This window comes from Chromobacterium aquaticum (assembly GCF_021129195.1).
Lineage (GTDB): Bacteria > Pseudomonadota > Gammaproteobacteria > Burkholderiales > Chromobacteriaceae > Chromobacterium > Chromobacterium aquaticum.
The window spans coordinates 1-103,186 of record NZ_JAJOHW010000021.1 but is presented as its reverse complement, the minus strand read 5'-3'; the positions used below and the strand labels follow the sequence as shown (position 1 = coordinate 103,186).

Annotated in this window: 106 protein-coding genes; 68 read left to right on the top strand and 38 right to left on the bottom strand. The window is 64.1% G+C overall.

What is annotated here, in order from left to right:
- The first annotated feature begins 130 nt into the window (after window positions 1-130).
- From LQT98_RS03730 to LQT98_RS03720, 3 genes are all read left to right on the top strand, one after another.
- Window positions 131-469, top strand: a complete 339-nt coding sequence (locus LQT98_RS03730) for a nucleotide pyrophosphohydrolase (protein WP_048408515.1) — start codon at window positions 131-133, stop codon at window positions 467-469.
- Window positions 470-566: 97 nt separating this feature from the next.
- Window positions 567-1,295 (top strand): NAD-dependent protein deacylase, encoded by a 729-nt coding sequence (locus LQT98_RS03725; RefSeq protein ID WP_048408514.1) that lies wholly within the window; start codon window positions 567-569, stop codon window positions 1,293-1,295.
- A gap of 97 nt (window positions 1,296-1,392) precedes the next feature.
- Window positions 1,393-2,196, top strand: a complete 804-nt coding sequence (locus LQT98_RS03720; RefSeq protein ID WP_231461163.1) for a mechanosensitive ion channel family protein — start codon at window positions 1,393-1,395, stop codon at window positions 2,194-2,196.
- Between the two features lie 168 nt (window positions 2,197-2,364).
- On the opposite strand, the gene LQT98_RS03715 is transcribed toward LQT98_RS03720, so the two are convergent.
- On the bottom strand, window positions 2,365-2,898 hold the full coding sequence (locus LQT98_RS03715) for a DUF2059 domain-containing protein (protein WP_231461162.1): 534 nt from the start codon (window positions 2,896-2,898) through the stop codon (window positions 2,365-2,367).
- 69 nt (window positions 2,899-2,967) lie between these two features.
- Window positions 2,968-3,588: a short chain dehydrogenase gene (locus LQT98_RS03710; RefSeq protein WP_231461161.1), complete on the bottom strand. Its 621-nt coding sequence runs from the start codon at window positions 3,586-3,588 to the stop codon at window positions 2,968-2,970.
- Window positions 3,589-3,685: 97 nt separating this feature from the next.
- On the opposite strand from LQT98_RS03710, the gene LQT98_RS03705 reads away from it, so the two are divergent.
- Window positions 3,686-4,591, top strand: coding sequence for a LysR family transcriptional regulator (locus tag LQT98_RS03705; protein WP_231461160.1), 906 nt, complete (start codon window positions 3,686-3,688; stop codon window positions 4,589-4,591).
- Window positions 4,592-4,654: 63 nt separating this feature from the next.
- Here the strand turns inward: LQT98_RS03705 and LQT98_RS03700 are convergent, their stop codons facing one another.
- Together LQT98_RS03700 and LQT98_RS03695 are read right to left on the bottom strand one after the other, a co-directional pair.
- Window positions 4,655-5,206, bottom strand: coding sequence for a hypothetical protein (locus LQT98_RS03700; RefSeq protein WP_231461159.1), 552 nt, complete (start codon window positions 5,204-5,206; stop codon window positions 4,655-4,657).
- A gap of 332 nt (window positions 5,207-5,538) precedes the next feature.
- A complete protein-coding gene (locus LQT98_RS03695) occupies window positions 5,539-9,015 on the bottom strand; it encodes an indolepyruvate ferredoxin oxidoreductase family protein (RefSeq protein WP_231461158.1) in 3,477 nt (1,158 codons plus the stop codon).
- A 582-nt stretch (window positions 9,016-9,597) separates the two neighbouring features.
- Between LQT98_RS03695 and rarD the strand changes: the two genes are divergently transcribed.
- The 5 genes from rarD (at window position 9,598) to LQT98_RS03670 (ending at window position 14,009) form a co-directional block, all read left to right on the top strand.
- A complete protein-coding gene (rarD, locus tag LQT98_RS03690) occupies window positions 9,598-10,509 on the top strand; it encodes an EamA family transporter RarD (RefSeq protein WP_048408508.1) in 912 nt (303 codons plus the stop codon).
- A gap of 300 nt (window positions 10,510-10,809) precedes the next feature.
- Window positions 10,810-11,085 (top strand): hypothetical protein, encoded by a 276-nt coding sequence (locus LQT98_RS03685; RefSeq protein ID WP_231461157.1) that lies wholly within the window; start codon window positions 10,810-10,812, stop codon window positions 11,083-11,085.
- Between the two features lie 205 nt (window positions 11,086-11,290).
- On the top strand, window positions 11,291-11,476 hold the full coding sequence (locus LQT98_RS03680; protein ID WP_231461156.1) for a hypothetical protein: 186 nt from the start codon (window positions 11,291-11,293) through the stop codon (window positions 11,474-11,476).
- Window positions 11,470-12,027, top strand: a complete 558-nt coding sequence (locus tag LQT98_RS03675; RefSeq protein WP_231461155.1) for a GNAT family N-acetyltransferase — start codon at window positions 11,470-11,472, stop codon at window positions 12,025-12,027. The genes LQT98_RS03680 and LQT98_RS03675 overlap by 7 nt, the downstream gene beginning before the upstream one ends.
- Window positions 12,028-12,134: 107 nt before the next feature.
- Entirely contained in the window at window positions 12,135-14,009 is a 1,875-nt protein-coding gene (locus LQT98_RS03670) for a M3 family metallopeptidase (RefSeq protein ID WP_231461154.1), read from the top strand.
- A gap of 205 nt (window positions 14,010-14,214) precedes the next feature.
- Here LQT98_RS03670 and LQT98_RS03665 read toward each other — a convergent pair whose 3' ends face one another.
- From LQT98_RS03665 to LQT98_RS03655, 3 genes are all read right to left on the bottom strand, one after another.
- Complete coding sequence (locus LQT98_RS03665) at window positions 14,215-14,772, bottom strand: hypothetical protein (protein WP_048408504.1); 558 nt, start codon at window positions 14,770-14,772, stop codon at window positions 14,215-14,217.
- A 68-nt stretch (window positions 14,773-14,840) separates the two neighbouring features.
- A complete protein-coding gene (locus LQT98_RS03660) occupies window positions 14,841-15,710 on the bottom strand; it encodes a D-hexose-6-phosphate mutarotase (protein ID WP_231461153.1) in 870 nt (289 codons plus the stop codon).
- Between the two features lie 36 nt (window positions 15,711-15,746).
- Window positions 15,747-16,163, bottom strand: a complete 417-nt coding sequence (locus LQT98_RS03655) for an Mpo1 family 2-hydroxy fatty acid dioxygenase (protein WP_231461152.1) — start codon at window positions 16,161-16,163, stop codon at window positions 15,747-15,749.
- Window positions 16,164-16,323: 160 nt separating this feature from the next.
- Between LQT98_RS03655 and hutC the strand changes: the two genes are divergently transcribed.
- From hutC to LQT98_RS03620, 7 genes are all read left to right on the top strand, one after another.
- Window positions 16,324-17,040 carry a histidine utilization repressor gene (gene hutC, locus LQT98_RS03650; RefSeq protein WP_231461151.1) on the top strand — a complete coding sequence of 239 codons (717 nt, stop codon included), beginning with the start codon at window positions 16,324-16,326 and terminating at the stop codon, window positions 17,038-17,040.
- Between the two features lie 500 nt (window positions 17,041-17,540).
- Window positions 17,541-18,788 (top strand): imidazolonepropionase, encoded by a 1,248-nt coding sequence (gene hutI, locus LQT98_RS03645; protein WP_231461150.1) that lies wholly within the window; start codon window positions 17,541-17,543, stop codon window positions 18,786-18,788.
- 15 nt (window positions 18,789-18,803) lie between these two features.
- Window positions 18,804-19,727 (top strand): formimidoylglutamase, encoded by a 924-nt coding sequence (gene hutG / locus LQT98_RS03640; protein ID WP_231461149.1) that lies wholly within the window; start codon window positions 18,804-18,806, stop codon window positions 19,725-19,727.
- Window positions 19,728-19,802: 75 nt separating this feature from the next.
- Entirely contained in the window at window positions 19,803-21,476 is a 1,674-nt protein-coding gene (hutU, locus tag LQT98_RS03635) for a urocanate hydratase (protein ID WP_231461148.1), read from the top strand.
- A 516-nt stretch (window positions 21,477-21,992) separates the two neighbouring features.
- Window positions 21,993-23,378, top strand: coding sequence for an amino acid permease (locus LQT98_RS03630; RefSeq protein ID WP_048408497.1), 1,386 nt, complete (start codon window positions 21,993-21,995; stop codon window positions 23,376-23,378).
- Between the two features lie 141 nt (window positions 23,379-23,519).
- The gene (gene hutH / locus LQT98_RS03625; protein ID WP_231461147.1) at window positions 23,520-25,049 is read left to right on the top strand and encodes a histidine ammonia-lyase; all 1,530 of its coding nucleotides are present in this window, start codon (window positions 23,520-23,522) and stop codon (window positions 25,047-25,049) included.
- A gap of 191 nt (window positions 25,050-25,240) precedes the next feature.
- On the top strand, window positions 25,241-26,578 hold the full coding sequence (locus LQT98_RS03620) for a Na+/H+ antiporter family protein (RefSeq protein ID WP_231461146.1): 1,338 nt from the start codon (window positions 25,241-25,243) through the stop codon (window positions 26,576-26,578).
- 53 nt (window positions 26,579-26,631) lie between these two features.
- Here the strand turns inward: LQT98_RS03620 and LQT98_RS03615 are convergent, their stop codons facing one another.
- Together LQT98_RS03615 and LQT98_RS03610 are read right to left on the bottom strand one after the other, a co-directional pair.
- Window positions 26,632-27,387 carry a BPSS1780 family membrane protein gene (locus tag LQT98_RS03615; RefSeq protein WP_048408494.1) on the bottom strand — a complete coding sequence of 252 codons (756 nt, stop codon included), beginning with the start codon at window positions 27,385-27,387 and terminating at the stop codon, window positions 26,632-26,634.
- A gap of 130 nt (window positions 27,388-27,517) precedes the next feature.
- Window positions 27,518-27,823, bottom strand: a complete 306-nt coding sequence (locus LQT98_RS03610; protein WP_156183735.1) for a hypothetical protein — start codon at window positions 27,821-27,823, stop codon at window positions 27,518-27,520.
- Here LQT98_RS03610 and tkt point away from each other — a divergent pair.
- The 10 genes from tkt (at window position 27,792) to LQT98_RS03560 (ending at window position 38,563) form a co-directional block, all read left to right on the top strand.
- Window positions 27,792-29,783 carry a transketolase gene (gene tkt, locus LQT98_RS03605; protein ID WP_231461145.1) on the top strand — a complete coding sequence of 664 codons (1,992 nt, stop codon included), beginning with the start codon at window positions 27,792-27,794 and terminating at the stop codon, window positions 29,781-29,783. The two genes, LQT98_RS03610 and tkt, sit on opposite strands and share 32 nt — an antisense overlap.
- Before the next feature lie 131 nt (window positions 29,784-29,914).
- Entirely contained in the window at window positions 29,915-30,925 is a 1,011-nt protein-coding gene (gene gap, locus LQT98_RS03600) for a type I glyceraldehyde-3-phosphate dehydrogenase (RefSeq protein ID WP_048408492.1), read from the top strand.
- A 188-nt stretch (window positions 30,926-31,113) separates the two neighbouring features.
- On the top strand, window positions 31,114-32,229 hold the full coding sequence (locus LQT98_RS03595) for a zinc ribbon domain-containing protein (protein WP_231461144.1): 1,116 nt from the start codon (window positions 31,114-31,116) through the stop codon (window positions 32,227-32,229).
- On the top strand, window positions 32,216-33,391 hold the full coding sequence (locus LQT98_RS03590) for a phosphoglycerate kinase (RefSeq protein ID WP_231461143.1): 1,176 nt from the start codon (window positions 32,216-32,218) through the stop codon (window positions 33,389-33,391). Before LQT98_RS03595 ends, LQT98_RS03590 begins: the two co-directional genes overlap by 14 nt.
- A 94-nt stretch (window positions 33,392-33,485) precedes the next feature.
- Window positions 33,486-34,115 carry a LysE family translocator gene (locus LQT98_RS03585; RefSeq protein ID WP_231461142.1) on the top strand — a complete coding sequence of 210 codons (630 nt, stop codon included), beginning with the start codon at window positions 33,486-33,488 and terminating at the stop codon, window positions 34,113-34,115.
- A gap of 86 nt (window positions 34,116-34,201) precedes the next feature.
- Window positions 34,202-35,266 carry a class II fructose-bisphosphate aldolase gene (fba, locus tag LQT98_RS03580; protein ID WP_048408488.1) on the top strand — a complete coding sequence of 355 codons (1,065 nt, stop codon included), beginning with the start codon at window positions 34,202-34,204 and terminating at the stop codon, window positions 35,264-35,266.
- A 137-nt stretch (window positions 35,267-35,403) separates the two neighbouring features.
- Window positions 35,404-35,655, top strand: a complete 252-nt coding sequence (moaD, locus tag LQT98_RS03575) for a molybdopterin converting factor subunit 1 (RefSeq protein WP_048408487.1) — start codon at window positions 35,404-35,406, stop codon at window positions 35,653-35,655.
- Between the two features lie 2 nt (window positions 35,656-35,657).
- Window positions 35,658-36,116, top strand: a complete 459-nt coding sequence (gene moaE / locus LQT98_RS03570; RefSeq protein WP_231461141.1) for a molybdopterin synthase catalytic subunit MoaE — start codon at window positions 35,658-35,660, stop codon at window positions 36,114-36,116.
- The gene (gene mobA / locus LQT98_RS03565) at window positions 36,113-36,697 is read left to right on the top strand and encodes a molybdenum cofactor guanylyltransferase MobA (protein WP_231461140.1); all 585 of its coding nucleotides are present in this window, start codon (window positions 36,113-36,115) and stop codon (window positions 36,695-36,697) included. The genes moaE and mobA overlap by 4 nt, the downstream gene beginning before the upstream one ends.
- Before the next feature lie 174 nt (window positions 36,698-36,871).
- Window positions 36,872-38,563 carry a bifunctional metallophosphatase/5'-nucleotidase gene (locus tag LQT98_RS03560; protein WP_231461139.1) on the top strand — a complete coding sequence of 564 codons (1,692 nt, stop codon included), beginning with the start codon at window positions 36,872-36,874 and terminating at the stop codon, window positions 38,561-38,563.
- Between the two features lie 19 nt (window positions 38,564-38,582).
- Here LQT98_RS03560 and LQT98_RS03555 read toward each other — a convergent pair whose 3' ends face one another.
- Window positions 38,583-39,197 carry a 3'-5' exonuclease gene (locus tag LQT98_RS03555; RefSeq protein WP_231461138.1) on the bottom strand — a complete coding sequence of 205 codons (615 nt, stop codon included), beginning with the start codon at window positions 39,195-39,197 and terminating at the stop codon, window positions 38,583-38,585.
- 135 nt (window positions 39,198-39,332) lie between these two features.
- On the opposite strand from LQT98_RS03555, the gene LQT98_RS03550 reads away from it, so the two are divergent.
- The gene (locus LQT98_RS03550; protein WP_231461137.1) at window positions 39,333-39,944 is read left to right on the top strand and encodes an EAL and HDOD domain-containing protein; all 612 of its coding nucleotides are present in this window, start codon (window positions 39,333-39,335) and stop codon (window positions 39,942-39,944) included.
- 9 nt (window positions 39,945-39,953) lie between these two features.
- Here LQT98_RS03550 and LQT98_RS03545 read toward each other — a convergent pair whose 3' ends face one another.
- Together LQT98_RS03545 and LQT98_RS03540 are read right to left on the bottom strand one after the other, a co-directional pair.
- Window positions 39,954-40,754: a substrate-binding periplasmic protein gene (locus tag LQT98_RS03545; RefSeq protein WP_053074216.1), complete on the bottom strand. Its 801-nt coding sequence runs from the start codon at window positions 40,752-40,754 to the stop codon at window positions 39,954-39,956.
- 237 nt (window positions 40,755-40,991) lie between these two features.
- Window positions 40,992-42,419 (bottom strand): DEAD/DEAH box helicase, encoded by a 1,428-nt coding sequence (locus tag LQT98_RS03540; protein ID WP_048408483.1) that lies wholly within the window; start codon window positions 42,417-42,419, stop codon window positions 40,992-40,994.
- 384 nt (window positions 42,420-42,803) lie between these two features.
- On the opposite strand from LQT98_RS03540, the gene LQT98_RS03535 reads away from it, so the two are divergent.
- Window positions 42,804-43,499 carry an MliC family protein gene (locus tag LQT98_RS03535; protein ID WP_231461136.1) on the top strand — a complete coding sequence of 232 codons (696 nt, stop codon included), beginning with the start codon at window positions 42,804-42,806 and terminating at the stop codon, window positions 43,497-43,499.
- 233 nt (window positions 43,500-43,732) lie between these two features.
- The gene (locus LQT98_RS03530) at window positions 43,733-44,269 is read left to right on the top strand and encodes a YaeQ family protein (protein WP_231461135.1); all 537 of its coding nucleotides are present in this window, start codon (window positions 43,733-43,735) and stop codon (window positions 44,267-44,269) included.
- A 59-nt stretch (window positions 44,270-44,328) separates the two neighbouring features.
- Here LQT98_RS03530 and LQT98_RS03525 read toward each other — a convergent pair whose 3' ends face one another.
- Genes LQT98_RS03525 through LQT98_RS03510 form a run of 4 tightly spaced genes read right to left on the bottom strand, consistent with a single transcriptional unit; the run spans window position 44,329 to window position 45,680 of the window.
- Window positions 44,329-44,487 carry a hypothetical protein gene (locus LQT98_RS03525; protein ID WP_156183732.1) on the bottom strand — a complete coding sequence of 53 codons (159 nt, stop codon included), beginning with the start codon at window positions 44,485-44,487 and terminating at the stop codon, window positions 44,329-44,331.
- Window positions 44,484-44,717 carry a hypothetical protein gene (locus LQT98_RS03520; protein ID WP_231461134.1) on the bottom strand — a complete coding sequence of 78 codons (234 nt, stop codon included), beginning with the start codon at window positions 44,715-44,717 and terminating at the stop codon, window positions 44,484-44,486. The genes LQT98_RS03525 and LQT98_RS03520 overlap by 4 nt, the downstream gene beginning before the upstream one ends.
- Before the next feature lie 58 nt (window positions 44,718-44,775).
- The gene (locus tag LQT98_RS03515) at window positions 44,776-45,384 is read right to left on the bottom strand and encodes an FMN-binding negative transcriptional regulator (protein WP_231461133.1); all 609 of its coding nucleotides are present in this window, start codon (window positions 45,382-45,384) and stop codon (window positions 44,776-44,778) included.
- Window positions 45,381-45,680, bottom strand: coding sequence for an antibiotic biosynthesis monooxygenase family protein (locus LQT98_RS03510; RefSeq protein WP_231461132.1), 300 nt, complete (start codon window positions 45,678-45,680; stop codon window positions 45,381-45,383). Before LQT98_RS03510 ends, LQT98_RS03515 begins: the two co-directional genes overlap by 4 nt.
- Window positions 45,681-45,792: 112 nt before the next feature.
- Here LQT98_RS03510 and LQT98_RS03505 point away from each other — a divergent pair, with 112 nt between their 5' ends.
- Window positions 45,793-46,320, top strand: coding sequence for a GNAT family N-acetyltransferase (locus tag LQT98_RS03505; RefSeq protein WP_231461131.1), 528 nt, complete (start codon window positions 45,793-45,795; stop codon window positions 46,318-46,320).
- A 54-nt stretch (window positions 46,321-46,374) separates the two neighbouring features.
- Window positions 46,375-46,872, top strand: a complete 498-nt coding sequence (locus LQT98_RS03500; RefSeq protein WP_048408478.1) for a M48 metallopeptidase family protein — start codon at window positions 46,375-46,377, stop codon at window positions 46,870-46,872.
- A 61-nt stretch (window positions 46,873-46,933) separates the two neighbouring features.
- On the opposite strand, the gene LQT98_RS03495 is transcribed toward LQT98_RS03500, so the two are convergent.
- Complete coding sequence (locus tag LQT98_RS03495; protein WP_231461130.1) at window positions 46,934-47,932, bottom strand: sulfate ABC transporter substrate-binding protein; 999 nt, start codon at window positions 47,930-47,932, stop codon at window positions 46,934-46,936.
- A 209-nt stretch (window positions 47,933-48,141) separates the two neighbouring features.
- Between LQT98_RS03495 and LQT98_RS03490 the strand changes: the two genes are divergently transcribed.
- The 3 genes from LQT98_RS03490 to LQT98_RS03480 all read left to right on the top strand — a co-directional run bounded on the left by LQT98_RS03490 (window position 48,142) and on the right by LQT98_RS03480 (window position 50,596).
- A complete protein-coding gene (locus LQT98_RS03490) occupies window positions 48,142-48,714 on the top strand; it encodes an RBBP9/YdeN family alpha/beta hydrolase (protein WP_048408477.1) in 573 nt (190 codons plus the stop codon).
- A 267-nt stretch (window positions 48,715-48,981) separates the two neighbouring features.
- Window positions 48,982-49,938 (top strand): substrate-binding domain-containing protein, encoded by a 957-nt coding sequence (locus LQT98_RS03485; RefSeq protein ID WP_231461129.1) that lies wholly within the window; start codon window positions 48,982-48,984, stop codon window positions 49,936-49,938.
- Between the two features lie 115 nt (window positions 49,939-50,053).
- Window positions 50,054-50,596 carry a DUF2059 domain-containing protein gene (locus tag LQT98_RS03480; RefSeq protein ID WP_048408476.1) on the top strand — a complete coding sequence of 181 codons (543 nt, stop codon included), beginning with the start codon at window positions 50,054-50,056 and terminating at the stop codon, window positions 50,594-50,596.
- 90 nt (window positions 50,597-50,686) lie between these two features.
- Here LQT98_RS03480 and LQT98_RS03475 read toward each other — a convergent pair whose 3' ends face one another.
- Window positions 50,687-50,911 (bottom strand): hypothetical protein, encoded by a 225-nt coding sequence (locus LQT98_RS03475; protein WP_048408475.1) that lies wholly within the window; start codon window positions 50,909-50,911, stop codon window positions 50,687-50,689.
- A 110-nt stretch (window positions 50,912-51,021) separates the two neighbouring features.
- Here LQT98_RS03475 and LQT98_RS03470 point away from each other — a divergent pair, with 110 nt between their 5' ends.
- The 3 genes from LQT98_RS03470 to LQT98_RS03460 all read left to right on the top strand — a co-directional run bounded on the left by LQT98_RS03470 (window position 51,022) and on the right by LQT98_RS03460 (window position 53,370).
- Window positions 51,022-51,819: a substrate-binding periplasmic protein gene (locus LQT98_RS03470; protein WP_231461128.1), complete on the top strand. Its 798-nt coding sequence runs from the start codon at window positions 51,022-51,024 to the stop codon at window positions 51,817-51,819.
- A gap of 74 nt (window positions 51,820-51,893) precedes the next feature.
- Window positions 51,894-52,757, top strand: a complete 864-nt coding sequence (locus tag LQT98_RS03465; RefSeq protein ID WP_231461127.1) for an NYN domain-containing protein — start codon at window positions 51,894-51,896, stop codon at window positions 52,755-52,757.
- A gap of 94 nt (window positions 52,758-52,851) precedes the next feature.
- Window positions 52,852-53,370, top strand: a complete 519-nt coding sequence (locus tag LQT98_RS03460) for a GNAT family N-acetyltransferase (protein ID WP_231461126.1) — start codon at window positions 52,852-52,854, stop codon at window positions 53,368-53,370.
- A 57-nt stretch (window positions 53,371-53,427) separates the two neighbouring features.
- Here LQT98_RS03460 and LQT98_RS03455 read toward each other — a convergent pair whose 3' ends face one another.
- The 5 genes from LQT98_RS03455 to LQT98_RS03435 form a co-directional block, all read right to left on the bottom strand.
- Window positions 53,428-54,696, bottom strand: coding sequence for a chloride channel protein (locus LQT98_RS03455; RefSeq protein ID WP_231461125.1), 1,269 nt, complete (start codon window positions 54,694-54,696; stop codon window positions 53,428-53,430).
- Window positions 54,697-54,813: 117 nt separating this feature from the next.
- Window positions 54,814-55,272, bottom strand: a complete 459-nt coding sequence (gene pyrI, locus LQT98_RS03450; RefSeq protein WP_048408471.1) for an aspartate carbamoyltransferase regulatory subunit — start codon at window positions 55,270-55,272, stop codon at window positions 54,814-54,816.
- 21 nt (window positions 55,273-55,293) lie between these two features.
- On the bottom strand, window positions 55,294-56,214 hold the full coding sequence (gene pyrB, locus LQT98_RS03445; protein WP_048408470.1) for an aspartate carbamoyltransferase: 921 nt from the start codon (window positions 56,212-56,214) through the stop codon (window positions 55,294-55,296).
- A 307-nt stretch (window positions 56,215-56,521) separates the two neighbouring features.
- Window positions 56,522-57,133 (bottom strand): LysE family translocator, encoded by a 612-nt coding sequence (locus LQT98_RS03440; RefSeq protein ID WP_231461124.1) that lies wholly within the window; start codon window positions 57,131-57,133, stop codon window positions 56,522-56,524.
- A gap of 27 nt (window positions 57,134-57,160) precedes the next feature.
- Window positions 57,161-59,236 carry a methyl-accepting chemotaxis protein gene (locus tag LQT98_RS03435; protein WP_048408468.1) on the bottom strand — a complete coding sequence of 692 codons (2,076 nt, stop codon included), beginning with the start codon at window positions 59,234-59,236 and terminating at the stop codon, window positions 57,161-57,163.
- Window positions 59,237-59,668: 432 nt separating this feature from the next.
- On the opposite strand from LQT98_RS03435, the gene LQT98_RS03430 reads away from it, so the two are divergent.
- Window positions 59,669-60,883 (top strand): HD-GYP domain-containing protein, encoded by a 1,215-nt coding sequence (locus LQT98_RS03430; protein WP_048408467.1) that lies wholly within the window; start codon window positions 59,669-59,671, stop codon window positions 60,881-60,883.
- 162 nt (window positions 60,884-61,045) lie between these two features.
- On the opposite strand, the gene LQT98_RS03425 is transcribed toward LQT98_RS03430, so the two are convergent.
- Window positions 61,046-61,771, bottom strand: coding sequence for a 16S rRNA (uracil(1498)-N(3))-methyltransferase (locus LQT98_RS03425; protein WP_048408560.1), 726 nt, complete (start codon window positions 61,769-61,771; stop codon window positions 61,046-61,048).
- A 97-nt stretch (window positions 61,772-61,868) separates the two neighbouring features.
- Here LQT98_RS03425 and LQT98_RS03420 point away from each other — a divergent pair, with 97 nt between their 5' ends.
- Window positions 61,869-62,654, top strand: a complete 786-nt coding sequence (locus LQT98_RS03420) for an inositol monophosphatase family protein (RefSeq protein WP_197081382.1) — start codon at window positions 61,869-61,871, stop codon at window positions 62,652-62,654.
- A gap of 6 nt (window positions 62,655-62,660) precedes the next feature.
- Here the strand turns inward: LQT98_RS03420 and LQT98_RS03415 are convergent, their stop codons facing one another.
- The 5 genes from LQT98_RS03415 to LQT98_RS03395 form a co-directional block, all read right to left on the bottom strand.
- Window positions 62,661-63,008 carry a DMT family protein gene (locus LQT98_RS03415; RefSeq protein ID WP_197081375.1) on the bottom strand — a complete coding sequence of 116 codons (348 nt, stop codon included), beginning with the start codon at window positions 63,006-63,008 and terminating at the stop codon, window positions 62,661-62,663.
- A 7-nt stretch (window positions 63,009-63,015) separates the two neighbouring features.
- The gene (locus LQT98_RS03410) at window positions 63,016-63,207 is read right to left on the bottom strand and encodes a Lar family restriction alleviation protein (protein WP_048408465.1); all 192 of its coding nucleotides are present in this window, start codon (window positions 63,205-63,207) and stop codon (window positions 63,016-63,018) included.
- A gap of 85 nt (window positions 63,208-63,292) precedes the next feature.
- Window positions 63,293-64,627: an SGNH/GDSL hydrolase family protein gene (locus LQT98_RS03405; protein ID WP_231461123.1), complete on the bottom strand. Its 1,335-nt coding sequence runs from the start codon at window positions 64,625-64,627 to the stop codon at window positions 63,293-63,295.
- A gap of 260 nt (window positions 64,628-64,887) precedes the next feature.
- Window positions 64,888-65,901 (bottom strand): class I SAM-dependent rRNA methyltransferase, encoded by a 1,014-nt coding sequence (locus tag LQT98_RS03400; RefSeq protein ID WP_231461122.1) that lies wholly within the window; start codon window positions 65,899-65,901, stop codon window positions 64,888-64,890.
- 184 nt (window positions 65,902-66,085) lie between these two features.
- A complete protein-coding gene (locus tag LQT98_RS03395) occupies window positions 66,086-67,453 on the bottom strand; it encodes an SGNH/GDSL hydrolase family protein (RefSeq protein ID WP_231461121.1) in 1,368 nt (455 codons plus the stop codon).
- Between the two features lie 275 nt (window positions 67,454-67,728).
- Between LQT98_RS03395 and LQT98_RS03390 the strand changes: the two genes are divergently transcribed.
- Window positions 67,729-68,604 (top strand): HD-GYP domain-containing protein, encoded by an 876-nt coding sequence (locus tag LQT98_RS03390; RefSeq protein ID WP_231461120.1) that lies wholly within the window; start codon window positions 67,729-67,731, stop codon window positions 68,602-68,604.
- 178 nt (window positions 68,605-68,782) lie between these two features.
- On the top strand, window positions 68,783-69,718 hold the full coding sequence (locus tag LQT98_RS03385) for an alpha/beta hydrolase (RefSeq protein ID WP_231461119.1): 936 nt from the start codon (window positions 68,783-68,785) through the stop codon (window positions 69,716-69,718).
- 294 nt (window positions 69,719-70,012) lie between these two features.
- Here LQT98_RS03385 and LQT98_RS03380 read toward each other — a convergent pair whose 3' ends face one another.
- On the bottom strand, window positions 70,013-70,597 hold the full coding sequence (locus LQT98_RS03380; RefSeq protein ID WP_231461118.1) for an SIS domain-containing protein: 585 nt from the start codon (window positions 70,595-70,597) through the stop codon (window positions 70,013-70,015).
- Between the two features lie 193 nt (window positions 70,598-70,790).
- Window positions 70,791-71,510 carry a S24 family peptidase gene (locus LQT98_RS03375; RefSeq protein ID WP_197081374.1) on the bottom strand — a complete coding sequence of 240 codons (720 nt, stop codon included), beginning with the start codon at window positions 71,508-71,510 and terminating at the stop codon, window positions 70,791-70,793.
- A 329-nt stretch (window positions 71,511-71,839) separates the two neighbouring features.
- Between LQT98_RS03375 and LQT98_RS03370 the strand changes: the two genes are divergently transcribed.
- The 24 genes from LQT98_RS03370 to LQT98_RS03255 all read left to right on the top strand — a co-directional run bounded on the left by LQT98_RS03370 (window position 71,840) and on the right by LQT98_RS03255 (window position 93,005).
- Window positions 71,840-72,253, top strand: coding sequence for a Mor transcription activator family protein (locus tag LQT98_RS03370; protein ID WP_048408461.1), 414 nt, complete (start codon window positions 71,840-71,842; stop codon window positions 72,251-72,253).
- Window positions 72,254-72,444: 191 nt separating this feature from the next.
- Window positions 72,445-72,867 (top strand): M15 family metallopeptidase, encoded by a 423-nt coding sequence (locus tag LQT98_RS03365; protein WP_048408460.1) that lies wholly within the window; start codon window positions 72,445-72,447, stop codon window positions 72,865-72,867.
- Window positions 72,867-73,088, top strand: coding sequence for a hypothetical protein (locus LQT98_RS03360; RefSeq protein ID WP_048408459.1), 222 nt, complete (start codon window positions 72,867-72,869; stop codon window positions 73,086-73,088). Before LQT98_RS03365 ends, LQT98_RS03360 begins: the two co-directional genes overlap by 1 nt.
- Window positions 73,088-73,666, top strand: coding sequence for a hypothetical protein (locus tag LQT98_RS03355; protein WP_231461117.1), 579 nt, complete (start codon window positions 73,088-73,090; stop codon window positions 73,664-73,666). Before LQT98_RS03360 ends, LQT98_RS03355 begins: the two co-directional genes overlap by 1 nt.
- Entirely contained in the window at window positions 73,663-73,860 is a 198-nt protein-coding gene (locus tag LQT98_RS03350) for a TraR/DksA family transcriptional regulator (protein WP_048408458.1), read from the top strand. The genes LQT98_RS03355 and LQT98_RS03350 overlap by 4 nt, the downstream gene beginning before the upstream one ends.
- 14 nt (window positions 73,861-73,874) lie before the next feature.
- Complete coding sequence (locus LQT98_RS03345; RefSeq protein WP_048408457.1) at window positions 73,875-74,090, top strand: hypothetical protein; 216 nt, start codon at window positions 73,875-73,877, stop codon at window positions 74,088-74,090.
- A gap of 254 nt (window positions 74,091-74,344) precedes the next feature.
- Window positions 74,345-75,037: a DUF1834 family protein gene (locus LQT98_RS03340; RefSeq protein WP_048408456.1), complete on the top strand. Its 693-nt coding sequence runs from the start codon at window positions 74,345-74,347 to the stop codon at window positions 75,035-75,037.
- A 75-nt stretch (window positions 75,038-75,112) separates the two neighbouring features.
- Window positions 75,113-76,534 carry a phage tail sheath C-terminal domain-containing protein gene (locus tag LQT98_RS03335; RefSeq protein ID WP_231461116.1) on the top strand — a complete coding sequence of 474 codons (1,422 nt, stop codon included), beginning with the start codon at window positions 75,113-75,115 and terminating at the stop codon, window positions 76,532-76,534.
- Window positions 76,535-76,677: 143 nt separating this feature from the next.
- Window positions 76,678-77,052: a hypothetical protein gene (locus LQT98_RS03330; RefSeq protein WP_048408454.1), complete on the top strand. Its 375-nt coding sequence runs from the start codon at window positions 76,678-76,680 to the stop codon at window positions 77,050-77,052.
- A gap of 62 nt (window positions 77,053-77,114) precedes the next feature.
- Entirely contained in the window at window positions 77,115-78,995 is a 1,881-nt protein-coding gene (locus LQT98_RS03325; RefSeq protein WP_231461115.1) for a M23 family metallopeptidase, read from the top strand.
- The gene (locus LQT98_RS03320; RefSeq protein WP_231461114.1) at window positions 78,995-80,302 is read left to right on the top strand and encodes a DNA circularization protein; all 1,308 of its coding nucleotides are present in this window, start codon (window positions 78,995-78,997) and stop codon (window positions 80,300-80,302) included. Before LQT98_RS03325 ends, LQT98_RS03320 begins: the two co-directional genes overlap by 1 nt.
- Complete coding sequence (locus tag LQT98_RS03315; protein WP_048408451.1) at window positions 80,286-81,344, top strand: phage baseplate assembly protein; 1,059 nt, start codon at window positions 80,286-80,288, stop codon at window positions 81,342-81,344. The genes LQT98_RS03320 and LQT98_RS03315 overlap by 17 nt, the downstream gene beginning before the upstream one ends.
- Before the next feature lie 16 nt (window positions 81,345-81,360).
- A complete protein-coding gene (locus LQT98_RS03310; protein ID WP_231461113.1) occupies window positions 81,361-81,960 on the top strand; it encodes a phage baseplate assembly protein V in 600 nt (199 codons plus the stop codon).
- A gap of 106 nt (window positions 81,961-82,066) precedes the next feature.
- Window positions 82,067-82,417 (top strand): phage GP46 family protein, encoded by a 351-nt coding sequence (locus LQT98_RS03305; RefSeq protein WP_048408449.1) that lies wholly within the window; start codon window positions 82,067-82,069, stop codon window positions 82,415-82,417.
- Window positions 82,417-83,481 carry a baseplate J/gp47 family protein gene (locus LQT98_RS03300; protein ID WP_048408448.1) on the top strand — a complete coding sequence of 355 codons (1,065 nt, stop codon included), beginning with the start codon at window positions 82,417-82,419 and terminating at the stop codon, window positions 83,479-83,481. The genes LQT98_RS03305 and LQT98_RS03300 overlap by 1 nt, the downstream gene beginning before the upstream one ends.
- Window positions 83,478-84,056: a YmfQ family protein gene (locus LQT98_RS03295; protein WP_048408447.1), complete on the top strand. Its 579-nt coding sequence runs from the start codon at window positions 83,478-83,480 to the stop codon at window positions 84,054-84,056. The genes LQT98_RS03300 and LQT98_RS03295 overlap by 4 nt, the downstream gene beginning before the upstream one ends.
- Before the next feature lie 104 nt (window positions 84,057-84,160).
- Window positions 84,161-85,861 carry a tail fiber protein gene (locus LQT98_RS03290; protein WP_231461112.1) on the top strand — a complete coding sequence of 567 codons (1,701 nt, stop codon included), beginning with the start codon at window positions 84,161-84,163 and terminating at the stop codon, window positions 85,859-85,861.
- A 10-nt stretch (window positions 85,862-85,871) separates the two neighbouring features.
- Window positions 85,872-86,453, top strand: coding sequence for a tail fiber assembly protein (locus tag LQT98_RS03285; protein ID WP_231461111.1), 582 nt, complete (start codon window positions 85,872-85,874; stop codon window positions 86,451-86,453).
- A 589-nt stretch (window positions 86,454-87,042) separates the two neighbouring features.
- A complete protein-coding gene (locus tag LQT98_RS03280) occupies window positions 87,043-87,366 on the top strand; it encodes a hypothetical protein (protein ID WP_048411291.1) in 324 nt (107 codons plus the stop codon).
- Between the two features lie 162 nt (window positions 87,367-87,528).
- Window positions 87,529-88,965 carry a tail fiber protein gene (locus LQT98_RS03275; protein WP_231461110.1) on the top strand — a complete coding sequence of 479 codons (1,437 nt, stop codon included), beginning with the start codon at window positions 87,529-87,531 and terminating at the stop codon, window positions 88,963-88,965.
- Between the two features lie 10 nt (window positions 88,966-88,975).
- Window positions 88,976-89,560 carry a tail fiber assembly protein gene (locus tag LQT98_RS03270; protein ID WP_231461109.1) on the top strand — a complete coding sequence of 195 codons (585 nt, stop codon included), beginning with the start codon at window positions 88,976-88,978 and terminating at the stop codon, window positions 89,558-89,560.
- A 241-nt stretch (window positions 89,561-89,801) separates the two neighbouring features.
- Window positions 89,802-91,100: a hypothetical protein gene (locus tag LQT98_RS03265; protein WP_231461108.1), complete on the top strand. Its 1,299-nt coding sequence runs from the start codon at window positions 89,802-89,804 to the stop codon at window positions 91,098-91,100.
- Between the two features lie 269 nt (window positions 91,101-91,369).
- Window positions 91,370-92,410 carry a tail fiber protein gene (locus LQT98_RS03260; RefSeq protein WP_231461107.1) on the top strand — a complete coding sequence of 347 codons (1,041 nt, stop codon included), beginning with the start codon at window positions 91,370-91,372 and terminating at the stop codon, window positions 92,408-92,410.
- A 10-nt stretch (window positions 92,411-92,420) separates the two neighbouring features.
- Entirely contained in the window at window positions 92,421-93,005 is a 585-nt protein-coding gene (locus LQT98_RS03255; protein WP_231461106.1) for a tail fiber assembly protein, read from the top strand.
- Between the two features lie 433 nt (window positions 93,006-93,438).
- On the opposite strand, the gene LQT98_RS03250 is transcribed toward LQT98_RS03255, so the two are convergent.
- The 3 genes from LQT98_RS03250 to LQT98_RS03240 form a co-directional block, all read right to left on the bottom strand.
- Window positions 93,439-94,086 carry an alanyl-tRNA editing protein gene (locus LQT98_RS03250; RefSeq protein WP_231461105.1) on the bottom strand — a complete coding sequence of 216 codons (648 nt, stop codon included), beginning with the start codon at window positions 94,084-94,086 and terminating at the stop codon, window positions 93,439-93,441.
- Window positions 94,083-94,535 (bottom strand): GNAT family N-acetyltransferase, encoded by a 453-nt coding sequence (locus LQT98_RS03245; RefSeq protein WP_231461104.1) that lies wholly within the window; start codon window positions 94,533-94,535, stop codon window positions 94,083-94,085. Before LQT98_RS03245 ends, LQT98_RS03250 begins: the two co-directional genes overlap by 4 nt.
- 98 nt (window positions 94,536-94,633) lie before the next feature.
- On the bottom strand, window positions 94,634-96,118 hold the full coding sequence (locus LQT98_RS03240; RefSeq protein WP_048411295.1) for a C69 family dipeptidase: 1,485 nt from the start codon (window positions 96,116-96,118) through the stop codon (window positions 94,634-94,636).
- Between the two features lie 445 nt (window positions 96,119-96,563).
- Here LQT98_RS03240 and LQT98_RS03235 point away from each other — a divergent pair, with 445 nt between their 5' ends.
- Entirely contained in the window at window positions 96,564-96,863 is a 300-nt protein-coding gene (locus LQT98_RS03235) for a superinfection immunity protein (protein WP_048411296.1), read from the top strand.
- 247 nt (window positions 96,864-97,110) lie between these two features.
- Window positions 97,111-98,304 carry an amino acid aminotransferase gene (locus tag LQT98_RS03230; protein ID WP_231461103.1) on the top strand — a complete coding sequence of 398 codons (1,194 nt, stop codon included), beginning with the start codon at window positions 97,111-97,113 and terminating at the stop codon, window positions 98,302-98,304.
- A gap of 131 nt (window positions 98,305-98,435) precedes the next feature.
- On the opposite strand, the gene LQT98_RS03225 is transcribed toward LQT98_RS03230, so the two are convergent.
- The gene (locus LQT98_RS03225; RefSeq protein ID WP_231461102.1) at window positions 98,436-99,263 is read right to left on the bottom strand and encodes a LysR family transcriptional regulator; all 828 of its coding nucleotides are present in this window, start codon (window positions 99,261-99,263) and stop codon (window positions 98,436-98,438) included.
- A 115-nt stretch (window positions 99,264-99,378) separates the two neighbouring features.
- Between LQT98_RS03225 and LQT98_RS03220 the strand changes: the two genes are divergently transcribed.
- Window positions 99,379-100,101 carry an SDR family oxidoreductase gene (locus tag LQT98_RS03220; protein ID WP_048411299.1) on the top strand — a complete coding sequence of 241 codons (723 nt, stop codon included), beginning with the start codon at window positions 99,379-99,381 and terminating at the stop codon, window positions 100,099-100,101.
- A gap of 7 nt (window positions 100,102-100,108) precedes the next feature.
- Here LQT98_RS03220 and LQT98_RS03215 read toward each other — a convergent pair whose 3' ends face one another.
- From LQT98_RS03215 to LQT98_RS03205, 3 genes are all read right to left on the bottom strand, one after another.
- The gene (locus tag LQT98_RS03215; protein ID WP_048411300.1) at window positions 100,109-100,873 is read right to left on the bottom strand and encodes a DeoR/GlpR family DNA-binding transcription regulator; all 765 of its coding nucleotides are present in this window, start codon (window positions 100,871-100,873) and stop codon (window positions 100,109-100,111) included.
- A gap of 58 nt (window positions 100,874-100,931) precedes the next feature.
- On the bottom strand, window positions 100,932-102,029 hold the full coding sequence (locus tag LQT98_RS03210; RefSeq protein WP_231461101.1) for an NAD(P)/FAD-dependent oxidoreductase: 1,098 nt from the start codon (window positions 102,027-102,029) through the stop codon (window positions 100,932-100,934).
- A 103-nt stretch (window positions 102,030-102,132) separates the two neighbouring features.
- Window positions 102,133-103,186: M24B family metallopeptidase (locus tag LQT98_RS03205; protein WP_231461100.1), on the bottom strand; the 1,054-nt coding region annotated here is incomplete at its 5' end.

Genomic DNA, 103,186 nt, shown 5'->3' with positions numbered 1-103,186 from the left:
AAATGCTCATGTACCACGTGTACATTCCGCTTTCTCAGCCGCAACGCCTTGTCTCGCTCTTGCTCGCGAGCCTTGAACAGGCGCTGAGGCGGCAAGCGGCTGTTGTTCCACGTGAAACCCGGATAGAACGATGAGCGAAACCCTGATCTCTACTGAAAAACTCACCGCCGCATTGCAGCGTTTCGCCGATGAACGCGACTGGAACCGCTACCACACGCCGCGCGGCCTGATGCTGGCGCTGGTGGGCGAGGTGGGCGAACTGGCGGAAATCTTCCAATGGCTGAGCGACGAGGAAGCCGCCGCGCTGCGCGCCGATCCGGCGCGCTTCACCCATCTGCAGGAGGAAATCGCCGACGTGCTGCTCTACCTGACGCGGCTGGCGATGGTGACCGGGGTGGATCTGGACGCGGCGGTCCGCGACAAGATGGCCAAGAACGCTATCAAATACCCTGTGCCAACGGCCGGCTGAGCCTTTGTCATGAAAAAGTTAAGCTGGGGCTTGGCGCGGTTGCCGCGGGCCGAGCCTGGCTTAACATTTTGCTTAATTCACTAGCTGGAATGCATAGATGTCCGAGCAAATCCACCGCCTGCGCCAGATGCTGGAGCAGGCGGAAACCATTGTGGCCTTGACCGGCGCCGGCATGAGCACCGAATCCGGCATCCCCGACTTTCGCTCCGCCAACGGCCTGTGGTCGCGCAGCATGAGCCTGGCCGAGGTGGTGTCCATCGATTATTTCCGCCGCGATCCGGAGGCGTTCTGGCAGGCGTTCCGCGAGATCTTCCGCATCAAGCTGATCGGCGATTATCGGCCCAACGCCGGCCACCAGTTCCTGGCGGAACTGGAGCAACAGGGCAAGCGGGTGACGGTGCTGACTCAGAACATAGACGGCCTGCACGCGCGCGCCGGCAGCAGCCGGGTGTTGGAATTGCACGGCAGCCTGCTGACCGCCAGCTGCCCCGGCTGCGGCACCACGCATGCGCTGGACTACATTCTGCACCACCCGCTGCCCATCTGCCGACTGTGCCACGATGTGCTCAAGCCGGACGTGGTGCTGTACGGCGAGGCGGTGCCCTTGATCGACCTGGCCTTCGACGCCGCGCTGCAGGCGGATCTGCTGCTGGTGCTGGGCTCATCGCTGGAGGTGTCGCCGGTCAATCTGATCCCGCTGGAGGCGGCGCAGGCCGGCGTGGCCACCGCCTTGATCAATTACACGCCCACGCGCATGGATCATGCGTTCGATCTGCGCATTCAGGGCGGCATAGGCGAGACCTGCCGCGCGCTGGCGGAGGCCTGAAGCCACGGCCGGCAAGGCCGCAAGATTCGTTTGGTATTTTTGCAGTAAGCTCCTATCTTTAATCATGTTGCGAAACCGTTAAAAAGGGGATTTACAAATGGATGCCATCAACTGGAGCCACTGGGCGGATCTGGCGGTGAAGATTGGCCTCAATATCGTGTCGGCCATCCTGCTGTGGCTGGTCGGCCGTTGGCTGATCAAGTTCGCCACCCGGATGCTGGACGCCAAGCTGGCCAGCAAGTCGCTGGACCACACCATTCGCCAGTATGTGAAATCCTTCCTGGATGTGACGCTGACCATCGTGTTGGTGATCGGCATCCTCGGCTTCTTCGGGGTGCAGACCACCACCTTCGCCGCGGTGATCGCCGCCGCCGGCGTGGCCATAGGCATGGCCTGGAGCGGCTTGCTGGCCAATTTCGCCGCCGGCATCTTCCTGGTGGTGCTGCGGCCGTTCAAGGTGGGCGACGCGGTGGGCGTCGCCGGCATCGTCGGCACGGTCAAGCACATCGGCCTGTTCGCCACCGCGGTGGATACGCCGGACGGAGTGCTGACCCTGATAGGCAATAACAAGATCTTTTCCGACACTATCCAGAACTTCAGCGTCAACGAACAGCGGCGGGTGGACCTGAAGGCTCAGCTGGCGGCCAGCGCCGATCACGCGGCGGCGATGAGCCTGTTGCGGGAGGCGGTGGCCAAGGTGCCCAATGTGCTGGCCAGCCCGGCGCCGGACGTCGGCCTGCTGGAGTTCACGCCCTTGGGCCCGGTGCTGGCGGTGCGGCCGTACTGCAAGCCGCAGGATTACTGGCAGGTGTATTTCGACAGCAACCGCGCCATTCGCGAGACCCTGTCCGCCGGCGGCTTCCCGGCGCCTGAGCAGGCGATGGTGGTGCGCCAGGGCTGAGCGGCGCAAGTGCGACAACGGGGCCCTTGGCCCCGTTTTGTCATCCGCCGCTTCAGTGAGGCGGTGTTGAAAACGTCTCCGAAATACTCATGTACCACGTGTACATTCCGCTTTTTCGCTCGTTTTCGCCTTGTCTCGCTCTCGCTCGCGAGACTTTGGAACCGGCTCTCAGCGCGCGCTGTGCTGGCGCGCGAACTCATCCATTTGCTGCTTGAGCTTGGGTAGCAGGCGCTGGCCCATGTCCTTCATCAGCAGCGGGCCGGTTTCCGCCATGATCTTGGGCATCAGCCGCAACATCTTGCTGCCGGTGGGGGTTTGATAAAACGCGTTCATCTCGTGAATTTCGGCGACGCTGAAATTCTTGCTCAGCGCCTGGACCTGCATCTCGTTCATCAATTTGCGGGTTTCGGGCGAGCGGAAATAGTCTTGCTGGGTTTTCAGCACCTGCTGCAAAAGCGCGCTGGCCTTGCTTTTGCAGTCCGGCGTTTCTGCGCAGTCCGGCAGGGTTTGCCACAGCTGCTGCTCCATTTGCTGCTGCATGGTGCTTTCCATCTGCTGCATGGATTGCACGATCATCTCGTCGTAACGCATGGACTGTAGCAGCGCTTTGGCGGCGGCGACGCTGTCTTCGGCGGCAAGCGCCGGGCCGGCGTGGAATAGGGCGGCGCACAGGCCGGCGGCGAGCATGGATTTAAGGCGCATGGTCGTTTTCTCTTGTTGGAACAAACGACCATGCTGATGGCTTAGACGGGAGGCGTCAACCATGCCGCCTCAGCCGTGGCCGGCGCCGAAACGGTAAATCTGCCCGCTCTGTATGCCTTCTATGCTCAGGCTGTAAGCGCGCGCGACCTCGGCGGCGGACACTTGCGGCGCGCCGCGGAACAGGTGGCCATATTGCGGCGCGGACTCGCTCAAGAGCAGCGGCGCCACCAGATTGATGCGCTGGCGGCGCGGCAGCTCGGTGGCGGCAGCGACGACGAAGGCCTCCAGCGCGCCGTTGACCATATATAGATTGCTGAACAGCGGCACGATGCTCTGCGGGTCCCAGACGCCGCCGACCAGGGTGAAGGAGCCGCCGTCATTGAGCTTGTCCATGCCGTGCAGCACGGTGTTGACCTGGCCCAGCAGCTTGGATTCCAGGCCCACGCGGTAGTGTTCGGCGCGCATCTCGCTCAGCGGCGCCAGGTGGCCGTTGCGCCCGCCGGTGGCCACTGCCACCGCGTCCAGCCTGGGCAGGCGGCGGAATAGCTCGATGATGCTGTTCTCGTCTTCGATGTCCAGGCGGACGTCCCCGCTGTGGCGGCCGGCGGTGATCACCTCGTGACGGCCGTCCAGGGCGGCGATGACGGTCTGGCCGATGTGGCCGCTGGCGCCGATCAATAAAATCTTCATGTTTCGCTCCTTCATGCATTCCGGTGTGGGGAGCACTGAGCATAGGCGGCGCGCGGCTTGGGAAAAACCGGGGAAATGTGGAATTATTGGAATCAATATGGAAACAATTGAACCTTCTTCGGAACTGGCGCTGGCGTTCCTGGCGGTAGTGGAGGCCGGCAGCATCACCGCCGCCGCCGCGGCGATGCACAGCTCCAAATCCCAGATCAGCAAGCAGTTGAGCCGGCTGGAGCGGGAGCTGGGCGTGCAACTGCTATACCGCAGCACGCGCCGGCTGACGCTGACCGAAGCCGGCGCGCGGTATCTGGAGTACTGCCGCCAGCTGCGCGAACTGTTGCGGCAATCCACCGCGGCGATGCGTGAACTGCGCGAGGAGGCGAGCGGGCGGGTGCGGATGACGGTGCCGGCGATGTTCGGCGGCGCCTTCATGGCCGAGCTACTGTTGGCTTTTCATCAACAATACCCGGCGGTGCGGCTGGAGCTGGACATCAGCCCGGCCTTGCTGGACCTGGAGGCGGACGGCTATGACCTGGCGATCCGCAGCGCGCCGCAACTGGCGCCGTCGCTGGTGGCGCGTTGCCTGTTCCATACCCGCGACTGGATCGTGGCCGCCGACAGCCTGTTGCAGCGCCATGGCGCGCCGCAACGGCCGGCCGACTTGGCGGCGCTGCCTTGCGTGATCCACGCCGGCCAGCGCGCCGGCGCGCACTGGCTGTTCACCCAAGGCGGCAAGGTGGAGGAAGTGGCGGCGCGGCATTGGCTGCAAATCAGCGATTACAGCCTCAACGAGCGGCTGGCTGAGGCCGGCGCCGGTTTCGCGCGCTTGCCGGATTTCGTCGCCGCCGGCGCTGTGAGCGCGGGGCGGCTGCACCGGGTGCTGGCCGATTACGACACGCCCGGCGCTGCGGTCTACCTGGTGTATCCGAATAAAAAGCCGCAGCCGGCCAAGGTCAGGGTGTTGATCGATTTCATCGTGGATTGCTTCGCCGGCCGCGACGTTTAAAACATTGTTTTCAAACCCTGCTCCAATCTATCGCGCCGCAGCGCTGCAGATCCGGAGCCCGGCTCAAGAGGTCGGCGGGAAATCGCCCATGTCCTGGCATTGCTCCACCCACAAGGTGTCCGGCCCTGAGTTGGGGATGTAGACCTGGTTGACCGCCGATGGCGGGTAGTTGGCGTCTGGCGCGCAATCGGCGCTCTGGCCGGGTCCCACCGCCACTTGCGCGCCCACTTTCAGCTGGCAGCGCACCACCCGGTTGAGCTGGCTCCAGCTCGGGCAGATGGCGTTGGCGGCGCGGTAGGCGGCCACCGGGCCCCGCGGCTGACTGAACGACCACCAGCGGCCCAGGCGCGAATTGACCTTATTGTTGTCGTACACGCGGTAGACCGTGACGGTTTGATCCGCCGGCTCCTGGCGTCGCACCTGGCCGGCGCACAGGCCGCCTTTGCCGGGCTGGCCCAATGCGCTGTTCAGCAGATCGGGATTGTCCACCGCGGCCATGCCGGGCAAGGTCGGCTGGGTCTGGCCGGCACAGCGGTCGCTGCCGGGAGTGGACGCGCAGCCGAGCATGAGCGCGCAGGCGGAAGCGAGCAGCCAGTGGCGAGGGGTCAGGGGCATGGCAAGTCTCCTTATTGGATTGTTCGAGTTTTGAGTTGGCAGCAGTGCAGCATCTTCAATACTAGAAAATGCGATTGGCATTTTCAATTCGAGATGGGCGCAGCCGGCAGAAAGAACGGGTGGAAAAAAAGAGGGCGTCGACCATGGTCGACGCCCGCAAGCTGTAGGAACACTCGGGTACTACGTTTACAGCAACTTCAATCTGTTCAACTTAGAACCTGTCTACGATCTCGCGAGCTAGGGCGAGACAAGGCGAAAGTGATACATGAGCATTTCGAGCTGGTACTCACCGTGCAACGCTCCACGAAGCGCAGCAGATCGTAAACAGGTTCTTAGGCCACCTGGCGGCTTTTGCCTCCCGGCTTCAACTCGCTCAGCAGCTGCGCCTGTTTGCTCTTGGCCTGCTGGTAGTTGCGCTCCTTGATGTGGCCGAAGCCGCGCACGCCTTCCCAGGTTTTCACCAACTCCACCGCGCGCGGCAGCGCGTCCAGCGTCAGGCCGCCGAGCAGGGCTTCCACCTGTTGCTCGAACTCGCCGATCAGCCGCCGCTCCAGCTTGCGGTCCGACTGCCAGGAGAACGGGTCCAGCATGCCGCCGCGCAGGAAGCGCAGCTTGGCCAGCCACTTCATCCCGGTCAGCAGCCAGGGGCCGAAAGCCACTTTGCGCGGCTGGCCGCCGGTGATCCAGCTGGCGCCGATGTGGAAGCGCAGCTGGAAGTCGCCGTCGAACTGTTGCGCCAGTTCGCGCTGGAATTGACCGTCGGTGTAGAGCCGCGCCACCTCGTACTCGTCCTTGTAGGCCAGCACATGGAAGTAGTTCTTGGCCACCGCCAGCGTCAGCGCATTGCTGGCCGGGTTCAGCGCTTCCTCGGCCTGGCGCACGCGCGCCACCAGCGCCTTGTAGCGTTCGGCCAGCGCCGCGTTCTGGTAGGCGGTCAGCGCGCTGGAGCGGTGGTGCAGCACCGCGTCCGGGGTTTCACGTGGAACAAAGGCCACCACCGCCGACGGGCTGACCAGCGCCTCGATGCGCGCCGGATCATGGGCGGCGTGACGGCCCCAGCTGAAGGCGTCCTGGTTGAACTTGACCGCGGCGCCGTTCAGGCGCACCGCTTCCATGATGGCTTCCAGCGTCACCGGCACCAAACCCTTTTGCCAGGCGTAGCCGAGCATGAACATATTGCTGGCGATGGCGTCGCCCAGCAGCGAGGTGGCCAGGCGGGTGGCGTTGACCTCGCTGTAGCGGCCGGTGCCCACCGATTCGACGATGGCGTCCTTCATCGCCTTGCTGGGGAAGCGCACGTCCGGGTTCTTCAGGAAGGCGCTGGTCGGCGATTCGTAGTTGTTGACGATGGCGTGGCTGAAACCGTCGCGCATCTTGGCCAGCGCTTCCTCGGCGGCGGTGACCACCAGGTCGCAGCCCAGCACCAGATTGGCGTCGCCGGCGGCGATGCGCACCGCGTGCAGCTTGTCCTGGCTGTCGGCGATGCGCACATGCGACCACACCGAACCGCCTTTCTGCGCCAGGCCGGCCATGTCCAGCACGGTGACGCCCTTGCGATCCAGGTAGGCGGCCATGCCCAGCACCTGACCTATGGTGACCACGCCGGTGCCGCCGACGCCGGTGACCATGATGCTGAACGGCTCATGCACTTGTGGAATCGTAGGCTCCGGCAGTGCCGGCAGCGAACTCAGGCTGGCGCTGCTGCCGGCGGATTTCTTCAGCTGGCCGCCTTCCACGGTGACGAAGCTGGGGCAGAAGCCCTCGACGCAGGAGTAGTCCTTATTGCAGCTGGACTGGTCGATCTTGCGCTTGCGGCCCAGCGGGGTTTCCACCGGCAGCACCGACAGGCAGCCGGATTTCTGGCCGCAGTCGCCGCAGCCCTCGCACACCTGTTGGTTGATGAAGGCGCGCTTGGCCGGGTCGGGGAAGTCGCCGCGCTTGCGGCGGCGGCGTTTCTCGGCGGCGCAGGTCTGATCGTGGATCAGGATGGTGGTGCCCTCGGTTTCGCGCAGCTCTTTTTGCAGCCGGTCCAGTTCGCGGCGGTGGAACACTTCCACGCCGGCGGCCAGGCCCTGGACGTTCTGGTATTTGTCCGGGTCGTCGCTGGTGATCACGATGCGTTTGATGCCCTCGGCCGCCAGTTGGCGGGTGATCATGGGCACGTCCAGATAGCCGTCCACATGCTGGCCGCCGGTCATCGCCACCGCGTCGTTGTACAGTATCTTGTAGGTAATGTTGACCTTGGCCGCCACCGCGGCGCGGATGGCCAGCAGGCCGGAGTGGAAGTAGGTGCCGTCGCCCAGGTTGGTGAAGATGTGCTTGGTGTGGGTGAACGGCGCCTGGCCCACCCAGGTGATGCCTTCGCCGCCCATCTGGGTGAAGGTCTTGGTGCTGTCGCCCTGGATCCAGTGCGCCATGTAGTGACAGCCGATGCCGGCGACGGCGCGGCTGCCTTCCGGCACCTTGGTGCTGGTATTGTGCGGACAGCCGGAGCAGTAGTGCGGCACGCGGGCGATGGATTCGCGCGGCTGGACCAGTTGGGCTTCTTTTTCGTCGTAGAACTTCAGCCGGTCGTGGATGATGGGGCTGTCGAAGATCAAGGCCAGCCGGCCGGCGATGGCGCGCGCAATCATCGCCGGGGTCAGCTCGCCGGCGGCCGGCAGCAGCCAGTCGCCGTGCGGCAGCGCCCATTCGCCTTTTTCGGCGAACTTGCCCACCACGCGCGGACGCACGTCGTCGCGCCAGTTGTACAGCTGCTCTTTCAACTGGTATTCGATGATCTGGCGCTTTTCCTCCACCACCAGGATTTCTTCCAGGCCTTCGGCGAACTGGCGCACACCTTCCGGCTCCAGCGGCCAGACCATGCCCACCTTGAAGATGCGCAGGCCGATATCGGCGGCCAGCGCCTCGTCTATGCCCAGGTCGTCCAGCGCCTGCATCACGTCCAGATAGCTCTTGCCACAGGTGATGATGCCCAGCCGCGGCTTGGGCGAATCCAGCGTGATGTGGTTCAGCTTGTTTTCGCGGGCATAGGCCAGCGCCGCGTACAGGCGGTGGTGCAGCACGCGTTTTTCCTGCGCCAGCGGCGCATCCGGCCAGCGGATGTTGAGGCCGTCCTCGGGCAGCGGGAAATCCGCCGGAATCTTGAACTGCAGCCGTTCCGGCGAGATGTCGACGATGGCCGAACTCTCTATGGTGTCGGAGATCGCCTTGATCGACACCCAACAGCCGGAATAGCGGCTCATCGCCCAGCCGTGCAGGCCGTAGTCCAGGATTTCCTGCACCCCGGACGGGCTCAGCACCGGAATCATGCTGGCGGCCAGGATGTGGTCGGACTGGTGCGGAAAGGTGGACGATTTGGCCGCGTGGTCGTCGCCGGCCACCAGCAGCACGCCGCCGTGGCGGCTGGTGCCGGCGGCGTTGCCGTGCTTGAGCACGTCGCCGGAGCGGTCCACGCCGGGGCCCTTGCCGTACCACAGCGAGTAGACGCCGTCGTATTTGGCGCCGTCGAACATATTCACCTGCTGGGTGCCCCACACCGCGGTGGCGGCGAGGTCTTCGTTGAGGCCGGGATGGAACACCACATTGTGTTCCTTCAAGTATTTCTCGGCCTTCTGCATGGTCTGGTCGACATTGCCTAGCGGCGAGCCGCGGTAGCCGGTGACGTAGCCGGCGGTGTTGAGTCCGGCGGCGCGGTCCAGTTGTTGTTGCAGCATGGGCAGGCGCACCAGGGCCTGAATCCCGGTCATCAGCACCTGGCCGGTGGGGGCCGTGTATTTTTCTTCCAGGTCTGCGTGGCGGATCGACATGGTTTCTCCTCCTGTCATTCTCGGGCGCGTCCGGCGGGCGCAAGCGCCGCGCGGCGGACGACCCATCGCTTGTGGCGATGGGGCCGGCCTGCGCCTTGTGGACGCGTGTGGCCGGCCTTCTCCTTAAGTTTTAGACCCGCTGGCCCGGTGCCACCGCCTTTCAAGAACCTATTTACGATCGTAAACAGGCTCCATCCGGGGCGGCGGCCCGGCGTGTCAGCGCCCGCCGCATGTTTGCGGTCTATGTGGCGCCGACGGCTTCTCCTTTGCTGTCAGCGGTTGAGCTCCATCTCCAGCCGGTGTTTTTTTGATCGTCGGCATGCCGGCGCGGTCCCTGGTCCGGGGCTGGTTTCTAGAGTCTTTTCTCTATTTGATCGGACTATAAGTTACGTTTACGTCAACGTCAAAGAGATTGACTGATGTGGACGGCGACTGCGGCGATTGTGCCAACGCAGCATAGAGCGATCATGGAAAGTCATTGTTTTAATTACTGAACAATCTGTTGATTACTTGACGGTTTTTCCGCCGCGGCAATTTGGTTAAGCTGTCATCCTGAGCCCCTCCCTTGCTGTGTGATATCCCATGAGTTCTGTTTCTTCTTCCGAAAGCAGCCGCGGCGTCGCTTTCACCGTTGCCGCCTTTATCTGCTGGGGCTTGTTTCCCTTGTACTGGAAACCGCTGCACGACGTGCCGGCTTTGCAAATTCTGTGCCATCGCATTGCCTGGTCGGCGGTGTTCGTCGCCATCATCCTGACCGTGCGCAATCACTGGGGCTGGCTGCCGGCGGCGGTGCGCGAGCCGCGCAAGCTGGCCATTTTCGGCCTGTCCTCCTTGCTGCTGTCGCTGAACTGGTTGATCTATATCTGGGCGGTGAACGCCGGCCACGTGGTGGAGGGCAGCCTGGGTTATTTCATCAATCCGCTGTTCAATGTGCTGTTGGGCCGGATCTTTTTGTCCGAGCGTCTGAGCGGCCTGCAGAACACCGCCTTGCTGCTGGCGGCGGCCGGCGTGGCCTGGATCACCTATAGCGCCGGCGCGCTGCCGTGGATCGCATTGTCGCTGGCGGCTACCTTCGGCCTGTACGGCCTGCTGCGCAAGAAGGCGCCGCTGGCCTCGCTGGAAGGGCTGGCGCTGGAAACCTTCCTGATGACGCCGCTGGCGGTGCTGGCGCTGTTGTGGTTCGAGTGGCAGGGGCAGGGCGCCTTCGGCCATGGTTCGGCCGCGCAGACCGGCCTGCTGATGGGGGCCGGGGTGGTGACCGCGGTGCCGCTGCTGCTGTTCGCCGCCGGCGCGCGCCGGCTCAAGCTGGCGACGGTGGGCGTGATCCAGTACATCGGGCCCAGCATCCAGCTGGCGCTGGGCGTGTTGTTGTTCGGCGAAGCGTTCGACAGCGGCCGCGCGCTGGGTTTCGGCCTGATCTGGGCGGCGCTGCTGCTGTATTCCGCCGCGGGCTTGTTGCAGTTGTGGCAAGGGCGACGTGCCGCCGCGGCCTGAGTTTTCCCGCCGTCTGAGCAGCCCGCGTTTCGCAAGAAATGCGGGCTGTTTTCATTAGGAGAGTTTGCTATAAACCACTCAATGGGCTGAGCGCCGAGTGTTTCCGGCGCCAGCCCATTGCCGAGCCGAAGCCGGCCCGCGCCTGTCGTTCAAGCGTTTCGAGCGCGGCCGCACCGCGCCACCCATGCATCGTTGCGATGCCATTGCCGCCCTGTTTGCCCCAAAAACAAGCATCCGTCCCAGGCCGTCCCCGCGTTGTTTGCGGCGGAATGTGGCCGTTACTTTGCAAGGAGGCGCGTCATGGCGCTCTATCTGGTGAGTGTGGTTTTCTTTGGTTCCGACATCCTGATCCGGCTGGCGCTGCGCGCGCGTTCCCGCGCCTGGGTGGGCGCGGCCTTGGGCGGCGGCTTGCTGCTGGCCTGGCTGCTGTATCCGATGCTCAGCGACTGGGCGCTGCCCTATATGCCGGACGAGCACGGCATGCAGCTTTACGCCGCGCTGGTCGGCCTGCAACTGGGCCTGACCGATGCCGCGATTTCCACCAGCCTGGCTCGCTACCTGGGCTGGTGGCGCTGAGTGTCGACGCGGCCGGCGCTCCGGTTTTTCCTTTTCATGTCATGCGGATGTTTCGCTCAGATTATGCTTGACGCCATGCCATCCCGGTAGCAGACTGCGCTGCGTCGCCAGGCTCCACCAGCCCGGCGGCGCATGCCGGACCTCCGCCCGCTCCCCGCGGGCCGGACGTCCATGATCTTTATCGTTCTTTACAGGTACCGCCATCATGGCATTGTTCTTTTTTCCCCTGTCGCGGCATTTGCTGCGCGACATTCTTGGCGACGACCGCATGGCGTCGACCGAGCGCGCCTGGCTGCGCGAACACACTTCCATCCAAGCAGTTGAACATCGACGCGTCGAGCTGGAACGCGACATTCATCGTCTGCGGCTGGAGAAGGGCGGCTTATGCTGAGTCCCTTGCTCTATAGCCGTCGCCTGTTGCTGCGCGATTTCCGGCCGGAGGACCACGGCGCTTACGCGCTGGTGCGCAGCGGCCGGGAATTCGCCCGCCATTACCCACCGGAAGAAATCACGCCGGCGCGCAGCGGCCAGTTGTTGTTGAGCTTTCTGGCGCAGCAGCGCGATTCCCCCCGGCGCGGCTGGCAGCTGGCCATCGTGCGCGTCGAAGACAAGGCGCTGCTCGGTTCGGTCGGCCTGCGCGGCCTGGGACGCGGCGGCGAGGCCAGTTTCGGCATCGAGCTGGCGGAGCCGGCCTGGGGCCAGGGCTATGCGCTGGAAGCGGCGCGGGTGATGCTGGATTTCGGCTATCGCCAGCTGGGCTGGCACCGGATCTGGGCCGATTGCGCGCCAGGCAATATCGCCATGCTGCAGTTGGCGCGGCGGCTGGGCTTCGTGGTGCAGCCGCTGGGCGAGCGGCCGCGGCTGAGCCTGCTCTTGTCCGTGGTGCCGCCGCCGTTTTCCGGTCCGCGGCGCGAAGTCTTGCAGCTGGCGCGCGGCGGTTGAATCTTGACCGGTGCGATCCCGGCGCGCACACTCAATGCAAATTTCATAACAGACTGTCCTGGGCCGTCACAAGCGGCCCACGGCCAGCGCAAAGGAGAATCAGCAAGATGACTGCGATTGCCGAACTGCGCGCGGAGTTCGACCAACTCAACCGCGATTACCTGGCGGTGCACAAGACCAAGGAAGACCTGTTCTGGGATACCTATATGGCGGTGTCCGGTGATCATGACGGCTTCGCCCGCGCCGAAGCCGCGTACAAGGCCTTTATTTCCAGTCCGGAGCGGCTGGTCGCGGTGCGCGCCGCGCTGGAACGGCTGCGGGAGCAGCCGTCCGGCGCCGAGCGCGACGCTTTGCTGCACGGCTATCAAGGCTGGCTGGCGCTGTTTGAAAGCAATATCGTCGACAGCGCGGCGGCGCAGCAGCAGATGCGCAGGCTGATCGAGATGGAGGCCGAGCTGTTCGCCAAGCGCCGCGACCTGGCGCTCAGCCACATCAATGAACGCGGCGAGCGCGAAGAGGCGACGTTGACCATGTTGGCGATCAATATGGCCACCAACCCGGACCTCGCCGCGCGCAAGAGCTCGCATGACGCCTTGCTTGATCTCGAGCGCTGGGTGCTGGCCAATGGTTTCCTCGACATCGTCAAACAGCGCAACGCGCTGGCGCGCAGCCTGGGCAGCGCCGATTACTTCGAATACAAGGTGCGCAAGAACGAGCAGATGACGCCGCAGGCGCTGTTCGCCGTGCTCGACGATTTCGAGGCGCGCACCCGCGACGCCAATCGGCAAGCGCTGCGGCGGCTGGCGGAGGACAAGGGCGAGGACGCGCTGCAGCCCTACAATCTGCGTTTCCACATGAGCGGCGACGTGACCCGGCAGATGGATCCCTATCTGCCGTTCTCCAAGGCGGTGGAGCGCTGGGTGCTGAGCTTCCGCCGGCTGGGCGTGCAATACCGGCAAGCCACGATGCAGCTGGACCTGGTCGAACGCAAGGGCAAGTACCAGAACGGCTTTTGCCACGGTCCGATACCCAGTTATTACGACGGCGGCCGCTGGGTGTCGGGGCAGATCAATTTCACCGCCGACGCCACGCCGGATCAGGTGGGCAGCGGCGCGCGCGCGATCAACACCCTGTTCCACGAAGGCGGCCACGCCGCCCACTTCGCCAATGTCACCCAGAACGCGCCGTGCTTCTCGCAGGAGTTCGCGCCCACCTCGATGGCTTACGCCGAAACCCAGAGCATGTTCTGCGACAGCCTGCTCAACGACGCCGACTGGCTGAAGCGCTACGCGCGCAACGCCGCGGGCGAGCCGATGCCGGACGCCTTGATCCGCGCGCGCATCGAGGCGACCCAGCCTTTCTTCGCCTTCGCCGAACGCTCCATCGCCGTGGTCGCCTATTTCGAGCGCGAGCTGTATCGGCTGCCGGAGGCGGAGTTGAGCCCGGAGACGGTGCTGGCGCTGGCGCGTCGTTGCGAGCGCGAGATTCTCGGCGTCGAATGCGGCCCGCGGCCGCTGCTGGCGATTCCGCATCTGCTGAACCAGGAGTCGGCGGCGTCCTACCACGGCTATCTGCTGGCGCATATGGCGGTATACCAGACCCGCGCCCACTTCCTGCGCGAGCATGGTTATCTGACCGACAACCCGGCGATCGGGCCGCTGCTGGCCGAACATTATTGGGCGCCGGGCAATAGCTTGAGCCACGACGCCACCTTGCTGAGCCTGACCGGCGAGCACTTTAACGCCCGCTATCTGGCCGAGGCCTGCCAGCGCAGCGTGGACGAGGCCTGGGGGGAGGCGGAGCGGCAGATCGCGGCGGCGGCGGAGCGCGTATACGCGCAGGATTATCCGCAGCGACTGGACGCGACGATACGGCTGGTGCACGGCGCCGAGCTGATCGCCGACAACCAGGCGGGGGAGGCGGAGATGTGCCGCCGCTTCGAAGCCTGGGTGAGGGAGCGCTACCCGGCCGCGGCGCTCTGAGAACCTGTTCATAATCTGCTGCGCGTCGTGAAGCGTTACACGGTGAGTAGCAGCTCAGTGCTCATGTACCACGAGTACATTCCGCTTTTTCGCTCATTTTCGCCTGGTCTCGCCCTTGCGCGCGAGATTGTAAACATGTGCCGAGGCCGCGCATGACAACGGCAGCCCAAGGGCTGCCGTTTTCTTTGTCCTGACTCAGAAGCCTTCAGGCCTGACGGTAGATCAGTCGGCCTTCAAACAGCAGCTCGCTGGCGTCCAGCCGGGTGTCGCCGCTAGGCGGCGCGGCGCGCTCGAACACGAAGCGCTGGCCTTGGTATTCGATCCAGGCGTTGATGGGCTCGCCCTGGAAACGACCCAGCACTTCCTCGGAGCGGGTGACGAAGGCGTTGTCCGGCAGCACCGTGCCCTGGGGGGCTTGAGTCTGCGGCGTCTCCAGCGTCCAATTGTCCTCGCCGGGCGGCTGTGGGTCGTTGCGGGTGGCCATGTGCAGCCACATGCGGAAAGCCCAGTGCGGCAGCAGCACGCGGTGCACGCGCTTGTCGTCGGTGATCACGCAGCGCACCGGAAATCCGGCGCCGCAGGATGGGCAGCGCGCCTGGGCCGCCAGGAAAATCTTGTCTTGCTGCTTGCTGGCGATGCCTTCCATATGTTCCGAGCCCACCATCGCGCGGCAGCTTGGGCAATGCTTGCCGAAGCGGCGCACGCTGTTGCCGTTGGCAAAGGAGATCGGCAGGAAACGGGAAATCTTGTCTGGTCTGGCCATCGCTAGGGGTTCCGGAACTGAAAAACGCCACCGGCCGGACTAGGCGTCGTGGCGGCTATAGTCTGCCATTATACCCCGCACTCGGCGGCTAAGGGCTCCAGTGTCAGCCGGCAGGCCAGCCGGTGGCTGGAACCGGGCGCGAGCAATCGGGCATCGTCGCCGGCGTTGGCGGTCTCCACGCAGACGAAGTCGCGCCAGCCGGCGTCCGGCAAGTCGCTCAGCCGCGCGGCTTTTTCCGCCGCTGGGTTCCACACCACCACGCTGCCGGCGCCGTCGGCTGTGACGCGGATGCAACGGTTCCAGATCGGGTCGCGCAGGACGGCCGGCTGTTCGCTGTACACGATGCAGTCCACTTCGCCGTGGAAATGGAAATCGGTGTCCGGCCAGCGGCCCTCGCGGTCGGCCACCTTGTCGTGGCAGCGCGCGCCGGCCAGACCGGACAGCGAGGCTTGCGTCGCGTCGCCCACCGCCAGATAACTGTGCAGCGCGGCGCTGAGGCGTTGCGGGCGGTCGCCGTGGTTGCGGGTGGTCAACGCGACCTGCAGGGTTGCGCCCAGATGGTATTCGATCTCGGCGCTCAGACCATCGCGCTCAGGGCCGGACAGTTTCACGTGGAACGCGCCAGCGTCCTCGCGGACCTCGTCCAGACGCCAGACATGGGTGCGCGCCACGCCGTGAGCCGGCAGGCTCGCGTCGTCGGGGTGCGGGCCGAACCAGGGCCAGCATAGCGGCACGCCGCCGCGGATCGCCTTGCCCGGCTGGAACGCGGCCTGCGGCGACAGATAGAGCAGCGGCTGCTGGCCGGCGGCGCGGAAGCCGAGCAATTGTCCGCCCTGCAGCGAGATTTCGGCGTGGAAGTCCGGGGCGGCGATCACGAGGATATCGACGCCGGGCGCGCGGCTGGACAGCGCGGCGGCGGGAGGCAGGGCAACGGACATACGGAGCTTCCGGGCAAAAGAAACGATGATAGCGCGCTACAGCCAGCGGCGCAGCGTCCACAGCGGGCCGATCAGCAGGAATTGCAGATCGCGCAGGAAGGAGGGCTTCTTGCCTTCGATCGCGTGGCCGATGAACTGGCCCACCCAGGCGACGGCGAACAGCAGCAAGGCCGGCCAGAGCAGCGGCAGGCCGGCGCGCGCGATGATGTCCAGCGCCAGCAGCATGGGCAGGCACAGCGCCGCCATCGCCACAAGCGCGGCGCGGCCCAGCCGCCAATAAAACAGCAGGCCGGCGGCCACTGCCAGCCAGGCCGGGTTCAGTGGCGCCGGCACGCTGTAGAGCAGGCCCAGGAGCGCGAACACGATGGCGGGCACGCAGATTTTGTGGATGCGGATATTGACGGGATGGCGGTGGCTGAGGTCATATTCTTGCAACCATTGCTCTAGCGTCATGATCAGGGCCTCGCAAACGGGCGACGGACTTTCATCTTGGCGCAGCCGCGCGGCGGCGGCAATGCCCGCTGCCGGTTTTGTCTGCGCTGGATCAGGGGGCGCCGCGCCGCTTTGGGCTACAATCCTTGTGTAAACCGTTCAATAGTCTGGGTTCCGATAGGTGTCATCCACAGCACAACCGCGTTATCTGCGCATCAAGGAATACATCCTTGAAGGCATTCGTTCCCGCCAATTCCTGCCAGGCGGCAAGATTCCGCCGGAACTGGAGTTGGCGCGTCAGTTCCAGGTATCGCGCATGACCGTCAACAAGGCGGTGCGCGATCTGGCCGAGGCCGGCATCCTGCTGCGCTTCGCCGGCGACGGCACTTATGTGGCGGAGCGCAAGGCGGAGTCGCCGCTGCTGGACATCAACAATATCGCCGAGGAGATCGAGGCGCGCGGTCATCGTCACAGCGCCGACGTCTACGAGCTCAAGGCGGTGGCGTCCAATGAGGACGTGGCTTTGCGTCTGGGGGTGAAGGAGGGCAGCACGGTGTTCCGCTCGCTCATCGTTCACCGCGAGGACGAGGTCGCCATCCAGTTGGAAGACCGCTACGTCAATCCAGTCTTCGCGCCGGATTATCTGGAACAGGATTTCAGCAGCCGCACGCCCAACGACTTCCTGATGAAGAACTGCCCGCTGACCGATATCGAGCACAGCGTGGAGGCGGTGCTGCCCAGCGCGGCGGAGCAGGCGATGCTGGACATGAGCGCGCAAGAGCCCTGCCTATTGGTGTTGCGCCGCACCTGGTCGCACAAGAAGCTGGTCAGTTTCGCGCGGCTGACGCATCCGGGGTCGCGCTACAAGCTGCGTTCGCAGACTCGGGTCAAGCGCTGAGAACCTGTTCAAAGCCTGCTGCGCGTCGGCGATACGGCGTTGAAAACCAGCTCAAAATGCTCATGTACCACTTGTACATTCCGCTTTTTCGCTCGTTTTCGCCTTGTCTCGCCCTTGCTCGAGAGACTTTGAACAGGCTCTTAAGAAGCTGTTCAAAGTCTGCTGCGCGTGTGGCGTTTGCGCACTCCGGCGCTCCCGCCGCAGGGTCCGGTTTGTGCTGCCGGCCAGGCTTCGGGCCAGGTGCTGAGCGCCGGAGCCATGTTGCGGCGCAGCCGGGCTCGCGATGTCCTGCGCGTCAATGTATATACAAATGGACGCTGAATTTTTCCGATCCAAGCCGCCACCACAGGGCGGCTTTTTTGTTGCTTTGCAACATCAACTGCCTGGTCTATAAGCCTATTCAGGCCATTCTGCGTGTTTACAAAAATCGCGGCTGCAAACTTGACAGGCTGTCGGTATAGGATTAATTGTATATACAAATAACCTGATCGAGCCGAACCATGAACCAAGCCCAAGCGGATCGCCGCAGCCTGTGGATCAATGCCAGGCTGGCGACGATGGACCCGAGCCGCCCGGCGCCGTATGGCGCGCTGGAAGGCCATGCGCTATTGCTGGAAGCCGGCCGCATCGCCGCGCTGCTGCCGGCCGCCGACATCGATCCCGCCAGTTTCGACGGCGCGGTGATCGACGCCAAGGGCGCCTGGATCACGCCCGGCTTCATCGACTGCCACACCCACCTGGTTTACGGCGGCAATCGCGCCGCCGAATGGGAAAAGCGCCTCAATGGCGTGCCTTATCAGCGGATCGCCGCCGAGGGCGGCGGCATCGTCTCCACCGTGCGCGCCACCCGGGCGCTGGACGAAGCCGGCCTGGCCGCCGCCGCCAAGCCACGCTTGCGCGCCTTGATGGCCGAGGGCGTGACCACGGTGGAGATCAAGTCCGGCTACGGCCTGAGCCTGGAAGACGAACTCAAGCAGCTGCGCGCGGCGCGGCGCCTGCGGGACGAGCTGGCGGTGGAAGTGTCCGCCACCCTGCTGGCCGCCCACGCGCTGCCGCCGGAATACGCCGGCCGGCCCGACGCCTATATCGACTACATCGTCGACGTCATCCTGCCGGCCGCCGCGAGCGAGGGCCTGGCCGAGGCGGTGGACGCTTTCTGCGAAAGCGTGGGCTTCTCGCCGGCGCAGACTCGCCGCGTGTTCGAAGCGGCGCGCGCGCACGGCCTCAAGATCAAGGGCCATGTCGAGCAGCTGTCCAATCTGCACGGCGCCGAACTGGTGGCCGAGTTCGGCGGCTGGTCCGCCGATCATGTCGAATACCTGGACGCCGCCGGCGTGGCCGCGCTGAAGGCCGCCGGCACCGTGGCGGTGCTGCTGCCGGGCGCGTTCTATTTCCTGCGCGAAACCCAAAAGCCGCCGGTGGAGCTGTTGCGCGCCGCCGGCGTGCCGATGGCGGTGTCCACCGATCTCAATCCCGGCACCAGCCCGTTCGCGTCGATCCGGCTGGCGATGAACCAGGCCTGCGTGCTGTTCGGCCTGACCCCGGAAGAGGCGCTGGCCGGCGTCACCCGCCACGCGGCGCAGGCCTTGGGCCGCGGCGCCAGCCATGGCCGGCTGGCCGCCGGCCAGGTCGCCGACTTGCTGCTGTGGGACATCGATTCCCCGGCCGAGATCGTTTACGGTCTCGGCGACAATCCCTTGCGCCAGCGCGTGTTCCGCGGCGTGGCGCAGCATATGAAAGGCTGTTGAAGCATGAGCGTGGACATGAGTGTTTGGAGCGGCCGCGTCGACGCTGGCGAAGGTGATCTGGCGCGGCGCTGGCACCAACTGGCGCGGCCTTACGCCGCCGGGCTGGAGCCGGGCGTGGGCATCATCGGCTTTGTCAGCGATGAGGGCGTGCGCCGCAACCAGGGCCGCGTCGGCGCCGCCGCCGGTCCGGCGGCGATCCGCAAGGCGTTGGCCAATCTGGCTTGGCACCAGCCACTGCCGCTGTGCGATGCCGGCGACGTGGATTGCGCCGACGGCGACCTGGACGCCGCCCATATCCGCTTGGGCGAGCGGGTGCGCCAACTGCGCGTCGACGGCCACTTTCCGTTGGTGCTGGGCGGCGGCCACGAAACCGCCTACGGCACCTGGCGCGGACTGGCGGCCGCGCATCCGGACAAGGTGATAGGCATCGTCAATTTCGATGCTCATTTCGATATCCGCGAAGCGGTCGAAGCCACCTCTGGCACCCCGTTCGCCCAAATCGCCGCCGACTGCGCGCAGGCCGGCCGCCCCTTCCATTACCTGTGCTTGGGCGTGGCCGAGCCGTCCAATACCCAGGCGTTGTTCGCCCGCGCTCGCGCGCTCGGCGTCAAGTGGACGCTGGACAGCGATATGACGCTGGACACCCTGTCCACGGTGCGCAGCGCGATGATGGCCTTCGTCGACCAGGTGGACATCGTCTACCTGACCATAGACCTGGATGTATTACCCGCCAGCGTGATGCCGGCGGTTTCCGCCCCCGCCGCCATGGGGGTGGCGCTGCCCGTGGTCGAGGCCCTGGTCCGGCGCTTGGCCGAAAGCGGCAAATTGGCGGCCGCCGACCTGGTGGAACTGAACCCGGCCTTCGACATCGACAGCCACGGCGCCAAGACCGCCGCCCGGCTGGCATGGAGCATAGGCCGGCATCTGAAACAGGCTTGAACCCGTTCGTAGCGATAGCGTCATTCCCCGCCCGCCGGGCCACAACCGGCGGCGGGTTTACAAAGGAGAATACCGATGTCCGACCCGCGTTTTGATCCGACTCGCCACATCCGCGCGCCGCGCGGCAGCGAATTGACTTGCAAGAGCTGGCTGACCGAGGCCGCCTACCGCATGATCCAGAACAATCTGGACGCGGAAGTGGCCGAGCATCCGCAAAGCCTGGTGGTGTACGGCGGCATCGGCCGCGCCGCCCGCGACTGGCAGTGCTACGACACCATCCTGGACGTGCTCAAGCGTCTGGAGGACGACGAAACCCTGCTGGTGCAGTCCGGCAAGCCGGTGGGCGTGTTCAAGACCCACGCCGATGCGCCGCGGGTGTTGATCGCCAACTCCAACCTGGTGCCGCACTGGGCCAACTGGGAGCACTTCAACGAGCTGGATAAGAAGGGCCTGATGATGTACGGCCAGATGACGGCCGGCTCCTGGATCTACATCGGCTCGCAAGGCATTGTGCAGGGGACTTACGAAACCTTCTTCGCTGTCGCCAACCAGCATTTCGACGGCAAGCCGCAAGGCCGCTGGATTCTGACCGGCGGCCTGGGCGGCATGGGCGGCGCCCAGCCGCTGGCCGCCACCATGGCCGGCTTCAGCATGATCGCCGTCGAATGCGACGAAACCCGCATCGATTTCCGCCTGAAAACCCGCTATGTGGACCGCAAGGCCAAGACCCTGGACGAGGCGCTGGCCATCATCGACGAGGCCAAGCACAACGGCAAGGCGGTATCGGTGGGCTTGCTGGGCAACGCCGCCGACGTGTTCGCGGAACTGGTGGCGCGCGGCATCACCCCGGATGTGGTCACCGATCAGACCTCGGCCCACGACCCGGTGCATGGCTATCTGCCGCAGGGCTGGACCGTGGAGCAATGGCGCGCCAAGCAGAAGACCTCCGCAGGCGAAATCACCGCCGCCGCCAAGAAATCGATGGCGGTGCAGGTGCGCGCGATGCTGACTTTGCAAGAGCGCGGCGCCGCCACGCTGGACTACGGCAACAACATCCGCCAGATGGCGTTGGAAGAGGGCGTGGCCAATGCCTTCGACTTCCCCGGTTTCGTGCCCGCCTATGTGCGCCCGCTGTTCTGCGAAGGCATCGGCCCCTTCCGCTGGGTGGCGCTGTCCGGCGATCCGGAAGACATCTACAAGACCGACCAGAAGGTCAAGGAACTGATCCCCGACGATCCGCACTTGCATAACTGGCTGGACATGGCCAAGGAGCGCATCAGCTTCCAGGGCCTGCCGGCGCGCATCTGCTGGGTGGGCCTGAAAGACCGCGCCCGCCTGGGTCTGGCCTTCAACGAGATGGTCAAGAACGGCGAATTGAAAGCGCCCATCGTGATCGGCCGCGACCATCTGGACTCCGGCTCGGTGGCCTCGCCCAACCGCGAGACCGAGAGCATGAAGGACGGCTCCGATGCCGTGTCCGACTGGCCGCTGCTGAACGCCTTGCTCAACACCGCCGGCGGCGCCACCTGGGTATCGCTGCATCACGGCGGCGGCGTGGGCATGGGCTTCTCCCAGCACTCCGGCGTGGTCATCGTCTGCGACGGCAGCGACGCCGCGGCCCAGCGCGTGGGCCGCGTGCTGCGCAACGATCCGGGCACCGGGGTGATGCGTCACGCCGACGCCGGCTACGAGATCGCAGAGAACTGCGCAAGAGAGCAGGGCCTGGACCTGCCGATGCTGAAACGCTGAGCACCTGCGTGCGATCAGCTGCGCGTGGTGAGGCGTCGTAATACGGGGAGCTGCGCCGCGGAATGCTATGAACATTCCGCGGTGCCAGCCGCAACGCCTTGCCTCGTTTTAGCGTGAACATGTAGTGAAGAAGGCATACCGCCGCCGCGCGCACGCCGGCGGCGGGCTGTGGCGTCTAGGCGCTAGTCCGCCTGGACGCCGTCATCCCGACCGAACAAGCTGAATTCAAAACAAGCGGCGGGAGCAGTAAAGCGTGTTGCAAAGGAAAAAAACCAGTCATGTTGTCCTTGCCTGTCCACTGAGACGCACTGGCGCGTCCGCGCCTGTTGTCCGCGTGTTTCGTCATGGCCCGCCGCGCGTTCGCGCTGTGCGGCCTTGTGGTCCGCCGCCGCTGGCCCTACAGTTTGCCGGCGCTTGACTGACTGCGCAGCGAAACATGCCGGGCCGCGGGAGGCGGCGTAGCGGGCGCATCCGCGTCCGGCCGGCAAGCACAGCCATGCCAAGGAGGAGAGAGAGATGCAAACACAAACGCTGACGCGCGGCCTGTCCGCCCGTCACATCCGTTTCATGGCGCTGGGGTCGGCCATCGGCACCGGCTTGTTCTACGGTTCGGCGGCGGCGATACAGATGGCCGGTCCGGCGGTATTGCTGGCCTATTTGATCGGCGGCGCCGCCGTCTACATGGTGATGCGCGCGCTGGGCGAAATGGCGGTGCACAATCCGGTGGCCGGTTCCTTCGGCCATTACGCCACCAGCTATCTGGGACCCTTGGCCGGGGTGATCACCGGCTGGACCTATGCCTTCGAGATGATCATCGTCTGCCTGGCCGACGTGACCGCCTTCGGCATCTATATGAGCTTGTGGTTTCCGGAAGTGGACCGCTGGATCTGGGTGCTGAGCATCATCTTCTTCATCGGCGCCTTGAATCTGTGCAGCGTCAAGGTGTTCGGCGAGATGGAGTTCTGGCTGTCCATCGTCAAGGTGGGCGCCATCGTCGCGATGATACTCGGCGGCGTGGCCATCATCCTGTTCGGCTTCGGCAGCGCCGAGGCCAGCGGCCTGCACAATCTGTGGTCGCACGGCGGCTTCATGCCCAATGGCTGGGGCGGGGTGATCGCCTCGCTGGCGGTGGTGATGTTCGCCTTCGGCGGCATCGAGATCATCGGCATCTCCGCCGGCGAGGCGCAGAATCCGCAGCAGACCATTCCGCGCGCGATCAACGCGGTGCCGGTGCGCATTCTGCTGTTCTACGTGCTGACGCTGACGGTGCTGATGTCGATTTATCCGTGGCCGCAGATCGGCAGCCAGGGCAGCCCCTTCGTGCAGATCTTCGAGAGCCTGGGCATTCCCGCCGCCGCCCATATCCTGAACGCGGTGGTGATCTCGGCGGCGATCTCGGCGATCAACAGCGACATCTTCGGCGCCGGTCGCATGCTGTATGGCATGGCGCGCCAGGGTCAGGCGCCGCAGAGCTTCGCCAAGCTGTCGTCCAACGGCGTGCCGTGGATGACGGTGCTGGTGATGGCGGCCGCGCTGCTGGTGGGCGTGGTGCTGAATTACCTGATGCCCAAGGATGTGTTCCTGCTGATCGCGTCCATCGCCACCTTCGCCACGGTGTGGGTGTGGCTGATGATTCTGCTGGCCCAGGTGGCGATGCGCCGCAAGATGAGCAAGGAGGAAGCCGCGGAATTGAAGTTCCCGGTGCCGTTCTGGCCTTACGCGCCGCTGGCGGCGATTGGCTTCATGCTGTTCGTCATCGGCGTGCTCGGCTACTTCGAGGACACTCGCTCCGCGCTGCTGGTTGGCGCCGCTTGGGTGGCGCTGGTGGTGGCCGGCCACTTCCTGTGGAGCCGGGTGCTGGCGCCCGGCGCGGAGGCGGAGGCTCAGCGCGACGCCGCCTAAAGGCGCGCATCAACGTTTTTTGTCCGGCGGGCGCGGGCTCGCCGGAATACTCAAGCCGCTTGCCGGCAGGGCGCGATAACACAAGACCAGCGCTCACCGCGGCCAGCGGCGCTGCAAACGCTTTATGAAGGAGAGTATCAGATGGTATTGAACATTGTTCCCGGCACGCTCAGCCTGGCCGAACTGCGCCGCGTTTCACGTGAAACCAGCCTGCAACTGCAACTGGACCCGTCCAGCCATGCCGCCATCGACGCCTCCGCCGCCACCGTGGCGCGGGTGCTGTCCGAAGGCCGCACCGCCTACGGCATCAACACCGGTTTCGGCCTGTTGGCCAATACCCGCATCGCGCCGGAAGAGCTGGAGCTGCTGCAACGCTCCATCGTGCTGTCCCACGCCGCCGGCATCGGCGCGCCTATGGACGAGTCCACCGTGCGCCTGGTGATGGCCTTGAAGATCAACTCGCTGGCGCGCGGTTTTTCCGGCATCCGCCGGCTGGTGATCGAGGCGCTGATCACCTTATTCAACCAGCGCATCTACCCGGTGATCCCGCAGAAGGGCTCGGTGGGCGCGTCCGGCGATCTGGCGCCGCTGTCGCATATGAGCGCGGTGCTGATCGGCGAGGGCGAAGCCTTCGTCAACGGCACCCGCGTGCCGGGCGCGGTGGCGATGCGTTCCGCCGGCCTGGAGCCCATCACCCTGGCGCCCAAGGAAGGCCTGGCCTTGCTGAACGGCACCCAGGCGTCCACCGCCTTCGCGCTGGAAGGCCTGTTCGCCGCGGAAGACCTGTACGCCTCGGCCTCGGTGGCCGGCGCGCTGTCGGTGGAGGCCGCCTTGGGCAGTCGCACCCCGTTCGACGAGCGCATCCACGCGGTGCGCGGTCACGCCGGCCAGATCGACGCCGCCCGCGTTTACCGCAGCCTGTTGGAGCATAGCGAGATCGAGCATTCGCACGAAAACTGCGGCAAGGTGCAAGACCCGTATTCGCTGCGCTGTCAGCCGCAAGTGATGGGCGCCTGTCTGACCCAGATCCGCCAGGCCGCCGCGGTGCTGGTGGTGGAAGCCAACTCGGTGTCCGACAACCCGCTGGTGTTCGCCGCCGACAACGACATCCTGTCCGGCGGCAACTTCCACGCCGAGCCGGTGGCCTTCGCCGCCGACAACCTGGCGCTGGCGCTGGCCGAAATCGGTTCGCTGTCCGAACGCCGGATGGCGCTGCTGATCGACAGCAATCTGTCCAAGCTGCCGCCCTTCCTGGTCAATAACGGCGGGGTCAACTCCGGCTTCATGATCGCCCAGGTCACCGGCGCGGCCTTGGCTTCGGAAAACAAATCGCTGGCGCATCCGGCCTCGGTGGACAGCCTGCCCACCTCGGCCAACCAGGAAGACCATGTGTCGATGGCCACTTTCGCCGGCCGCCGTCTGCGCGACATGGCTGGCAACACCGCCGGCATCCTGGCGGTGGAACTGCTGGCCGCCTGCCAGGGCGTGGACTTCCGCGCGCCGCACAAGACCTCGGCCAAGCTGGAAGCGGCCAAGGCCGAATTGCGCGAACAGGTGAGCTTCTACGACAAGGACCGCTACTTCGCGCCGGATATCGAGAAAGCCGCCGCGCTGGTGGCCAGCGGTTCCTACAACCGCTTTGTCGAAGCCGGCCTGCTGCCGTCGCTGTAATCACGAGATCGCCAGCCGCCTCTGCACGGAGGCGGCTGGTGTTTTCGCCTCCGCGCGGGGTTTGACGCGCGGAACAGAATGAAGAACCAGCAGGCAATGATCTGTGGAGTTCGGGGATAGGAGCCCGGCGACGCCGGGACGCCAGACTATCGATGCGCCCGCCATTGACGGGCGCCGACGAGGAGATTCCCATGAATGCCGTGGTCTTAGCCGTGTTGGTGATGATGGCCTTGAGCCTGTCGCGGGTGCCGGTGGTGCTGGCCCTGATTCTTTCCGCCGCCATTGGCGGCATTTACGCAGGCATGTCGCCAGAGGCGGTGGTGCGAGCGTTCAACGGCGGCTTGGGCGCCGGCGCGCCGGTGGCGCTGGCCTATGCCACCCTGGGCGCTTTCGCCATCGCGCTGTCGCGCACCGGCATCGTGCAAGGCTTGTCGGGCCGGATCGTCGGCTACATCCAGAACGGAGGACACTCCGAGCGCATGCTGCGCGTGGTCAAGTGGAGCTTGCTGGCCTGTCTGGTGCTGGCCGGCTTCGCCTCGGGCACCGTCATCCCGGTGCATATCGCCTTCATTCCCATCCTGGTGCCGCCCTTGTTGCTGGTGATGAACCGGCTGCGACTGGACCGGCGCGCGGTGGCCTGCGCCATCACCTTCTCCATTACCGTGATGTATATGACGATGCCGATCGGTTTCGGCTCGATTTTCCTAAACGATATCCTGGTGGGCAACATCAATAAGGCCGGCGCGGCCAGCGGTTTTCAAGTCGGCTTGAGCGCGGCGCCGCTGGCGATGCTGATTCCGGCGTCGGGCATGGTGTTTGGCCTGGCGCTGGCCTTGCTGTTCAGTTACCGGCGGCCGCGGCATTACCAGGACGTCGCCGTGGCAGGCGGCGAGCGCGGCAGCGTCAAACTGGGGCTATGGCAGCGGGTATCGATTGGCGCGGCCTTGCTGCTGTCCCTGCTGGCGCAGCTGTGGACCGGCTCCATGGTGTTCGGCGGCCTGGTGGGCTTCGCCTTGATTTCCGGTTCCGGAGTGATGCGCTGGACCGAACTGGACAGCCATTTCACCCAGGGCATGCGCTTGATGGCCCAGGTGGGTTTCATCATGATCGCCGCCGCGGGCTTCGCCAGCGTGATGAACGCCAGCGGCGATGTCCAGTCGCTGGTCCGCTCCTCGGTGGACCTGATCGGCGACAATCGCGGGCTGGCCGCTTTCATGATGCTGCTGGTGGGGCTGTTGATCACCATGGGGATAGGCTCGTCCTTCTCCACCGTGCCCATCATCGCGTCCATCTATGTGCCGCTGGCCTTGGGTTTTGGGTTTTCCGAACTGGCCATCGTCTCCTTGGTCGGCACCGCCGCGGCGCTGGGCGACGCCGGCTCGCCGGCATCCGACTCCACGCTGGGGCCGACCGCCGGCCTGAACGCCGATGGCCAGCATGATCATATGTGGGGAACGGTGGTGCCCACCTTCCTGCACTTCAACCTGCCCTTGCTGGGCTTTGGCTGGATCGCCGCGATGCTGCTGTGAGGGCATGAAAAAGCCCCGCTGGGCGGGGCTTGATATGGGGAAGTGAGCCGGGTTTAGAACACCACCGGCTCGTCCGGACGCGCCGGCGCCGCAGATTGGCCGAAGATATCCTTCCAGCCGGTGTAGGCGGTCACGTACAGCACCGGGAACCACAGCAACAGGCCCAGGCCCAGCGGAATCATCGCGATGAAGGCCAGCACCGCCAGCATCAGACCGCTGACCAGCACCGCGCCCCAGTTGGCGAGGCCGGCCTGCAGGCTGGTGCGTATCGCCTGCCACGGACCCAGCTGCTGCAGCGTGACCAGCGCCGGCGCGAACCAGTAAGCCAGGCTGACCAGGAACACGGCCACGCCGCCGATGAAGGCGGCCAGCGCGATGGGGCCGGCGATCACTGGGATCGCATTGGGATCGCTCTTGCTGACGCTGATGCCCAGCACGCCCATCAGCAGGCCCAGCGCAATGCCGATGACGATCAGGATGGCCAGGTAGAGCATGCCCACATTGATCAGCGGCCGCAGCGCGGTCTTGAAGCCGGCGAACAGATCGCCCAGCTCCAGCTCCGCTCCTTGCTCGCTCTTTTTCGCCGCCAGGATGAAGCCGGCGGCGAACACCGGCGCCAGGAAGAAGGACAGCGGGCCGCCCAGCAGCGGGATCATGCTGACGATGAAGTTGATCACCAGATAAGCCAGCGCCAGCAGAATCCAGGTCAGCGGTTGCTGGCGGACAATGTAGAACGCTTCCACGATCCAGCGCCAGCCGCGGCTGAACGCGACTTTGCGCGGCATGGGCAGCGCGTCGAATGATTGCATCGAAATCTCCAAAAAGGTTTTGCCACTCGGGGTTGCGGCGCTCGCGCGCCATCAAGATGGACCCAGACTGACCATGATTCGCGTTCCGGGTTTCTTCGGAAGCGTGTTTGCCCTGCATTCTGCCCGTTTGTCATCGACAATGCCGGTCGCAGCGTCGACGACAGGTTTTTGATTCGAAATGCATTTTTGCCATTTGCGGCATTATCCGGCAAAACGGCGCTGTTCGGCGGTTTTTCGCGTCCGGCCATGCCGCCGCATTATTTTGCGCGGCGCGGCGGTTGCCGCCAATGGTGAAAATCAGCGATAATTCCATGATTTTGCGACGGTTGATCCATGCCGGAGGCATGTTTCGGATGGCGCTGCCGTCGTCCCGGTTTCCACACAAGTCTTGAGGTTTTCCCGAAATGGTCACCCGTACCGAGCTTGCCAACGCCATCCGCTTCCTGTCCATGGATGCCGTTGAAAAAGCCAAATCCGGTCACCCCGGCGCCCCGATGGGGATGGCAGACATCGCGGAAGTTTTGTGGCGCGATCACCTGAAACATAACCCGGCCAATCCCAACTGGCCAGACCGCGACCGCTTCGTACTGTCCAATGGTCACGGTTCCATGTTGATCTACAGCCTGTTGCACCTCTCCGGCTACGACCTCTCCATCGAAGACCTCAAGCAGTTCCGTCAGCTCCACTCCAAGACTCCCGGCCATCCCGAATACGGCTACGCTCCCGGCATTGAAACCACCACCGGCCCGCTGGGCCAGGGCATCACCAATGCGGTGGGCATGGCGCTGGCCGAGAAAATGCTGGCGGCGCAGTTCAACCGCGACGGCCATCAAATCGTCGACCACCACACCTATGCCTTCCTGGGCGACGGCTGCCTGATGGAAGGCATCAGCCACGAAGCCTGCTCGCTGGCCGGCACCTGGGGCCTGAACAAGCTGATCGCCTTCTGGGACGATAACGGCATCTCCATCGACGGCCACGTGGAAGGCTGGTTCACTGACGATACCCCGGCCCGCTTCGAAGCCTACGGCTGGCAGGTGATCAAGAACGTCAACGGCCACGACCCGGTGGAAGTGGCCACCGCCATCGCCACCGCCACCGCGCAGAAGGAAGGCGCGCGTCCGACGCTGATCTGCTGCAAGACCACCATCGGCTTTGGCGCGCCCACCAAGCAGGGCAGCCACGATTGCCACGGCTCGCCGCTGGGCGCGGCCGAAATCGCCGCTGCGCGCGAAGGCCTGAACTGGCCGCACGCGCCGTTCGAAATCCCGGCCGAGATCTACGCCGAGTGGAGCGCGCGCGACAAGGGCGCGCTGGCCGAGATCGAATGGAACAAGCGCTTTGACGCCTACCGCGCCGCCTTCCCGGAACTGGCCGCCGAATTCAGCCGCCGCATGAGCGGCGAACTGCCGGCCGGCTGGGAAGAGGCCAAGGCCGCCGCGCTGGCCAAGATCGCCGACGCCGCCCAGACCGTGGCCACCCGCAAGGCAAGCCAGATCGCGCTGGAAGCGCTGTCGCCGGTGCTGCCGGAATTCGTCGGCGGTTCCGCCGACCTGAGCGGCTCCAACCTGACCAACTGGTCCGGCTCCAAGTGGATAGACCACGACGGCCAGGGCAATTACATCAGCTACGGCGTGCGCGAGTTCGGCATGGCCGCCATCATGAACGGCATGACCCTGCACGGCGGCCTGCGTCCGTACGGCGGCACCTTCCTGATGTTCAGCGAATACGCGCGCAACGCCTTGCGCATGGCTTCGCTGATGAAGATCAACCCGATCTTCGTGTTCACCCACGATTCCATCGGCCTGGGCGAAGATGGCCCCACCCACCAGCCGGTGGAGCAAGTGGCCACGTTGCGCTACATCCCCAACCACCACACCTGGCGTCCGTGCGACACCGCCGAAACCGCGGCGGCCTGGGCGCACGCCGTCGAGCAGAAGACCACGCCGAGCAGCATGGTGCTGAGCCGCCAGAATCTGCCCTTCGTCGCCCGCGACGCGGCGCAGCTGGCCGCGATCCAGAAGGGCGGCTATGTGCTGCGCGACGCCGCCGGCGCCCGCGCGGTGCTGATCGCCACCGGTTCCGAAGTGGAACTGGCGCTGAAGGCGCAGGACGCGCTGGCGGCGGAAGGCATCGCCGTGCGCGTGGTGTCGATGCCGTGCACCAATGTGTTCGACCGGCAGGACAAGGCCTGGCGCGACAGCGTGCTGCCGGCCGGCCTGCCGCGGCTGGCGATCGAAGCCGGCCATCCGGACTTCTGGCGCAAATACGTGGGCCTGGACGGCGACGTGGTCGGCATCGATCACTTCGGCGAATCCGCCCCGGCGCCGCAGCTGTTCCAGGCCTTCGGCTTCACCGTCGACAATGTAGTGGCCAAGACCAAAGCGCTGCTGTGATGTAAAGACAGGCCATTGCGAAAGCAATGGCCTTTTGTTCGCCGTTTCATGTAGTGGACGCACTACACAACACGCGGAGCGCCGGCCGGGAAACCGGGCGCTCCGGATCGTCCTCCAGGAGATTTAGAAGCATGACTATCCGCATCGCCATCAATGGTTACGGCCGCATCGGCCGCCAGGTACTGCGCGCCATCTACGAAAACCAGCTGCATGACGATTTCAAGGTAGTGGCCGTCAACGCCACCGGCGATCTCAACATCAATGCCCACCTGACCAAGTTCGACACCGTGCACGGCCGCTTCCCCGGCGAGGTCGAGCAGGACGACGCCCACCTGATCCTGAACGGCGACAAAATCCCGTTCTTCAGCACCCGCAACCCGGCGGAACTGCCGTGGAAGGCATTGGACGTGGACCTGGTGCTGGAATGCACCGGCGCCTTCACCAGCAAGGAAAAGTGCCAGGCCCACCTGGACGCCGGCGCCAAGAAGGTGCTGATTTCCGCGCCGGGCGGCGACGATGTCGACGCCACCATCGTTTACGGCGTCAACCACGACGTGCTGAAGCCGGAAATGACCGTGGTGTCCAACGCCAGCTGCACCACCAACTGCCTGGCCCCGGTGGCCAAGGCGCTGCATCAGGCCATCGGCATCAAGAAAGGCCTGATGACCACCATCCACGCCTTCACCAACGACCAGGTGCTGACCGACGTCAAGCACAAGGACCTGCGCCGCGCCCGCTCCGCCACCGACAATATGATTCCGACCAAGACCGGCGCGGCCAAGGCCGTCGGCCTGGTGCTGCCGGAACTGAAGGGCAAGCTGGACGGCTTCTCGGTGCGCGTGCCCACCATCAATGTGTCGCTGGTGGACCTGACTTTCAGCGCCGCGCGCGACACCACCAAGGACGAGGTCAACGACATCCTGAAGGAAGCGTCCAACGGTGCGATGAAGGGCATCCTGGGCTACAACACCCTGCCGCTGGTGTCCGGCGACTTCAATCACACCGAGGAAGCCTCCACCTTCGATTCCACGCTGACCAAGGTGACTGGCGGCAATATGGTGAAAGTGCTGGCCTGGTACGACAATGAATGGGGTTTCAGCTGCCAGATGCTGCGCACCGCGCGCGCGATGTTTGCTTGCTGATGAGGAAGTGATCCAGGAAATCCGGGCCGGCAGCGTGCTGCCGGCCCGGATTTTTTTGCGTCCGCTAGCGCGGGCGCTACATCCACCGGCATTTGATTGGTGTTAAGGTAGGGCCGTTTTTTTGGCATACACTGGCCGGGCGATCGCCGATATCGCCCCCGCTGAACCCGCCGCCACAGGAGAGCAGCATGCGACAAAACCAAGCACTGTCCCGCCCGGAAAAATGGGTCCGGCTGGCCTCCTGGCTGGTGGCCTTGGTGTTCGCCGGCTTTCTGTCCAATCTGGGCGAATTGGTGATCCGCGATCTGTTCTACGTGCCGAATGGCGGCCCGCCGCAGCTGGAAACGCTGCAACAGCAGGCCGGCATCGAGCCGCTGCGGCAGCGGCAGCAGGTTTTGCAGCGTCAGAACGACGCGCAGCGCGCCCAGTTGGAAAACCTCGGCGCCACCCGCGAGCAGCTGGAGCGCAATTACCAGACTCAGCGCAAGGGCCTGGCCAACTGGCTGGCCAGCCGCGCCACCAGCGCCGATCCGCAGCAAAGCGCCGAAGTCAGCCGCCGCACCCGGGAACTGGACGCCTTGCAGGCGCAGATCCTGCAATGGCAGCAGAAGGAAGACCGGGCGAGCGACGGCCTGCGCGCGCTGGAGCGGAGCCGGCAAACGCTGCAAGAAGAGATCGCCAAGGTGGAGACTGTCGCCCAGGACCGTTACCAGCAGGCCTACCAGCGTTTCGAATTGAAAGTGTTCCTGCTGCGGCTGGCGGTGATCCTGCCGTTGCTGTTGCTGGCGGTATGGCTGTTCAGCCGTTATCGGACGCATCGTTACTGGTTCTTCGTTTACGGCTTCGGCCTGTTCGCGCTGTTTGCCTTCTTCGTCGAACTGCTGCCCTATCTGCCCAATTTCGGCGGCTATGTGCGGCTGGCGGTGGGCATCGCGCTGACGGTGTTCGCCGGCCTGCGCATGATCCAGGCCTTCCAGCGCTATGCCGAGAAAAAGCGCGCCGAACTGCAGCAAAGCCAGAGCGAGCGCGCGCGCCACGTGGCCTACGCCCAGGCCCTGGGCGCCTACCAGAAGAAAACTTGCCCGTCCTGCGACCATCAATACAATATTGCCGGCGACGACGCCGATTACTGCGTGCATTGCGGCCTGCAGCTGTTCCGCGGCTGCGACTGCGGCGCGCGCAATTTCGCCTTTTTTCCGTACTGCAAAAAATGCGGCCGCCCCGGCGCCAAGCCGGAGCCTGCGCCGATGAATCAATCGACAAGCGAATCCAAACCCGAGCGAGCGAACGATGAAATTCAATAAACTTTCCGAACAGGCCCTGGCCGGCAAGCGCGTGCTGATCCGCGTGGACATGAACGTGCCGGTGAAAAACGGCGTTATCGGCGACGACACCCGCATCCGCGCCAGCCTGCCGTCCATCGAACTGTGCCTGAAGGCCGGCGCCGGCGTGATCCTGATGACCCATCTGGGCCGCCCCACCGAGGGCGAACCCAAGCCGGAAGACAGCCTGGCGCCGGTGGTGGAGCGCCTGTCCAGCCTGCTGGGCAAGCCGGTGCGCCTGGTGGCGGACTGGCAGTCCGGTTTCAGCGTGGCGCCCGGCGAAGTGGCGATGCTGGAAAACGTGCGCCTGAACAAGGGCGAGAAAAAGAACAACGCCGATCTGGGCCGCGCTTACGCCGCCTTGTGCGATGTGTTCGTCAACGATGCCTTCGGCACTGCCCACCGCGCCGAAGCCTCCACCCACGCGGTGGCCCAGTTCGCGCCGGCCGCCTGCGCCGGCGTGCTGCTCTCCGCGGAGCTGGAAGCGCTGGGCAAGGCCTTGCAAGCGCCGGCGCGGCCGCTGGTGGCCATTGTCGCCGGCTCCAAGGTGTCGACCAAGCTGACCATTCTGGAATCGCTGGCCGACAAGGTGGACCAGTTGATCGTCGGCGGGGGCATCGCCAACACCTTCCTGCTGGCCGAGGGCAAGGCCATCGGCAAATCGTTGGCCGAGGCCGAATTGGTGGACGAGGCCAAAAAGGTGATCGCCAAGATCCGCGCCCGCGGCGGCGACGTGCCGCTGCCGGCTGACGTGGTCTGCGCCAAGGAGTTCGCCGAAACCGCCGCCGCCGTCACCAAGAGCGCGGCGGAGGTGGAGGCCGACGACATGATTCTGGACATCGGCCCGGATTCCGCGCAGGCCTTGGCCGCCATCATCGCCAAGGCCGGCACCGTGGTGTGGAACGGCCCGGTGGGCGTGTTCGAGTTCGAGCAGTTCGGCGGCGGCACCAAGACCCTGGCCCAGGCCATCGCGGCCTCGTCGGCCTTCTCCATCGCCGGCGGCGGCGACACCCTGGCGGCGATCGCCAAGTACGGCATCACCGACGATATCAGCTACATTTCCACCGGCGGCGGCGCCTTCCTGGAATTCCTGGAAGGCAAGGAGTTGCCGGCGGTGGCGATCCTGGCCGAGCGCGCCGGCTGAGAATGGGGAAAAAGGCTATCGGGATGAATGGCTTGCGTTACACTGCCTAATTCAACGCCGTTGCATCCCGATGGCCCACCCGCCGGAGATATCCATGTCGCTCAATACCTGGTTGCTGTTCGTCACCACCGTGTTTTTCGTCTCGGCCACGCCCGGCCCCAATATGCTGCTGGCGATGACCCACGGCATCCATTACGGGGTGCGGCGCACGCTGATGACTTGTTTTGGCCTGATGACGGCGCTGGGTTTGATCATGTTCGGCTCCGCCGCCGGGTTGGGCGCGCTGCTGGCCACCTCCGAACTGCTGTTTTCCTTGGTAAAATACGCCGGCGCCGCGTATTTGATCTATCTGGGGATCAAGACCTGGCGTAGCCAGCCGCAGCCGGTGGAGGAAATCCGCGAGGTGGCGACCGGCAAACACACGCCCTGGGGCATGTTCCGCACCGGCTTTCTGGTGGCGATGAGCAATCCCAAGGCCTTTATCTTTTTTACCGCGCTGTTCCCGCAGTTCATGAACGCGCAGCAGCCGCAGGGGCCGCAGCTGGCGATCCTGGCGGCGACGTTTTACGTGATCGAGGCGTCGTGGCAGCTGGCTTACGCCGGCGGCGGCGCGCGTTTGGCCGGCTGGCTGAACAGCGCGCGGCGCCTCAAGCTGGTCAACAAGGTATCCGGCGGCGCTTTCGTCGGCGCCGGCCTGTTGTTGTCCAGCGTGTCCAGACACTGAATTGATGAATTCGCCTCGGGCCGCCGCGCGGTCCGGGCGCCAACCATGCTCCGCCCCGGCGGAGCAGTTTGCGGAGATTGAACACCATGGCTCTCGTTTCCATGCGTCAGCTGCTGGACCACGCAGCGGAATTCGGCTACGGCCTGCCGGCCTTCAACGTCAACAACCTGGAGCAGATGCGCGCCATCATGGAGGCCGCCGACAAGGTGGACGCCCCGGTGATCGTGCAGGCCTCCGCCGGCGCGCGCAAATACGCCGGCGCGCCCTTCCTGCGCCACATGATCCTGGCCGCGGTGGAAGAATTCCCGCACATCCCGGTGGTGATGCACCAGGACCACGGCACCAGCCCGGACGTATGCCAGCGCTCGATCCAGCTCGGCTTCTCCTCGGTGATGATGGACGGCTCGCTGAAGAGCGACGGCAAGACCCCGGCCGATTATGCCTACAACGTCGACGTCACTCGCACCGTGGTCAACTTCGCCCACGCCTGCGGCGTGTCGGTGGAAGGCGAGATCGGCTGCCTGGGCAGCCTGGAAACCGGCATGGCCGGCGAAGAGGACGGCGTGGGCGCCGAAGGCGTGCTCGACCACAGCCAGCTGCTGACCGATCCGGAAGAAGCCGCCCAGTTCGTCAAGGACACCGGCGTGGACGCGTTGGCGATCGCCATCGGCACCAGCCACGGCGCTTACAAGTTCAGCAAGAAGCCCACCGGCGACGTGCTGCGCATCGACCGCATCAAGGAAATCCACGCGCGCATCCCCAATACCCACCTGGTGATGCACGGCTCCTCCAGCGTGCCGCAGGAATGGCTGCAGATCATCAACGAGTTCGGCGGCGATCTGGGCGAAACCTACGGCGTGCCGGTGGAAGAGATCGTGGAAGGCATCAAGCACGGCGTGCGCAAGGTCAATATCGACACCGACCTGCGCCTGGCCTCCACTGGCGCGATCCGCCGCTTCCTGGCGCAGCACCCGGCCGAGTTCGATCCGCGCAAATATCTGAAAGTGTCCACCGACGCGATGCGCGACATCTGTATCGCCCGCTACGAGGCCTTCGGCTCCGCCGGTCAGGCCAGCAAGATCAAGGCGATCAACCTGGACACCATGGCCAATAAATACCTGAAGGGCGAACTGGCGCAGATCGTTAAGTAAAGATCCGCTGCTTTTCCCCTACGAGCCCGCCGCGTGCGGGCTTTTTTGCGGACAGGCCTAGCCACCTTGACGTATTGGAGGCCCGGCGCGGATTGCTTACACTGCGGTATCCGCTCAATTGTGAACAGAGGCAGGCGATGAAACTGAGTCTTTTGTATTTTGCCCGCTTGCGGGACGAATTCGGTCTGGAGAGCGAACACCTGGACAGCGAGGCGGCCACAGTGGCGGACTTGCTGGTGGAACTGCGGCTGCGCGGCGAGGCCTGGACGCGGGAATTGGCCGCGGACCGGGTGTTCCGCGTGGCGGTGAACCAGCAAATGGCGCGGCTGGACACGGTGTTGAAGGATGGCGACGAAGTGGCGGTGTTCCCGCCGGTGACCGGAGGTTGAGCATGGAGCCGTTCACGGTGCGGGTGCAGCCGCAACGCTTCAACACCGGCGTCGAGATCGACGCCTTGTCCGGCAATCCGGCCTGCGGCGCGGTGGTCAGCTTCAGCGGCCTGGTGCGCGATTACGGCGACAGCCGCGATGTGACCGCGCTGGAGCTGGAGCATTATCCGGGCATGACCGAGAAGGCGCTGGCCGCCATCGTGGAAGAAGCGCGCCGGCGCTGGCCGCTGCAGGCGGCCACATTGATACACCGTATCGGCCGGCTGGCGTTGGGCGAGCCCATCGTGCTGGTGGTGGTGGCCAGCAGCCACCGCCGCGACGCCTTCGCCGCCGCCGAATTCCTGATGGACTACCTGAAGCAGGACGCGCCGTTCTGGAAGAAGGAAATCCTGGCCGACGGCAGCGAGCGCTGGGTGGAGGCCAAGCACAGCGACGCCCAGGCGGCGGAACGCTGGCAATGAGCCATCAGGCGCTGATCCTGGCCGGCGGCCGAGCCACGCGCATGGGCGGCGCCGACAAGGGCCTGGTGGCGCTGTCGGGCAGGCCGCTGCTGGCGCACGCCTTGTCCGCCTTGTCCGCGCAGCTGCCGGCGCCGGCGCGGGTGTGGATCTCGGCCAATCGCAATCTGGAGGTGTACGCCGGTTTCGGCTGCCCGCTGCTGCAAGACTCGCTGCCGGATTTCCCCGGTCCATTGGCCGGGGTGCTGGCGGCCTTGCAGCGGGACGACGGCGCGGTTTGGCTGGTGATGCCCTGCGACGCGGTGCGGCTGCCAGCCGATTTCTCGCGCCGCTTGCTGGCGGCGCTGGCGGATGGCCGTCAGGCGGCCAGCGCGCGCGACCGCGACGGTTGGCACCCCAGCCTGCTGGCGCTAGCGCCCGGCCTCAGCGCCGGACTGGCCGCCTACCTGGCCGGCGGCGGCCGCTCGATTCGCGGCTGGCTGGCCGGCCTGGATCATGTCGAAGTCGAGTTCGACTACGCTTTTCCCAATCTCAACACCCCCGACGCGCTGGCGGCGTTGCAGGCGCAGCCGCGCGCCGATTGAGGGCGGTGAGTCAGTTTGCTTCGTATCACGAAAGTTTTAATTCTTTGTCATTTTTGTTTGCTATAGTGCGCGCGATCGGAACGCCGCTCGATGTCCATGGCAGTGGGCGCGGCGTCTCCTCCATCGCTGGCGGCCGGCGGGTCGCGGCGGCATACAAGACTAAGGATGGGTTTCGTGAAACTGAAGACTGCAAGCTTGTGCCTGGCCTTGAGCCTGGCGCTGTTCGGTTGTTCCTCCGGTTCCGGCGGCTGGGCGCCCGGCGACCAGAATTCCGGCGTGTCGCGGCAACCGGTGGCGGTGAAGATGATCGCCTTCAACGATTTCCACGGCAATCTGGAAATGCCCGGCCAATTGACGGTGCCGGACCCGGCCAACCCGGGCAAGACCATCAAGGTCAACGCCGGCGGCGTCGATTACCTGGCGGCCTGGGTGCAGGCGCTGCGCGCCAAGTCGCCCAATAGCGTGGTGGTGTCGGCTGGCGATCTGATCGGCGCCAGCCCGCTGGTGTCCGGCCTGTTTCACGACGAACCCACCATCGAGGCGATGAACCTGCTGGGCCTGGACCTCAACGCCGTCGGCAACCACGAGTTCGACGACGGCCAGCAGGAACTGCTGCGCATGCAGAACGGCGGCTGCAAGGCCGACGCGCCCACCACCTCCTGCCAGAACGGCAAGTTCGTTGGCGCCAAATTCAAATTCCTGGCCGCCAACGTCAAAAAAAGCGATGGCGGCACGCTGCTGCCGGCTTACGAGATCAAGAAGTTCGGCGGCATCCCGGTAGCCTTCATCGGCATGACGCTGAAGGGCACGCCGGAGATCGTGTCGCCGGACGGCATCAAGGGCTTGAGCTTCCAGGATGAGGCGGCCACGGTGAACCAGCTGATCCCGCAGCTGAAACGGCAGGGCGTTTCAGCCGTGGTGGTGGTGGTGCACGAGGGCGGCTACCAGAGCGGCGGCTTCAATGATTGCAACGGCGTGTCCGGCGCGATTGTCGACATCGTCAAGAAGCTGGACAAGGCGGTGAAGCTGGTGGTCACCGGCCACACCCACCAGGCTTACAACTGCGTGATCGACGGTCGCCAGGTGACCAGTGCCAAGAACTACGGCCAGTTGTTCACCGAGATCGACTTCGTGCTGGACCCGGCCACCCGCGACATCAAGCCCGGCACGATACAGGCGCAGAACCGGGTGGTGAGCCAGGACATCGCGCCGCTGGCCTCGGTCAGCAATCTGATCAAGCTGTACAAGGACCTGGTGGCGCCGGTGGCCAACCGCGTGGCGGGCCAGGCGGCGGGCACCTTGGATCGTAGCGCGTCGCCGGCCGGCGAAACCGCGCTGGGCGATGTGGTGGCCGACGCGCAACTGGCGGCCGGCGCCGCCCAGGGCGCGGTGGTGGCCTTCATGAATCCGGACGGCGTGCGCGCCGACATCATTCCCGGCGCCGGCGGCAACGTTACCTACAATCAACTGTTCACCACCCAGCCCTTCGGCAATGTGATGACCACGCTGACCTTGACCGGCGCGCAGATAGACCAATTGCTGGAACAGCAGTGGAGCGATCCGACCCGGGCCAAGATCCTGCAAGTGTCCCAGGGCTTCAGCTATAGCTGGAGCCAGTCGGCGCCGGCGGGCAGCAAGGTGGATATCGGCAGCATCAAGATCAACGGCATCGCCATCGATCCGCAGCAAAGCTACCGGGTGCAGGTCAACAACTTCATCGCCGGCGGCGGCGATGGCTTCACCGTGTTGACCCAGGGCAGCAACCGGGTTGGCGGCAAGGTGGACGTGGATGTGCTGGAGAGCTATTTCGCCAGCGCGTCGCCGGTGGCGGTGCCGGCGCTGAACCGCATTACGCGGCTGCCCTGATGTTTGTTCCGGCGCGGCTTCAGCCGCCGCGCCGCAAACCACCGCGGGCGTCCAGCTCGCGGTATACCCGCAGCGCCACCCAGGCGTCGTTGCCGGCATAGGCCTGCTGCGCCGGGCTCAAGGGCAGCTTGGACCAGTTGGTGGTGGACAGCTTCTTGGATTTGCGGAAGTACTGGCCGAATAGCCGCGCCACCGCCTGCACTGCGCCGACGGTGATGCGCGCGTCGTCGCTGGGAAAGTGGTCCACCAGGTCCAGCACCCGGCCGCAGCGGATGCCCAGCCGCTGTTGTAGCAGCGCCTGGTCCGAACTGAGCTCAAAGCCCACCAATAGCCGCTTGGGGTCTTCCAGCAGGGTTTTCAGTTCCGGCGCGCACTGGCCGTCCTGTACCGGGAACAGCCAAGCGCCGTCGTCGCTGGCTAGCTGGATCAGGTGCGGACCGGTGGGTTTCTCGCCCTTGTGGAAAGTCGGGCGCGATTCGGTGTCGAAACCCAGCACCGCGCAGCCGGCCAGCGCCTGCAACGCGGCGGCGGCCTGCTCCGGCGTTTCCGCCAGCCGCACTTGTTCCGGCGTCAGGCCGGCGAACAGCGGCAGGGTCTTGATTTCCTCGCGCGGAATTTGTCGGGTTGGCAACATGGCGGCTCTCTTGACCGGGGTAATCTGCAACCTTACCGCATTTAACGGCGATGGTCAGGCATAAGCTGTCATATTCTTTCAGCGCGTCGGCAGGAGATGCCCAACAGCGGCGGCAATATCCTGTAATATCGACGCATGCCCGATTCCTTCCGTTATCTCGGCCGCCAGGCCATCGTCGACCGTCAGCAGCAACTGGTGGCCTATGAGCTATTGTTCCGCTCCAGTCCGGCCAATTTCGCCCTGGTGCGCGACGATCTGCTGGCCAGCGCCGAGGTGTTGCGCAACGCTTTCGGCGAATTGGGCAATGTGGACGTGTTGGGGCAGTTTCCCGGCTTCATCAATGCCAGCGCCGATTTGCTGCAAGACCGTATCCTGGATCAATTGCCGGCGGAACGGCTGGTGCTGGAAATCCTGGAAACCGTGACGGTCACCGACGAATTGCTGCTGCGCATGGCGCAATTGCGCGCCCGTGGTTTCCGCCTGGCGTTGGACGATGTGGTCCACCTGGGGGCCGATCAGATGGCGATGCTGCCGCTGGTGGACATCGTCAAGGTGGACGTGGCGGCGGTGGACGCCGCGCACTTGCCAGTGTTGAAGGCGCAGCTGGACGGTTTCGACGGCATCCTGTTGGCGGAAAAGGTGGACAGCCACGCGCAGTTCGAGCGTTGCTGCGAGCTGGGTTTCGACTGGTTCCAGGGTTATTTCCATAGCCGCCCGGTGGTGCTCAGCAGCGCCGATCTCGGGTAAGCGGCGCGTTCAGGGCATCCGGATCGGCCGGTGATAAGCCAGGCTGGCGGCGCGGGTGTCCGCCACCAGGCGTTCAAACTCGCCGCTGTCCTGTAGCGCCTTCAGGCCGCGATTGAAACGCTCCACCAGCTCCGGACCCTGGCGATGCTTGCGCCAGATCACCACATGCAGCGGCGCCACCCAGAACGATTTGCTTTGCGGTTCCAATTGCTGTGCCAGCCGCGGCGGGAAGTTGCGGGCGATCAGATATTGGCCCACTTCCTGGTCGATGGGAAACAGGTCGATGCGTCCGGCCAGCAGCTTGCGCAGATTGGTGACGTCGTCCGGCGCCACGTCCGGAATCAGCCGGCCGGCGGCCACTTGCTGGTTGAATTCGTCGGAGTAGAAATTCCCTACGGTGACGCCCACCCTGGCATTGCGCAGATTGGACAGGTCGCTCCAGGGAAAGCTGGCGTTGCGGCGCTGAAAGAACACCATGCGCGCATGCAGCACCGGCTGGGTGAACAATAAATCCTGCTTGCGCTCCGGCGTCGGCGCCCAGCCGAAGCTGCCGTCCACGGTGCCGTTGCGCGCCGATTGCAGCGTGCGGTTATTGGGATAGTAGCGGAAGGTCACGTCGACATTGGCGCGGGCGAACGCCTCTTTCACCAAGCGCGACAAAATGCCGTCGTACGGCAGTTCCTTGCCCATATAGGGCGGCCACTCCTGGTTGGACAGGATGACTTTCAGACGTGGCGCGGCCTGCGGCTGAGCTGCCGCCAGCAGGACTACAGCCAGGCTGCCCAGCAGCCAGCTGCGAAGTCTCATCATTCCCCGAATCCTTGCTCGATCTGTGCGCGCTGTATGCGTGCCGCCCGCGTGAAGCGCGGCGCGGGCAGCTTCCGCTCGATATTGTTTGTTGCTGAATCGTAGGCAGGTTTGCCGTCCGCCGTAAAGCGCTTCCAGCGCCGCGGGGCCGGCGAGGGTGCGGACAAGCCGCGGCGGAGGGAGGGATGTGGATGGCCGCGGCGGCGGCCGCGCCCTGTGGGTGCGGCGCCGCGCGCGGTTTTAGCGGCCTTTAGGCGGGCTGAACAGCGCCGAGCTCGGACGCGAGGCGGCGGGCTTGCCGCGCTGGCCCTGGCCTTGCTGCGCGCGCTGGCCGGTTTGGCCGCCTGTTGTGTTTTTGGCCTGTCCCTGACCTTGTCCCTGGCGCGGCTTGGACGCCGGGGCGCGGTGGCCGTGGCCGGTGGGCTTGCTGTCCGGCTGGTGGCGCGGTTTGCCGCCGCCGCCCTGGCGCTGCGGCTGGCCGCGGCGATTGCCGCCGCCCATCGGGATGGGCTCTGGCTTCACCGACAAGTCCGCCTCGAAGCCCGGCACGCTGAAGCGCTCGATCGACTGCTTGGTGAGCTTCTCGATGTCTTTCAGGAAGTTGAATTCGTCGACGCACACCAGGGACACCGCCTCGCCCTTGCTGCCGGCGCGGCCGGTGCGGCCGATGCGGTGCACATAGTCTTCCGGCACATTGGGCAGTTCGAAGTTGACCACTTGCGGCAATTGGTCGATGTCCAGGCCGCGCGCGGCGATATCGGTGGCCACCAGTACTTGCAATTCTCCGCTCTTGAAGTCAGCCAAGGCGCGGGTACGTGCGTTCTGACTCTTGTTGCCGTGAATCGCGGCGGCGGGGATGCCGCTCTTGTCCAGTTTTTCCGCCAGACGGTTGGCGCCGTGCTTGGTGCGGGTGAACACCAGCGCCTGGAACCAGTTGTGCTCCTTGATCAGGTGCATCAGCAGTTCGGTCTTGCGGTCGCGGTCCACCAGGTGGACTTTCTGGTTCACCAGTTCGTTGGTGGTGTTGCGGCGCGCCACTTCCACCAGCTTGGGATTGTCCAGCAGGCGATCGGCCAGGCCCTTGATCTCGTCGGAGAAGGTGGCGGAGAACAGCAGGTTCTGGCGCTTGGCCGGCAGCAGCGCCAGCACTTTGCGGATATCGTGGATGAAGCCCATGTCCAGCATGCGGTCGGCTTCGTCCAGCACCAGGATCTCAACGCCGGACAGATCGATATTGCGTTGGCCGGCGTGGTCCAGCAGGCGGCCGGGAGTGGCCACCAGGATGTCCAGCGGCTTGCGCAGCGCGCGGGTCTGCGGATTGATGTTGACGCCGCCGAACATCACCATGGATTTGAGCGGCAGGTGTTTGCCGTAGGTCTGCACCGATTCTTCCACCTGGGCTGCCAGCTCGCGAGTGGGCGTCAGCACCAGCGCGCGCGGGCGGCCCGGCTGGGTGGCCGGCTTGCCCATCAGCAGATGCAGCAGCGGCAGGGTGAAGCCGGCGGTCTTGCCGGTGCCGGTCTGGGCCGCGGCCAGCAGGTCGCCGCCTTGCAGCACTTGCGGAATGGCCTGCGCCTGGATCGGGGTGGGGGTGGTGTAGCCGGTTTCGCTGACGGCGCGCAACAACGGTTCAGCCAGACCGAGGTCGGCAAAGGTGAGTGTGGACATGTTTGCTCCTGCGACGGCCTATCGCAGTATGTGCGAACCAATCCAGGCTGACGGGAAAAAGTTAGGGGTATGCGGTGGGCGCTTCCGGATGAAGCGCGCGCGGCGCGCAAAGATTGGAATTTTGCGCGCGGGAGGCCGGAGTGTACCGGCAAATGGCCGTTTTGGGAACTTGTCGCCGCATTGTCATATCCATTCCAGCGGAATCACGCGCCGCTCCGGGATACGGCGGCGGCGCTTATTATTAATAAATGCGCATGAGCGAACTGGTATCATGTTGGCTTCGCGCCGGTGCGGCACTATGTGCCTGGCCGGCGCCGGCGGATGCCTGTTTGGATGTGGCCGCCCGGAGTCGGGTGGCGATAACGCAGTTCAGAGGAAATCGGTATGCCTGGATCCGCCCATAGGCTGATCGGCTTGATCATATTGTGTCCGGCGCTGGCGCTGGCCGCCGGCAGGAACGACCACGGCCGCGGCGACGGCGGACATGGCCGCGTGGCCGACGGCGGCAAACCGGCCGAGGAAGCGACCGAGGCCGGCGCGCCGGTGGCCACCGATTTCAACTGCGACAAGCCGGGCAATCCGGTGGAAGCCATGGTGTGCCAGGACGACAGCCTGACCCGTCAGGACAATAGGCTGGAGAAGGTCTACGCCCAGGCGCTGGAGCTGGCGCAGCAGGGCCGGCCGGGCGCCGAGTCCAAGCTGATCGCCGAGCAGCGCCGCTGGGTGAAAAGCCTGAAGGACTGCGTCAAGACCGAGGACATGCATATGTGCCTGGGCGACGTCTACATCATGCGCATCACCCAGCTGCAGGCGGCCTGGGGCCTGGCGCCGGCGCTGACGCCGCTGCGCTATGTCTGCAAGGGCAATGCCACCCGCACCGTGTTGGCAACGTTCTACCGCACTCATCCGCCCACGGTGAAACTGGAATACAACGGTTCCACCGCCATTCTGCACCAGGGCCTGAGCGGCAGCGGCGCGCGCTATGCGGCGCCGGGCCTGGAGTTGTGGATCAAGGGGCGCGAGGCCAGCATCACCTGGCGCGGCGAGCCCTTGGATTGCTCCAGCCAGCCATCGCCCTGAGAGCCTGTTCAAAGTCTCGCGAGCAAGGGCGAGACAAGGCGAAAACGAGCGAAAAAGCGGAATGTACAAGTGGTACATGAGCATTTTGAGCTCGTTTTTAACGCCGTATCGCTGAAGCGCAGCAGACTTTGAACAGGTTCTGAGACAGCGCGGCGCCTGCCATCCGCGATGATTGCGCGCAAAAGCCGGCTGACCCGTACAATAGCTTCTTTTTTCGCAAAGCCGGTTTCCGCATGGCCCTGTCCGCCACCATTTACAAAGCCAATCTCGCCGTGTCCGACATGGATCGCGGCTATTACGCCAGTCATCAGCTGACGCTGGCCCAGCACCCGTCCGAAACCGTGGAACGCATGATGCTGCGCCTGGCCGCCTTCGCGCTCAACGCCAGCGAAACCCTGCAGTTCAGCCGCGGCCTGAGCGCCGACGACGAGCCCGAGTTGTGGCAGAAGAGTTACGCCGAAGACATCGAGCTGTGGGTGGAACTGGGCGAGCCGGATGAGAAACGGCTGAAAAAGGCCTGCAGCCGCGCCGATAAAGTGGTGTTGTACAGCTATGGCGGCCGCGCCAGCGAAGTATGGTGGCCGCAGCTGGAGAACAAGCTGGCGCGCCTGGACAAGCTCAGCGTGTTCCGCGTCGAACCGGCCACGCTGGCTGAGTTGGTCGCCATTTGCCAGCGCAGCATGCAGCTGAGCGCCACCATCCAGGACGGCCAACTCTGGCTGGCCGACGAAACCAGCAATGTGCTGGTGGAGCCGCTGCGCCTCAAATAAGACGCGCAGCGCCTGTGCAAGGCCGTATCGTCGACGCCTAGCAGATCGTAAACAGGTTCTCAGCCGCACAGCCAGGCGCGCAAGCGCGTCAGCCAGCCGGCTTGCGCCGCGCGCGGCAAGCGCGCCTTGCGCTTGAGCCAGGGCATGCGTTGATGGCGGGCCTGGGCATGGGCGCTCAATACACGGTGGTGGCGCAGGGTGTGGACACAGCGGCTCATCGTTGCGCGCTCACTTGCCGCCACCAGGCACGCAAGGAGGCGCGCCAGCCGCGCGCGGCTGTCTCGCGCTCTTCGTGCGGGAAGCGGGCGTTGAGAATATAGCGGCGCAGCGCCAGCGGCGCCGCGTCTTCATCCGGCAGATAGTCGGGGATGCCGCGCGCCGGCTGCGCGCGGATGGCGGATTTGCGGGTGCTCATCGGCAAGGCCTCGCGGTGAAAAGACATTCGCATACTAGGCCTCGACGTGTAAAAAGCGGCTAAAGAATCCGCCGCCGCGGATAAAAAGGCGCTAGTCGCGCCGCGCGGCGCGCATTGCGCGCGCCAAGGCGCCGTCATCGCCCCCGATGCGTTCCAGAGCCGCGACCGCGCCGTCCTGGTCCGCCGCGCTGCGGTTCTGGCTCAGTTTTTCCTTGAGATCCCAGCGTTCCACCCGCAGCCGGAAACCGACGATGGCGCGCTGCATCGCCTGGATGGCCGCGTTTTCGCTTGGCAGCCGCCAGCCGGATTCGCCTTCGAACCGGCGCACCTGCCGTTCCAGCTGCCGCAGCAGGGCCGTGCCTTCCATTTCTTCCGCCACGCCGTGAGCATGCGCGACCCGGTAGTTCCAGGTGGGCACCTGGGCGCCACCGGCGGCGTACCAGGCCGGCGACACATAGCCATGTTCCCCGTGAAACAATGCGACGCTGCGGCCGCGCAGCAGCGCCTGGCTGTGCGGGTTGGCGCGCGCCAGGTGGCCGAGCAGGCAGTCCGGCTGTTCGGGATCGGCCAGCAGCACCAAGTGGCTGATCCACGGCTCGCCGTCGGTCTGCGGGGTGATCAGGGTGGCGAAGGGATGGGCGGCCAATAGTTCCGGCAGCGCGGCCAGGCGGCCCGAGAATGCGTCCGGCGTATACATCATGGCGTGGGCTCCCATTCATAACTGCGTTCGATGCGCGCAACTTCCACCCGGTACTGTCGATACCAGCGCTCGCGTCCCAGTTGCTGCGCCAACAGGTGATCGGCGTGCGCCTTCCAGGCGCGGATGCTGTCGGCGTCCGGCCAGTAGGACAGCGCGATTTCCTGGCCGTCCTCGCTGGCGGAGACAAAGGCGAGACAGCCGAAACGCTCCAGCGCCAGTTGGCGCATTTGCTGCGCCACGGCGAAGTATTCGGCATCGAGTTGCCGCGTGGCGGCGCGGAAAATCACGACATGCATACAGGACCTTCCTGGAGTAAGGTGGAGGAATCGGCATTGTCTCGATTGCCGGCGGTCGTGACCAGAGCCAGTCGGGCCGTTGGCGTGGAACCACCGTGACAGGGGAGTGAACATGACCAAGAGGCTGTTGTTGCGCGCGGCCGATGCTCGTGATGTCGAGCGGATCGCCGCTCTGCATGTCGCCAGCTGGCAGCAGCATTATCGCGGCATCCTGCCGGATGAATACCTGGACCAGCGCGCCTGGGACGAACGCCTGACGCTGTGGCGCCAGCGCTTCGCCGCGGCGTCGCCGCCGTGGGTGCGGCTGGCCTTGTGGTACGGCGAGTCGGTGGGTTTCGTCTGTCTACTGCCGGACGAGGCGCCGGAGCGCGGCGTTTACCTGGACAATCTGCATGTGCTGCCGGGGCAGCAGGGGCGCGGCGTGGGGCGGGCGCTGATGGCCGCCGCCGCCGCGGAGGCGCTGCGCGTCGCGCCGGGCAGGCCGTTGTATCTGTGGGTGTACCAGGCGAATCACGCCGCCTGCGGTTTTTACCGCTCGCTGGGAGGCGTGGCGTCGACGCCGCGCGAGGTGGACACCGCGGCCGGCAGCCGCGCGCTGGCGCTCAGCTATCAGTGGGATGATCCGTCCCGCTTGTTGTAGCGCCGGTTTGCGCCGCCGCAACACCTGGCCGCCGCATCGTTTTACAATGGCGTGATGCCGACTCTCAATTATTTGCAGCACTACCCCGCCGCCTTGCTCGGTCAGGTGCAGGCGCTGCTGGACTCCGGCCAGCTGGGCGCCTGGCTGGCGCGCAGGTATCCGGACCCCCATGAGGTGCAGACCGACAAGGCGCTGTACCAGTACGTGTCCGAGCTCAAGCAGCGCTATCTGAAAAACGCGGCCTTGCCGGCCAAGGTGATGTATGACAACCAGCAGCACCCGGTCAAGGGCACGCTGGGCACCAATACCTTTGTGTCGCGGGTGCAGGGCGGCAAGCTGAAGACCAAGAACGAAATCCGCGTCGCCGCCTTGTTCCGCGACGCGCCGCTGCCGTTCTTGCGCATGATCGTGGTGCATGAGTTGGCTCATCTGAAGGAGAAGGACCACAACAAGGCCTTCTACCAACTGTGCTGCCATATGGAGCCGGACTATCACCAGCTGGAATTCGATATGCGGGTATGGCTGACCTGGCGCGAAAGCCAGGCGGCCTGATCCGCGGTTCCCGCAAGCACAACAGCCCGGCGTTGCCGGGCTGTTCGCATTGAGGGGCGCGCTATTTCTTGGCGATTAGCTGATCGAACACGCCGCCGTCGGCGAAGTGCTTGCGCTGGGCGCCGCGCCAGTCGCCGAAAGTGTCTTTCAGCGTGAACAGCTTGACCTTGGGGAACTGGCCGGCGTATTGCGCGGCGATCTTGGCGTCGCGCGGGCGGTAGTAGTTCTGCGCCGCGATGGTCTGGCCCTGCGGGGTGTACAGGAACTTCAGATAAGCCTCGGCCAGCTTGCGATTGCCCTTCTTGTCGGCCACCTTGTCCACCACCGCCACCGGCGGCTCGGCCAGGATGGACAGCGAGGGGGTGACGATGTCGAATTTGTCCGGTCCCAACTCCTTCACGGCCAGCACCGCTTCGTTTTCCCAGGCCAGCAGCACGTCGCCCAGTCCGCGCTGGGCGAAGGTCAGCGTCGCGCCGCGCGCGCCGGTGTCCAACACCGGCACATGCTTGTACAGCTCGCCTACATAGGCGCGGGCCTTGGCCTCGTTGCCGCCGGGCTGTTTCAGCGCGTAGCCCCAGGCCGCCAGGTAGTTCCAGCGCGCGCCGCCGGAGGTCTTGGGATTGGGCGTGATCACCTGGATGCCGGGCTTGATCAGATCGCCCCAGTCGCGGATGCCCTTGGGATTGCCCTTGCGCACCAGGAACACGATGGTGGAGGTGTAGGGCGAGCTATTGTCCGGCAATCGGCTTTGCCAGTTCTTGGGCAGCAGGCCCTGGTCCGCCAGCACGTCGATGTCGTAGGCCAGCGCCAGTGTCGCGACATCGGCTTCCAGGCCGTGCTGGATCGCCAGCGATTGCTTGCCGGAGCCGCCGTGCGATTGCTTGATGGCGACGTCGCCGCCCTGTTTCTTCCATTGCTCGGCGAAGGCCTTGTTGATGTCCTGATACAGCTCGCGAGTGGGGTCGTAGGAGACATTGAGCAGCTCGGCGGCCAGCAATGGCGCGGCGGCGCTCAGCAAGGATAGGGACAGCAGGGCGTGACGAAGGGTGAGGCGAGGCATGGCGGTTTCCCGGGAAAGCGAACGATGCTTGCATCTAATCAGAAATGTTTTAGCGCCAGAAGTGATTGTTTTTCATCTTTAAATTCCAAATAAATCTATATGAAGCAGGTCTTTTTATAGATATACGGAATAAACATCTTGTTCGATATCATTTCCAGAAATATCAAAGTCGGCCTACAGTGCGAACTCAACCTTTGAGGAGCTGAGCGATGGAACCTTCGCTGGCCGATTTCGACTTGATCATTCAGCCCGGCTGGCGCAACTCCGGCCCACGGCACTGGCAAAGCCATTGGCAGCGGCGGCTGGGCGCTACGCGGGTGGAGACCGGCGATTGGGACGCGCCGCAGCTGGAGGATTGGCTGCAAGGCCTGGATCGGGCGCTGGCGCTGGCGCGCAAGCCGGTCATCGTCATCGCCCACAGCCTGGGCTGCGTGGCGGTGGCGCATTACGCGCAGCGTCAGCCGCAGCGGATTGCCGGCGCCTTGCTGGTGGCGCCGGCGGACGTGGAACGCCCCTTCGTGCCGCGCGAGCTGATGGGCTTCGCGCCGACGCCGCGCCAGCCCTTGCCGTTTCCGGCCAGAATGGTGGCGAGCAGCAATGACCCGTTCTGCAAGACGCCGCGCGCGGCGCGGCTGGCCGGCTACTGGCGCACGCCCATCGCCTGGCTGCGCCAGGCTGGTCACATCAATGTGGAGTCCGGCCACTGCCAGTGGGAAGAAGGCTGGCTGCAGCTGGAGTTGCTGGCGCAGCGGGTCAGGGCCAGCCTGAGCCAGGCGGCCTGAGAACCTGTCTACGATCTGCTGCGCGTCGGCGGGATGGATAGAAATGGGCGTTGAAACCAAGCTCAGTGCTCATGTACCACGTGTACATTCCGCTTTCTCCGCCGCAACGCCTTGTCCCGCCCTAGCTCGCGAGACTTTGAACAGGCGCTGAGTAGCTGTTTGCGATCTGCCGCCCGCGAGACGTCGAGCGGGCGTTGTGCGCGCTTTCGCAGCGGGAGCGGCGTGGTCTAAACTGGGGTGACACGCATTCAAGCATCCCGGGTGGCCATGAAACCGAGCCGATTCCTTGCCTGTTGCTGGCCGCTGCTGGCCGGGGCCGCCAGCGCCGCGCCGCCGCCGAGCCGCATCGGCATCTCCGTGGGGGCGCTGGACAACCCCTTTTATCAGATCGTCGCGCGCGGCGCCTTGCAGGAGGCGCGCGCGCTCAATCCCCAGGCCCAGATCACCACGCTGTCCGCCAATTTCAGCCTGGAGCGGCAGCGGGAACAGGTGCGGCAACTGCTGCGCCTGCGCGTGGAGCTGATCCTGTTGGTGGCCGCGGACAGCAAGGCGGTGGCGCCGTTGGTGCGCGAGGCGCAGCAGGCCGGGGTGCGGGTGGTGGCGGTGGATGTGGACGCCGTCGGCGCCGATGGCACGGTCAAATCGGACAATGTCCAGGCCGGCGTGCTGGCCTGCCGCTATCTGGCGGAGCGAATGCATGGCGAGGGTAATTTCGTGATCCAGAACGGCCCGCCGGTATCCTCGGTCTGGGACCGGGTGGCGGGCTGCCGCCGCAGCCTGGCCGCGTTTCCCAAGATCCAGCTGCTCAGCCATCAGGAGAGCGGGCTGGCGTCCAGCTGGGGCGGCAAGCGGCTGATGACGCAGCTGCTGTTGCGCTACCCGGCGATCAACGGCGTGTTCGCCAGCAACGACCGCCAGGCGTTGGGCGCGGAACAGGCGGCGCGCGCCGCCGGGCGCAAGGAAGTGATGATAGCCGGCGTGGACGGCTCGCCGGACATCGAGAAAGCGCTGCGCGGCGATAGCCAGATCGTGGCCTCCTCCAGCCAGGCGCCTTACGCCATGGGCGTGGAGGCGGTGAAGCTGGGCCGCCAGCTGCTGGCCAATCCCAAGCTCAAGCCGCGCACGGTGACGGTGCCGGTGCAGCTGATCACCCGCGACAATATCGGCGCTTATCAAGGCTGGCAGGGGCCGCAGTCGTCGGCTTCCGCGGCAGCCGGGCGCTAGCCGCGCGACGCCACGGCTTTTTTGACCTGCGGCGGCGGCGGTGTCACACTGCCGGTGTTTCCGCGTCGGCAGCGCCGGCGCCAGCTGTTTCCAACTCAAAGCCAAAGGATTCCACATGTTCGCATCACGCCCGCTCAAAGCCGGCCTGGCCGCCCTGGCGCTGACCTTGCCGCTGCTGGCGCACGCCGACGCCGCTCAGGACGCCGCCGTCAAAGAGTTGTCCGCCACGCTGAACCTGAACAATATGCTGCCGGAACTGGCGCAGCGCACCACCGCCAGCGCGATGCCGCTGCTGCAGGAATACTTCGTCAAGAACAAGATCAAGCTGAGCGAAGCCCAGCAGAAGAAAGCGCAGGAAGGCTTCAAGACCTACGGCGAGAACGTGCACAAGCTGGCCAGCGATTACTTCGGCTCCAGCGCGGCCAAGCAGCAGTTCGAGCAGACCGTGGCCAAGGCCTACAGCGCCCAGTTCAGCGCCGACGAACTCAAGCAGATCAACGCCTTCTACAAGACCGCCGCCGGTCAGAAGCTGCTGAAGCAGCAGCCGCAGATCATCAACACCATCGCCGGCGACACGCTGAAGGCCGCCGAACCGGTGTTGCTGCCCAAGATGCGCGCTGCGGCGGAAAGTTTCGGCAAGAACATCGCCAAGAAATGATCAAGCCACGCTTCATCGCACAAGCCGCCCGTTGAGGCGGCTTTTTTATTGCCGCATCGCGCCAGCTTGGTGCCGATGCACCAGAATGGGTCAGTTCAGCATCAGGCTGAGGCGGCGCGCGGTGTCCACCGCGGCCTCGGCCTGGCAGGCTTCGTCCTGCCATACCCAGACGTTGTGGGTGGGGTCCAGCGCCTCTATCAGCCATAGCCGGCCGCCGCTGCCCAGCGCCACCTGGCGCGCGCGCACCGGTCGGCGATAGTTGAACATCACCACTTCGCTGGTGGCGGCGGCGGTGTTGCGCGAAAACAGTTTCATAGCGGCCTCGCGGCGGGAACGATGGACGCTGGTGTCAGCGCAAGACTCGTGCCAACGCCGGGCGGCGCAGCGGCTATAAAGTGTTTATCGACACGGGATATGTCATTCAAATGATTCGATGCGGCTTACTGCTGTGCTGGGCCGGCTTGGCGCTGGGTGCCACCGTCCCGCCGCGCCAGGTCGTGGTGCTGACCGACAACGGTTATCCGCCGTATTCCTACGAGGCGGATGGACGCGCGGTGGGCGTTTACAACGAGGTGTTGCGCGCGGCGTCGCAGCGCATGGAAGGCTATCGCATCGAGTTGCGGCCGGTGCCGTGGAAGCGCGGCCTGGTCGAGCTGGAAGCCGGCCGCGCCATGGCGTTGTCGCCGCCGTATTATCGGCCGGAGCGCGAGTACATGAGTTATTCGGCGCCGTTCTGGCAGGAGCAGGTGGTGGTGTATTGCCGGGCGGAAGTGATGCGCACGCCTCGACAGCACTGGCCGGCGGATTTCCTTGGTCTGCGCTTTGGCAACAATACCGGCTTCCGGCCCGGCGGCAAGGTGTTCTGGCAAGCGGTGCAGCGCGGCGAGATCCAGCTGGACGAGGCGCCGGACACGCGGGGCAATCTGTTGAAACTGATCAATGGACGCATGGATTGCTATTTGAACGACAAGCTGTCCATCCACTATATGCTGGACCGCTTGCAGCGGCGCGGCGCGATCAGCGCCAGTCAGCGCGGCGAACTGGTGGAGGCGGTCAGCCTGAACGGCGAGCAGGCCTATATCGGCTTCAGCAAGCGCGGATCCCAGCGCTACCCGTATCAGGACGATTTCATCCAGCAACTCAACGCCGTGCTGGAACGGATGAAACGGGAAGGACGGATTGCCGCCATCGTCGAGCAGGTCTTGCATGGCGGACTGCCCTAGCGGCGCCGTTTGCCGGTTTTGACAGCGGCGAGCGCCGGTTTTAGCATGGTTCGGTCGCATTACGGAAATCAAGCATGGAAAACCGCAAACTGGCGGTATTGATAGACGCCGACAACGCACAGTCGGCGCTGATTGCCGAACTGCTGGCCGAAGTGGCCAAGTACGGCACCGCCGTGGTCAAGCGCGCCTACGGCGATTGGACCACCAGCCAATTGAAGGGCTGGAAGGAAGTGCTGCATCAATACGCGATTTCGCCGATTCAGCAATTCGCCTACACCAAGGGCAAGAACTCCACCGACTCCGCCTTGATCATCGACGCGATGGATCTGCTCTACACCGGCAATTTCGATGGTTTCTGCCTGGTGTCCTCCGACAGCGATTTCACCCGCCTGGCCACCCGGCTGCGCGAGTCCGGCCTGATGGTGATCGGCCTGGGCGAGCAGTCCAAGACGCCGCGGCCCTTCATCGCCGCCTGCGACAAATTCGTGTTCACCGAGATTCTGCGGCCGGAGCCGGCGGCCAAGAGCGCGGGCGACAGGCCCAAGGCGCGCAGCACCCGCAGCCGCGCCAAGCCGCAGCCGGAGAAGGAGCGCCACCCGCTGCAGGACATGTTCACCAATGCGATCGAGGCGGTGGCGCGCGACAGCGGCTGGGCCGAGTTATCGGTGGTGGGTACTTATCTGGCCAAGAACGACCCCTCGTTCGACCCGCGTGTTTATGGTCATTCCCGGCTATCGCAAATGGTGAAGAAGCTGGATTTCCTGACGGTGCAGGAAAGCCGCAACGGCTCCAAGCTGCATTGTGAAATCCGGCTCAAGCAGGACGGCGAACCGGCGCCCGCCGCCGCCGTGTCCGCGCCGCCCGAGCCCGAAACGACACCGGAAGCGCCGGTGCGCAAGAAGCGCAGCCCGCGTAAAAAGCCGGCGGCTGCCGCCTGACACGGCTGCTGGTACACTGTTTGCATTCCAAGGATCAGCGCCGGCGCATGCGCCAGCGATCCGTACAACAAGCCATATTCGCAAGGGACAGAACATGATTATCCGTGACGCCACGCTGGAAGACCTGGCGGCGATTCTCGACATCTACAACGAGGTCATCGCCACCACCACCGCCATCTACAACGACGATCCGCTGTCCGCCGGCGAATTCGCCGTGTGGTTCCAGGACCGCGCCGCCGCCGGCTACCCGGTGCTGCTGGCCGAAGAGGGCGGCAAGATCCTGGGCTTTTCCAGCTTTGGCGATTTCCGCGTCAAGCCGGGCTACCGCTTTACCGTGGAACACAGCGTGCACCTGTCGGCCGATGCCCGCGGCAAGGGCATAGGCACCGCCTTGGTGCAGGCCTTGTTCCCGCGCGCCAAGGCCTTGGGCAAGCACACCATGGTGGGCGCGGTGGACGCCGCCAATGAGGGTTCGATCCGCTTCCATGAAAAATTGGGCTTCCAGCAAGTGGGCATGCTGCCGCAGGTGGGGTTCAAGTTCGGCCGCTGGCTGGACCTGGTGTTCTTGCAACGTTTCATCGATGGCGCCAGCGAGGGCCCGGCGACGCCATAAGCCGGTTCACGGTCACGCGAGGCGGCCTTGCGAGGAGGCGTAGATCGTAAACAGGTTCTAACGACCGTCATATAGCGCCCGGCCGCCCAGCAAGCGGCGGCTGAGGCGCGCAGCCAGCCAGGAGGCCAGCAGCAAGGGTGCGGTCAGGCCGAAGCTGGCGGTCATCTCCAGCATCATGACCACGGCCAGCCACGGCGCTTGCGCGGTGGCGGCCAAAAAAGCCGCCATGCCGGTGACGATGACGCCGGCCAGCGGCGCCGCGCCGGGCCACAGCGCGTTCAGCGATAGGCCGATCAAGGCGCCTCCGGCGGCGCCGACAAACAGCATGGGCGTGAAGATTCCGCCCACGGCGCCGGAGCCGCTGGTGGCCGCGGTGGCCAGCAGCTTGCAAAGCAGCAGGGCCAGCAAGGTCTGCCACAGTGGCGCGGCGGTCAGCAGCGCGGACACCGTGCTATAGCCGTTGCCCCACATTTCCGGCCAGAACCAGGCCAGGCTTCCCACGATCAATCCCCCCAGCGCCATGCGCGCCGGCAAGGCCAGGCCGATGGCGGCGAAGGCGCGCCGCGCGGCGTTCATCGCTTGCAGAAACCACGGCGCGAGCAGGCCCAGCGCGCAGGCCACCAGACAATAGGCCAGCAGGGCCGTCGTTGTCAGCGCCGGCAGCGGCGGAACGTGGTAGATCGCCGGCAGCTTGAACCAGGCGCCGGAGGCCAGGCTGGCGACGGCGGAGGCGACGATCAGCGGCGGCAGGCCGCGCCAGCGCCGGCGCGGCCGTACCACTTGGCAGACGAACAAGACGCCGGCCAGCGGCGCGTGGTAAGCGGCGGACCAGCCGGCGGCGATGCCGCAAGCCACCAGCAGGCGGCGGCGCGGCAAGGAGAGGCGCTGCCGCCGCGCCAGCAGCGAGCCGCCCAGCGCGGCCAGCGACACCATGGCGCCCTCACGCCCGATGGAGCCGCCGGAGGCGACGGTGAACAGCGAGGACAGGCATTTGATCAGCACGGTACGCAGGCCCAGGCGGCCGTCGCCGACGCGCACCGCTTCCAGGTAGTCGCCGCCGGCCGAGCCGCGCGCCAGCCGCAGGCCGTGTTGCAATACCAAGCCGGCCAGCAGGCCGCCGACGGCGGGCAGGGCGGCGCGTTGCCAGGCGGGCAGTTGGCGGGCGATGCCGACCAGGCTGCCGCTCATGCCGGTGAGCAGGTGTTCCAGTGCGTTCAGCGCCAAGTGGAAGCCGGATACGGCGGCGGCGCCCAACAGGCCGATGAGCACGGCGGCGGGCAGGTCGGGGAGGTGGAGCTGGCGAAGCAAGGCGGCCGGGCGGGGCATCGGGTCGTCCAGTGCGGAAATGAGAAGCGCCGCAGATGACTGCGGCGCTTGCTCGTGCTTTTTACCACTGTCGAATGCAGTGTTTTCTTGATATTTCTCTATTCACCCTTGTACGACTTAGCGCACCTCTGCAACGATATCCCTACTGAACACCTTTTCGCAATACTTGCATTTCATTTTTGTGTCGCGCGCCTGGGGTTTGACATAGAAAAAGCTGGTCACCGGCTCATTATGCGAAATGCAGTTGGAGTTGGGGCAGGAGAAGATGCCTTCGATGGTGTCCGGCAGCGCCAGCTTGTGTTTCTTCACCACTTCGAAATTGTCGATCACGTTGACGGTGGCCTGCGGCGCGAACAGCGCCAGCTCGTTGGCCTGCTCCTCCGACAGCGCGATGTTCTCCACCTTGATGATGTCCTTGGCGCCCATGTGGCGGCTGGACAGGTTCAGCCCCACGGTGACGCGCTCGCCGGTTTCGCTGAGCTTGAACAGGCGCAGGATGGTCAGGCCCTGGCCGGCCGGGATGTGGTCGATGACGGTGCCTTGCTTCAGCGCTTCTACGGTGCGGGTGTATTGCATGATGGTTTTCCTTTTCCTGAATCAGACGGTCTCGTTCAACACCAGCGACAGCAGCGCCTGGCGCGCGTAGACCCCGTTCTTGGCCTGTTCGAAGTAATAAGCGTGCGGCGTGGCGTCCACGCTGGTTTCGATCTCGTCCACGCGCGGCAGCGGGTGCAGTATCTTCATATTGGTGCGGGCGCTGTGCAGCATGTCGGCGCGCAGCACGAACTTGCCCTGGATCTTCTTGAATTCGGCCTCGTCGAAGCGCTCGCGCTGCACCCGGGTCATGTACAGCACGTCCACTTGCGGAATCACATCGTCCAGGCTGCCGACCACGGTGTACTGGATGCCTTTTTCGTCCAGTTCCTCGCAGATGTAGTCCGGCATCGCCAGCTGTTCCGGCGCGACGAAGTAGAAGCGCGCGCCGAACAGCGACAGCGCCTGGGTCAGCGAGTGCACGGTGCGGCCGTACTTGAGGTCGCCGACGAAGGCCACGGTCAGGTTTTCCAGCGTGCCCTGGGTTTCGCGGATGGTGAACAGGTCCAGCAGGGTTTGGGTCGGGTGCTGGTTGGAGCCGTCGCCGCCGTTGATGATGGGCACGGCGGAGAATTCGCTGGCCAGCCGCGCCGCGCCCTCCTTGGGATGACGCATCACCACCGCGTCGGTGTAGGACGCGATGATCTTGATCGAGTCGGCCAGGGTTTCGCCCTTCTTGGCGCTGGTGTTGCCGCCGTCGGCGAAGCCGATGACGCTGCCGCCCAGCCGTTGCACCGCGGTTTCAAACGACAGCCGGGTGCGGGTGGACGGTTCGAAGAAACAGCTGCCCACCAGCTTGTCCTTCAGCAGATCGTTGCGCGGCTGCTGCTTCAGCTTGCCGGCCGTGGCCACCACCAGCTCCAGTTCCTCGCGGCTGAAGTCCGGTATGGAAATGATGTGTTTGCGGTAGAGGGGGTTGGCCATGGTCGCGTCCTTTCAATAGTGGCTTTATGAGTCGCGGATAAAAAAAAAGCCCCTGGGATCAGGAGCTTGTTTTCTTACTGCGCTGGGGTTCGGGAACGGCAAGGCCTCGAGCCAACGCCAAGTCGCCGCCGTGGCGGGCGGTGCGTCGTGCGGGAAGAGCTGCTGCGTGGGTCATTGCCTGCGGTCCGAACAAAATTGCGGGATTGTAATCCCAATTCCGGCGCGGCGGTAAGACCCGTGTCGCATTTATCGAAATTGATGGCAGAAAAGGGACACTTCCGCGCCCGCGGCGTGCCTTGGGCGGCGCTCAGCGCAGCGCGTACTTGATGCCCAGCCCCAGAAAACAGATGCCCAACAGGCGGTTCAGAAGCAGACGGCCGCCAGGGGCGAACGCGCGGCGGCGCAGATGGCCGGCCAGCCACACCAGCAGCGCCAGGTAGAGCATATTGATCAGGCAGAACACCACGGCCAGCTGAGCGAAACCGGCGGCGCCGGCGTGGCCGGCGTCCAGGAACTGCGGAAAGAAGGCCATGAAGAACAGAATGGCCTTGGGATTGGCCAGGGTGATCAATAGCGAGCGGCGGAAACAGGCGCCGGCGCCGCGCTGCGCTGGCGCGGCCGCCGTGGCGCTGTCGCCACGGGCCAGCAGCAGCTTAGCGCCCAGCCAGGCCAGGTACAGCGCGCCGGCGTAGCGCAGCAGTTCGAACCAGCCGGGGTGAGCGGCCAGCAAGGCCGCCACGCCGCCGCCGGCCAGCGCGATCAGGATCAGATCGCCGGCCAGCAGCCCGGCCTGGGCCGCGTAGCCAGCGCGCAAGCCGCCGCCGCTCAGCGCGCCGAGTATCGACAGGGTGCCGGCTCCCGGCGTCACCACCAGCAGCAGCGAGGCGGCGATGAATGGCCACCAGTCGATTGCCGTCATCAGGGTCGTCCTTTCATGGCCCGGGGTTCAAGTGCGGAAATCGCCCACCAGCGCCTCCAGCCGCGCCGACAATTCGCGCAGATGGCTGACCGAGGACGCCACCTGGCGCACCACTTCGCTATTGCTCTGCGCCATGCTGCTGATGCGCTCCACGTTCTGGGCGATTTCCAGGCTGGCGGCGGATTGCTCGCGGGTGGAGGCGGCGATGTCGACGATGCTGCCCACCAGGCCGTGGCTGCGGTCCAGCACGGTCTGCATCGCCTGGTTGGCGTCCTCGGCGATGGCGACGCTATTGCCCACCAACTGGGTGCTCTTCTGCACATCGCTGACCGCGTCGCGGGTTTCCTGGCCGATGGCGTTGACGATGCGGCTGATTTCCACCGTGGCCTCGGCGGTGCGGCCGGCCAGATTGCGCACCTCGTCCGCCACCACCGCGAAGCCGCGGCCCAGCTCGCCGGCGCGCGCCGCTTCTATCGCCGCGTTCAGCGCCAACAGATTGGTCTGGTCGGCGATGTCCTTGATCACGTTGACGATGGTGCTGACCTCGGCCGAACGCGCGCCCAGGCCGTTCACCCGCTCCGCCAGCGCCTGCATATTGCTGGTCATGCGCTGGATCTCGGCGGTGACCTGATTGACGGTGGCGACGCTGCGCTCGGTCAGCGCGCCGGTTTCGCGCGCGGTGTCCTCGGCCTGCTGCGAGGTGTTGGCGATGTGCTGCACGCTGACGGTGACTTGTTCCACGCCGGCGGCGGTGGCGCTGGCGGCGTCCGACTGCGAGGCGGAGGCGCTTTCCACCTGCCGCGCCGATTCCTGCAGCGAGACCGCCGCCGCGGTGACCGCCTGGCTTTGCTCGCGCACGTCGACGAACATATCGCGCAGGCTGGCGATGAAGCGATTGAAGGCGTCGGCGGTGCGGCCGATTTCGTCGCGGTTGCGGATGGGGATGCGTATCGTCAGGTCGCCCTTGCCGGAAGCCAGCTGCTCCATGGTGGCGGCCAGGTGGTTCAGTGGTCGGGTCAGCGCGCGCACCACGCCGGCCAGCACCAGCAGGATCAGCGCCAGCGCCACCACGCCTATCAACACCGCGGTCAGGCTTTGCCGGCGTGCGTCGGCGGTGATGGCGGCGGTGGGAATGCTGACGCCCAAGGTCCAGAACTGGCCGGTATTGGCCACTTTCACCGAGTGGAAGAAATGAGTGAAGCCACCGGCCTCGTAGACGAAGTCCTCGCCCTGCTTGATCTTGGCCAGATAGGGCGCCAGCGGGCCGTCCTTGGCCGCGGGCTTGCCCAGCTGCGCCGGATCGGGATTGACCACATAGAGGCCGCCTTCGGACAGCATGCTGACGTAGCCGGTTTCATACAGCCGGATCTGGCCGAACTTTTTCTGCAGATCGTCCAGCGCGATATCGGTGGCGGACACGCCCAGCATCTTGCCGGCGGCATCCTTCATCACCACCGCCAGCGAGCTCTCCAGAATCTTGCGGTTCTGCACCTCGTAGGGGTAGGGCTCGGTGATGGTGTCGCGGCCACGCTGCTTGGGCACGTAATAGAAATCACCCCAGCCCGGTTTTTCGTAGTCCGGCTGGTAGCTGTCCGGGTGTTCCTTGAATTTGGGAAACTCCTTGACCCGGTCCGCCGACATCATCACGTCCATCTGCGCCTTGCCCTTGTCGTTCTTGGTGACATAGGGCTGATAGCGGCCGGTGGGATCGTGGCGCGGCCAATCCAGGCGGAAGGCGTTGTCGTTGCCGTCGAAGGCATTGGGCTCCCACAGCATCCACAGGCCCACGGATTGCGGCGCATTGTCCAGCAGCTGCTGGATCATATTGTCGGCGAGCTTGCGGTCCGGGTGCGCGACGCGCTGTATGCCCTGCACCGCGTCGGCGAGGTGGCGCGGGATGGTGAAATTGCGCGCGAAATCGCTTTCCGCGTCCTTGGCATAGCTGCTGGCTTGCTCCGAGGCCAGCTTATAGCCCTGGTCCACCGCCGAGTTGTAACTCTGCCAGGCGATCAGGCCGATCATGACGGCGAAGCCGACGGCAATGGCGGCCGCGGCCACCACGATGATGCGGGTGCTCAGATGGCCCCAATTCTGTTTTTCCATGCTTCTTCCCCAAAGCCTTTGCGAAACCTGTTATCTGGCGCGCTGCCACGGCGACGCTCGAGCGGAGGCGAGGCCCGGCGTCTTGCCCTTATTTATAGACATTAAAGCCATTGACCCCGGGCGGTCCATGCCGACGCGCTAAAAGCCGGCCTTGTCCGCGCCGGCGCGTGGAAGCCGCGCCACAACCGGCGGCGCGGCAATATTTACAGCCGCGTGACAGCCGGTGCCGGACTGCGCTATTTAGCTGGCTTTGCGGCCGAATCGCGCTCAATGCGCCCGGCCGCGCGTTTATCTTTATTTGCGAACCGGCTGACGGATCAACTTGCAAATGGCGGTGGCCGGGCTGATTCTGAAAGAGACGCCCCGCGCTGGCGGGTTGATCGAACGGCGGAGACATGGCCGCGCGCTGGCGCGGCAGGAAAAGAGCACAGAATGATCAAGTGCATAGAGGTGGCCGATCTCAAGGTGGGGATGTATATCCATGACTTGAATTGCGACTGGATGTCGCACCCGTTCCTGCTCAAGCGTTTCTTGATCAAGAACGAGGAGGAGATCCACAAGATCGCCGATTCCGGCATTCACGAGGTGTATATCGATACCCGCAAGGGTCTGGATCTGCCTTCCGCGCCCACCGCCACCGAGGTGAAAAAGCAGCTGGAAGAGCAGATCCGCGAATTCGGCAGCCATAAAAGCATACTGGAACGGCAGGTGGAGGCCGGCGCCGAGTTTGGCCGCGCGCAAATGATACATAGCGAGGCCAACCTGATCATCCAGGGCATTCTCAAGGATGTGCGGCTGGGCAAGCAGGTGGAGCTGGAAATGGTGGAGCCGTCGGTGTCCAAGATGACCTCGTCCATCCTGCGCAACGGCGGAGCGTTGCTGTCGCTGTGTCGGATCAAGGACAAGGACAATTACACCTTCCAGCATTCGGTCAGCGTGGGCGCGCTGATGGTCAGCTTCTGCAATGCGATGGGGATGAGCAAGGAAGTGATACACCATGCCGGCATCGGCGGCATGTTGCACGATATCGGCAAGATGAAGATTCCGGACCGCATCCTCAACAAGCCGGGCAAATTGACCGAGCAGGAATTCGCGGTGATGAAATGCCATGTGGTGGAGAGCAAGCAGATTCTGCTGCAAACCACCGGCATTTCAGAAACCGCGGTGCTGGTGGCCGCGCAGCATCACGAGCGCCACGACGGCAGCGGCTATCCGGCCGGACTCAAGGGCGAGGAAATCTCGCAGCTGGGGCAGATGGCGGCCATCGTCGATGTCTATGACGCGCTGACCTCGGATCGCTGCTACCACAAGGGCATGGCGCCCACCGACGCGCTGCGCAAGATCTATGAGTGGTCCAAATTCCATTTCAACCCGCAGCTGGTGCAGGCCTTCATGCGCAGCATAGGCATTTACCCGGTGGGCACCCTGGTGCGGTTGGAGAGCGGCCGCCTGGGCGTGGTGGTGGAGCAAAACGAGAGCAATCTGATCTCGCCCAAGGTGAAGGTGTTCTTCAGCACCAAGAGCAATGTCTATATCCCACCGGAACTGGTGGATCTGGGGCGCGGCATGGGCTTCGGCGGCGGCGATCGCATCGTCAAGCACGAGTCGCCGGACAAGTGGAAGATCGATCCGCTGCGTTTTCTATAAGAACCTGTTCACGATCTGCTGCGCTTCGTGAAACGTCGCACGGTGAGTGCAAGCTCAAAATGCTCATGTGCCACGTGTACATTCCGCTTTTTCGCTTGTTTTCGCCTTGTCTCGCTCTTGCTCGCGAGATCGTGAACAGGCTCTAAGCGCAAGCGGTTCAGCCTAGCGGTAATCCCCCCACACCGTCTGCATCGCCGCCACCGCCGCCAGCGCCGCGGTTTCGGTGCGCAGGATGCGCGGCCCCAGCTTCAGCGGCGTCCAGCCGGCATCCAGCGCCGCGGCCTCCTCGCGCGCGGAGTAGCCGCCTTCCGGGCCGGCCATCAGCCAGGCGCGCGCCGGCGCGGCGGCGATGTCGGCCAGGCGCTGAGTGCCGACCGGCGACAGGATCAGTCGCGCATCGGCGTCCGGCAGCCGTTTCAGCCATTGCTCCAGCGATAGAATCGGCAATACTTGAGGAATGCTGTTGCGGCCGCATTGCTCGCAGGCGGAAACCACGATCTCCTGCCAGCGCGCCACGCGCTTGTCGGCGCGCTCGCCGGAGAGCTTGACGATGGAACGCTCCGCGGCGATGGGCTGGAACGCGGACACGCCCATTTCCACGCCTTTTTGCAGCGTGAACTCCATCTTGTCGCCACCGGAGATGGCTTGAGCCAGACCCATCCAGATCGGTGTTTCACGTGAAACATCGTCAAAGCCTTCGATGCGGCAATGGGCATCGCGCTTCAGCACCGCGTCCAGCATGGCCGAGTACTCGCCGCCACGGCCGTTGAACAGGGTGATGGCGTCGCCGGCATTGAGCCGCAGCACCTGCACATGGCGCACTACCGTGTCCGGCAGGGCCAGTGTTTGGCCGACGCTAAGGTCGGCGTCAATGTAAAACCTGGGCATCACGTATTGAAAGTCGCTGTTGATATCGGTATTTTGCTTTGTTTGCTGCAATTGCAGCAAATGGGATTGTAGCGGCCTTGGGGGAAAACGGATGCAGGTGCTGGAACAGGTGATGCAGGTGCTCAGGGAAGTGGCGCGCGACGAGGTGATGCCGCGCTTTTTGCGCGTGGGCAAAAGCCGCAAGGACGACGGCACATTGTTCACCGAGGCCGATATGGCTTGCCAGCAGGCTTTGCAGGCCGCCTTGCCCCGCATCCTGCCGCACCCGGTGCTGGGCGAGGAGATGGAATTGGCCGAGCAGGACCGGCTGTGGGCGGAAAATCAGGATGGCCTATGGGTGGTGGACCCGATAGATGGCACCACCAACTTCGTCAACGGCCTGCCGTATTTCGCCATTTCCGTCGGCCTGATGGTGGGCGGCAAGAGCCGGCTGGGCGTGATCTACAATCCGGTATCCCAGGAAATGTTCTACGCCAGCCGCGGCGAGGGCGCTTATCTGAACGGCCAGCGCCTGCCGCTGAAAACCGTGGTCAACACCATGTGCGACGCCATCGCCAGCGTCGAAGTCAAATACCTGCGCTCCGGCAAGCTGGCCGCGCGCATCGGCAGCACCTGCCCCTGCGGCAGCCTGCGCAATCTGGGCTCCAGCACGCTGGACTGGTGTTATCTGGCGGCCGGCCGCTACGATCTTTATCTTCATGGCGGTCAGCGGCTGTGGGATTACGCCGCCGGGGCGGTGATCCTGGAAGAGGCCGGCGGCCAGATCGCCAGCCTCAACAGCGACGATTACTGGAGCGATGTGATCTGGAAGCGTTCCGCCATCGCCGCGCTCAATCCGGAGCTGTTCTCCCAATGGCACCGCTGGGTGCGCGCCAACCAGTAGCCGGCTTTAGCCGCGGAACATGAAGTAGACCGCGCCCACCAGGCATAGTCCGGCCCAGACGTAATCCCAGCGGAAGGGCTGGTTCATGTAGAACACCGCGAACGGTATGAACACCGACAGCGATATCACTTCCTGAATGATCTTCAGCTGCGACAGCGTCATCGTGCCGTAGCCGGCGCGGTTGGCCGGCACCTGCAGCAAATACTCGAACAAGGCGATGCCCCAGCTGGCCAATGCGGCCAGCCACCAGGGCTTGGACGACATGTCCTTCAGGTGGGCATACCAGGCGAAGGTCATGAATACATTGGACAACACCAGCAGCAGCGGCGTCAGCAGATAAGGCGAGATATTCATGATGTGCTCAGCGGCTGGCGTTCCAGTTGGCGATGGCTTCCTTCTTGTTGTCGGCCTGGGCGCCGATGGCGCTGCAATTGCCGTTGTCCGGGTAGCGGCTGCATTGCACCCAGAAGCGGCGGGAGCCGGCCTTGATCAGCAGGGCGGGCGCGCCGCATTTGGGGCAGGGTTTCAGTGTGGTCTGCTGGGCTGGGTGCATGGCGGGATGTCCGGCTGAAACCGGCATCTTACCCCAAGCCGCCGCGTGATGGCGGCGGCTTGGGGAGGAGAGCCGTCGCCGGCGCTTAGCGCCGCGCCTTCAGCGCCGCCGCGGCGGAAACCGCCGGGTCCGCCGCCTTGACGAAGTTGGCGACATAGCCGCCCAACAGCTTATGGGTGTGGGTGGTGGGATGCAGCACGTCCCAGAACACGAAGCTGTCCGGATTGCCGCATTCCGCGCGCGGCTTCTGTTCCCAGATATAGGGCAGGCTGGCGTTGCCGGCGATGTCCAGGCAGGACTGGGTGGCATTGCTGACCTGGTACTTGGCCGGGTGATCGAGCAAGTCGTCGAACAAGGTGTTGCTGTCGAACAGGTTCAGCTTCAGCGTGCTGCCGTATTTCTGTTGCAATTGAGTCACCAGCAGCGCCAGCTTGGCGTTGTAATCGCGCACCTGCGGCGCCAGCGCGGCGGCCTTGCCGCTGGCCTGGGCCGCCGGGGTGCGGGCCAGATTGGGCAGATTCAGCACCACGATGTGACGCGCGCCGGCGTTGATCACACGCTCCAGCGCCTTGCTCTGGTCCGCGATCACCTGGTCCACGGTGCGGCCGTAGTTGAGCAGGTCGTTGCCGCCTATCAGCATGGTGAACAAGGTGTTTTCCGGCCGGTAGTTGGCCGCTTTCTGCATGTATTGCGACCAAGACTCCACCTGCTGCAGCAGGCCGGGCACCACCAGGTGCTGGTCGGCGGCGGAACCGCCTATCGCCCAGTTGTAGATCGGCAAGTTCAACTGCTCGGCCAGGTATTCCACCCACACCCGGTCATTGCTGAAGCGGCCGATGAACCAGCTCTTGGCGTTGGGCAGCTTCCACTGCGACGCGCCGTACATATTCTGAGTGTCGGACAGGCTGTCGCCGAACACGATCAGCTTGTTGACGCGCGCCGGCTGGCTGGCGCTGTCCTGGCTCCAGATGGTGTGGTTGTAGGACAGCTGGTTGTTGGCGGCGGCGTACAGCGCCACCGGCCGGCTGATGCCCTTGGCCGCCAGCGTTTTCTGGCAGACGCCGGCCAGGGTGTCCTGGGTCACGTCGCTATAGAACATATTCTTCAGCGCGACGATGCTGCCGGACCACCAGTAGCCATTGACGCGGTAGTAGTCGCCGCTGCTGGGATCCAGCGCCCAGTGATAGCTGGTTTGCGGCTTGGCGCCGTTCATGTCCAGCCGGTAATAACAGCGCAGATAGGTGTAGGTGGCGGCTCCCATCGCCACGGCCGGCTTGGTCGGCGCGGCCTTGACCTGAGCTTCGCTGAGCGGCCCGCCTGGGGACAGATAGTCCAGTTGCGGGTCCAGCTGAGCATGGGCCTGGCTGGCGGCGAACAGGCCGGCGGCGGCCAGCAGGCCGCGTAGCAGTTGAGGTTTCATTGTACTTTCCCGATACGTGATTTGAGTCAAGCTGTCTGTCGTGTGCCGTCTAGCGCGGCAGTCGCGGCTTGATGCCGTAACGGAATCTTTAAGTATCTACAGGTGAAAATAAACGGTAATTTTAAGATATGCGTAAAAATGCCATATGGCTGAATGGCTGTGGTTTTTTATGCAAAAACGCCCGCGCAGGGCGGGCGTTTGGCGAGATTGGATCTGGCCGCGGCAATCGGGCCGGGGCCCGCCGCCGTCAAGAGCACAGCTCAGACGCTGAGCGCGACGATCTTCAAGGGGTGCTTGCCGTCCGGGCTGGGGAAGTCCGCGTCCGGAGTGATCCATTCCGCCGCGCGCACTTCGCGGCCGGCCTTGGCCGCGCTGCGCGTGAGCGCTTCCAGCCAGGCGTCGCCATCCACCTGCGCGACGTTGTTGCAGCAGATCAGCGTGCCGCCGGGCGCGGTGGCCAGCAGCGCCGGCTTGAACAGCGCCTGGTAGTCGTTGATCAGGTCCACCACGCCGAAGGGGCTCTTGGAGTAACGCGGCGGATCCAGGAACACCAGGTCGAACTGGCGCGCTTCCAGCTTGGGGAAGGGAGGCATTCTCTTGCCGCGCACGCGCTCGGGCTGGCCGATGCCGGACAGCTGGCGAATGGCGGCGAACACATCGCTCTGCACGCAGCGCGGGCGGGTGGCCAGCAGATTGAGCTTGGCGTTGGCGCGGCCGACGCTGAGGCTGGATTCGGCGAAGTCCACGTTCATCACGAAGCTGGCGCCGGCCTTGGCCGCGGCCACGCCGACGCCGCAGGTGTAGGCGAACAGATTGAGCACGCTCTTGCCGGCCGCCAGCTGCATCACATGGCGGCGCGCGGCGCGCAGATCCAGGAACAGCCACGGGTCCTGGCCTTTGTGGCGCGCGCGGTAATGGTAGTTGACGCCCAGCTCGCGGATGGTGCGGTCGGCTTCGGCCTCGGCCTGCTGTTCCAGCGTCAGCGCGTTGCCGATGCGCGAGTTGCCGGCGCTGCGGTCGTTGTACATCAGCGGCAGGCCGGGATGGCTGGCCTGGTAGTGGGCGCGAATCTCCGCCAGTTCGGCATCGCTCAGCGCTTGATGGAAGCTCTGCGCCAGCAGTTGCTCGCCGTAGCGGTCCACGGTCAGGCCGGGGGCGCCTTCCGCGCTGCCGTGAAACAGCCGGTAACAGTTGGTGTCTTCGGCTTGCAGCCGGGCGATCAATTCTGCACGCGCGGCTTCGGCGCGTTGCAGCAATGGGGTCAGGGAGGACATCGGGGGCCTTCGCTTGCGGTTCCGGGCCGGCTCGCCGCATAGAGGCGGGCGCGCCGGAAAATCCTTCATTGTATGCGTTGCCGCGGCCGCGCTCAAATGCATGGCCGAAAAAGGCCTTGCAAAACAACAGGCCGCCCGCGGGCGGCCTGTTGAATGGTACGGCTTGGCCGTTGGTCGGCGGTGCTTAGCGTCGCGGCAGCGCGGCAAAGCCGGCGCGGCCGTTCAGGAAGCCGTATACCTCGTCCGCCAGCACTTTATGGGTGCGGGTGGTGGGGTGCAGCGTGTCCCAGAACACGAAGCTGTCCGGATTCACGCAATTGGCGCGCGCGTTCTGGGCGCTCAGATAATTGGCGCCGGAGTCCGCGTTGATATCGAGGCAGGACTGGGTGGTGTTGCTGAACTGGTATTGCGCCGGATTGCCCAGCACCTGGTTGAACAGCGCGTAGCTGTCGAACACCCGCAGATTCAGGCCGCTGCCGTACTTGAGGCGCAGTTGGGCGGCCAGCGCGTTCAGGCGCTGGTTATAGTCACGCACCTGGGCGGCCACCTGGGTGGCGCCGGACTTGAACTGGAACACCGGCGCCCGCGATACGTCGGGCAGATTGAGCACCAGGATGTTGCGGGCGCCGGCGTCGATCAGGCTGGTCAGCGCCTGGCTTTGGCCGCTGATCACCTTGTCCACCGAGTTGTTGTAGTTCACGAAGTCGTTGCCGCCTATCAGCATGGTGAACAGCGTGCTGGCCGGATCGTAGTCGCGGGCCTGCTTCATGTAGTCCTTCCATGACTGCACCTGTTGCTGCACGCCAGGAATCACCAGCTTTTGCGTGTCCACGCCGGCGCCGCCCACCGCCCAGTTATAGACCGGCAGCTGCAGGCGGCCGGCCAGGTATTCCACCCACACCTGGCCGTTGCTGAAATGGCCGAGGAACCAGCTGTTGCGGTTGGGCAGCGTCCACATCGAGGCGTTATAGACGTTCTGGTTGTCGGACAGGCTGTCGCCGAAGGCGACGATCTTGTTGATGGCCGCGCCCTGGCCGGCCTTGTCATTGGTCCACACCGTGTAATTGAAGGACAGCTGGTTGTCGGCGGCGAACACCATCGCCGGGTTCTGCTGGATGCCCTTTTTCTGCAAGGTGCCGCGGCAGACCGATTGCAGCGTGCTCTGCGCCACATCGGTGTAATACATATTCTTCCAGTCCAGCGCGCTGCTGGACCACCAATAGCCGTTCAAGCGGTAGTAGTCGCCGCTGCTTGGGTCCAGGGCCCATGCGTAGTCGGTGGTGGGCTTGGTGGCGCTGCCGCCGGTGCGGTAATAGCAGCGCAGATAGGTGTAAGTGGCCGGGCCGGGCACCGACATCAGTTCGATATTGGCGTCGCCGCGCGCGGCGCGGCTCATCGGCGCCGGCGGCGCCGTCTTCAGCAATTGCTCGCGGCTGAGCGGGCCGGACGAAGACAGCACGTGGCTGTAGCGCGGGTCCGGCTGTATCGGTTCCTGGGCGGCGGCCTGCGCCAGCGGGCTCAGGGCAAGGCTCAGCAATAGCAGTGATTTCATTGTTGTCTCCTCGTGTGGAACGCCGCCAGGCGGCGTGAACGCGCGGCCCGGACGCTGCGCGCGGACCGCGTGTCGCCTAGGCTAGCCAAGAAAAATGAAAACCTCATGCAAATGGAATGAATGCTCTAGTTTTCGCCGCGACACTGTCGTATTGCTGCCAGTGCAGCAAAGCCGCATTGATATGCCATATTGAAATCATTCGGCCCGAGACGCCGCCGGGGCGCTTGCAGATATCGCTCTCGCGGCCGGGTTTCACCGCATGCGAGGACATGGCGATGCGACAGGCGCAGGAACTGCTGAAAACGCTGTACACGATGGCGATGATGGTGGAGGCGCGCGACGCCTATACCGGCGGGCATTTGTGGCGGGTATCGCGCTTTTGCTATGCGCTGGCCGACAGCCTGGGCCTGTCGCAGTCGGAAGTGGAGCGCATCGCGCTGGGCGGATTCCTGCATGATCTGGGCAAGGTGGGCGTGCCGGACGCGGTGCTGAACAAGCCGGACAAGCTCAGCGACGCCGAGTACGAGGTGATCAAGACCCATCCGCAAGTGGGCGCCGACCTGCTGCGCGACCACCCGCTGGCGGAACTGGCGCTGGACGCGGTGCTGCGCCACCACGAAACCCCGGACGGCCGCGGCTATCCGCTGGGCCTGCGGGGCAAGGACATCCCGCTGGCGGCGCGCATCGTCGGCATTGCCGACGCCTTCGACGCGATGACCAGCACCCGGCCGTATCGGCGCGGCATGCCCAAGGAGCGCGCGCTGGCCATCATCCGGGAAAACCTGGGCAGCCAGTTCGACAGCGAGTTGGGAGAGCGTTTCATCCAGTTGGGCGAGGCGGGCCGTTTCGACCACATCATCGGCCATAGCGAACCGGGCATTCCGCTGCAGTGCTGCCAGGGCTGTGGCCCCATCATCGCGGTGCCGCGCAGCGCGGCCGACGGCGACGAGCTGTTCTGTCCCAGCTGCGCCGGCGGCTATCGGCTGTCGCGGCGGGGTCCCAACCTGGCGCTGGAGCCGTCCGGACGCTCCAATCCGGCGCAGGCGCGCCAGCCGCGCGCCGATCCGGGCCTGATCGATGATTTGCTGCTGGGCGCGGAGCCCTTGTTGCAAATGCGCAAACCCAGCTTGCTGGAAAGGCTGTTCGGCTGAGCAGGCAGCGGGTAGGGTATGCCAGGCGCGCAATCCGCGCTTGCACTGCGATACCAATGGTATAACCTGGCCAGGTCCATCACCGGATCATCCGCCAGCGCGCCGCGCCCGGCCTTCTCCCGACTTTCCCCGCTTGCGCCCGCGCGCGTATGCCACGCCTGGGCCGATAGGAGCTTGCATGCATCAGCTCGATCCCGCTCTGGCCGCCTGGCTGGAGGAATACAACCGCGAATTGGCCGATCTGGTGGCCAAGGGCTACAAGGCCACCGCCATCGGCGCGCGCGAAGCGCTGGCCAATCTGACCCGGCAGATGGTGACGCCGGGGCCGGACATCGCCTGGGTCAACGACGAACTGGTGCCGGGCCGCGACTACACCGTGCCGGTGCGCATCTATCACCCGGATCCCAAGCGGCCGCTGCCGGTGCTGGTATTTTTCCACGGCGGCGGCCATATGGTGGGCAGCGTCAGCGTCTACGATCCGATTTGCCGCCGCCTCGCCGCCGCCAGCCGGCACGTGGTGGTGTCGGCGGAATACCGGCGCTCGCCGGAAAGCCCGTACCCGGCTGGCCTGCAGGATGCCGCCACCGTGGCCAAGGGCGTGTGGCAGGCGCTGGACGCGCGACAACTGCCCTATGTGCGCCAGCTGTCGCTGGCCGGGGACTCCGCCGGCGGCGCGCTGACCTCCAGCCTCAGCGGCCTGGGGCAGTACGATGCGTCCTTGCAGATCAAGCGCCAAGTGCTGATCTATCCCAGCGTCGATTACACGCTGAGCCAGCCTTCGGTGGACGAGAACGGCGAGGGCTATCTGCTGACCAAGGCGCGGGTGGCCTGGTATTTCGACAACTACTTCCAGCATGCGGAGAACCGTCTGCAGGCCTCGCCGCTGCACTGGGCGTTCACGCGCAAATTGCCGGACACGCTGCTGGTGTCGGCCGGCTTCGATCCGCTGCGCGACGAGGACTTCCTCTATGTGGACAAGTTGCGCGCGGCGGCGGTGGAGGTGGAGCACCTGCACCTGGACGGCATGGTGCATGCCTTCCTCAATCTGGAAGCCATCGTGCCGGACGCCTGCCGCATGGTTTACCAGCGCATCGGGGAATTCCTAAACCGTTAGAACCTGTTCAAGGTCTGCTGCGTTCGTGAAGCGTTACACGGTGAGTACAAGCTCAAAATGCTCATGTGCCACGACTACATTCCGCTTTTTCGCTCGTTTTCGCCTTGTCTCGCTCTTGCTTGCGAGACTTTGAACAAGCCCTAGCGCCGCGCCGCAGGCAAAACCAAACCGCCGCCGGGGAGAACCGGGCGGCGGTTTTTTTTATCGCATCATGCCGTTGGCGTACTGACAGGCGTCGCTTGGGGCGCGGCGCGCGATATCAGCACAATGGCAAACGTGACAGAGCAGGAAAGCTCAATAGTTTTCCGGGCAGAAGTGACGTTCGACCAGTTCGATCAGGATGTGCAGCACCTTGATGTGCAGCTCCTGCACGCGGTCGGCGAACTGGCCGCCGGGCGTGTTGACGTAGACGTCGGCCAGCGGTTCCAGCCGCGTGCCGGCGCGACCGGTGAGAATCACCACCTTGACGCCCATTTCGCGCGCCACTTGCGCGGCGTTGATGATGGTCTGGCTGTTGCCGCTGGTGCTGATGCCGATCAGCACATCGCCGGCGCGGGCGTGGCTTTCCAGATAGCGCGAAAACACGAACTCGTAGCCGTAGTCGTTGGCGACGCAGGTCATGTGGCTGGGGTCGGAAATGGCGACCGCGGCCATGCCGCGGCGGTTCTTGCGGTAGCGGCCGGTCAGTTCCTCGGCGAAATGCATGGCGTCGCACATCGAGCCGCCGTTGCCGCAGGAAAAGATGCGGCCGCCCGCCGCCAGGCTGGCGATCAGGGTTTGCGCGGCCGCGTCGATGCTGGCCAGCGCCTCCGGATTGGCCAGCAGATTGGCCAAGGCGGTTTGCGCCTCGCCCAGGCTGGCTTCGATGTGTTGAATCATGGTTGTATCCGTTTCATGCGGTGCGGCAAAACCGCAGTTTACACCCGCTGCGCCGGGCCCAGAACCTGTTTACGATCTCGCGAGCAAGAGCGAGACAAGAGTGTTGCGGCTGAGAAAGCGGCATGTACCCGTGGTGCATGAGCATTTCGAAGACGATTTCAACGCCGCAGCGCAGCAGATCGTGAACCCGTTCTCAGCCAATCTGACGGCCGAACCAGACCACGCGGCCTATCACCTCGAACTCGCCGGTATTGCGCTGCAGATCGACGGTGAAAGTCTCGTACAAGGGATTGGCGCTGCGCACCTGCACCGCGCCGCCGGGCAAGCGCTGCAACTGCTTGACGAAGATGTCCTCGCCCATGCGGATCACGTACAGGCCCTCGCCGGGAGAGTGCTCGGCGGTGTTGACCAGGATGGTGTCGCGGTCCTCCAGCACGCCGCTCATGCTGTCGCCCTTGACGCTGATCACCGCCAGGTCCTTGGCGGAAGCGTTCAGATGGTTCTTGATCCAGTACTTGCGGAAGGCCATGTAGAACATCGGCGCCTCTTCACTGGCATTGGAACCGAAGCCGGCCGACGCCTTCAGGTTATAGCGCGGGATGAAACAGAACTCTTCATGCACATTGTCGGGTACAAAACAATCCGAATCCCGTTCTAATCTGCGCGGCGCGCTGGCGGCGGGCGCGGTGTCGTAAGGCTGGCCGCTGCCATGCAACAGCCATTCCAGCCTGCAACCGGTGGCTTCCACGATCTTGCTGGCGGTTGCGGAGCGGGGCACGCCGCCGTGGTACCACATATTGGTGAACGAGCCCTTATTGATACCGATGCGAGCAGCCCAGGCATAGGGCTTTTCCGCGCCGATCAGCGACTCCAGCCGCTGCTTGAAGTCACTTTGTTCCAAGTTTTTTTCCATATAGAACTCCATTTGGCATGCGGGCATAGCCCCGTTCTGTCATGTCAAATGACCTGTACGTTAGGTCAGGTAGTGACATCGTACTAATTGCTAGGTTTTATGTTTTGAACTAAAATAGCACTTATGTTGAGAGCTAAGTTCAAAAATAAAAAGTGCAGGTCAAGGCTAAGCAGTGACATCTTGTTGCAACAAGCGTTGATCAAGGAATTCATGGGCTTGCGTCAAAATAGAACAGTGGTTCTAAATGCCGCCTGCGTATGCTTTCAGAAGTAATTATAACTCATTTAGAACTTATCGTCTTTGTTCCGTGATTACAAGGAGATTTTGCGATGACCGTAGCCAATATCGCCCCGGCCCTGCCCGAAACCATGCGCCTGGTGGCCGAGCTGATAGGCTTGCCGCGTACCTTGCAACTGGTGCAGGCGCTGGGCGGCACCACCCTGCCCATCTCCAAGAACCAGAGCAAGGCGGGCCAGCTGCGTTTCGCCGCGCTGGTGGAAGTGATAGGCGAAGATGCCGCCTCCAGCCTGACCCATCATTTCGGCGGCGACATCCTGTACGTGCCACGCTGCAGCCAGGCATTGCGGCTGGCGCGCAACCAGCAGCTGCTGAACGACTTCGATCAATTGCTGGAGCAGGGCCTGGGCGCCAATGAAGCGGTCAGCGTGCTGGCCATCCGCTACCAGTTGAGCGACCGCATGGTGTGGCGCGTGCTGAAAACCCCCAGCCAAGAACTGCATTAAAGCCGCCGGCGCCCGCCGCGGCGCGCCGGGTCCTCGGCGCGCAAGCTTCAAACCGTCTTTCTCCTTCCTGATTTCATCCTGTTCGATTCTCGCCGGACCCGCAACAGCGGCGCGTCTCAGCCTGGCAGGGCTGCGCGCGTCGCGGGCCGGACGCGGAGCCCCGCACTTTTCGTCAACAGCAAGGAGCATTCATGGCCAGTAGAGCTATTTCCGACCTGCACCCGCAGCTGCAACCCCTGGCCGAAGCATTCGTCCGGCGCTGCCGCGATGCCGGCGTGGAGGCGCTGATCACCTGCACCTGGCGCTCCGGCGCGGAGCAGGACGCGCTGTACGCGCAAGGCCGCAGCCGGCCCGGGCCCAAGGTCACCAATGCGCGCGCCGGCCAGTCCGCGCACAACGCCATGCGGCACGGCAGCCCGGCGGCGCTGGCCTTCGACGTGGTGCCGCTGATCGGCGGCAAGCCGGTCTGGGACGCCCATCACCCGCACTGGCAGCTGATGGGCGAGATCGGCGCCGCGCTGGGCCTGAACTGGTATGGCCGCCCGGATGCGCCGTTCCGCGAGTTTCCCCACTTTGAGCTGAATTCGACCGACCTCGACAAGGAGAAAAAGTGATGCGTCTGTCCGACTTGATGACCCGGCCCGGCGGCCGCCGCCTGAGCCACTCCCGGCTATGGGCCAATATCGCCTGCGCCGCGGCCACGCTGCTGTTCGTGGTGGAAGGGCTGCGCGGCACCCTGGATGCGGAGATCTGGTTGATCTACCTCGGCATCGTCGGCGGCTACTCCGCCGGCTTGCGTCTGATCGCCGCCTGGCGCGACCGGGGCGGCCGCTAATGGCGCCGCTGCCAACCTGGCCGCGGCTGGGCGCCTGGCTGCTGCCGCCCTTGCTGGCGGCCGGCATCGCGTATCCGCTGGGCCTGCGCCACGGCGCGGACAGCTGGCGCGCGCGGCTGGCGGAACAGCAGGCGGCGGAGCAGCGCCGCCAGGCCGAGCAAGCCGAACAGGCGCAGCGGCAACTACAGGCCGCCTTGCAGCAACAACGGCGCTTGCAGCAGCTGGTCGGCGAGCAGGAGAGCCGCTTGCTGCGTCAGCAACAGGATGCGCAGCAAAGGCTGCAAGCCCAAAAACAAAGGATCGAATATGTCGTGCAACAGGATGGCGGCCGTTACGGCGGCCTTGGCCCTGACAGCCTGCGCCTCTACCGGCAAATCCTCGGCTATCCCGCCGCCGCAGTGTCCGCAGCCGACGCCGTATCTACTGCAGATTCCCATCAAACCCCCGCCGCCGATGCCGGGTTACCGGCAGCAGACCTCCTGGCCCATGCCGCCGACTACGGCGCCTGGTGTCAGCAGCTCGAACAAAGGCTGACAACGCTCGGCGGGCTGTTTTCAACCGAAGGACCACAACCATGAGCGACTTTTTCGACCGGGCCAGCGAGCTGGAAACCGAGTTCCGCGAGCAAGCGATTGCCCGCCATTACCAGCAGAGCGAGCAGACGGGCTACAGCCACTGCGAGGATTGCGGCGACCCCATTCCGTCCGCGCGCCGGACAGTGATGCCCAGCTGCACCCGCTGCGTGATCTGCCAACAACTGGCCGAAGGCTGAAAGGCGGGTTTCACGTGGAACATGACAATCTGATGGCCTTGGGCCGCATAGAGGGCAAGCTGGACATGATTGTTGCCCATCTCGCCAAGCAAGACAAAAAACTGGAAGAACTGGACAGCCGTCTGCGCGACGTCGAAGTCCAGGCCGCGCGCAGCGGCGCCTTGTCCGGCGCGGTGTCCGCGCTGGCGGTGACGCTGCTGGGCGAATTCCTCAAGCGGCTGCTGCACTGAGCGACGGCCCGCCGTTTCATCCGCCCGCCTCCGGCGCGGTGTCGAATTTCCCCCCTTCCAAACCTTGTGAAAGGAATCCAGATGTCACAAACGACGATCTGTATCAAACCGCGGCTGCCGTTCAAACCGGCGGGCAATGAGGGCATTGGCCGCGCCCGCGGCCGCAAGCCCCACTGACATCGCTCAGCTAAGCCCAAAACCGTGGGCGCGCGACAATAGCCATATCGATAAACCGCTGAATCATTGAGGAAATCATGTCCCTGCTGATCCAAGTGCAAGACGCCATCGCCGATCGCCTGCGCCAGGGCCTGGGCCGCATGGTGCGCGAAGTGGCGGCCGATCTGGACGAAACCGGTTTGTGCGGTCTGGACCTCGCGCAAGGTTCGTTCCAGAGCCGGCTGACGCCGGCGGCGGGCAGCCCCGGCCTGAATCCGCAGGCCTTGGCGCGGCTGCCGGCGCTGTGGACCGTGGCCGGCGGCATCAGCGCCTGCCAGCCCTCGGCCAGCCTGCGCCAGCGCTACAAGGCGCAGGCGCGCTTCACCGTCATCGTCGGTGATCGGCTGCAGGCGGATCACGGCTATGCCGGCGCCGGCGTCTGGCAGCTGGTCTACGCGGTGCGCCGTTTGCTGTCGGCCCAGGACTTCGGCCTGGCGGTGTCGCCGCTGATGCCCGAGCAAGTACGGCCGCTGGGCCAGGCTCAGCGCGACGGCCAGCCGTGGAGCCTGGTGGCTTGCGACTTCTCCTGCCATTGGCTGGACGAGGCGCTGGACAACGGCCACTGGCCGTCGCCGCAGGGCGAGGCCGATCCCGACCAAGTGTTCGCCCGCTTCGGCGGCCGTCTGGAAGGCCCCGCCGCCGAATGGCGCAGCACTCGCCTGGACTACAGCCTGGACGGCAAGCCGGGCGTCAAGGCCCAGGACGTGGTCAAGCAGCCGCCATCCGCCTGATTTTTCCGCAGTATCCCGCCGCGCCGTCCGGCGCGGCGCCTTTCCCCAACCGCATCAACCAGGAGCCCATATTCTATGGCCAGCCCCAACATCAGCTTCGACCAGATCCCGGCATCCATCCGCAAACCGGGCAAATACTTCGAGTTCAACACCAAGCTGGCAGTGCGCACCCTGCCGGGCAACCCGCAGCGCGTGCTGGTGATCGGCCAGCGCTTCGCCGATGCGGCCCAGCCGGCTCTGGCCGCGCTGGACGTGTTCAGCGACGAGCAGGCCGCCCAGGCCTTCGGCCGCGGCTCCTATGCCCATCTGCTGGCTCGCGCCGCCATCAACGCCAACCCCTATCTGCAACTCAGCGTGATCGCGGTTGACGACGCGGACAGCGCCGCCGCCGCCACCGGCTCCTTCACCTTCACCGGCCCGGCCATCGGCGCCGGCGTGGCCAGCCTGTTCATCGGCGGCCGCCGCATCGACGTGGCCGTGACCGCCGGCGACGACGCCGCCAAGATCGCCACCGCCGCCAAGGCCGCCGTCGACAAGCTGGCTGACCTGCCGGTGACCGCCGCCGCCGCCAAGGAAGTGCTGACCCTGACCGCCCGCCACAAGGGCGCGGCAGGCAACGCCATCGTGCTGAAAGCGCAGGAACAGATCGCCGGCCTTGGCATCACCGTGGCCGCGATGAAGGGCGGTGCCGCCGATCCGGACATCGCTCCGGCGCTGGCGGCCGTGGTTAGCGGCGGCCACCACATCGTGGTCAACCCGTTCAACAACGACACCGCCTTCACCGCGCTGCGCACCCACCTGGACTTCGTGTCCGGCCCGATGGAGCAACGCGGCGCCATCGGCGTGGTCGGCGCCGTCGGCGCGCTGGCGGAAGTCAGCGCCATCGCGTCCAAACTGGCCAGCGGCCGCGTCAGCGCCGCCTGGTATCGCGGCTCCGCCAAGCTGCCGGGCGAACTGGCCGCCGCTTACGCCGCGGTGATCGCCAGCGAGGAAGATCCGGCCCGTCCGCTGAACACCCTGGAGCTCAAAGGCCTGGACGTGGTGGAACTGGCCGCCCGCACCAGCCGCACCGAGCAGGAAAACGCCCTCTACAACGGCGTGGCCCCGCTGGAAGTGGGCCCGGGCGAACGCGTGCAGATCGTGCGCTCCATCAGCACCTACACCAAGGACGCGCAAGGCGTGGACGACGTATCGCTGCTGGATCTGACCACCATCCGCACCCTGGACTACGTGCGCCGCGCCTGCCGCGAGCGCGTGGCGCTGCGCTTCCCGCGCGAAAAGCTGTCCGACCGCACCCCGTCCAAGGTCCGTTCCGAACTGCTGGACGTGCTCTACAAGCTGGAAGAACTGGAAATCATCGAAGCGGTGGACGCCAACAAGGACGGCCTGATCGTTGAGCGCGACGCGCAAGACGTGAACCGTCTGGACGCCAAGATCCCGGTGGACGTGGTCAACGGCCTGCATGTGTTCGCCGGCCGTATCGATCTGCTGCTGTAAGCGGCAATGGGTAAACACGCGGGGTGCCGCCTTGCCCCAACGCGCTTACCCGAGTGGGCCTAGTTTTCCCCGTTAACGCTTGATCCGGCGGCCCGCTGTCAAACCGGCCGGGCCGCCCACATGAAACCGAAAAGGACATTCACATGGCTTTGAAAGAATACGCAGGTTCGATCGTACTGGAAGTCAACGGCCAGGAAATCGACGTCATCGACCTCAACGTCAGCAGCAAGACCGGCCGCAAGCTGGTGAAAACCATGAACAGCAGCGGCCGCGCCCGTGGCTTCGCGCGCGGCATCTCGGAATACGAGCTGTCCGTCACCGTCTCCATCCCGCTGTCCGGCGAACTGGACTGGGAAGCGATCGAAGGCGCCAAGCTGACCGAATTCCCGGTAGCGCCGGGCGGCAAGCGCACCAGCTACCTGGACTGCTTCACGCTGGAAGTGGGTGAGAAATACGGCGTGGAAAGCGAAGCGCGCCGCGATATCAAGCTGCTGTCGCTGCGTAAAGTAATGGAGTAATTAATTAGTTGAATGGCTCGCCCTTAAACGGGTGAGCCATCTGCATGCCCAAAGGAAATGGTATGACTACATATAACCCTGGTAAAAAATTCCGAGTTTCCAGCGAATGGTCGCCCGATAGAAAACATCCTGTGACAGGGAAGCATGAAGCACACCGTGGCCAAGATTGGGCGGCTCCCGCAGGAACAGATATACCCGCTGCCGAGGCTGGGAAGGTCGTTTTTAAAGGCAATATGAATGGTTACGGCAATACCGTAATTCTTGAGCACAACTTGAATGGCAAAGTCGTTCAGACACTTTATGCCCATATGCAGAAGCCATCGCCGTTGAAAGTGGGCGATACAGTTAAAAAGGGGCAGTCAGTCGGGCCGGTGGGTAATACAGGGAATAGAAGTAAAGGCAACCATGTCCACTTTGAAATTTTGGAAGATAGAAAATCGGGTGATGGGACGATTAAAAAAGGCCATGCTTCCACTGATCCAAGAAAATTTTCATTTCCAGATCACGGCCCCAAACCAACCGCAAACTCCACTAAAGAAGCGGAAGGTGGGGTGACTCAGATTGTAAGCTCAATTGCTGACAAAGCCACTGAGTTGAGCAAAGGGGTTCTGGGGTATTGGGGCCAAGAAAATAAAGAGGAAAAAGCAGGAAGGGGAACGGTTCAATCTAAGGGTATGCCTTTTGTTGGAGGTATTGAAAAAATAAACGCCAAAGGGGTAAGCCACTTTCAGGAAGCTGCCGCCCAAACCACGTATGGGGCTACGTTGTGGCAGGCCGAGGGTGGTGGTGCAATTGGGAAAGTTAACACATTAGGGTATGCCGGGAAGTACCAGTTTGGTAGGAATGAAGTTACGGCTGTTGGGAAGAAGCTTGGCTATGTGGATGCCAAGGGTAATTGGGTTGGAAAGAATGATATTAAAAGTAAAGCTGATTGGCTAAAAAATGGTCAGGTGCAAGATGAATTTTTAAAAGAATACACTAAATTAAATTGGCAGACTCTTCAGCGGCTGATGAAGAGGGCGAATTTGAATTTAAAAGATTATATTGGAAAGAAAGTAGCGGGCATTACTATCACAGAGAGTGGTTTGTTGGCTGCATCTCACTTAGCCGGAGCGGGCTCAGTAGGGAATTTCCTAAAATCTAATGGTGAGCGAATCGCCGTGGATGGTAGTGGGAAGAAAATGACAGATTATCTTTCCATGGGAGCAAATAAGGATGTTAGCAGCATTACCGGCAACCCCTTTGAGATTTATAAAGACATAGGGAAGCTGGATGATAAAGAGCACAAATACAATGTTGCTGGTATGTCCGGGCTTTCATATACGCGGAAAAAAGATGGGAAGAAAATTGTAGTCAAAGTAATGGAGAGTGAGAATTATCAACAACAGGCCGAGTATGCCGTTGGGAAAATGAAGGGAAGTCAAGCCGGGCCAGGGGCGGCGGCTGATACTGTTCCTCCGACAAAAGCGGAGGAGGGTTGGGTGGATTCTTTAGTAAACAATGTTGAAGGGTTTTTTACTAAGGGGGTAGAAAAAAACAAGGCAAAGAAAGCCAGTTCTCCCAGAATCGATCCTAAAAAGGCAGATCCTAAAAAGGTAGAACCTAAAAAGGTAGAACCTAAAAAGGTAGAACCTAAAAAGGTAGAACCTAAAAAGGTAGAACCTAAAAAGGTAGAACCTAAAAAGGTAGAACCTAAAAAGGTAGAACCTAATATTGCGGAAGCTAGTGGCCGCTCCGAGAGCGCTAGCCAAAAGAACGCGCTATCAGAAACTAGTCAACTGCCAACAGAGCAAATAAATATTGTCCTTGGTCAGCTCCAAGCCACCCTGTCCCAGCTCAGCAGCATGTTGTCCCAACCCATTCAAATCACCGTCGACGTCCAAAACGGCAACATCGTCGCCGCCGTCAACGCCGCCAATAGCCAACAACAAAGGAGAAGCTGATGTTCAATCTCAGTCTGTTTGCCGGTTCCGCCGCCGGCGCGCTGGTGGACGCCAGTTTCCGCGGGGTGCGTTTTGAATGCCTGCGCAGCGTGGACAGCGCCCAGCGCGACCACGCAATGCACGAATACCCCTACCTGGACGGCGCCGACGTCGAGGACCTGGGCCGCAAGGCGCGCAAGGTGTCGCTCAGCGTGTTTTTCTGGGGCCGAGATTACCAGCAGCGGCTGCGCGACTTCGTCGCCGCGCTGGACCAGTCCGGGCCGGGCGAGCTGATCCATCCGGTGTTCGGCAGCATGCCCAAGGCCCAGCTGCTGGATTACCAGATCAGCCACGAGGCCGACGCGCCGGACTCCTGCACCGTGGAAGTCAGCTGGGTGGAAGCCACGCCGGGCAATCCCTTCTTCGCCAGCCAGCAGCCCATGCAGCAGGTGGAAGCGATAGACGCCTTGGCGGCCAAGGCGCGCAGCCTGGGCGGCGAAGCCTTCGCCAAGGCCCAGGGCCTGTTGCAGAACGCCAATACCGCCTTGATCCGGCTGGGCACGCTGCGGGTGAAACTGAACGACACCGTGCGTCAGCTCGCGTCCATGGCGCAGCGCGGCATCGCCCAAGTGGTGGACCTGCTGGCCTATCCGCAGGCCTTCATCAGCGAAGTCACCTCGCTGGTCGACGACATCGCCAGCTGGCGTTTTGGCGTCAAGCTGGAAGTCTGGCCCGGCCTGTCGTGGGAAACCGAGGTGAAATGGCCGCAGGCCACGCTGGCGGACTGGAACGCGATGCGCGACCGGCTCAATGGCGTATCCAAGAAGATCGGCCGCGCGTCGGACTCCTTGAACCAGGCCGGCCAGGCGCTGGAAGTCTGGACCGCCGATGAAATCCGCATCGACGCGCTGCTCAAGCTGACCGCTTCCACCTCGCTGGCCAAGGCCGCCGCCAGCCTGTTCCACGGCGAAGCCACGCAGCCGACGCTGACGCCGGTGGCGCTGGAGCAGGTGGCCGGCGACGTGCGCGCCGCGTTGCAACAAACGATAGAACAATGGCGCAAGGCGCTGCCGGGCGAGGACGCGCGCCAAGTGATAGAAAGCCTGCGTGACCTGGGCCTGCAAGTGCAGCGCAGCGCCGCCAGCCTGATCGCCGCCAAGCCGCCCATCGTCACCCGCAAGGTGGAGTCCGCCGCCAACCTGCGCCAGCTGGCCCATCTGTGGTACGGCGACAGCAGCCGCGCCACCGAGCTGCTGCGTCTGAACCCGCAACTGGCTCATCCCAACCATCTGCAAGCAGGAGAGCTGATCCATGGCTACGCCCGCTAAGCCCGCGCCGGACAAAAACGAAGTCAGCCTGCAGATCGCCGGCAAGGCCCACCGCTATTGGACCCAGTACAGCATCGATTCCGACCTGGCGATGGCCGCCGACGCCTGGCAGGTGTCGCTGGGCCTGCCCGGCGGCGAGATGCCGCCCAGCGTGGCGCCGGGCGCCGAGGTCAAGGTGCTGGTGGGCGCGGACATCGTGCTGCAAGGCCGGGTGGACGACATCAGCCACAGCGTGGCCGCCGGCAGCCATCAGCTGACGCTGTCCGGGCGCGACCTGGCCGGCATGCTGCTGGATTGCAGCGCGCCGCTGTTCACCGGCAAGGGCATGACGCTGAGCGACGTGCTGGAAAACGTGGTCAAGCCGCTGGGCGTCAGCCGGGTGCGGGTGGATGCCAAGGCCAAGGGCCAGATCGAGAAAATCAGCGTGGACCCGGGCAATAGCGCCTGGGACGTGCTCAACCGCGCCGCCGCGGCCAATGGCCTGGCCGCCTGGTTCGATCCGGACGGCACCCTGGTGGTGGGCGGCCCGGACTACAGCGCGCCGGCCAAGGCCAAGCTGATCCTGCGCCGCGACGGCCAGGGCAATAATGTGCTCAGCCTGAGCGAAACCCGCTCCCACGCGCCGCGCTACTCGCAGCTGACCCTGCTGGGACAGGGCCATCGCCAGGCCTTGACCCCGGGCCGGCACGATCTCAAGCACCAGTCGGCGGACCCGGACGTCCCCTACCACAAGCCGCGCATCATGGTGGAGCCGGACGCCGCCAACGTCGCGGAGCTGGCGGCGCGCGCCGACAAGATACTGGCCGACGCCAGGCTGGCCGGCTACACCCTCAGCGCCACCGTCGCCGGCCACCGCAACAGCGCCGGCGAACTGTGGAAGCCCGGCCAGCGCATCCAGGTGGAAAGCGAGCCGCACGGCATCAAGGGCGGCACTTACTTCCTGATGGCGCGCACCTTCAGCGGCGGGCGCGGGCAGGGCTGCACCACCCGGCTGACGCTGAAAGAAGACGGCCGCTGGCTGCCGGTCATGCGCAAGAACTAACGGAAAGGTTGAATCCATGTGGAATGACGTAGACCAAAGAATCCGCCGCGCCTTCAGCAATGTGCGGCAAGGCTTCCGCGCGGTGCTGACCCGGGTGGACAGCAGCGGCGATGTGCAGACCGTGCAGGCCGACGCGCTGGCCGGCGAACAGCTGCAGGACGCGGAACTGTTCCAGCACTACGGCTACAGCGCCAACCCGCCGCCGGGCAGCATGGCGGTGGTGCTGCCGCTGGGCGGGCGCAGCAGCCACGGCGTGGTGATCGCCACCGAGCATGGCAACTACCGGCTGAAACAGCTCAAGCCCGGCGAAGTGGCCTTGTACAGCGACGAAGGCAGCAAGATCGTGCTCAAGCGCGGCCGGCTGATCGAAGTGGAGTGCGACACCTTCAGCCTGCGCTGCAAGAACTGGCAGGTCAACGCCAGCGAGCAGGCCAGCTTCACCACGCCCACGCTCAGCACCAGCGCGCAGCTGGTGGCCCAGGGCCAGATCAAAGGCAATAGCGGCATGGCCATCCAGGGCAGCGTCACCGTCAGCGGCGACGTGGTGGCCGGCGGCAAGAGCCTGGTGGGCCACCAACATAGCGGCGTGCACGGTACGACTAGTCCACCTTTGTAACACAAGCTTTTCGCCAACAACGCCGTTGATATCGCGCTGTTGAACGCCTGCCGGCACTGACCCGCGTCCCTTATCCCCAACCCCTGCAAACCCGGAAAATAACGCCATGGACCCTCTATTGGACCCCATCACCGGCGACTACGCCGGCGGCACCACCGACACCCTGGCCAACGCCGTTTACCTGCGGCTGATGACTCCGCTGGGCGGCTGGTGGGCCGATCCCGAACTCGGCTCGCGCCTGCACCTGTTGTCGCGCAGCAAGGACACCAGCCAGATCGACCTGATCGCCTGCCAGTACGCCGAACAAGCCCTGCAGCCGTTATTGCGCGACGGCCGCGCCCGCCGCGTCGGCGTGCAGGCGCAGCGCCCCGGCAGCGGCCGCCTGCTGCTGCTGGTTGAAGTGGAAGAAGCCGGCGGCCAGACCCGACATTTCCAACACCATGTGAGGATAGCCTGATGCCTTTGTCCACTCCGGATTTTGAAACCATACGCGGCGCGCTGCTGCGCGACCTGCAAAACCTGCGCGCCGACGCCGACGTCGGCCCCGACAGCGACTTCTTCGTGCGCGCCAGCTCGGTCGCCAGCGCGGTGGAAGGCTTGTACCAGCACCAGAGCTGGATCGCCCGCCAGATCTTCCCGGACAGCGCCGACCGCGACTACCTGGAACAGCATGCCCGCGTGCGCGGCCTCAGCCGCAAGCCGCCGGTGGCGGCCAAGGGTCAGCTCAAGCTGAGCGGCAATGCCGGCGCCAGCTTCGCCGCCGGCCTGAAAGTGCGCCTGGGCGAGCAACTCTACACCACCCAGGCCGCCGGCCAGCTGGACGCGGACGGGCAGGGCAGCGTGGCGGTGGCGGCGGACCTGCCCGGCCTGGCCGGCAACAGGCCGGCCGGCGCGGTGGCCGAACTGATGGCCGCGCCCAGCGGCCTGGCCAGCCGCGTCAGCTTCGTCAGCATGGACGGCGGCGTGGACGAAGAAGACGACGCCGCCTTGCTGGCGCGGCTGTTGGAACTGATCCGCCGCCCGCCGGCCGGCGGCAACCGCCACGACTACCGCCGCTGGGCGCTGGAAGTGCCCGGCGTGTCCGCCGCCTATGTCTACCCGCTGCGCCGCGGCCTCGGCACCGTGGACGTGGTGATCACCGCCCAGGACAACCTGCCCTCGGCCGATACCCTGGCCGCGGTGCAAGCCCATATCGAAGACCTGCGCCCGGTCACCGCCAAGAACTGCCTGGTGCTGGCGCCCACGCCGCGGCCAGTAGACATCGAAGTGGGGCTGGCGGTGGACGGCACCACGGTGCAGGCGCTGACCGAACCGCTGCGCCAGGCGCTGGCCGCCCACTTCTCCAGCCTCGCGCCCGGCAGCAAGCTGTACAAGAGCCGGCTGGAAGCGCTGATCTCCGACCTGCCCGGCGTGGTGGACCGCCAACTGCTGTCGCCGGCCACCAATATCGAACCGACGGTGAATGAGAAAACCGTGGAATGGCTGCGCCTGGGCAAAGTCACGGTGAGGGGGCTGCAATGAACCCGCAAACCCCGCATAGCGAATTGCTGACCCGGCTGCTGCCGCCCACCAGCTACAGCCCGGACGGCCCGCGCCTGCTGGCCGAACTGGGCAGCGAAGGCGCGGCGCTGGACCGCACGCAGAACAGCGCGCGGCAACTGGTGGGCGCCACCACGCCGCTGCTGGCCGAAGGCCTGCTGCCGGACTGGGAACGCGTCTGCGGGCTGGCCCCGCCGGCGGACGCGCCCTACCAGCAGCGCCAGCAGGCGGTGCTGGCCAAGCTGGCGGAAACCGGCGGCCTGTCCATCCCTTATTTCACCCGGCTGGCGGCCGGCATGGGCTACCGCATCGCCATCAGCGAACCGCAACCGTTCCGCGCCGGCATCAACCGCGCCGGCCAGCAGTTGTGGACCGCGGACATCCCCTGGGTGTGGCAAGTCACCGTGTTCGGCGCCAAGACCCGGCCGTACTTCTTCCGCGCCGGCCAGTCGCTGGCCGGGGAACGCCTCACCACCTTCGGCGACCCGCGGCTGGAAGACCTGTTCAAGGATCTGAAACCGGCTCACACCCACGTCTACTTCGCCTACCAGCCTTAAACCGCGCTCCCGCGCGGCCCCTCCCGCCGTATTCCCCTTCCCCTCACAGCCCCGCCCCCAGCGGGCGGGAGCCTGTGCTCTTTCTCTCTTTTCAGGAGCGCCTCATGCAAGAACCCATCAAGCCCATTCCCACGCCGGACAAGCTGTTCCACGACGGCAACCCGGTCAGTGGCGAACTTGGCACCATCGTCAGCGCTGAATGGTTGAACGGCATGCAGTCCGCCGCTCAGGTCACTCAGGAAGAAGTGCTGGCCGTGATCAAGGACAGCGGCCAGAGCGCCGACCCCAAGCGCCAAGACCAACTGCTGCAGGCGATCAAGCAGATTGCCTGGGGCGGCAACAACAAACCAACTACGTTGGCAGGCTATGGTATTGGCGACGCTTTGCCGTTGAAACCGGCGTTGGGTGTGGTGGATCTGAACGATATTAACGTCACGGGCCTTTATAGCCAGCGGGGGGACGCACAAGCGGCCAGTGGCAAGAACTACCCGACGCCGTATGCCGGCAAGCTGCAAGTCTATGCCGACGAGGCGATGGTGTACCAGAGCTATCAAGCCTATAACCATGCTGGTGTTTGGTATCGCTGCTGCTCTTGGTCCCGTTGGACTCCGTGGCAGAAACTGGCTGATGCCGCCTCCACGTTGGCCGGCTACGGCATTACCGATGGCGCGACCAAGGCCGAGTTGAAGGCCGCTGTCGATAGCGTGGTCAACGGCGCGCCGGGCGCGCTGGATACGTTGCAGGAGTTGGCTGCGGCGCTGGGCAATGACAAGGACTTCGCCGCCACCATCACCAACAAGCTGGCCGGCAAAGCGGATAAGGCCGATTCGCTGGCGGGTTATGGCATCAATACTTTGGCGTTGTCTACCGCGCAGACAGTGCATGTCCTGAAGACCACGCCGAATAACTACGACGCAACTATGTACAGCAGCGGCACGATGGAACTGTGTTCCACCGGCGTGGATTTCCCATCCTTAGGCCTGCATCGGCCGGGATATAGCGCAGTGGCCTTGGTGCACAAAGGCTATGGCGATGAAACACTGGTGTTGAAAGAGGCTGGGGGTGGTGAATTCCGAGTATGGCATTCCGGTAATGACACTTCTCTGATCAAGAAACGTCGCTATCGTATAGACCCGCAGGATGGCACCTCGTTGGATACTTCTATCACCGGCGGGGAGATGGGATTCAACTATGGCACCTCCAGCGGCGTTACCGGCCCGTTCATCGCCTTTGGTGGGTTGGGCGGCCAGATTGACTACTCCTGCCAACTGACGGCCGACTATCAGCGCGGAAACACCATGCGTTTTCGTACCCGCAACGACGATGCCAAGCGTTGGAACCCCTGGTATACCTTGATTCATGACGGCCACCTCACCGGGCAAGTCGCCTATTTTGCCATGGTCGATGCGCCGGAGGGCTGGCTGAAGGCCAATGGCACCGCGGTAAGCCGAACCAAGTACGCCGCTTTATTCGCGGTGATAGGCACCAGGTTCGGGGTTGGGGATGGCTCAACGACTTTTAATCTGCCTGATTTGCGTGGGGAGTTCATCCGTGGTTGGGATGATGGGCGAGGGGCGGATGCGGGGCGTGCTCTGGGGGCTTGGCAAGCACAGGATGTCCAAGCGCATACCCACCCGCAATGGTTTCCACAGCTATTGAACGGTGCGCCAGGGGGATTGGGGAATTTTGTCGGAGACCATTCCGGCCCTCAGAACTCTGTGAACGCGAGCCGGCCAATTCTGGCGAATGCTGGTCAGGAGACCCGCCCCCGTAACATCGCTCTGCTTGCCTGCATCAAGTTCTAAGGAGACCCCCATGCAAGAAATCAAAAACAAAACCGTCTACGCCTTCCACCCGCAAACCGGGGAATATTTGGGAGCCACGCAGGCAGACCTGTCGCCGCTGGAAAAAGATGTCTGGTTGTTGCCGGCTCATAGCACCGAACAACAGCCGCCGGTCGCTGCGGAACGTCAGACCGCAGTATTCCGCGATGGCAGCTGGGTGGTCATGCCGGATTGGCGTAGTACCAAACTGTGGAGCCAGCAGACCGCGCAACCGGTCCAGGCCAAGCTGGGCGAGACCCCGGACAGCTTACGCGCAACCTTGCTGGAGCCCTGCGAGTTTGCGGCTTGGGATGGCAAAGGCTGGATCATCAACAAGGCGGCCCAGGCCACCGCTTTGGCGGCGCAGATGCAGACCCAATTGAAGCTGCGCCTCGCGGAAGCCTATGCCAGCCGCCGTCCCTTGGAGGATGCGGTGGAAATTGGCGTGGCGACGGAAGCAGAGTTGGCGCGGCTGCTGGGGTGGAAGCGTTACTGCGTTGAACTGTCGCGTTTGCCGGAGTTGGCGATGTGGCCGCGGCTGGTTGAGGCGGACTGGCCGAAGCAGCCTGTCTGACTCAGGGTTTATCAATCAAAACGGCAGCCGTGCGCTGCCGTTTTTTGTTTGAGCCGTTGTGGATTATTACTGGGGTAGGGGCAAGAGCTTGTTCAATGTCCGCTGTACTTTGGAAAGACGATGGCTTGAGTATGACCTAAGCTTTGCGTCGTATATGTCTCATCCCTATTAGTCGATAGCTGTTGACAGGGTTTTGCACAGGGAAAGCCCGCTTTGGTGCTAATCTCCACCCCCCGGCCCGCCGCCGCCTTGACGCTGGGCCTAGCCCCCCTTACATTCGCCCTTGCGCTGTGACAATCCACAGCCGCGGGACTGGGAGGTCCTATTTCAGTGTGGTAGCAATCGCTAGCCAGCGATTCGCTACGTCCATGCGTCTGCCGCAAACAGGGCAGGCCATGGCACTGAGCCCCCGCAAGGGGGCTGCCGTGCACACTGCGGTCCTCCCACTTTGTCATGAGCCTGCCCACGCCTTCCGCGCGTGCCGCGCAGGCATCCTTAAGCAGATGTTTGTGGAGGCCATAATGAATATATTGAGTTTCTGCCGGCAGCACCCCTGCAATTCCCACGCCGTGAGCAAGGAGGACCTGCTATGAGCGCCAAAGCCAAGCTGGAACCCTCGCTGCTGCAGCAATTGCACCTGCAGATCAAGCAGCTGCGCGCTGTCAGCGCCGGCCATGAAGGCTGCGACGCCATTGCCGAAAACCTGGAGCAGCATTACCTCCAGGCCGACGCCGGCCTGACCCGCGGCATCGTCCATGTCCACGCCGCCAATCAGAGCCTGCACGCGATGATGACGCTGCTGCTGAACTGCCAGGAAGACCAGCAAGTCAACTGCGAGCAGATGGTGGCCTTGCTGGAACCGATCCGCCAGGAACTGCAGGCCGGTTTCAGGCAAATCTCCGAAGTGATGTAAACCCGAACCATGCCGCGGCCACCCGGCCGCGGCATGACGGCCACTGACATCCGTCCGCTGCCGCGCCCGCGGCGCTTCCCGCACAATCGTCTCCAATCATTTCAGTAACGACACCTGTCATCGGCCTATGGTCGATTCTTCATTTCCGCGGGAGGCGATTCCATGCAAGAAGCACTCAAGCCCATCAACACGCCGGACACCTTGTTCCACGACGGCAATCCCACCACTGGAGAACTGGGCACCATCGTCAGCGCCGATTGGCTGAACAAGCTGCAGCAGGCGACGCGTTCCACCCAGGAGGAGCTGATCGCGCTGATCAAGGACAGCGGCCAGGCGCTGGACGCCAACCGCAAGGACCAATTGCTGCAGGCGGTGAAAAAAATGGCCTGGGGCGGTGACAGCAAGCCGACCACGCTGGCGGGGTACGGGATTACCGATGGAGCGACCACGGGCCAGCTTAGAGCAGCGGCGCCGGCGGGAGAGGTCGCGTATTTCGCCATGCCGGTAGCGCCCGAGGGTTGGTTGAGAGCTAACGGCACTCAAGTGTTGCAAAGTACTTATCCGGGGCTTTTCAGCGCCATCGGACATCGCTTTGCTCCGATCAAGAGCGATGTGCAAGCGATGCTGCGTCTGGACGAGTTGGAAAAGTTGGCGGATTGCGCCTGGGGTTCTGCGGTTTCTACGTTTGGCGGGGCAGGGATGTCGACAGAGCAGGCCAAGTTTGGGACGCAAAGCCTGAAGACATTGGAAAACGGTGGTTACGCCAGCATGCCGCTGGCCGAGGCGTTCAACCCCAACGAGTTCACCATAGAAGGATGGCATTTTCCAAACTTCACCGGCACCGGCAATAGCAACGGTTATCAGGCGGCATGGATCATCTCCATGAATCAATCCAAAACCTGGGGAGAAATAACGATTAGCTGTGATAAGGCGAGCAAGGCCCCGGTGATATGGCTGGCAGGTGCTGAGCCTGGGTTCATTGTCGAGGCTTCTGCAGGGACTCCCGGCATATTTTCCACTTCGCGTTGGTATCACATCGCTTTTTGCTATGACGGACAAAGTTATCGTTTGTATGTCGATGGTGTTTTGACCTGGAGCTTATCCAGCACGCGGCGGGTTTTCATCGCGGATAGCACCCTCTTGTTTGGTGTGGATGGTTGCGCTCCAGGACTATCCGGCTCTTCTTCCGGCTATTACCAGGACTGGAAAGTCAGCAAAAAAAATCTTTATGCACAGCCATTCTCGCCGCCTACTGCGCTTGCGGCGTATAGAGCGGAGGCCAATCCCGGCAAATTCTATTTGCCTAACTTAAATGGCCAATTTTTGCGGGGATGGGGCGATGAACGTGGTGTTGATGGTGGGCGTTCATTTGGGGGTGCGCAATTAGGCAGTGTAGAGGCCCATAGGCACCCTAGTCTGGAATGGAGTGGAATGAGCTTCTTGGTGAATGACATAGGCCAAGGAGACTTAATTCAAGGCACTCACTTCACCGGCTACAGCCCGACCAAATATGCCGGTAGAGTTAACGTAACCGGTGTGACGGGCGGTTCTGAGACTCGCCCTCGCAACATTGCCCTGCTCGCCTGCATCAAATACTAAGGAGACCGCCATGCAAGAACGCACGCAGAAAACCGTCTACGCCTACCATCCGGAATCCGGTGAGTATCTGGGCACCACCACCGCGGACCTGTCGCCGCTGGATGTTGAGGAAACCTGGCTGGTTCCGGCCAACGCCACCGAGCAGCAGCCGCCGCAGGCGGTGGATAAGCAAGTGGCGGTCTACCGCGATGGCGGTTGGCAGCTGGCGGAGGATTTCCGTGTGCTCAAGCTGTGGAGCAAGGCCAGCGCGCAGCCGGTGACGGCAAAAATCGGCGATACGCCGGACAGCCTGCAAGCCACCGAACTGGAGCCGCCGGCCTTCGCGCTGTGGAACAAGACGGCCTGGAAAGTGGATGCCGACGCAGAGCGCGCGGCGCTGACAGCGCAGGCGCAGCAAGAGCTGCAGCAGCGCTTGGCCACGGCTTATGCTCAGCGCCGGCCCTTGGAGGATGCGCAGGAGCTGGGGCTGGCGACGGCACAGGAGCAAGGCTTGCTGAGCGCGTGGAAGCGTTACTGCGTCGAGCTGTCGCGTTTGCCGCAGCTGGCCGCGTGGCCGCAGCTGGCGGCGGCGGACTGGCCTGTGGCACCGGTCTAAACATCGAGTTTCATGCGTCAGCAAAACGGCGGCTTCGGTCGCCGTTTTGCTTTGTGGCTGGGCTCCAAGTTACTGACATCCGTCCACTGCTGACGCGCGTCGCTAAACGGCAAAATAACGGTATTGATTCACTAGCGAAGCAGGTCAGCGGGTGGTTTGCGAATCACCCGTCCGGCCCGAAGCCCGCCCCAAGCCGCCAGCCCGGCCAGCGGGCCAACCCTGTAAATGGAGCGAGAGCGCGATGCAAAATACCCTGAAGCCGATCAACAGCCCGGATGGCCTGTTTCATGATGGCAATCCTACCACCGGCGAGCTGGGCACCATTGTCAGCGCTGATTGGCTGAACAGCCTGCAGCAGGCGACGGCCACCACTCAGGATGAATTGATTACCTTGATCAAGGATAGCGGCCAGGCGCTGGACGCCAACCGCAAGGACCAATTGCTGCAGGCGGTGAAGCAGATTGCCTGGGGCGGATACGCTAAACCGGATACCTTGGCCGGTTACGGCATTATCGATGCGGCTACCAAGGTGGAGTTAAAGACGGCTATCGACAGAGTGGTAAATGGCGCTCCTGGCGCATTGGACACTTTACAGGAGTTGGCGGCAGCCCTAGGTAATGATCAGAATTTTGCCGCTACGGTGACCAATAAGCTGGCTACCAAGGCGGACAAATCTAATTCACTAGCTGGTTATGGTATTGCTGATGCCTACACCAAAGCTGAGGTGATGGAGCAGTCTTTAATACGCAGTTTTTTTATGCCTGAAATTCAAGGAGCATTAGGTAATAAGTTATCTATTTCGACCAGCTTGGGCCAGATTGTGATCAACGGGGGTAGTAGTATCGTCTGGAGAGGTACTCGTGTTTATGATGTTGCCGCGTATCCAGTGGAAAGACGGAGTTTTTTGACGGAGGCAAACAAGGTTTACCATCTTCGCTGGAGGCCACTGCAGGGGTTTGTGATGTTTGATTTGGCGAATGATAAATACAATCCACAAAAAGTGCCGGATACGCATCTTCAATTTGATAGTCAGCCCGATGATGCATTAATCGCATTAATTGAAGTGAATGCGGAAAATAATCCAGTTGTAAACGCTTATGAAAATATTGCTATTTATGCCCCAAAAATCCTACTGGATGTCTTTAGTACAACCCGTATTGTAACCAATGGGCTGACTACATTGTTCGCAAATACTTTCAAAAATAATTACGCCCGATCTTATCGTGGCCGGATTGACTGGGACTTGTCGTTCGGTGCAACTACCGGGGAGCTGTGTTTTGGGCAGCCAAGCATTGAGTTAGATGGGGTGAAAATTGGACACGGTACTCGCTGGCACTTGGGGATAAAGCCAGGGTGTGCTTATACGTCTAATTACAGCGGTCATCGGATTCAGGTTCTTAATAGGGGAAGTCATGTGATTAAGGCGCTATTCAGAAATGAAACAGCAGCCGCTGTTGTTTTCAATCCTGGGAACATGGATGCATCAACTTGGGATAACTCTGGGTCCAGTTTGTCTGTGACTGCGCTTGAGGTAATTTAAGATAATCAGGGTGAGAATGGTGTGGCTGTATTTTTGGCCATAGTTCCTCTTGAAAAAGCGACCATCATGGTCGCTTTTTTATCGCTTATAGCTTTGGCCTACTGACATCCGTCCACTGCTGACGCGCGTCGCTAAACGGCAAAATAACGGTATTGATTCACTAGCGAAGCAGGTCAGCGGGGGGTTGCTAATCACCCGCCCGGCCCGGAGTCCGCCCCAAGCCGCCAGCCCGGCCAGCGGGCCAACCCTGTAAATGGAGCGAGAGCGCGATGCAAAACACCATGAAGCCGATCAACAGCCCGGATGGCCTGTTCCACGACGGCAACCCCTACACCGGCGAACTGGGCACGGTGGTGACCTCGGAGTGGCTGAACAATGTCCAGTCCGCCGCCCAGTCCAGCCAGGACGAGCTGTTGACGGTGATCCGCGACAGCGGCCAGAGCGCGGACCCGGCGCGCAAGGACCAGTTGCTGCAAGCGTTGAAGAAGCTGGCCTGGGGCGGCGACAGCAAGCCGACCACGCTGGCCGGCTATGGCATCACCGATGCCTTGCCGCTGAGCGGCGGCAAGATGAATGGCCGGGTGGATTTCCAACCCAATTCCCGTTTCTTGGCGGAAGGCGGCAAGGAAGGCGGCCAACTGCAACTGCAAGCGCCGCAAAGCGATAGCAAGCTGAACGACGTCAATATCGATGTCTGGGGCAACCAGTTCCGCGTGTTCAACAATGATGGTGTCAAGGCGCGTGGTTTTTACGTGGACCTGACCCAATGCGAGGACGGCCCAACCACTAATCTGCTGACCATGTCCGGCGCGCCGGGCCTGGTGGGCCACTTTGCGATGCCTTACGCGCCGCCTGGCTGGTTGAAGTGCGATGGCTCTCTGGTCAGTCGCAGTACTTATCCCGGCTTGTTTGCCGTGATTGGAACCACTTATGGGGCTGGGGATGGCTCTACAACGTTCAAGCTGCCTGATTTGCGTGGAGAGTTTATACGGAGTTGGGATTATGGACGTGGGATAGATGAAGGGCGCGGAGTAGGCTCGATGCAAAATCAAGCAGTACAACGCCATGGTCATGCTATCGCAGGGGTAAGTGCTTTTAGTAATCATCGGCTATCGGTTTATAGTGGGAATGGAACGCCTGATACTCCGACACGAGTACGAATTAACCTCTCGGGAAGTGCTGTTGGCAACGTTCCTACTTATGAGGATTCAACGGTGTATGCCGTGGATAGAAGTGATGCATATTGGCCCGATCTTGGTCCTGAAACCCGCCCCCGCAACATCGCCCTGCTCGCCTGCATCAAATACTAAGGAGACCGCCATGCAAGAACGCAAACAGAAAACCGTCTACGCCTACCATCCAGAATCCGGCGAGTATCTGGGCACCACCACCGCGGACCTGTCGCCGCTGGACCTTGAGGAAACCTGGCTGGTTCCGGCTCATGCCACCGAACAGGAGCCGCCGCAGGCGGCGGAGCGACAAGTGGCGGTCTACCGCGATGGCGGCTGGCAGCTGGCGGAGGATTTCCGTGTGCTCAAGCTGTGGAGCAAGGCCAGCGCGCAGCCGGTGACGGCGCAAATCGGCGATACGCCGGATAGCCTGCAAGCCACCGAGCTGGAGCCGCCGGCCTTCGCGCTGTGGAACAAGAAGGCCTGGAAAGTGGATGCCGATGCGCAGCGCGCGGCGCTGACGGCGCAGGCGCAGCAGGAGCTGAAGCAGCGTTTGGCGACTGCCTATGCTCAGCGCCGGCCTTTGGAGGATGCGCAGGAGCTGGGGCTGGCGACGGCACAGGAGCAAGGTTTGCTGAGCGCGTGGAAGCGTTACTGCGTTGAGCTGTCGCGGCTGCCGCAGCAGGCGGTGTGGCCGCAGCTGGCCGAGGCGGACTGGCCGAAACTGCCGGCCTGAGGGTTTGCAGTAAAACGCCGTTTCACGTGAAACCCTAACCGCGCCGTGTACTCCGGCGCGGTTTTCTTAGAACCTGTTCACGATCTTTTGTAGATGTGGTTAGCCGTTGCTAGATACGTAGGAGACCACGTATCCGACGCGCCCCGGGTCCCTTCAAGCCTGCCGACGGGTGTCAGGCCCGAGGTCTTAAGCGGCTGCCTGTTCGAGCAGCACGACGTTAGCGCGCTGCGAGTTCAGCCGCGCCTCGGGCCTGACGGGCCCCGGCGGGAAGCCGCAGGCCAGGCTTGCAGGGCGGCCTTTGGGGTAAAGGGGAATTTGGCCGCGTTGTTCCCCTTTCCGTTCGCCTGGCGGAACCGGCCCTAAATCATCATCCGCGTAGCGGATTCAATGCTTTGAACAACACTTCCGATCAGAAAAGATCGTAAACAGGTTCTTATGGCCGCGCCAGTGTGATCTCCACTCTTTCCTTGCCCTGGCCCACGTTCTTGCGTTTGAGCTTGAGTTCTCCCACTTCGCCGCTGCGACGCAAATGGGTGCCGCCGCAGGGCACGCGGTAGAGGCCGGGCAGTTCCCAGTAGCGGCGCTGGTTTTGCTCGTCGGAATAGGCGCTGACGATGGCGAGATCGGCGTCTATCAGCGCCTGCACCTTGGCGGCGATGGCGGGCAATAGCGGGGTGATGGGCCGGGACAGCGCAAAATCGATGCGCGCCTTGTCCTCGGCGATGTGAGCGCCTATTTTTTCCGCATCGGGCAGTTCGCGGCAAATGGTTTCCAGCACCAGTTCGGCGGCGAAGTGCAGCCGCATCAGCCGGTAGCGGCGCTGCCAATCTATCGCCACCGTTACCGCGTCGCCGGCATCAAGGCCATGGTCGTCCGCCAGGGTGTAGGCGATGTCCTGATCCTGTTTCTCCGCGAGCAACACCGGGCAGCCGCCTATGCTGCCGCTATCGCTTTCCTGGCCGCCGGAGAAGGCGTAGAAGACGGTGGCGTCCAGCCAGACCCGTGGGCCTTCCACCCGCGCCACCGTGGTGCGCAGCTCGGTCTGGTAGGGGTCGGCCCAGAACTGCTTGCGCACGCTCATGCCACGCTCCCGGCATCCGCCGCCAGCCGCTGGTAGACCTCGGCGTCCAGCTTTTCCATCAACCGTTCCGGCCGCGACAGCGCGCCGAAGCCGAATTGCGTGTACAGGCCGTGGGCGTCGGCGGTGGCCAGCAGCAGGCGGCGCAGGTTTTGCAGGCCGGGATGGGCGTTGACCGCCGCCATCAATTGCTTGGACACGCCCTGGCCGCGCCAGGCTTCGACCACGAAGACATCGGCCAGATAGCCAAAGGTGGCGTAGTCGGTGATCACGCGGGCGAAGCCTATCTGTTCGCCGTCGGCGGCGTAGGCGCCGAAGCATAGCGAATTGGCGAGCGAGCGCTCGAAGATGTCGCGCGGCAATTGGCGCGCCCAGTAGGACTGTTCAGACAGGTAGCGATAGATGCGTTCGCGGTCCAGCCGCGCGGGATCGGTGTCGATGTGGAGGGTCATGGCGCGGCCAGCCGGGCGAGGGAAATGCCATAAAGATAACACGCCCGGACTGGCGAGAGCGGCCGGGTTTGCCGGGGCCGCTCCTGGCTGCTAGCTACTTATAGGTTTTTGATTTTTTCCAGCTCCTCCGGGCTGTATTTCTTCTCGCTGGCCTTGGTCAGGTCGGTGAGCAGGCCGGCGTGCACGTCGCGCGCCGATTGCACCGCGCTCAGCATATTGCCGCCGCTCCACTGGCCGGCGAAGCCGATGGCGGTTTGCGGCTGGCTGGCGTAGAGGCTGGCCAGCATCGCGTCCACCGCCGGCTGTTGGCCCTGGAACTGCCGCTCCAGCCGTGCCTGCCATTGCGCCAGCACCGGCAGATACTTGTCCGGCTTGGCCTGGGCCAGCGTGGCGTTGGCGCGGAAGGCCCAGTAGGCGGAGCCGCTCTCGTAAGTGGCGGCGCCGGCGCGCAGCGGCGCGGGGATGTCCTTCATCGCGTTTTCATACATCGGCACCAGCACCGCGCCGGCCGGGCTGCCGAAGGATTGCCAGGTCAGCGCCGCCAGTTCCTTGGGCAGGCCGGCGCGCAGCTGGATGACATGGGTTTCTATGGTGCGGTCCACGCCCATCGGCCGGTCCGCGTCCTTCAGCTTGGCCAGCGCGGTGCCGTGGAAGGTGGCGCGCAGCACCTTGGCCACATCGGCCACCGCGATCTTGTGTTCCGGCTTCAGCGTCAGCGGGTATTGCGCCTGCCGCGTGGCCTGGCGCAGCCCTGGGTTCAGCAGATGCTGGCCCAGCCATTCGCGGTCCACATTGTATTTGTCGCCGGTGACGCCGAAGGCCTGGGCGAAGTTGAAGCGCTTGGCGTCCACCTTGGCCAGCAGCTGGTGTTTGGCGGTGAACTCGGCCAGGCCGGGGCTGGCGATCACATTGGCGCGGTCGGCGAGGTCGATGTCGTGCAGGCGCAGGCCGTTGGCCACCATCAAATAGCTGTCCTGCGGCACGCGATAGGCCAGCCAGTGGTGGCCGGAGCCGATTTCCATGTACCAGGCTTCGTTCGGATCGGCGATCAGCACGCCGTTGCCTTCGCCGGCGCCGTATTGCTTGATATAGCGGCCCAGCAGTTCCACGCCTTCGCGCGCGGTCTTGGCCTGCGGCAGGATCAGCGAGGGGATCACCGCCTCCACCACGCCGCTGTCCAGCAGCGGATCCGCTTTCTTGGCGCGGGCGTTGATTTCCGCGCTATTGGTGGCGGATACCGCCACATTGAATTCGTTGACGCCGCGTTCCTCGTACAGGCCGTCGCCGCCGGCGCTGTCGCCGTTCCAGTCCATCAGGCCGCTGTAGCGGTAGAACTGCGCCGGAGCCGGCACTTTCAGGCCGTTCTTGAAGCTCAGCATTTCATCCTTGGCCGCCGCGCGCGCCGGGTGCAGCACCAGGCGCTTGTTCCAGTTATTGATGTAATAATCTTCGTTGCGGGCGATGATGATGGAGCCATCGGCGGAGGCCTGTTTGCCGACGATCAGCGATGAGCAGGCGTCGGCGAGCGGGGCGGCCAGCGCAAGGGCGGTGGCCAGGGCAAGCAGGGTAGGGCGCGGCGTCATGATGCATTCCTCTTCTCTGAGAGCGTGTTTACGATCTAGCGAGCTAAGGCGAGACAAGGCGAAAACGGCTGAGAAAGCGCAGTGTACAAACGGTACATGAGCATTTCGAAGCGGTTTTCAACGCCGTATCGTCGACGCGCAGCAGATCGTAAACAGGTTCTGAGCGGTCAGTCGCGGTGCGAGACGGCTCATGTTGGCCGCGCGCTAAGCGTGCGGCGGTTTGGCGGTGAGGGCAAGCAGATTGTAGGCAGATGGTTCGCATTAGTTGAAATGGGAATCCCATGCTTGGCTGATGCATGTCAATCTTGCGCTGTTTGGTAAAAATGTGGCGCAAACTGTCTGATTTAAGCGATTGCTTTTGCCATCTTGGCGCAAGCCTGATTAAGCTTGGCATTTCATTGTCGCGGCGCTGATGGCGCGGCGACGGCGGGAACGGATGAAAGATATGAAGATTTTGACTATGGTGCGCAAGCTCTGTTTCACGGTGCTGGCCGCCGCGCTGGCGCTGTGGGCTTATGGCGCTTACAGCGGCGAGCCACAGTGGCAGCAATGGGCGATGTACCTGGGCAATGCGCTGGCGCTGGGCAGCGCTTACCTGGTGCCCACGCTGACCGCGGCGCTGGTGGGCAGCCCGCGACTGAAGCTGGTGGCGGCGCTGAATGTGCTGGGCGGCTGGCTGATCCTGCCGTGGATCGCGGCGATGTTGTTGGCGCTGAAGCGCGACGATCTGGCGGCCGGGTCCTGAACCTATCTGGCACAATGGCTTGACTTCACCGCCCCGTCAGAGGGCGGCGTAAGAACCTGCTTACGATCTGCTGCGCGTCGGCGGAATAGTTAGACAAGGGCGTTGAAACCCGCTTCGAAATGCTCATGTACCAACCGTACATTCCGCTTTCTCAGCCGCAACGCCTTGTCTCGCCTTAGCTCGCGAGATCATAAACACGTTCTAAATGGTTGCACGAGGCGATACCACACTACTCAAGGAGAAACGCATGTTTCAGCACGTCGACGCCTATGCCGGCGATCCCATCCTGTCGCTGGTCGACGCCTTCGGCAAGGACCCGCGCGGCGACAAGGTCAATCTCAGCATCGGCCTGTATTACGACGAGCAGGGCCGCATTCCGCGCCTGAACGCGGTACGGCAAGCCGAGGCCAAGCTGGCGGCCTTGCCGACGCCGCCTTGCACCTATCTGCCGATGGACGGCCTGCCGGCCTACCGCAAGGCGGTGCAGGAGCTGCTGTTCGGCGCGGAGCATCCGGCGCTGGCCGCAGGCCGCGTCGCCACCATCCAGACCCTGGGCGGCTCCGGCGCGCTGAAAGTGGGCGCGGATTTCCTCAAGCGCTATTTCCCCGATGCCCAGGTGTGGGTCAGCGATCCGACCTGGGATAACCACGTGGCCATCTTCGAAGGCGCCGGCATCGCGGTGAACCGCTATCCCTATTTCGATGCGCAAACCCGCGGGGTGAACTTCGCCGCGATGCTGGACACGCTGGAAACGCTGCCCGCCGGCAGCATTCTGCTGTTGCACCCGTGCTGCCACAACCCCACCGGCTCGGATCTGGACAATGCGCAGTGGGATCAGGTGGTGGCGCTGGCCAAGCGCAAGCAGTTGATTCCGTTCCTGGACATCGCCTACCAGGGCTTCGGCGCCGGGCTGGAGGAAGACGCCTACGCCATCCGCGCGATGGCCGACGCCGGCTTGTCTTTCCTGATCAGCAATTCCTTCTCCAAGATCTTCTCGCTGTACGGCGAGCGCTGCGGCGGGCTGTCGGTGGTATGCCCGAGCCAGGCCGAAGCGGAACTGGTGTTGGGCCAGCTCAAGGCCACGGTGCGCCGCAACTACTCCAACCCGCCCACCACCGGCGCGCGCTTGATCGCCACGGTATTGGGTGACGCCGAGCTGAAAGCGTTGTGGCTGTCCGAGGTGAACGAGATGCGCGGCCGCATTCTGGAAATGCGCGGCATTCTGGTGGAAGTGCTGAAGCAGGCGCTGCCGGAGCAGGACTTCGCCTATCTGGTCCATCAGCGCGGCATGTTCAGCTATACCGGCTTCAGCCAGGCGCAGGTGGATGCTCTGCGCGAGCGTTTCGGCGTCTATCTGGTGGGTACTGGCCGCATGTGCGTGGCCGGTTTGACCCGCGCCAATGCGCCTTATGTGGCCAAGGCTTTCGCCGCGGTGCAGTAAGACCAAGCGCGGCTGACAAAACCGCTGATGCCGTGTTGCGCCGGCTTGCCGTACTCAAGGCACTGCCGACGTCGGCGCGGCTTGCCTCAGCCGTAAAACTGAGTTTTGTCAGCCGCTCTTAAAACAGGCTCTCAGCTGGCGGCCAGGCCTTGCTTCAAACGGGCCAGCGCCGGCTTGGCCAAAGCGTCCGGCGCGTAGCACAGGCCGACGCGGCGGCTGAGTTCCGCCTGGTCCAGCCGCACGCAGCGCAGCTCCGGGTGGTCCTTGGCCAGTCCCCGCGGGATGAAGGCGATGCCGGCGCCGGCGGCGGCCAGCGTCGCCGCCTGGTTCAAGGTGGCGCAGCGCGCCGCCACCGCCAGTTCCCGCGCCGCCGCGCCCAGCAGGCTGGCGAAGCGCTGGTGCGAGGAGTGTTCCGGGCAGGCAATCAGATCCTGGCCCAGCAATTGCGCCGGCCGCAGCCATGGCTGTGCCGCCAGCGGCGCGTCGGCGCGCATCGCCAGCACATAATCCTCTTCCCACAGCGGCAGGAACAACTCGTCCTCGCAGCGCCTGGCGTCTTCGTCCAGCCGCGCGTCGCCGGCGCAGCCCGCCGCCAGTTCCAGCAGCAAGCCATCCACCGCGCGGTAGGCCGCCGTCAGCACGCGCGCCACGTCGGCCTGGCCCAGGTCCGCGGCCACGCCCAGCGTCAGCGGCAGGCAGTCCTGCCGGCCGCGAAACAACTGCTTCAGTCCCTCCGCTTCCTCCACCAGCCGGCGCGCTTCCGGGTAGAGCAGGCGCGCGGCGTCGGTGACGTCCACTCCGCGTGGCTGGCGCTGGAACAGCTCGGCGCCCAGCTCTTGTTCCAGTTGCCGGATGGTGGCGGACAGCGCAGGCTGGCTCAGGTAGAGACGCGCCGAGGCCTGGGTGATGTTGCGTTCTTCGAACACGGCGATGAAGGCTTTGAGCGAGCGGATATCCATAAATTAAACCGATGGCAGCAAGTGGAATAAACGATTTTTCGCGGAATCGTCAGCGGATTATAGTGCTGCTCAAGGATTTGATATCAGTTATTTCTATTGCTAAAGGAGAAGTCCCATGACTAAAGCCCTCATCGTGATCACCGGCGCCAGTTCCGGCATCGGCGCCGCCACCGCCCGTTTGTTGTCGCAACAAGGCCATCCGCTCCTGCTATTGGCGCGCCGGGTGGAGCGCCTGGAAGCGCTGGCCTTGCCCAATGCCTTGTGCCGCGCGGTGGACGTGACCGACCGCGCCCAGCTGGCCGCCGCGGTGGCGGAAGCGGAAGGCCGCTTCGGGCCGGTGGACGCCATCGTCAACAACGCCGGCGTGATGTTGCTGGGCCAGATGGCCGAGCAGGCGCCGGAAGAGTGGAAAACCATGTTCGACGTCAATGTGCACGGCTTGCTCAACGGCATCCACGCGGTGCTGGGCGGCATGGTGGAGCGTAAGCGCGGCACGGTGATCAATATCAGTTCGGTGGCCGGGCGCAAGACCTTCCCCAACCATGTGGCCTATTGCGGCACCAAGTTCGCGGTGCACGCGATGTCGGAGAATCTGCGCGAGGAAGTGGCGGACCACGGCGTGCGGGTGGTGACGATAGCGCCGGGCGCGGTGGACACCGAGCTGCTGTCGCATACCAGCAGCGAGGCGATCAAGGCCGGCTACGAAGCCTGGAAACAGGAAATGGGCGGGGTGCTGGCGGCCGAGGATGTGGCCAGCGCCATCGTCTATGCCTACCAGCAGCCGCAGAATGTGTGCATTCGCGAGATCGTGCTGGCGGCGACGCGGCAGCAGCCTTAACAGGCTGTTAGTCCGCCACGTACAACTGAGTCTCCGCCTCCCGCATCAGCTCGACGACGGCGGGCGGCGGCGGCTGGTCGGTGAACAGCGCGTCTATCTGCGACAGATGGCCCAGTTCCACCAGCGCCGGGCGGTCGAACTTGCTGTGGTCGGCGGCCAGGAACACGTGGCGCGATTGCTGGATGATGGCCTCGGCGCTGCGCACCTCGCGGTAGTCGTAATCGCGCAGCGTGCCGTCCAGCTCGATGCTGGAAATGCCGATGATGCCGTAATCGACGCGGAACTGGCGGATCAGCTGCACCGTGGCTTCGCCGGTGATGCCGCGGTCGCGTTTGCGCAGCATGCCGCCCAGCACGATGACTTCGCAGTCCGGGTAGTCGCACATGGTGTCCGCCACGTGCAGATTATTGGTGATCACCCGCAGGCCGCGATGCTGGTGCAGCGCCTTGGCCACTTCCTCGGTGGTGGTGCCCAGATTGATGAACAGCGAGGCGTTGTCCGGGATGTGGCGCGCCAGGCATTCGGCGATGCGGCGCTTTTCGTCTATGCACAGCACTTGCCGCGCCTGGTAGGCGACGTTCTCCACGCTGGACAGCACGCTGGCGCCGCCGTGATAGCGTTGCAGCAACTGGTGCTCGGCCAGCAGCGCGATGTCGCGGCGTATGGTCTGCCGGGTGACGGAGAAATGTTCGGCCAGCTTTTCCACGCTGACATAGCTGTCGCGTTTGACCAGGGCCAGCAGTTCCTGCTGGCGTTGATTCAGAATGAGCATAGACGGCAAGGCGGCGGGTTGGGACGGTTCGATTGTAAGCGGACAACTCGTCCCGGCGCTATGCCGTCAGCGTTGCCGCCGCGTATTCGGCCAGCGCCAGGCTGGCGGTGAGGCCGGGGGATTCGATGCCATAGAGTTGAAGCAGGCCGGGCACGCCGTGCTGCGCCGGGCCCTGGATCAGGAAATCCGCGTCCGGCGCGCCGGGGCCGGCGATCTTGGGGCGGATGCCGGCATAGGCCGGCGCTAGCGCCTGTTCCGGCAGCGCCGGCCACCAGCGGCGGATGCCGGCGTGGAAGCGCTCGGCGCGCGCCGGGTCCACCCGGTAGTCGATGGCGTCCACCCATTCCAGGTCCGGGCCGAAGCGCGCCTGGCCGGCCAGGTCCAGCGTCAGATGCGTGCCCAGGCCGCCGGCTTCGGGCAGCGGGTAGATCAGGCGCTGGAACGGCGAGCGGCCTTGCAGCGCGAAGTAAACGCCGCGTGCGTAATAGGGCGTGGGAATGGTTTCACGTGGAACCCCGGCAATGCTGGCAGCGACTCGCGGCGCCGATGCGCCGGCGGCGTTGACCACGCAACGCGCGCGCAGCCGCAGGCCGGCGATGTCCAGTTCCAGCCCATCGTCGCCAACGCGGCCGCCGCTCAGCGGCGAGTTCAGCGCCAGCGTCGCGCCGTGGGCCTCGGCGTCGGCCAATAAGGCCAGCATCAGGCCGTGGCTGTCTATTATGCCGGTGGACGGCGACAACAGCGCGGCGCGGGCGTGCAAGGCCGGCTCCAGCGCCCGGAGCTGTTCCGCGTCCAGCCAGCGCAGATCATCGACGCCGTTGGCGGCGGCGCGCTGTTGCAAGGCTTGCAGCCGCGGCAGTTCGGCTTCGTTTGCGGCGACGATGAGCTTGCCGCAGCGGCGGTGGGCAATCGCGCGCTGGGCGCAGTAGTCGTACAGCCGCTGGCGGCCGGCCACGCATAGCCGCGCTTTCAGGCTGCCGGGCGGATAGTAGAGCCCGGCGTGGATCACTTCGCTGTTGCGGCTGGACGCATGTTGGCCGATGGCGCTTTCCGCTTCGACGATGACGACTTCGCGGCCGGCCATCGCCAGCTGCCGCGCCATGGCCAGGCCGATCACTCCGGCGCCTATCACCAGGCATTCTACTTGTTCCATCATCGCTCCCCTTGGCTCAGTCGTCAGATGGTGCGCCCTGGCCCGCGCGGCGTCCATATGGAAAAAGCCGCCCGTGGGCGGCTTTGAACCGGCGTGGCGGCTGGACTCAGCCGGCCATCGCGGCTTCGACTTCTTCCACCGTCTTGGGAATCGGCGCGCCCAGCACGCGGCTGCCGTCGGCGGTGATCAAGACATTGTCCTCGATGCGGATGCCGCCAAAGTCCTGGTATTCGCGGAATGTGTCGTAGTTGATGTACTGGCTGTGGCGGCCTTCGGCGGCCCAGGCTTCGATCAGCGCCGGAATGAAGTACATGCCGGGTTCCACCGTCACCACCATGCCGGCCAGCAGCGGCTTGCCCAGGCGCAGGTAGCCCAGGCCGAACAGCGGGCTGCGCTCGGTGTCCGCGCCATAGCCCACCAGGTCTTCGCCCAGGCCTTCCATATCGTGCACGTCCATGCCGATCTGATGGCCGAGGCCGTGCGGGAAGGCGATGGCGTAGGCGCCGGATTCAACGATGGCGTTGGCGTCGCCGCGGAAGAAGCCCAGCGCGCTCATTCTTTCCACCATCAGCCGCGCCGACAGCTTGTGCACGTCCAGATAGCGCACGCCCGGCTTCATCGCCTCGATGGCGGCCAGCTGCATGTCCAGCACGATGTTGTACAGTTCGCGCTGGCGCGGGCTGAACTTGCCGCCCACCGGGAAGGTGCGGGTGATGTCGCTGGCGTAGCCGCCGCCGGAGGTACAGCCGGTGTCGTTCAGCGCCAGGTCGCCGCTTTCCAGGCGGTTGTCGTGGTGATGGTTGTGCAGCACTTCGCCGCGGCGGGAGAAGATGGACGGGTAGGCCAGCTGCCAGTCGCGGCGGCGCATGATGCCTTCCATCTCGCCCACCACTTCGTATTCCATCACGCCGGGCTTGGCGTGGCGCATCGCGGCGATGTGCATGTCGCGGGTCACCGCCAGCGCGGCTTCCATTTCGGCGATTTCCTCATCGCCCTTGATTTCGCGCAGCGCCACCACGGCATGGGTCAGCGGCGCGGAGAAGCCGTCCTTGACCTGGGCCGGATGAACGTCCAGCAGGCGGCCCATTTCGATCAGGGTTTCGCCGCGGTACGGCGCCAGGTAGTGCACGGCGCGGCCGGCGGCGCGCGCGGCGCTCAGC

Bases quoted from the DNA above. Each gene is read 5' to 3' on its own strand.
- LQT98_RS03730 (WP_048408515.1), top strand. From the start codon at position 131: ATGAGCGAAACCCTGATCTCTACTGAAAAACTCACCGCCGCATTGCAG.
- LQT98_RS03725 (WP_048408514.1), top strand. From the start codon at position 567: ATGTCCGAGCAAATCCACCGCCTGCGCCAGATGCTGGAGCAGGCGGAA.
- LQT98_RS03720 (WP_231461163.1), top strand. From the start codon at position 1,393: ATGGATGCCATCAACTGGAGCCACTGGGCGGATCTGGCGGTGAAGATT.
- LQT98_RS03715 (WP_231461162.1), bottom strand. From the start codon at position 2,898: ATGCGCCTTAAATCCATGCTCGCCGCCGGCCTGTGCGCCGCCCTATTC.
- LQT98_RS03710 (WP_231461161.1), bottom strand. From the start codon at position 3,588: ATGAAGATTTTATTGATCGGCGCCAGCGGCCACATCGGCCAGACCGTC.
- LQT98_RS03705 (WP_231461160.1), top strand. From the start codon at position 3,686: ATGGAAACAATTGAACCTTCTTCGGAACTGGCGCTGGCGTTCCTGGCG.
- LQT98_RS03700 (WP_231461159.1), bottom strand. From the start codon at position 5,206: ATGCCCCTGACCCCTCGCCACTGGCTGCTCGCTTCCGCCTGCGCGCTC.
- LQT98_RS03695 (WP_231461158.1), bottom strand. From the start codon at position 9,015: ATGTCGATCCGCCACGCAGACCTGGAAGAAAAATACACGGCCCCCACC.
- rarD (WP_048408508.1), top strand. From the start codon at position 9,598: ATGAGTTCTGTTTCTTCTTCCGAAAGCAGCCGCGGCGTCGCTTTCACC.
- LQT98_RS03685 (WP_231461157.1), top strand. From the start codon at position 10,810: ATGGCGCTCTATCTGGTGAGTGTGGTTTTCTTTGGTTCCGACATCCTG.
- LQT98_RS03680 (WP_231461156.1), top strand. From the start codon at position 11,291: ATGGCATTGTTCTTTTTTCCCCTGTCGCGGCATTTGCTGCGCGACATT.
- LQT98_RS03675 (WP_231461155.1), top strand. From the start codon at position 11,470: ATGCTGAGTCCCTTGCTCTATAGCCGTCGCCTGTTGCTGCGCGATTTC.
- LQT98_RS03670 (WP_231461154.1), top strand. From the start codon at position 12,135: ATGACTGCGATTGCCGAACTGCGCGCGGAGTTCGACCAACTCAACCGC.
- LQT98_RS03665 (WP_048408504.1), bottom strand. From the start codon at position 14,772: ATGGCCAGACCAGACAAGATTTCCCGTTTCCTGCCGATCTCCTTTGCC.
- LQT98_RS03660 (WP_231461153.1), bottom strand. From the start codon at position 15,710: ATGTCCGTTGCCCTGCCTCCCGCCGCCGCGCTGTCCAGCCGCGCGCCC.
- LQT98_RS03655 (WP_231461152.1), bottom strand. From the start codon at position 16,163: ATGACGCTAGAGCAATGGTTGCAAGAATATGACCTCAGCCACCGCCAT.
- hutI (WP_231461150.1), top strand. From the start codon at position 17,541: ATGAACCAAGCCCAAGCGGATCGCCGCAGCCTGTGGATCAATGCCAGG.
- hutG (WP_231461149.1), top strand. From the start codon at position 18,804: ATGAGTGTTTGGAGCGGCCGCGTCGACGCTGGCGAAGGTGATCTGGCG.
- hutU (WP_231461148.1), top strand. From the start codon at position 19,803: ATGTCCGACCCGCGTTTTGATCCGACTCGCCACATCCGCGCGCCGCGC.
- LQT98_RS03630 (WP_048408497.1), top strand. From the start codon at position 21,993: ATGCAAACACAAACGCTGACGCGCGGCCTGTCCGCCCGTCACATCCGT.
- hutH (WP_231461147.1), top strand. From the start codon at position 23,520: ATGGTATTGAACATTGTTCCCGGCACGCTCAGCCTGGCCGAACTGCGC.
- LQT98_RS03620 (WP_231461146.1), top strand. From the start codon at position 25,241: ATGAATGCCGTGGTCTTAGCCGTGTTGGTGATGATGGCCTTGAGCCTG.
- LQT98_RS03615 (WP_048408494.1), bottom strand. From the start codon at position 27,387: ATGCAATCATTCGACGCGCTGCCCATGCCGCGCAAAGTCGCGTTCAGC.
- tkt (WP_231461145.1), top strand. From the start codon at position 27,792: ATGGTCACCCGTACCGAGCTTGCCAACGCCATCCGCTTCCTGTCCATG.
- LQT98_RS03610 (WP_156183735.1), bottom strand. From the start codon at position 27,823: ATGGCGTTGGCAAGCTCGGTACGGGTGACCATTTCGGGAAAACCTCAA.
- gap (WP_048408492.1), top strand. From the start codon at position 29,915: ATGACTATCCGCATCGCCATCAATGGTTACGGCCGCATCGGCCGCCAG.
- LQT98_RS03595 (WP_231461144.1), top strand. From the start codon at position 31,114: ATGCGACAAAACCAAGCACTGTCCCGCCCGGAAAAATGGGTCCGGCTG.
- LQT98_RS03590 (WP_231461143.1), top strand. From the start codon at position 32,216: ATGAAATTCAATAAACTTTCCGAACAGGCCCTGGCCGGCAAGCGCGTG.
- LQT98_RS03585 (WP_231461142.1), top strand. From the start codon at position 33,486: ATGTCGCTCAATACCTGGTTGCTGTTCGTCACCACCGTGTTTTTCGTC.
- fba (WP_048408488.1), top strand. From the start codon at position 34,202: ATGGCTCTCGTTTCCATGCGTCAGCTGCTGGACCACGCAGCGGAATTC.
- moaD (WP_048408487.1), top strand. From the start codon at position 35,404: ATGAAACTGAGTCTTTTGTATTTTGCCCGCTTGCGGGACGAATTCGGT.
- moaE (WP_231461141.1), top strand. From the start codon at position 35,658: ATGGAGCCGTTCACGGTGCGGGTGCAGCCGCAACGCTTCAACACCGGC.
- mobA (WP_231461140.1), top strand. From the start codon at position 36,113: ATGAGCCATCAGGCGCTGATCCTGGCCGGCGGCCGAGCCACGCGCATG.
- LQT98_RS03555 (WP_231461138.1), bottom strand. From the start codon at position 39,197: ATGTTGCCAACCCGACAAATTCCGCGCGAGGAAATCAAGACCCTGCCG.
- LQT98_RS03550 (WP_231461137.1), top strand. From the start codon at position 39,333: ATGCCCGATTCCTTCCGTTATCTCGGCCGCCAGGCCATCGTCGACCGT.
- LQT98_RS03545 (WP_053074216.1), bottom strand. From the start codon at position 40,754: ATGATGAGACTTCGCAGCTGGCTGCTGGGCAGCCTGGCTGTAGTCCTG.
- LQT98_RS03540 (WP_048408483.1), bottom strand. From the start codon at position 42,419: ATGTCCACACTCACCTTTGCCGACCTCGGTCTGGCTGAACCGTTGTTG.
- LQT98_RS03535 (WP_231461136.1), top strand. From the start codon at position 42,804: ATGCCTGGATCCGCCCATAGGCTGATCGGCTTGATCATATTGTGTCCG.
- LQT98_RS03530 (WP_231461135.1), top strand. From the start codon at position 43,733: ATGGCCCTGTCCGCCACCATTTACAAAGCCAATCTCGCCGTGTCCGAC.
- LQT98_RS03525 (WP_156183732.1), bottom strand. From the start codon at position 44,487: ATGAGCCGCTGTGTCCACACCCTGCGCCACCACCGTGTATTGAGCGCC.
- LQT98_RS03520 (WP_231461134.1), bottom strand. From the start codon at position 44,717: ATGCGAATGTCTTTTCACCGCGAGGCCTTGCCGATGAGCACCCGCAAA.
- LQT98_RS03515 (WP_231461133.1), bottom strand. From the start codon at position 45,384: ATGATGTATACGCCGGACGCATTCTCGGGCCGCCTGGCCGCGCTGCCG.
- LQT98_RS03510 (WP_231461132.1), bottom strand. From the start codon at position 45,680: ATGCATGTCGTGATTTTCCGCGCCGCCACGCGGCAACTCGATGCCGAA.
- LQT98_RS03505 (WP_231461131.1), top strand. From the start codon at position 45,793: ATGACCAAGAGGCTGTTGTTGCGCGCGGCCGATGCTCGTGATGTCGAG.
- LQT98_RS03500 (WP_048408478.1), top strand. From the start codon at position 46,375: ATGCCGACTCTCAATTATTTGCAGCACTACCCCGCCGCCTTGCTCGGT.
- LQT98_RS03495 (WP_231461130.1), bottom strand. From the start codon at position 47,932: ATGCCTCGCCTCACCCTTCGTCACGCCCTGCTGTCCCTATCCTTGCTG.
- LQT98_RS03490 (WP_048408477.1), top strand. From the start codon at position 48,142: ATGGAACCTTCGCTGGCCGATTTCGACTTGATCATTCAGCCCGGCTGG.
- LQT98_RS03485 (WP_231461129.1), top strand. From the start codon at position 48,982: ATGAAACCGAGCCGATTCCTTGCCTGTTGCTGGCCGCTGCTGGCCGGG.
- LQT98_RS03480 (WP_048408476.1), top strand. From the start codon at position 50,054: ATGTTCGCATCACGCCCGCTCAAAGCCGGCCTGGCCGCCCTGGCGCTG.
- LQT98_RS03475 (WP_048408475.1), bottom strand. From the start codon at position 50,911: ATGAAACTGTTTTCGCGCAACACCGCCGCCGCCACCAGCGAAGTGGTG.
- LQT98_RS03470 (WP_231461128.1), top strand. From the start codon at position 51,022: ATGATTCGATGCGGCTTACTGCTGTGCTGGGCCGGCTTGGCGCTGGGT.
- LQT98_RS03465 (WP_231461127.1), top strand. From the start codon at position 51,894: ATGGAAAACCGCAAACTGGCGGTATTGATAGACGCCGACAACGCACAG.
- LQT98_RS03460 (WP_231461126.1), top strand. From the start codon at position 52,852: ATGATTATCCGTGACGCCACGCTGGAAGACCTGGCGGCGATTCTCGAC.
- LQT98_RS03455 (WP_231461125.1), bottom strand. From the start codon at position 54,696: ATGCCCCGCCCGGCCGCCTTGCTTCGCCAGCTCCACCTCCCCGACCTG.
- pyrI (WP_048408471.1), bottom strand. From the start codon at position 55,272: ATGCAATACACCCGCACCGTAGAAGCGCTGAAGCAAGGCACCGTCATC.
- pyrB (WP_048408470.1), bottom strand. From the start codon at position 56,214: ATGGCCAACCCCCTCTACCGCAAACACATCATTTCCATACCGGACTTC.
- LQT98_RS03440 (WP_231461124.1), bottom strand. From the start codon at position 57,133: ATGACGGCAATCGACTGGTGGCCATTCATCGCCGCCTCGCTGCTGCTG.
- LQT98_RS03435 (WP_048408468.1), bottom strand. From the start codon at position 59,236: ATGGAAAAACAGAATTGGGGCCATCTGAGCACCCGCATCATCGTGGTG.
- LQT98_RS03430 (WP_048408467.1), top strand. From the start codon at position 59,669: ATGATCAAGTGCATAGAGGTGGCCGATCTCAAGGTGGGGATGTATATC.
- LQT98_RS03425 (WP_048408560.1), bottom strand. From the start codon at position 61,771: ATGCCCAGGTTTTACATTGACGCCGACCTTAGCGTCGGCCAAACACTG.
- LQT98_RS03415 (WP_197081375.1), bottom strand. From the start codon at position 63,008: ATGAATATCTCGCCTTATCTGCTGACGCCGCTGCTGCTGGTGTTGTCC.
- LQT98_RS03410 (WP_048408465.1), bottom strand. From the start codon at position 63,207: ATGCACCCAGCCCAGCAGACCACACTGAAACCCTGCCCCAAATGCGGC.
- LQT98_RS03405 (WP_231461123.1), bottom strand. From the start codon at position 64,627: ATGAAACCTCAACTGCTACGCGGCCTGCTGGCCGCCGCCGGCCTGTTC.
- LQT98_RS03400 (WP_231461122.1), bottom strand. From the start codon at position 65,901: ATGTCCTCCCTGACCCCATTGCTGCAACGCGCCGAAGCCGCGCGTGCA.
- LQT98_RS03395 (WP_231461121.1), bottom strand. From the start codon at position 67,453: ATGAAATCACTGCTATTGCTGAGCCTTGCCCTGAGCCCGCTGGCGCAG.
- LQT98_RS03390 (WP_231461120.1), top strand. From the start codon at position 67,729: ATGCGACAGGCGCAGGAACTGCTGAAAACGCTGTACACGATGGCGATG.
- LQT98_RS03385 (WP_231461119.1), top strand. From the start codon at position 68,783: ATGCATCAGCTCGATCCCGCTCTGGCCGCCTGGCTGGAGGAATACAAC.
- LQT98_RS03380 (WP_231461118.1), bottom strand. From the start codon at position 70,597: ATGATTCAACACATCGAAGCCAGCCTGGGCGAGGCGCAAACCGCCTTG.
- LQT98_RS03375 (WP_197081374.1), bottom strand. From the start codon at position 71,510: ATGGAAAAAAACTTGGAACAAAGTGACTTCAAGCAGCGGCTGGAGTCG.
- LQT98_RS03370 (WP_048408461.1), top strand. From the start codon at position 71,840: ATGACCGTAGCCAATATCGCCCCGGCCCTGCCCGAAACCATGCGCCTG.
- LQT98_RS03365 (WP_048408460.1), top strand. From the start codon at position 72,445: ATGGCCAGTAGAGCTATTTCCGACCTGCACCCGCAGCTGCAACCCCTG.
- LQT98_RS03360 (WP_048408459.1), top strand. From the start codon at position 72,867: ATGCGTCTGTCCGACTTGATGACCCGGCCCGGCGGCCGCCGCCTGAGC.
- LQT98_RS03355 (WP_231461117.1), top strand. From the start codon at position 73,088: ATGGCGCCGCTGCCAACCTGGCCGCGGCTGGGCGCCTGGCTGCTGCCG.
- LQT98_RS03350 (WP_048408458.1), top strand. From the start codon at position 73,663: ATGAGCGACTTTTTCGACCGGGCCAGCGAGCTGGAAACCGAGTTCCGC.
- LQT98_RS03340 (WP_048408456.1), top strand. From the start codon at position 74,345: ATGTCCCTGCTGATCCAAGTGCAAGACGCCATCGCCGATCGCCTGCGC.
- LQT98_RS03335 (WP_231461116.1), top strand. From the start codon at position 75,113: ATGGCCAGCCCCAACATCAGCTTCGACCAGATCCCGGCATCCATCCGC.
- LQT98_RS03330 (WP_048408454.1), top strand. From the start codon at position 76,678: ATGGCTTTGAAAGAATACGCAGGTTCGATCGTACTGGAAGTCAACGGC.
- LQT98_RS03325 (WP_231461115.1), top strand. From the start codon at position 77,115: ATGACTACATATAACCCTGGTAAAAAATTCCGAGTTTCCAGCGAATGG.
- LQT98_RS03320 (WP_231461114.1), top strand. From the start codon at position 78,995: ATGTTCAATCTCAGTCTGTTTGCCGGTTCCGCCGCCGGCGCGCTGGTG.
- LQT98_RS03315 (WP_048408451.1), top strand. From the start codon at position 80,286: ATGGCTACGCCCGCTAAGCCCGCGCCGGACAAAAACGAAGTCAGCCTG.
- LQT98_RS03310 (WP_231461113.1), top strand. From the start codon at position 81,361: ATGTGGAATGACGTAGACCAAAGAATCCGCCGCGCCTTCAGCAATGTG.
- LQT98_RS03305 (WP_048408449.1), top strand. From the start codon at position 82,067: ATGGACCCTCTATTGGACCCCATCACCGGCGACTACGCCGGCGGCACC.
- LQT98_RS03300 (WP_048408448.1), top strand. From the start codon at position 82,417: ATGCCTTTGTCCACTCCGGATTTTGAAACCATACGCGGCGCGCTGCTG.
- LQT98_RS03295 (WP_048408447.1), top strand. From the start codon at position 83,478: ATGAACCCGCAAACCCCGCATAGCGAATTGCTGACCCGGCTGCTGCCG.
- LQT98_RS03290 (WP_231461112.1), top strand. From the start codon at position 84,161: ATGCAAGAACCCATCAAGCCCATTCCCACGCCGGACAAGCTGTTCCAC.
- LQT98_RS03285 (WP_231461111.1), top strand. From the start codon at position 85,872: ATGCAAGAAATCAAAAACAAAACCGTCTACGCCTTCCACCCGCAAACC.
- LQT98_RS03280 (WP_048411291.1), top strand. From the start codon at position 87,043: ATGAGCGCCAAAGCCAAGCTGGAACCCTCGCTGCTGCAGCAATTGCAC.
- LQT98_RS03275 (WP_231461110.1), top strand. From the start codon at position 87,529: ATGCAAGAAGCACTCAAGCCCATCAACACGCCGGACACCTTGTTCCAC.
- LQT98_RS03270 (WP_231461109.1), top strand. From the start codon at position 88,976: ATGCAAGAACGCACGCAGAAAACCGTCTACGCCTACCATCCGGAATCC.
- LQT98_RS03265 (WP_231461108.1), top strand. From the start codon at position 89,802: ATGCAAAATACCCTGAAGCCGATCAACAGCCCGGATGGCCTGTTTCAT.
- LQT98_RS03260 (WP_231461107.1), top strand. From the start codon at position 91,370: ATGCAAAACACCATGAAGCCGATCAACAGCCCGGATGGCCTGTTCCAC.
- LQT98_RS03255 (WP_231461106.1), top strand. From the start codon at position 92,421: ATGCAAGAACGCAAACAGAAAACCGTCTACGCCTACCATCCAGAATCC.
- LQT98_RS03250 (WP_231461105.1), bottom strand. From the start codon at position 94,086: ATGAGCGTGCGCAAGCAGTTCTGGGCCGACCCCTACCAGACCGAGCTG.
- LQT98_RS03245 (WP_231461104.1), bottom strand. From the start codon at position 94,535: ATGACCCTCCACATCGACACCGATCCCGCGCGGCTGGACCGCGAACGC.
- LQT98_RS03240 (WP_048411295.1), bottom strand. From the start codon at position 96,118: ATGACGCCGCGCCCTACCCTGCTTGCCCTGGCCACCGCCCTTGCGCTG.
- LQT98_RS03235 (WP_048411296.1), top strand. From the start codon at position 96,564: ATGAAGATTTTGACTATGGTGCGCAAGCTCTGTTTCACGGTGCTGGCC.
- LQT98_RS03230 (WP_231461103.1), top strand. From the start codon at position 97,111: ATGTTTCAGCACGTCGACGCCTATGCCGGCGATCCCATCCTGTCGCTG.
- LQT98_RS03225 (WP_231461102.1), bottom strand. From the start codon at position 99,263: ATGGATATCCGCTCGCTCAAAGCCTTCATCGCCGTGTTCGAAGAACGC.
- LQT98_RS03220 (WP_048411299.1), top strand. From the start codon at position 99,379: ATGACTAAAGCCCTCATCGTGATCACCGGCGCCAGTTCCGGCATCGGC.
- LQT98_RS03215 (WP_048411300.1), bottom strand. From the start codon at position 100,873: ATGCTCATTCTGAATCAACGCCAGCAGGAACTGCTGGCCCTGGTCAAA.
- LQT98_RS03210 (WP_231461101.1), bottom strand. From the start codon at position 102,029: ATGATGGAACAAGTAGAATGCCTGGTGATAGGCGCCGGAGTGATCGGC.